Source organism: Pseudomonas sp. B21-028 (assembly GCF_024749045.1).
Lineage (GTDB): Bacteria > Pseudomonadota > Gammaproteobacteria > Pseudomonadales > Pseudomonadaceae > Aquipseudomonas.
This window is the reverse complement of sequence record NZ_CP087184.1, coordinates 515513-630855: the sequence shown is the minus strand read 5'-3', so window position 1 is coordinate 630855 and position 115343 is coordinate 515513. Positions and strand designations below refer to the sequence as shown.

Annotated in this window: 90 protein-coding genes, 2 tRNA genes, 3 pseudogenes and 1 riboswitch (2 of these 96 running past the window's edge); of the genes and pseudogenes, 28 read left to right on the top strand and 67 right to left on the bottom strand. The window is 61.5% G+C overall.

The genetic code is table 11. The features are described 5' to 3' along the window. The 7 genes from dnaB to rnr form a co-directional block, all read right to left on the bottom strand. Nucleotides 1-170: the 5' portion of a replicative DNA helicase gene (gene dnaB, locus LOY35_RS02790; RefSeq protein ID WP_258630450.1), read on the bottom strand. The gene continues 1228 nt to the left of window position 1, outside the view; the window shows 170 of its 1398 coding nt (coding positions 1-170); its start codon is at nt 168-170; its stop codon lies beyond the left edge, outside the window. Nucleotides 171-306: 136 nt separating this feature from the next. Beyond that, nucleotides 307-753: a 50S ribosomal protein L9 gene (rplI, locus tag LOY35_RS02785; RefSeq protein WP_003186385.1), complete on the bottom strand. Its 447-nt coding sequence runs from the start codon at nt 751-753 to the stop codon at nt 307-309. 18 nt (nt 754-771) lie between these two features. Beyond that, nucleotides 772-1665: a hypothetical protein gene (locus tag LOY35_RS02780; protein ID WP_258630447.1), complete on the bottom strand. Its 894-nt coding sequence runs from the start codon at nt 1663-1665 to the stop codon at nt 772-774. Nucleotides 1666-1701: 36 nt separating this feature from the next. Beyond that, complete coding sequence (rpsR, locus tag LOY35_RS02775; protein WP_002551829.1) at nt 1702-1932, bottom strand: 30S ribosomal protein S18; 231 nt, start codon at nt 1930-1932, stop codon at nt 1702-1704. 28 nt (nt 1933-1960) lie between these two features. Continuing rightward, a complete protein-coding gene (gene rpsF / locus LOY35_RS02770; protein ID WP_003186395.1) occupies nt 1961-2389 on the bottom strand; it encodes a 30S ribosomal protein S6 in 429 nt (142 codons plus the stop codon). Between the two features lie 295 nt (nt 2390-2684). Further along, complete coding sequence (gene rlmB / locus LOY35_RS02765; RefSeq protein WP_258630444.1) at nt 2685-3443, bottom strand: 23S rRNA (guanosine(2251)-2'-O)-methyltransferase RlmB; 759 nt, start codon at nt 3441-3443, stop codon at nt 2685-2687. Further along, on the bottom strand, nt 3440-6058 hold the full coding sequence (rnr, locus tag LOY35_RS02760) for a ribonuclease R (RefSeq protein WP_258630440.1): 2619 nt from the start codon (nt 6056-6058) through the stop codon (nt 3440-3442). Before rnr ends, rlmB begins: the two co-directional genes overlap by 4 nt. 228 nt (nt 6059-6286) lie before the next feature. Between rnr and LOY35_RS02755 the strand changes: the two genes are divergently transcribed. Together LOY35_RS02755 and LOY35_RS02750 are read left to right on the top strand one after the other, a co-directional pair. Next, nucleotides 6287-6373 (top strand) — tRNA-Leu (locus tag LOY35_RS02755). 178 nt (nt 6374-6551) lie between these two features. Next, nucleotides 6552-6638 (top strand) — tRNA-Leu (locus LOY35_RS02750). 164 nt (nt 6639-6802) lie between these two features. On the opposite strand, the gene LOY35_RS28490 is transcribed toward LOY35_RS02750, so the two are convergent. The 13 genes and pseudogenes from LOY35_RS28490 to LOY35_RS02690 form a co-directional block, all read right to left on the bottom strand. Next, nucleotides 6803-7507: a methyl-accepting chemotaxis protein gene (locus LOY35_RS28490; RefSeq protein WP_408981242.1), complete on the bottom strand. Its 705-nt coding sequence runs from the start codon at nt 7505-7507 to the stop codon at nt 6803-6805. Between the two features lie 201 nt (nt 7508-7708). Continuing rightward, nucleotides 7709-7762: pseudogene (locus LOY35_RS28485) on the bottom strand (hypothetical protein); the annotation flags it as partial. A 1123-nt stretch (nt 7763-8885) separates the two neighbouring features. Next, nucleotides 8886-10178 carry an adenylosuccinate synthase gene (locus tag LOY35_RS02740; RefSeq protein ID WP_258630433.1) on the bottom strand — a complete coding sequence of 431 codons (1293 nt, stop codon included), beginning with the start codon at nt 10176-10178 and terminating at the stop codon, nt 8886-8888. Between the two features lie 54 nt (nt 10179-10232). Next, on the bottom strand, nt 10233-11420 hold the full coding sequence (locus LOY35_RS02735; protein ID WP_258630429.1) for an ATP phosphoribosyltransferase regulatory subunit: 1188 nt from the start codon (nt 11418-11420) through the stop codon (nt 10233-10235). A 313-nt stretch (nt 11421-11733) separates the two neighbouring features. Continuing rightward, nucleotides 11734-12603, bottom strand: a complete 870-nt coding sequence (hflC, locus tag LOY35_RS02730; RefSeq protein WP_258630426.1) for a protease modulator HflC — start codon at nt 12601-12603, stop codon at nt 11734-11736. Continuing rightward, nucleotides 12603-13772 carry an FtsH protease activity modulator HflK gene (hflK, locus tag LOY35_RS02725; RefSeq protein ID WP_258630425.1) on the bottom strand — a complete coding sequence of 390 codons (1170 nt, stop codon included), beginning with the start codon at nt 13770-13772 and terminating at the stop codon, nt 12603-12605. The genes hflC and hflK overlap by 1 nt, the downstream gene beginning before the upstream one ends. Before the next feature lie 85 nt (nt 13773-13857). After that, nucleotides 13858-15159: a ribosome rescue GTPase HflX gene (hflX, locus tag LOY35_RS02720; RefSeq protein ID WP_258630422.1), complete on the bottom strand. Its 1302-nt coding sequence runs from the start codon at nt 15157-15159 to the stop codon at nt 13858-13860. Nucleotides 15160-15171: 12 nt separating this feature from the next. Next, complete coding sequence (gene hfq, locus LOY35_RS02715) at nt 15172-15432, bottom strand: RNA chaperone Hfq (RefSeq protein ID WP_003186419.1); 261 nt, start codon at nt 15430-15432, stop codon at nt 15172-15174. Between the two features lie 91 nt (nt 15433-15523). Further along, nucleotides 15524-16495, bottom strand: a complete 972-nt coding sequence (gene miaA / locus LOY35_RS02710; protein ID WP_258630420.1) for a tRNA (adenosine(37)-N6)-dimethylallyltransferase MiaA — start codon at nt 16493-16495, stop codon at nt 15524-15526. Next, entirely contained in the window at nt 16495-18408 is a 1914-nt protein-coding gene (mutL, locus tag LOY35_RS02705; protein WP_258630416.1) for a DNA mismatch repair endonuclease MutL, read from the bottom strand. Before mutL ends, miaA begins: the two co-directional genes overlap by 1 nt. Beyond that, nucleotides 18405-19835: an N-acetylmuramoyl-L-alanine amidase gene (locus LOY35_RS02700; RefSeq protein WP_309475896.1), complete on the bottom strand. Its 1431-nt coding sequence runs from the start codon at nt 19833-19835 to the stop codon at nt 18405-18407. The genes mutL and LOY35_RS02700 overlap by 4 nt, the downstream gene beginning before the upstream one ends. Before the next feature lie 3 nt (nt 19836-19838). Next, a complete protein-coding gene (gene tsaE / locus LOY35_RS02695) occupies nt 19839-20306 on the bottom strand; it encodes a tRNA (adenosine(37)-N6)-threonylcarbamoyltransferase complex ATPase subunit type 1 TsaE (RefSeq protein WP_258630412.1) in 468 nt (155 codons plus the stop codon). Then, nucleotides 20294-21793: an NAD(P)H-hydrate dehydratase gene (locus LOY35_RS02690; RefSeq protein WP_258630411.1), complete on the bottom strand. Its 1500-nt coding sequence runs from the start codon at nt 21791-21793 to the stop codon at nt 20294-20296. The genes tsaE and LOY35_RS02690 overlap by 13 nt, the downstream gene beginning before the upstream one ends. 63 nt (nt 21794-21856) lie before the next feature. Here LOY35_RS02690 and queG point away from each other — a divergent pair, with 63 nt between their 5' ends. Then, on the top strand, nt 21857-22936 hold the full coding sequence (queG, locus tag LOY35_RS02685) for a tRNA epoxyqueuosine(34) reductase QueG (protein WP_258630410.1): 1080 nt from the start codon (nt 21857-21859) through the stop codon (nt 22934-22936). Here queG and LOY35_RS02680 read toward each other — a convergent pair. Further along, nucleotides 22918-23532, bottom strand: coding sequence for a trimeric intracellular cation channel family protein (locus tag LOY35_RS02680; RefSeq protein ID WP_258633451.1), 615 nt, complete (start codon nt 23530-23532; stop codon nt 22918-22920). The genes queG and LOY35_RS02680 overlap by 19 nt on opposite strands. Before the next feature lie 210 nt (nt 23533-23742). Further along, entirely contained in the window at nt 23743-24285 is a 543-nt protein-coding gene (gene orn / locus LOY35_RS02675; RefSeq protein WP_024780809.1) for an oligoribonuclease, read from the bottom strand. Nucleotides 24286-24395: 110 nt separating this feature from the next. On the opposite strand from orn, the gene rsgA reads away from it, so the two are divergent. After that, nucleotides 24396-25427 carry a small ribosomal subunit biogenesis GTPase RsgA gene (rsgA, locus tag LOY35_RS02670; protein WP_041020802.1) on the top strand — a complete coding sequence of 344 codons (1032 nt, stop codon included), beginning with the start codon at nt 24396-24398 and terminating at the stop codon, nt 25425-25427. A 145-nt stretch (nt 25428-25572) separates the two neighbouring features. Here the strand turns inward: rsgA and motB are convergent, their stop codons facing one another. Both motB and motA read right to left on the bottom strand, forming a co-directional pair. After that, nucleotides 25573-26613: a flagellar motor protein MotB gene (motB, locus tag LOY35_RS02665; protein ID WP_258630408.1), complete on the bottom strand. Its 1041-nt coding sequence runs from the start codon at nt 26611-26613 to the stop codon at nt 25573-25575. 3 nt (nt 26614-26616) lie between these two features. Next, a complete protein-coding gene (gene motA, locus LOY35_RS02660) occupies nt 26617-27468 on the bottom strand; it encodes a flagellar motor stator protein MotA (RefSeq protein WP_258630406.1) in 852 nt (283 codons plus the stop codon). Nucleotides 27469-27622: 154 nt separating this feature from the next. Between motA and LOY35_RS02655 the strand changes: the two genes are divergently transcribed. The 4 genes from LOY35_RS02655 (at nt 27623) to LOY35_RS02640 (ending at nt 32973) form a co-directional block, all read left to right on the top strand. Next, nucleotides 27623-29161, top strand: coding sequence for an HDOD domain-containing protein (locus LOY35_RS02655; RefSeq protein WP_258630404.1), 1539 nt, complete (start codon nt 27623-27625; stop codon nt 29159-29161). A gap of 42 nt (nt 29162-29203) precedes the next feature. Continuing rightward, nucleotides 29204-30019: a rhodanese-like domain-containing protein gene (locus LOY35_RS02650; RefSeq protein ID WP_258630402.1), complete on the top strand. Its 816-nt coding sequence runs from the start codon at nt 29204-29206 to the stop codon at nt 30017-30019. Between the two features lie 19 nt (nt 30020-30038). Then, the gene (gene asd, locus LOY35_RS02645) at nt 30039-30899 is read left to right on the top strand and encodes an archaetidylserine decarboxylase (protein ID WP_258630401.1); all 861 of its coding nucleotides are present in this window, start codon (nt 30039-30041) and stop codon (nt 30897-30899) included. 316 nt (nt 30900-31215) lie between these two features. Next, nucleotides 31216-32973: a molecular chaperone gene (locus LOY35_RS02640; protein ID WP_258630398.1), complete on the top strand. Its 1758-nt coding sequence runs from the start codon at nt 31216-31218 to the stop codon at nt 32971-32973. Between the two features lie 64 nt (nt 32974-33037). Here the strand turns inward: LOY35_RS02640 and serB are convergent, their stop codons facing one another. Further along, nucleotides 33038-34252: a phosphoserine phosphatase SerB gene (gene serB / locus LOY35_RS02635; RefSeq protein ID WP_258630397.1), complete on the bottom strand. Its 1215-nt coding sequence runs from the start codon at nt 34250-34252 to the stop codon at nt 33038-33040. Between the two features lie 133 nt (nt 34253-34385). Here serB and LOY35_RS02630 point away from each other — a divergent pair, with 133 nt between their 5' ends. Then, the gene (locus LOY35_RS02630) at nt 34386-35897 is read left to right on the top strand and encodes an AhpA/YtjB family protein (RefSeq protein WP_258630394.1); all 1512 of its coding nucleotides are present in this window, start codon (nt 34386-34388) and stop codon (nt 35895-35897) included. A 227-nt stretch (nt 35898-36124) separates the two neighbouring features. On the opposite strand, the gene LOY35_RS02625 is transcribed toward LOY35_RS02630, so the two are convergent. From LOY35_RS02625 to LOY35_RS02585, 9 genes are all read right to left on the bottom strand, one after another. After that, nucleotides 36125-36835 (bottom strand): membrane integrity-associated transporter subunit PqiC, encoded by a 711-nt coding sequence (locus LOY35_RS02625; RefSeq protein ID WP_258630392.1) that lies wholly within the window; start codon nt 36833-36835, stop codon nt 36125-36127. 179 nt (nt 36836-37014) lie between these two features. Further along, nucleotides 37015-39279: a DNA topoisomerase IV subunit A gene (parC, locus tag LOY35_RS02620; RefSeq protein ID WP_258630387.1), complete on the bottom strand. Its 2265-nt coding sequence runs from the start codon at nt 39277-39279 to the stop codon at nt 37015-37017. An 84-nt stretch (nt 39280-39363) separates the two neighbouring features. Beyond that, nucleotides 39364-40350 (bottom strand): esterase-like activity of phytase family protein, encoded by a 987-nt coding sequence (locus tag LOY35_RS02615; RefSeq protein ID WP_258630381.1) that lies wholly within the window; start codon nt 40348-40350, stop codon nt 39364-39366. Beyond that, nucleotides 40350-42254 (bottom strand): DNA topoisomerase IV subunit B, encoded by a 1905-nt coding sequence (gene parE, locus LOY35_RS02610; RefSeq protein ID WP_258630379.1) that lies wholly within the window; start codon nt 42252-42254, stop codon nt 40350-40352. Before parE ends, LOY35_RS02615 begins: the two co-directional genes overlap by 1 nt. Before the next feature lie 42 nt (nt 42255-42296). After that, entirely contained in the window at nt 42297-42905 is a 609-nt protein-coding gene (locus LOY35_RS02605; protein WP_047700387.1) for a YqiA/YcfP family alpha/beta fold hydrolase, read from the bottom strand. Between the two features lie 456 nt (nt 42906-43361). Continuing rightward, nucleotides 43362-43718 carry a DUF6124 family protein gene (locus tag LOY35_RS02600; RefSeq protein WP_258630373.1) on the bottom strand — a complete coding sequence of 119 codons (357 nt, stop codon included), beginning with the start codon at nt 43716-43718 and terminating at the stop codon, nt 43362-43364. A 591-nt stretch (nt 43719-44309) separates the two neighbouring features. Next, nucleotides 44310-45125, bottom strand: a complete 816-nt coding sequence (gene cpdA, locus LOY35_RS02595) for a 3',5'-cyclic-AMP phosphodiesterase (protein ID WP_258630370.1) — start codon at nt 45123-45125, stop codon at nt 44310-44312. A 111-nt stretch (nt 45126-45236) separates the two neighbouring features. Further along, the gene (locus LOY35_RS02590) at nt 45237-45689 is read right to left on the bottom strand and encodes a DUF1249 domain-containing protein (RefSeq protein WP_024781420.1); all 453 of its coding nucleotides are present in this window, start codon (nt 45687-45689) and stop codon (nt 45237-45239) included. After that, nucleotides 45680-46297 carry an NUDIX domain-containing protein gene (locus LOY35_RS02585; RefSeq protein WP_258630367.1) on the bottom strand — a complete coding sequence of 206 codons (618 nt, stop codon included), beginning with the start codon at nt 46295-46297 and terminating at the stop codon, nt 45680-45682. Before LOY35_RS02585 ends, LOY35_RS02590 begins: the two co-directional genes overlap by 10 nt. 212 nt (nt 46298-46509) lie before the next feature. Here LOY35_RS02585 and LOY35_RS02580 point away from each other — a divergent pair, with 212 nt between their 5' ends. Next, on the top strand, nt 46510-47253 hold the full coding sequence (locus tag LOY35_RS02580) for a DUF3298 domain-containing protein (RefSeq protein ID WP_258630366.1): 744 nt from the start codon (nt 46510-46512) through the stop codon (nt 47251-47253). On the opposite strand, the gene cytX is transcribed toward LOY35_RS02580, so the two are convergent. Beyond that, nucleotides 47222-48514, bottom strand: coding sequence for a putative hydroxymethylpyrimidine transporter CytX (cytX, locus tag LOY35_RS02575; protein ID WP_258630358.1), 1293 nt, complete (start codon nt 48512-48514; stop codon nt 47222-47224). The genes LOY35_RS02580 and cytX overlap by 32 nt on opposite strands. 168 nt (nt 48515-48682) lie before the next feature. After that, the gene (thiC, locus tag LOY35_RS02570) at nt 48683-50572 is read right to left on the bottom strand and encodes a phosphomethylpyrimidine synthase ThiC (RefSeq protein WP_258630356.1); all 1890 of its coding nucleotides are present in this window, start codon (nt 50570-50572) and stop codon (nt 48683-48685) included. 175 nt (nt 50573-50747) lie between these two features. Then, nucleotides 50748-50853: riboswitch (TPP riboswitch) on the bottom strand. A 155-nt stretch (nt 50854-51008) separates the two neighbouring features. Here thiC and LOY35_RS02565 point away from each other — a divergent pair. Beyond that, a complete protein-coding gene (locus LOY35_RS02565; protein WP_258630354.1) occupies nt 51009-52448 on the top strand; it encodes a TolC family outer membrane protein in 1440 nt (479 codons plus the stop codon). Between the two features lie 165 nt (nt 52449-52613). On the opposite strand, the gene waaA is transcribed toward LOY35_RS02565, so the two are convergent. Then, entirely contained in the window at nt 52614-53894 is a 1281-nt protein-coding gene (waaA, locus tag LOY35_RS02560; RefSeq protein WP_258630352.1) for a lipid IV(A) 3-deoxy-D-manno-octulosonic acid transferase, read from the bottom strand. Between the two features lie 22 nt (nt 53895-53916). Further along, nucleotides 53917-54807, bottom strand: a complete 891-nt coding sequence (locus tag LOY35_RS02555) for a LysR family transcriptional regulator (protein ID WP_258630350.1) — start codon at nt 54805-54807, stop codon at nt 53917-53919. Nucleotides 54808-54909: 102 nt separating this feature from the next. Between LOY35_RS02555 and LOY35_RS02550 the strand changes: the two genes are divergently transcribed. The 4 genes from LOY35_RS02550 (at nt 54910) to LOY35_RS02535 (ending at nt 58486) form a co-directional block, all read left to right on the top strand. After that, entirely contained in the window at nt 54910-55242 is a 333-nt protein-coding gene (locus LOY35_RS02550) for a multidrug efflux SMR transporter (protein ID WP_258630348.1), read from the top strand. 260 nt (nt 55243-55502) lie between these two features. Beyond that, nucleotides 55503-56678, top strand: a complete 1176-nt coding sequence (locus LOY35_RS02545) for an FAD-binding oxidoreductase (protein ID WP_258630347.1) — start codon at nt 55503-55505, stop codon at nt 56676-56678. Beyond that, the gene (locus tag LOY35_RS02540) at nt 56675-57487 is read left to right on the top strand and encodes an aldo/keto reductase (protein ID WP_258630345.1); all 813 of its coding nucleotides are present in this window, start codon (nt 56675-56677) and stop codon (nt 57485-57487) included. The genes LOY35_RS02545 and LOY35_RS02540 overlap by 4 nt, the downstream gene beginning before the upstream one ends. A 33-nt stretch (nt 57488-57520) precedes the next feature. Then, a complete protein-coding gene (locus LOY35_RS02535) occupies nt 57521-58486 on the top strand; it encodes a metal ABC transporter ATPase (RefSeq protein WP_258630343.1) in 966 nt (321 codons plus the stop codon). A gap of 2 nt (nt 58487-58488) precedes the next feature. On the opposite strand, the gene LOY35_RS02530 is transcribed toward LOY35_RS02535, so the two are convergent. The 10 genes from LOY35_RS02530 to LOY35_RS02485 form a co-directional block, all read right to left on the bottom strand. Further along, the gene (locus tag LOY35_RS02530; protein ID WP_258630342.1) at nt 58489-59295 is read right to left on the bottom strand and encodes a hypothetical protein; all 807 of its coding nucleotides are present in this window, start codon (nt 59293-59295) and stop codon (nt 58489-58491) included. Between the two features lie 74 nt (nt 59296-59369). Further along, nucleotides 59370-60071, bottom strand: a complete 702-nt coding sequence (locus tag LOY35_RS02525; RefSeq protein ID WP_258630340.1) for a hypothetical protein — start codon at nt 60069-60071, stop codon at nt 59370-59372. Nucleotides 60072-60075: 4 nt separating this feature from the next. Continuing rightward, nucleotides 60076-61050: a glycosyltransferase gene (locus LOY35_RS02520; RefSeq protein ID WP_258630339.1), complete on the bottom strand. Its 975-nt coding sequence runs from the start codon at nt 61048-61050 to the stop codon at nt 60076-60078. A 100-nt stretch (nt 61051-61150) separates the two neighbouring features. Continuing rightward, nucleotides 61151-62572, bottom strand: coding sequence for a bifunctional D-glycero-beta-D-manno-heptose-7-phosphate kinase/D-glycero-beta-D-manno-heptose 1-phosphate adenylyltransferase HldE (gene hldE, locus LOY35_RS02515; RefSeq protein WP_258630337.1), 1422 nt, complete (start codon nt 62570-62572; stop codon nt 61151-61153). A 140-nt stretch (nt 62573-62712) separates the two neighbouring features. Continuing rightward, on the bottom strand, nt 62713-63312 hold the full coding sequence (gene cysC, locus LOY35_RS02510) for an adenylyl-sulfate kinase (RefSeq protein WP_408981241.1): 600 nt from the start codon (nt 63310-63312) through the stop codon (nt 62713-62715). Between the two features lie 127 nt (nt 63313-63439). After that, nucleotides 63440-64858 carry a PIG-L deacetylase family protein gene (locus LOY35_RS02505; RefSeq protein WP_258630333.1) on the bottom strand — a complete coding sequence of 473 codons (1419 nt, stop codon included), beginning with the start codon at nt 64856-64858 and terminating at the stop codon, nt 63440-63442. A gap of 16 nt (nt 64859-64874) precedes the next feature. Further along, nucleotides 64875-65771, bottom strand: coding sequence for an antimicrobial resistance protein Mig-14 (locus tag LOY35_RS02500; RefSeq protein WP_258633449.1), 897 nt, complete (start codon nt 65769-65771; stop codon nt 64875-64877). Beyond that, the gene (gene msbA / locus LOY35_RS02495; RefSeq protein ID WP_258630329.1) at nt 65771-67561 is read right to left on the bottom strand and encodes a lipid A export permease/ATP-binding protein MsbA; all 1791 of its coding nucleotides are present in this window, start codon (nt 67559-67561) and stop codon (nt 65771-65773) included. The genes LOY35_RS02500 and msbA overlap by 1 nt, the downstream gene beginning before the upstream one ends. 129 nt (nt 67562-67690) lie before the next feature. Then, the gene (locus LOY35_RS02490) at nt 67691-68866 is read right to left on the bottom strand and encodes an O-antigen ligase (protein WP_258630328.1); all 1176 of its coding nucleotides are present in this window, start codon (nt 68864-68866) and stop codon (nt 67691-67693) included. Nucleotides 68867-68871: 5 nt separating this feature from the next. After that, nucleotides 68872-70152, bottom strand: coding sequence for a capsular biosynthesis protein (locus LOY35_RS02485; protein WP_258630326.1), 1281 nt, complete (start codon nt 70150-70152; stop codon nt 68872-68874). On the opposite strand from LOY35_RS02485, the gene LOY35_RS02480 reads away from it, so the two are divergent. Further along, entirely contained in the window at nt 70135-70767 is a 633-nt protein-coding gene (locus LOY35_RS02480; protein ID WP_258630324.1) for a phosphotransferase, read from the top strand. The two genes, LOY35_RS02485 and LOY35_RS02480, sit on opposite strands and share 18 nt — an antisense overlap. 18 nt (nt 70768-70785) lie before the next feature. On the opposite strand, the gene LOY35_RS02475 is transcribed toward LOY35_RS02480, so the two are convergent. The 11 genes from LOY35_RS02475 to glnE all read right to left on the bottom strand — a co-directional run bounded on the left by LOY35_RS02475 (nt 70786) and on the right by glnE (nt 85216). Then, the gene (locus LOY35_RS02475; RefSeq protein WP_258630323.1) at nt 70786-72111 is read right to left on the bottom strand and encodes a capsule biosynthesis protein; all 1326 of its coding nucleotides are present in this window, start codon (nt 72109-72111) and stop codon (nt 70786-70788) included. Further along, complete coding sequence (locus LOY35_RS02470; protein ID WP_258630322.1) at nt 72069-72971, bottom strand: glycosyltransferase family 2 protein; 903 nt, start codon at nt 72969-72971, stop codon at nt 72069-72071. Before LOY35_RS02470 ends, LOY35_RS02475 begins: the two co-directional genes overlap by 43 nt. After that, the gene (locus LOY35_RS02465; RefSeq protein WP_258630321.1) at nt 72964-74712 is read right to left on the bottom strand and encodes a carbamoyltransferase; all 1749 of its coding nucleotides are present in this window, start codon (nt 74710-74712) and stop codon (nt 72964-72966) included. Before LOY35_RS02465 ends, LOY35_RS02470 begins: the two co-directional genes overlap by 8 nt. A 278-nt stretch (nt 74713-74990) precedes the next feature. Next, a complete protein-coding gene (locus tag LOY35_RS02460; RefSeq protein WP_258630319.1) occupies nt 74991-76442 on the bottom strand; it encodes a lipopolysaccharide kinase InaA family protein in 1452 nt (483 codons plus the stop codon). After that, nucleotides 76442-77194 carry a lipopolysaccharide kinase InaA family protein gene (locus LOY35_RS02455; RefSeq protein ID WP_258630318.1) on the bottom strand — a complete coding sequence of 251 codons (753 nt, stop codon included), beginning with the start codon at nt 77192-77194 and terminating at the stop codon, nt 76442-76444. Before LOY35_RS02455 ends, LOY35_RS02460 begins: the two co-directional genes overlap by 1 nt. Beyond that, nucleotides 77191-77925, bottom strand: coding sequence for a lipopolysaccharide kinase InaA family protein (locus tag LOY35_RS02450; RefSeq protein WP_258630317.1), 735 nt, complete (start codon nt 77923-77925; stop codon nt 77191-77193). Before LOY35_RS02450 ends, LOY35_RS02455 begins: the two co-directional genes overlap by 4 nt. Continuing rightward, entirely contained in the window at nt 77925-78731 is an 807-nt protein-coding gene (gene rfaP, locus LOY35_RS02445) for a lipopolysaccharide core heptose(I) kinase RfaP (protein ID WP_258630316.1), read from the bottom strand. Before rfaP ends, LOY35_RS02450 begins: the two co-directional genes overlap by 1 nt. Continuing rightward, nucleotides 78731-79852 carry a glycosyltransferase family 4 protein gene (locus LOY35_RS02440; protein WP_258630312.1) on the bottom strand — a complete coding sequence of 374 codons (1122 nt, stop codon included), beginning with the start codon at nt 79850-79852 and terminating at the stop codon, nt 78731-78733. The genes rfaP and LOY35_RS02440 overlap by 1 nt, the downstream gene beginning before the upstream one ends. Beyond that, nucleotides 79852-80910 carry a lipopolysaccharide heptosyltransferase I gene (waaC, locus tag LOY35_RS02435; protein WP_258630308.1) on the bottom strand — a complete coding sequence of 353 codons (1059 nt, stop codon included), beginning with the start codon at nt 80908-80910 and terminating at the stop codon, nt 79852-79854. The genes LOY35_RS02440 and waaC overlap by 1 nt, the downstream gene beginning before the upstream one ends. Nucleotide 80911: 1 nt before the next feature. Next, nucleotides 80912-81946, bottom strand: a complete 1035-nt coding sequence (gene waaF / locus LOY35_RS02430) for a lipopolysaccharide heptosyltransferase II (RefSeq protein WP_258630306.1) — start codon at nt 81944-81946, stop codon at nt 80912-80914. 330 nt (nt 81947-82276) lie between these two features. After that, the gene (glnE, locus tag LOY35_RS02425) at nt 82277-85216 is read right to left on the bottom strand and encodes a bifunctional [glutamate--ammonia ligase]-adenylyl-L-tyrosine phosphorylase/[glutamate--ammonia-ligase] adenylyltransferase (RefSeq protein ID WP_258630305.1); all 2940 of its coding nucleotides are present in this window, start codon (nt 85214-85216) and stop codon (nt 82277-82279) included. Nucleotides 85217-85598: 382 nt separating this feature from the next. On the opposite strand from glnE, the gene aceE reads away from it, so the two are divergent. From aceE to msrA, 5 genes are all read left to right on the top strand, one after another. Continuing rightward, a complete protein-coding gene (aceE, locus tag LOY35_RS02420; RefSeq protein WP_258630304.1) occupies nt 85599-88244 on the top strand; it encodes a pyruvate dehydrogenase (acetyl-transferring), homodimeric type in 2646 nt (881 codons plus the stop codon). Nucleotides 88245-88255: 11 nt separating this feature from the next. Then, nucleotides 88256-89890, top strand: coding sequence for a dihydrolipoyllysine-residue acetyltransferase (aceF, locus tag LOY35_RS02415; protein WP_258630302.1), 1635 nt, complete (start codon nt 88256-88258; stop codon nt 89888-89890). A 406-nt stretch (nt 89891-90296) separates the two neighbouring features. Beyond that, nucleotides 90297-91676 (top strand): alkaline phosphatase D family protein, encoded by a 1380-nt coding sequence (locus LOY35_RS02410; RefSeq protein ID WP_258630300.1) that lies wholly within the window; start codon nt 90297-90299, stop codon nt 91674-91676. Between the two features lie 194 nt (nt 91677-91870). After that, nucleotides 91871-94564 (top strand): bifunctional diguanylate cyclase/phosphodiesterase, encoded by a 2694-nt coding sequence (locus LOY35_RS02405; protein WP_258630299.1) that lies wholly within the window; start codon nt 91871-91873, stop codon nt 94562-94564. 135 nt (nt 94565-94699) lie between these two features. Next, nucleotides 94700-95347: a peptide-methionine (S)-S-oxide reductase MsrA gene (msrA, locus tag LOY35_RS02400; protein WP_024779845.1), complete on the top strand. Its 648-nt coding sequence runs from the start codon at nt 94700-94702 to the stop codon at nt 95345-95347. Nucleotides 95348-95491: 144 nt separating this feature from the next. Here the strand turns inward: msrA and LOY35_RS02395 are convergent, their stop codons facing one another. The 3 genes from LOY35_RS02395 to LOY35_RS02385 are packed head-to-tail and all read right to left on the bottom strand — an operon-like array spanning nt 95492 to nt 99201. Next, entirely contained in the window at nt 95492-96331 is an 840-nt protein-coding gene (locus LOY35_RS02395) for a 23S rRNA (adenine(2030)-N(6))-methyltransferase RlmJ (protein WP_258630298.1), read from the bottom strand. A 48-nt stretch (nt 96332-96379) separates the two neighbouring features. After that, complete coding sequence (locus LOY35_RS02390) at nt 96380-97147, bottom strand: DUF4123 domain-containing protein (RefSeq protein WP_258630296.1); 768 nt, start codon at nt 97145-97147, stop codon at nt 96380-96382. Beyond that, nucleotides 97144-99201, bottom strand: coding sequence for a type VI secretion system tip protein VgrG (locus tag LOY35_RS02385; protein ID WP_258630294.1), 2058 nt, complete (start codon nt 99199-99201; stop codon nt 97144-97146). Before LOY35_RS02385 ends, LOY35_RS02390 begins: the two co-directional genes overlap by 4 nt. 262 nt (nt 99202-99463) lie before the next feature. Here LOY35_RS02385 and LOY35_RS02380 point away from each other — a divergent pair, with 262 nt between their 5' ends. Next, nucleotides 99464-99958 (top strand): DUF2165 family protein, encoded by a 495-nt coding sequence (locus LOY35_RS02380; protein WP_258630292.1) that lies wholly within the window; start codon nt 99464-99466, stop codon nt 99956-99958. A 146-nt stretch (nt 99959-100104) separates the two neighbouring features. Here the strand turns inward: LOY35_RS02380 and putP are convergent, their stop codons facing one another. Next, nucleotides 100105-101589 (bottom strand): sodium/proline symporter PutP, encoded by a 1485-nt coding sequence (gene putP / locus LOY35_RS02375; RefSeq protein WP_258630290.1) that lies wholly within the window; start codon nt 101587-101589, stop codon nt 100105-100107. A gap of 459 nt (nt 101590-102048) precedes the next feature. Here putP and putA point away from each other — a divergent pair, with 459 nt between their 5' ends. After that, nucleotides 102049-106002, top strand: coding sequence for a trifunctional transcriptional regulator/proline dehydrogenase/L-glutamate gamma-semialdehyde dehydrogenase (putA, locus tag LOY35_RS02370; protein WP_258630288.1), 3954 nt, complete (start codon nt 102049-102051; stop codon nt 106000-106002). A gap of 173 nt (nt 106003-106175) precedes the next feature. Beyond that, nucleotides 106176-107978 carry an acyl-CoA dehydrogenase gene (locus LOY35_RS02365; protein ID WP_258630281.1) on the top strand — a complete coding sequence of 601 codons (1803 nt, stop codon included), beginning with the start codon at nt 106176-106178 and terminating at the stop codon, nt 107976-107978. A 102-nt stretch (nt 107979-108080) separates the two neighbouring features. Here LOY35_RS02365 and LOY35_RS28480 read toward each other — a convergent pair whose 3' ends face one another. The 4 genes and pseudogenes from LOY35_RS28480 to LOY35_RS02350 form a co-directional block, all read right to left on the bottom strand. After that, nucleotides 108081-108812 (bottom strand): methyl-accepting chemotaxis protein, encoded by a 732-nt coding sequence (locus tag LOY35_RS28480; RefSeq protein WP_408981240.1) that lies wholly within the window; start codon nt 108810-108812, stop codon nt 108081-108083. Nucleotides 108813-108947: 135 nt separating this feature from the next. Further along, nucleotides 108948-109973, bottom strand: a pseudogene (locus LOY35_RS28475) (sensor histidine kinase); the annotation flags it as partial. Nucleotides 109974-110120: 147 nt separating this feature from the next. Next, nucleotides 110121-110423: a cell division protein ZapA gene (locus tag LOY35_RS02355; RefSeq protein WP_258630275.1), complete on the bottom strand. Its 303-nt coding sequence runs from the start codon at nt 110421-110423 to the stop codon at nt 110121-110123. Then, complete coding sequence (locus LOY35_RS02350) at nt 110420-110650, bottom strand: hypothetical protein (RefSeq protein ID WP_041024593.1); 231 nt, start codon at nt 110648-110650, stop codon at nt 110420-110422. The genes LOY35_RS02355 and LOY35_RS02350 overlap by 4 nt, the downstream gene beginning before the upstream one ends. A 257-nt stretch (nt 110651-110907) precedes the next feature. On the opposite strand from LOY35_RS02350, the pseudogene LOY35_RS28470 reads away from it, so the two are divergent. The 4 genes and pseudogenes from LOY35_RS28470 to mscK form a co-directional block, all read left to right on the top strand. Next, nucleotides 110908-111630, top strand: a pseudogene (locus LOY35_RS28470) (MCP four helix bundle domain-containing protein); the annotation flags it as partial. Between the two features lie 30 nt (nt 111631-111660). Continuing rightward, complete coding sequence (locus tag LOY35_RS28465; RefSeq protein ID WP_408981239.1) at nt 111661-112533, top strand: methyl-accepting chemotaxis protein; 873 nt, start codon at nt 111661-111663, stop codon at nt 112531-112533. A gap of 253 nt (nt 112534-112786) precedes the next feature. After that, nucleotides 112787-114529 (top strand): potassium/proton antiporter, encoded by a 1743-nt coding sequence (locus LOY35_RS02340; protein ID WP_258630261.1) that lies wholly within the window; start codon nt 112787-112789, stop codon nt 114527-114529. A 36-nt stretch (nt 114530-114565) separates the two neighbouring features. Further along, on the top strand, nt 114566-115343 hold the start of the coding sequence (mscK, locus tag LOY35_RS02335; RefSeq protein WP_258630259.1) for a mechanosensitive channel MscK. Its footprint extends 2585 nt past the window's final position; 778 of the gene's 3363 nt are visible here — the first part of the coding sequence; it begins with the start codon at nt 114566-114568; its stop codon lies beyond the right edge, outside the window.

Sequence of the window (115343 nt, the reverse complement as noted above, 5' to 3'; positions counted from 1 at the left end):
TCATGTCGGTAGAAATCGCCATCGGAGACTTGATCGAGCACGCGTTCCCAGGCGTTGTTGTCCAGCATCAGACCACCGAGCACGGCCTGTTCGGCCTCGATGGAATGCGGTGGCACCTTCAGGGCGGCGGTTTGCAGATCGTATTGCTCGGGAGCGGTGATTTCGTTCATGGCCACTTGATTCTTTGGGAAACCCAGGGGGTTATGAAAATCAGGAATTGCAGAAAGACAAAGGGCACGACCTGTAAACAGGATCGTGCCCGATGTTACCGGCTAGCACCCAAGGGTGCCAGCCGACAAGTACTACTTAGGCTGCTACCACGACAACGCGTACGGTGGCTTCAACTTCGGCGTGCAGGTGCACGGCTACGTCGAATTCGCCTACGTTGCGGATGGTGCCGTTCGGCAGACGAACTTCGCTCTTCGCAACTTCGACGCCAGAGGCGGTCAGTGCGTCAGCGATGTCGTGAGTACCGATCGAACCGAACAGCTTGCCTTCGTCGCCAGCGGTGGCAGTGATGGTCACTTCCAGCTCGGCCAGTTGGGCAGCACGGCTTTCAGCCGATGCCTTACGGTCTGCGGCGGCTTTTTCCAGCTCGGCGCGACGCTCTTCGAACGCAGCCAGGTTGGCAGCGGTCGCAGCGGTAGCCTTGCCGAAAGGCAGCAGGTAGTTACGGCCGTAACCGGCCTTAACGTTTACTTTGTCGCCCAGGTTGCCCAGGTTGGCGATTTTTTCCAGAAGGATCAGTTGCATGTGAAAATCCTCTAACTTTTAACCTTCACCGTTCGCGCTGTCTGCGTCTTTCGACGCCATACGACCGCGAAAATCAATCAGGCTGTCGACGATGGCCAGGACCACCAGCAACGGATAGATCAGCTGCATGAACAGCAACAACGTGACGTACAACCCCACCAGCCAGAACCTGGCCAGTCGCTTTTGCGCCACCAGCCCGTGAATCAGGGCCAGGGCGGCGAAGACCAGCGGTACGCTGCACAACGGCGTGAGCATGGCCATCTGCGGACCGAAGTTCGGCCCCAGAAGCATGCCCGCCAGCAGCAACATCGCCAGCCCAAGCGGGAAACGGATGGCGCGAAATTCGCGACCAAAACCACCCGGGTTGTACAACAACGCCTGCCAGTAGCGCCCGATAATCAGGCTCAGCACACTGACGATTTGCAACAAGGCCGCAATCAGGCCGGTCAGGACCGGTGCGATCAGGGACGCGAAACGCGCCTGCTCCTCTGCCGACATCTGCCGGTAGAGATCACCGAGGGCCTCGGGCAGGATTTTTACCAAAACCTGCGACAGCATCTCGATCTGGGGCGCGAAAGCCACCCCGAGCACCACTGAAAACACCACTCCTATCGCTATGCTGACCAGCAGCACGCGGTTCCAGGATTCGCTGGCGCGCAATACCAACGCCAGCGCCGAAGACCCCATGAACACCATCAGTGCCCGCGGGTCCGCGGCATACAACCACCAGAGCAAGGCTGGCAGCAGTCCCAGAGCAAGAACGCCCGAGGCGTCCCTCAATCCGCGCCGCAGGAGTACGAGACTCCCGGCGGCAGCACCCAACCAATACAACAACGGCAACGCTGCACATCCAGCCACTACCAGAGTGGCCTGCATACGGCCGCGCATGATGAACTCAGCTATGGCGCGCATGCTTTCAATCCTTTGCTACTTGTCGACTGCCCGGTCTCAGCGGCCGTGGCTGTCGGTGTAGGCCAGCAGGGCCAGGAAGCGGGCGCGCTTGATAGCGGTGGCCAGCTGACGCTGATAACGAGCTTTGGTACCGGTGATGCGGCTTGGAACGATTTTGCCGGTCTCGGATACGTAGGCTTTCAGAGTGTTGAGATCTTTGTAATCGATCTCTTTCACGTCTTCAGCGGTGAAGCGGCAGAATTTACGACGACGGAAGAAACGTGCCATGTGATTGGCTCCTTAAAAGGTCCGTGGATTACTCGTCAGCGTTATCGCTGTTGTCGCTGTCGCTATCGCTGTCATCGCCATCGGCGCTGTCAGAGTGCTCAGGACGGTCGCGACGCTCACGGCGCTCACTGCGGTTTTCTTCAGCCTTGAGCATCTCGGATTGGCCGGTGACGGCTTCTTCGCGACGGATGACCAGGTTACGGATCACTGCATCGTTGTAGCGGAAGTTGTCTTCCAGCTCGGCCAGGGCCTTGCCGGTGCACTCAACGTTCAGCATCACGTAGTGAGCCTTGTGAACATTGTTGATTGCGTAGGCCAGTTGACGACGGCCCCAGTCTTCCAGGCGGTGGATTTTGCCGCCGTCTTCTTCGATCAGCTTGGTGTAACGCTCAACCATGCCGCCGACTTGCTCGCTTTGATCCGGGTGGACCAAAAAGATGATTTCGTAATGACGCATGAATGCTCCTTACGGGTTGTAGCCTGCCGCTTAAAAACGGTCAGACAAGGAGTGAATGACACTTATGGACTTGTGGACGCTAGACACATAAGTGCCTGCCATCACAGCAAGGGGCGCAATTGTAGAGAAGGGTCGAGGCAGGTGCAAGGCAATTGGTGATTATTTGAACAACCGCTACAACACATAACACTGTGGGAGCGAGCCTGCTCGCGATAGCGGTGGGTCATCCAGCACAAATGCCGACTGATACACCGCTATCGCGAGCAGGCTTGCTCCCACAGGGACTTGCCGATACTTACTTTTTCGCGGCAGCCTTGACGCTGCGCTGGCGCAGCGCCTCGAACAGGCACACACCGGTCGCGACCGAGACGTTGAGGCTGCTGACGCTGCCGGCCATTGGTAGCTTGACCAGGTAGTCGCAATGTTCGCGGGTCAGGCGACGCATGCCTTTGCCTTCGGCCCCCATGATCAGGATCGTCGGGCCAGTGAGGTCCTGTTGGTACAGGTCCTGTTCGGCCTCGCCCGCCGTGCCGACCACCCACAAGCCACGCTGCTGGAGTTTTTCCAGGGTGCGCGCCAGGTTGGTCACGGCCACCAGCGGAATCACTTCCGCGGCGCCGCAGGCGACTTTTCGTACGGCCGGCGTCAAGGTTGCCGACTTGTCCTTGGGAACGATCACCGCCAATGCCCCGGCCGCGTCCGCCGAGCGCAGGCAGGCGCCGAGGTTGTGAGGATCGGTCACGCCGTCCAGCACCAGCAGCAAAGGCGCGCCTTCGGTGCGATCGAGCAATTCCTCGAGCATCGCCTCGCCCCAGACCTGGCTCGGGCTGACCTCGGCCACGACGCCCTGGTGCACACCTTCTACCCAGGCATCCATCTCGCGCCGCTCGGCCTGGCCGACCGCCACGCGATTTTGGTTGGCCAGTTCGACCAGGGTCTGGACCCGAGGCTCACTGCGGCTTTCCGCCAGCCAGATCTGCTTGACCCGCTTGGGGTGATGACGCAACAACGCTTCCACGGCATGCACGCCGTAGATTTTTTCCAACTGACTCATGACTTGGCCTTGGGCTTACGGGCTCCGCCACTTTTAGCCGGAGCCGAGCCCGCTTTCGACGGGCCCTTACGGTGTTTGCTGGGTTTGCTGCTTGCGCTTTCGGGGGTCGACCGTCCGGACTTTGCTCCCGACGCGGCCTTACCACCCTTCTTGGCTTCGGCCAGCAACGCCTGCTTCATTTCACGACTTTTGCGCACTTCGGCGTTTTTCGCCGCGGCATCGCTCGGACGATAGGCTTCGCCGGCTTTTTCCTTGGCCGGGCCGCGACGGCCGGACTTGGTCGAAGCCGGCTCGGCAGCGGTCTTGGCCGCAGGCGCGGACGTTTCGGCACCGCGCTTCTTGCGCCCGATCGGTGCGTCGATGGTTTTTTCCGCCATCTCGAAGTCGATCTTGCGCTCGTCGAGATCGACGCGCATCACCCGTACTTCGACGGTATCGCCGAGACGGAAGCTGCGCCCGGTGCGCTCGCCCGCCAGGCGGTGGTGTACAGGGTCGAAGTGGTAGTAATCACCCGGCAGCGCGGTGACATGCACCAGGCCTTCGACGTAGATATCGGTCAGCTCGACGAACAGGCCGAAACCGGTCACGGCGGTGATCACGCCCGGGAACGACTCGCCCACGCGATCCTTCATGTACTCGCACTTGAGCCAGTTCACCACGTCGCGGGTCGCTTCGTCGGCGCGACGCTCGCTCATCGAACACTGCTCGCCCAACTGCTCCAGGGCTGCTTCGTCGTATGGATAAATACGCGCCTTGGGAATGGTCATCGCACCGGCGCGCTTGACGTGCGGGGTGTTCATCTTCGAATGGATCACGCTGCGGATGGCCCGGTGCGTGAGCAAGTCGGGGTAGCGACGGATCGGCGAGGTGAAGTGAGTATAGGCCTCGTAATTCAGGCCGAAGTGGCCCTGGTTATCGGCGCTGTACACCGCCTGGCTCAAAGAGCGCAGCATGACGGTCTGGATCAGGTGGAAATCCGGACGATCCTTGATGCTGGCCAGCAACGCCTGGTAATCCTTGGGCGATGGACCTTCCTTGCCCTTGTGCAGGGACAGGCCGAGCTCACCGAGGAAAGCGCGCAGCTTTTCCAGGCGCTCCGGCGGCGGACCGTCGTGAACCCGGTACAACGCAGGGATTTCGTGCTTTTTCAGGAATTCGGCGGTGGCCACGTTGGCCGCCAACATGCACTCCTCGATCAATTTATGCGCATCGTTACGCACGGTCGGCCGGATTTCGGCGATCTTGCGCTCGGAACCAAAGATGATCCGGGTTTCCTGGGTTTCGAAATCGATGGCGCCACGCACATGACGCGCGCCCAGCAACACCTTGTACAACGCATAGAGCTGCTTGAGGTCCGGCAGCACCTCGTTGTACTCCCCGCGCAGCTTGCGCGACTCGGCGAGCTTCGGCGTTTCCAGCATCGCGCTGACCTTGTTGTAGGTCAGGCGGGCGTGGGAGTGGATCACCGCTTCGTAGAAGCAGTAGTCGGTCATCTCGCCGGTCTTGGAGATGGTCATCTCGCAGACCATGGCCAGGCGGTCGACATGGGGATTGAGCGAGCACAGGCCGTTGGACAGTTGTTCGGGCAACATAGGCACGACGCGCTCGGGGAAGTACACCGAGTTGCCGCGCACCTGGGCTTCGGCATCCAGTGCAGAGCCGAGCTTCACGTAGCTGGACACGTCGGCAATCGCGACGTACAACTTCCAGCCGCCGGAGAACAGGCGCAGCTTGCCCGGCCGGGCTTCGCAGTAGACCGCGTCGTCGAAGTCCCGTGCGTCCTCACCATCGATGGTAACGAACGGCAGGTGACGCAGGTCGATGCGCTTCTCTTTGTCCTTTTCCTCGACTTCCGGCTTGAGCTTGGCGGCTTCTTTCAGGACCGCCTCAGGCCAGACGTGGGGAATGTCATAGGTACGCAGGGCAACGTCGATTTCCATGCCCGGCGCCATGTAGTTGCCGACCACTTCCACCACATCGCCTTGCGGCTGGAAGCGCGGGGTTGGCCAGTGGGTGATCTTCACCTCGACGAACTGACCGACCTTGGCGTTGGCGTTGCGGCCCGGGGTGACCAGCACTTCCTGCTGGATCTTCGGGTTGTCCGCGACGACAAAGCCGATGCCGCCCTCTTCAAAGTAACGACCGACGATGCTTTCGTGGGCACGGGACACCACTTCGACGATCACGCCTTCACGGCGACCGCGACGGTCCAGGCCAGACACCCGGGCCAGCGCCCGGTCACCGTCGAACACCAGGCGCATTTGCGCCGGGCTCATGAACAGGTCGTCGCTGCCGTCGTCGGGAATCAGGAACCCGAAGCCATCGCGGTGACCGGCGATACGGCCCAGGATCAGGTCGAGCTTGTCCACCGGCGCATAGGTTCCGCGCCGGGTATAGATCAGTTGAGCATCGCGCTCCATGGCACGCAGACGGCGGCGCAGGGCTTCGAGTTGATCTTCGGTCGTCAGCCCGAACTCTTCGACCAGCTCTTCACGGCTGGCAGGCGAACCCCGGTCGGCGAGATGCGCCAGGATCAGTTCGCGGCTGGGAATAGGGTTTTCATATTTTTCCGCTTCACGAGCGGCCTCGGGATCGAGGGACTGCCAATCGGCCATTAGAGAGTTTTCACCTTGTCTATATGCGGGTTAGTTTGGCATAGGCGTAATGAAACGGGAAATTTCAGGCATCCAAAGCCCTTTCTAAAGGTCTTTTACCCCGTTCTTCAACCCGGGAAAGGCACCGCTCGTGAAATTTCCCGGTTTTTTTTATCCAGAGGGGTTTACAGTTAAAAACACGCTCCGTATAGTGCGCGCCATCGACGACGCACACACGTTGCCGATACTGCCCAGATGGTGAAATTGGTAGACACGCCAGCTTCAGGTGCTGGTGACCGCAAGGTCGTGGAAGTTCGAGTCTTCTTCTGGGCACCAATTTCGAGCAGCAGGTCAATGATCTGCAAGCTCCTCCAAAAACCCGCGAAAGCGGGTTTTTGCATTTCTACCTTCCTGAAATCCGGTTTAACAATTACTAAAACAAAAACAGGGGTTTACAGATCAAAATGCGCTCCGTATAGTGCGCCACATCGACAGCGGCAACGCTGAAGATGCTGCCCAGATGGTGAAATTGGTAGACACGCCAGCTTCAGGTGCTGGTGACCGCAAGGTCGTGGAAGTTCGAGTCTTCTTCTGGGCACCAATTCAAGCTTCAAGACCTGGTCTTGAATCTCACGAAAACCCGCGAAAGCGGGTTTTTGCGTTTTTGGCTGGGGAATTCCCGAAGGGGCAGGCCGCAGGGTATGGGGCGGCTGTCATGCCGCCATCGCGAGCAGGCTCGCTCCCACAGGGGGAGCGCGTACGCTGTCAGGCCTTGAACTGCCCCAGACTCGCCTTCAGCTGCGCCGCCAGGTTGTCCAGCACCTTGCCACTTGCCGTCGTCTCGACCACGGCCTGGGCCGCTTTCTCGGCCTGGACGTGAATAGTCTCCACCCGTCCACGCACCGCCTGCGCCCCTTGGGCCTGATGGGCCGCGGCCTGAGTCGCCAGGCCAATGGCCGCGTGCACCTGCTCCACGGAAGCCTGTACCGACTGCTGCAAGCGAGCACTGTCACGCAATACCAGCAACCCCTCGCTGGCCTGCCGCCCGGCCTGGCCGATCGCGGCCACCGCCTCGCGGGCACCTTGCTGCAACGCCACGATATGGGCCTGGATGTCACCGGTCGAACTCTGGGTCTTGCTGGCCAGCGCCCGCACTTCGTCCGCCACCACCGCAAAGCCACGCCCGGTTTCCCCGGCCCGCGCCGCTTCGATGGCCGCGTTCAGGGCCAGCAGATTGGTCTGCTCGGCGATGCCGTGAATGACCGTCAGCACAACCTCGATCTGCTCGCTCTGCTGCGCCAGCCGCTCGATCACCTTAGCCCCGGTGTCCACCTGCCCGGCCAGCGCCTCGATCAACCCACTGACCTTGGCCGAAGTACGGGTGTTTTCATCCGTGGCCTGGCGAATCTCGACCACCTGCTGCAGGGCCGCCTGCATCGCCTGGCTTTCCGACTGTGCTTCGTCAGCCATTTGCGACAGCGCACGCAAGCTCTCGGCCACCTCATCACGCTGCATCCCGGCCGCCGCATCGGCACCGGAGTTGCGCAAGGTCATCGCGCCGATTTCCACACCAGTACGCTGGGCAACATCCCCCGCCTCCCGCACGATGGGTTGCAACTTATCCACAAAGCGATTGACCGCCGAGGCCATGTCGCCAATTTCGTCCTTGCTGTTGATTTGCACACGCTTGGTCAGATCGCCCTCGCCCGCCGCCAGATCATTCATCGCCGCGATCAGCAGCTTCAAGCGATTGACTACCCGACGCCCCAGCACCACAGCCAACAGCAGCAGTACGCCGAAGCCCACCAGCGCCAGACCGAGGCCGATGCGCCAACGCAAGGTGCTGGCCGCCTCCTGCACCGTGCTGGAGGTGTTGGTCTGCATCTGCGTGGCCGTGGCCTGCGCTGACCCCAGACGGCCGCGCATGGCGGCGGCACTGTCGGCGGCGGCTCCCTTGAGGCTGTCGCCGACCAGTTGGTCACTGCTGGCGATCAACGCCGAGAAGCGCTGATCCAGCGCCTTCAGATCGGATTCCACCGAAGCGGTGGAAACCCCCATCAACACTTTGCCGATTTCCACCCCGTTGGGATTGATCGACGCCTCAAGGTAGTACACCGATGGATCGGTCTTCGCAGCGTCCAGCACCTTGTCCAGCGCCCGATCGCCTTTACCCTTCTCCAGCAAGGCCTTGTTGATCGCGTTATCCCGGTTCAGGTAACGGGTCAGGTGCTCACCGTTGGCATCGTCATAGATGACGAACAACACGTTGGGATTGCGCTGGGCCCGGCGGGCGAACTCGGAGAGCGTCGGTATGTCACTGTCCCACATGGCGCGGGGAGCGACGGAAGCCAGGAGTTGTGCCATATCATTGGCAGAGTCCCTGAGCCCTTTTTCCAGCGTCGTGCGCAATTGCGACTGCTCATCTTTCAGGCGCGTGGACAAGCCCGCGGTCAATCGTTGGCGGGTACTGGCGGACAAACTGTCCAGGCTCGAGGTGACTTCCCGCCCAGCCTGCTCCAGCTCACCGGAGAGCATCTGGCTGTCAGCACCCAGGCGTGCGCCCAGGTCGGTTTCAAGCGCCGTGACCGTGCTGCGGGTCAGGACAACCGCCACCAGCACCTGCACCAAAAGGGCGATACCAAGGGTAACGAACACAGGCCGTAGCAAACGGCTTTGTAACAATGAGAGAACGGCCGACACGGGTAATCCCTCTATGAACGCCATTAAATTGATGGCACTCGTCAAGATGTGCCGGTAATGGAGTTGCATAGCAAATGTCGTGCCGCGGGCAGATAGAAACGAAAAAGGGCCCAAATAAGGGCCCTTTGTCTTTTACATCAGTGACTTATCAGCTGAACGGGTGACGCAGAACGATGGTTTCGTTGCGCTCCGGCCCCGTCGAAATAATGTCGATCGGCGCACCGACCAGCTCTTCGAGGCGCTTGATGTAATTGCGGGCCGCCGCTGGCAGCTCTTCCAGGGTCTTGGCACCCACGGTCGATTCGGTCCAGCCCGGCATCTGCTCGTACACCGGCTCCAGGCCAATGTAGCTGTCAGCGTCGGTCGGTGCGTCGATGACCGCGCCGTCCTGGTTCTTGTAGCCCACGCAGATGTTGATGGTTTCCAGGCCGTCCAGCACGTCCAGCTTGGTCAGGCACAGGCCCGAGATGCTGTTGACGTCGATGGCGCGACGCAGGATGACGGCATCGAACCAGCCGCAACGACGGGCACGCCCGGTAGTGGCGCCGAATTCGTGGCCACGCTTGGCCAGGAAGGCACCGATGTCGTCGAACAGTTCGGTCGGGAATGGACCCGAACCCACGCGAGTGGTGTAGGCCTTGGTGATACCCAGGATGTAGTCCACGTACATCGGACCGAAACCCGAACCCGTGGCGATACCGCCTGCGGTGGTGTTGGAGCTGGTGACGTACGGGTAGGTGCCGTGGTCGATGTCCAGCAGCGAACCCTGGGCGCCTTCGAACATGATGTCCTTGCCCGCGCGACGCAGCTCGTGCAGCTCGGCGGTGACGTCGAGCATCATCGGCTTGAGCAGCTCGGCGTATTCCATGCACTCATCCAGGGTTTTCTGGAAGTCGATGGCCGGTTCTTTGTAGTAATTGACCAGAACGAAGTTGTGGTAGTCCAGCAACTCGCCCAGCTTGGCGGCAAAACGCTCACGGTGGAACAGATCACCGATGCGCAGGCCACGACGGGCCACCTTGTCTTCGTAGGCCGGGCCGATGCCGCGACCGGTGGTGCCGATCTTCATCTCGCCACGGGCCTTCTCACGGGCCTGGTCCAGCGCAACGTGGTAGGACAGGATCAGCGGGCAGGACGGGCTGATACGCAGGCGCTCGCGCACCGGCACACCCTTCTCTTCCAGCTTGACGATTTCCCGCAGCAGGGCGTCGGGAGCAACCACGACACCGTTACCGATCAGGCACTGTACGCCCTCGCGCAACACGCCCGACGGAATCAGGTGCAGAACGGTTTTTTCACCGTCGATCACCAACGTGTGACCGGCATTGTGGCCACCCTGGTAGCGCACTACGGCGGCAGCATGTTCGGTCAGCAGATCAACGATCTTGCCTTTGCCCTCATCACCCCATTGGGTGCCCAGGACTACGACATTCTTACCCATAACACTTGTCCTCATTCGCGCAAACTTGGTGCCGGCCGCAGCCGGCGGGAAAACTCAAGAAGCCAGCGGCAATACTTGCCAAAGCCCGTTCTGCTGAATCAATTGCCGGTCGCAGTCCGCTTCACGGGCGGCGGCCAAAGGCTGTCCAGGCAATGCCTGGACGACACGCTGACCCTCACTGCGCAACTGGCAGACAGCCTGCCAGAGTGCCGCGTCCGTACTGTCAGGCATCCAGATACCGCCGGACGGTAGCTCGACTTCAGCACGCCCCAGGGTCACCAGGGTTTTCAGATCGGTAGAGAAACCGGTCGCCGGACGGGCGCGACCGAAATCGGCGCCGATATCGTCGTAACGACCGCCCTGGGCGATGGACTGGCCCACGCCCGGCACGAACACGGCGAACACCACGCCGGTGTGGTAGTGGTAGCCACGCAACTCACCCAGGTCGAAATACAACGGCAGCTCAGGGAAACGCACCGACAGACGCTCGGCGATTGCCAGCAGGTCGTCCAGCGCCGCCATGACAGGCGCCGGCGCATGGGCCAGGCGCTCACGCGCCGCCGCCAGCACTTCACGGCCACCGCACAGGTCCACCAGCGCCCGCAGCATGTCGGACAGATCGGCCGGCAAGCCTTCGGTCAGGCTGATCACTTCATCGATGGCCTTGCGCTGCAAGGCATCGAACAGCCGTTGTTCCACTTCACCGGACAGACCGGCCGCACGGGCCAGGCCGCGATAGATACCGACGTGGCCCAGGTCCATGTGGACATCCGGCACGTCGGCCAGTTGCAGCATGGCCAACATCAGGCTGATGACTTCCACGTCGCTGCTCGGGCTGGCATCGCCATACAACTCGGCACCCAGCTGGATCGGGCTGCGCGAGGACGACAGGGCGCGCGGCTGGGCGTGCAGCACACTGCCGGCATAGCACAAGCGACTGGGCCCTTCACGGCGCAGGGTGTGGGCGTCGATACGCGCTACCTGGGGCGTGATGTCGGCACGAAAACCCATCTGCCGGCCCGACTGCGGGTCGACGACCTTGAAGGTGCGCAGATCCAGGTCCTGGCCCGCGCCGGTCAGCAGGGATTCCAGGTACTCGATATGTGGGGTGACGACGAACTCGTAACCCCAGCTCTGGAACAGATCCAACACCTGCCGACGCGCTACTTCGATACGCGCAGCTTCCGGTGGCAGTACTTCTTCGATGCCATCTGGCAGCAGCCAGCGGTCTACCGTTGCCATTACGCCATTCCCCTATGGTCCGGGCGGCCAGCCTTCGGGCAAGCCTTGAGTGAAGCAGAAAGCGCCCATGTCCTACGCAAAAAGCGCGCAAGGGCGACGTGACGAATGGCCAGGAAACGGCCTCGTCCAGCACTTTCCTCGAAAAACCTGTCGAGTCGTTCAACCCGACGCCTGCAACCAAAACCGCAATCGAACGTGCAGACGCAAAAAAGCCGGGAATTTCCCGGCTGCCGCATCATACACCCGTTTTTCCAAAGGATCACCCCGCCAGACGTTTTAGCCGCCGGGCGGAGTGTCTCAGGTCAACGTTGCATCAAGGCTTGGCCTTTTCCAGGTAGCGGAAAAAGTCGCTGCTCGGGTCCAGGACCAATACGTCGGATTTGTGCGCGAAGCTTTCACGGTAGGCGTGCAGGCTACGGTAGAACGCGTAGAACTCCTGGTCCTGGCCGAAGGCCTTGGCATAGATCGCCGCGGCCTGGGCGTCGCCATCACCGCGAACTTCTTCCGATTCACGATAGGCTTCGGCCAGCAGCACGCGACGTTGACGATCAGCGTCGGCACGGATGCCTTCGGCCAGCTCGTTACCCTTCGCACGATGCTCGCGGGCTTCACGTTCGCGCTCGGTGCTCATCCGCTCGAAGACGCTGCGGTTCACTTCCTTCGGCAGATCGATGGCCTTGACCCGGACATCGACCACTTCAATACCCAGTTCCTTTTCCGCCATGGCGTTCAGCGAACGGGTAATGTCGGCCATGAGCGCATCACGCTCACCGGACACCACTTCATGCAGGGTGCGCTTGCCGAACTGGTCGCGCAAACCCGACTCCAGGCGGCGGGACAGACGTTCGTCAGCGATCTGCTTGAGACCCGAGGTGGCCGTGTAGAAGCGCTCGGCATCCTTCACGCGCCACTTGGCATAGGCATCGACCATGACCGCTTTCTTTTCCAGCGTCAGGAAGCGTTGCGTCGGTGCATCCAGCGTCATCAGGCGAGCGTCGAACTTGCGCACCTTGTTGACGTACGGCACTTTCACATGCAGCCCGGGCTGGACATCCGTCTCGACCACGCGACCGAATTGCAGCAGAACTGCGCGCTCGGTCTGGGACACGATGTAGAAGCAGTTCCAGGCAGCGATCGCCACGACGACGCCAACAATAAGGGCGATCAGCGATTTATTGCTCATCAGCGACTCTCCCTGGTACGTGCTTGCTGTTGCTGTTCCACCGCGGCGCGAGCATTCGCTTCATTGCTGGAGGATGCCGTGCTGGCCGGCGGCGTGCTGGTGTTGCGACCGCTCTCGACCATCTTGTCCAGTGGCAGGTACAGCAGGTTGCTCTGGCCGTTCTTGTTGCCGGTCACGAGGACCTTGCTGGTGTTGCTGAAGACTTCCTGCATGGTGTCCAGATATAGACGCTCACGGGTCACCTCAGGGGCCTTGCGGTACTCGACTACCAGTTTGGTGAAGCGGTCGGCCTCACCCTTGGCACGGGAGACCACTTCGTCACGGTAACCGTTGGCATCCTCGATGATGCGCTGGGCCTGGCCACGGGCTTCCGGCACGACGCCATTGGCATAGGTCTCGGCCTGGTTGCGCGAACGCTGCTCGTCTTCACGGGCACGGATCACGTCGTCGAAGGCTTCCTGGACTTCACGCGGCGCCGCGGCGCTCTGCACGTTGACCTGGGTGACGGTGATACCGGTGCGATAGGTATCGAGGAACCGCTGCAGGCGCTCCTTGATTTCGCTGGCCATCAGCTCACGGCCCTCGGTCAGCACCTGGTCCATGGCGGTGGAACCCACCACATGGCGCAACGCACTCTCGGTGGCATGCTGCAGGCTGACTTCCGGCTGGTCGACGTTCAGTACGAAGTCCTGCAGGTTGGTGATCTTGTACTGCACGGTCAGTGGCACTTCGACGATGTTTTCGTCTTCCGTGAGCATCTGGCCCTGCTTGGTGTAGGCACGCTCACGCGTGACGTTTTCCATGAACTTCCGGTCGATCGGCGGGAAATAGATGTTCAGGCCCGGGCCGACGGTTTCGTAGTACTTGCCAAAGCGCAGCACCACGGCCTGTTCCTGCTCGTCCACGACATACACCGCGCTGTACAGCCAGATAGCCGCGAGCACGACCAGGCCAATGCCGAGCAGGCCGAAACCGCCGCTCTTGCCTGGACGACCACTGCCGTCATCACCGCGTTTCTTACCACCACCGAACAAACCGTTCAGGCTTTCCTGCAGCTTGCGGAAGGCCTCGTCGAGATCCGGTGGCCCCTTGCGGTCGCCGTTGTTACGACGCTTGCCGCCCCAGGGATCCTGGTTATTCGAGTTGCCACCCGGCTCATTCCAAGCCATAGCGCTCTCCATCTGATAAAGCAAAGACGCACCCACGGCGCGCCGGCCAATGCTACAGAATGCCTGACACAGCTTTCTCAGGCTTTTATTGCAAAGTGTGTTGCTCGATGAATTCCATCGGTTTCAGCCCTTCTCGACTGACCAGCCGATTCAGCTCCGTCCGCGGCAGGCGAACCGCCAGCAGGCAAGTGCCTTCCTCGTCATGTTCTTCTTTTTGCACCGCACCCAGCTCGAAGAATTGGGCACGCAGGCGGGCGAACCGTTGCGGCAGCTTCAGCGTGCCGACAAACAGGTCGCTGCCCAACAGCTCCGCCACGGCCTGCTCGAGCAGTTCGAGACCGGTACCGTCCCGGGCCGACAACCAGACCCGCTGCGGCTTGCCATCGGCATCGCGCTGGATCTGCGGCTCCACGCCTTCGAGCAAATCGAGTTTGTTGTATACCTCCAGGATCGGCAAGTCCTGGGCTCCGATCTCGCCGAGCACCACCATGACCTGCTCGATCTGCAGCATCCGGTCCGGCTCGGCGGCATCGATCACATGCAGCAGCAGGTCGGAGTTGCTCGACTCTTCGAGCGTAGCCCGGAAAGCCTCGACCAGTTTATGCGGCAGGTGGCGGATGAAACCCACGGTGTCGGCCAGCACGATCGGCCCGAGGTCGTCCAGGTCGAGCCGGCGCAAGGTCGGGTCGAGCGTGGCGAACAACTGGTCGGCGGCGTAGACGTCCGACTGCGTCACGTTATTGAACAGCGTCGACTTGCCGGCGTTGGTATAGCCCACCAGGGAGACCGTCGGGATGTCCGCGCGCTTGCGGCCGCGCCGCGACTGCTCGCGCTGGCTGCGGACCTTCTCCAGGCGCCCCTTGATCTGGCGCAGGCGAATCCGCAACAGGCGCCGGTCGGTTTCCAGCTGGGTTTCACCCGGACCACGCAGGCCGATACCACCTTTCTGCCGCTCAAGGTGCGTCCAGCCGCGAACGAGCCGCGTGCTCATGTGCTCGAGCTGGGCCAGTTCGACCTGGAGCTTGCCTTCATGGGTACGGGCGCGCTGGGCGAAGATATCGAGAATCAGGCCCGTACGGTCGATCACGCGACACTCGAATACGCGTTCGAGGTTACGTTCCTGACTGGGCGTGAGGATGTGATTGAAGATCACCAGATCGGCTTCTTCGGTCTTGACCAGGTCGCGCAACTCCTCGACCTTGCCACTGCCGATCAGGAATTTGGCGGTTGGCCGATGACGCGGCACGTTGAAAAACGCGACGGTCTCGGCGCCGGCCGAAAGTGCCAACTCCTGAAACTCCTGCGGGTCTTCGCGCGCCTCAGGGTCCTGTCCATCCAGGTGAACGAGAATGGCCCGTTCACCACCACCGTGGCGCTCAAAGAACAAAGGAGACTCCTATCAGGCGTTACCCGGTTCAGCGTCACCGCCTTCGGATTCGGTTGCGCTTGGCAGACGAATTGGACGAACCGGCACGACTGTCGAGATAGCGTGTTTGTAGACCATCTGGCTGACGGTGTTTTTCAGAAGGATGACGAACTGGTCGAAAGACTCGATCGTGCCTTGCAGTTTGATCCCGTTGACCAGATAGATGGACACCCCGACTTTCTCTTTACGTAAAGTGTTCAAGTAAGGGTCTTGTAGCGAATGCCCTTTTGACATGTGCCGCACTCCTTTAAGGATCAATAATAAAAATCGGAATCAGATGGCTTCGGCCGTCACACCCCCAAGGATAGACGGCAATTGCAAGGACTCAGCTCAATATGGAGACGGTCCCCAGGTATTTCAAGGCGCGTGGCAGATTGTCGCAATCAAGGCTGTCGAGCCAATGCAGGTCAGTCCAGCTGCGCAACCAGGTGAACTGGCGCTTCGCCAACTGGCGCGTGGCTATGATCCCACGCTCCTGCATCTCGGCTGACGTCAGCTTGCCGTCCAGGTAATCCCAGACTTGTCGATAACCCACCGCACGTATAGACGGCAACCCGGCATGCAGGTCACTTCGCTCACGCAGGGCTACGACCTCGTCGATGAATCCCTGTTCCAACATTAATGTGAATCTTTGTTCAATTCGACGATGCAGTACTTGCCGGTTCGCCGGGGCGATGGCCAGATTCGCGACAGTATAGGGTAATTGTTGCAGTCCCGAAGCGGCTGCTTCAGTACTTTGCGCAGATTGTCGCTGGCGCAGGGCCGTCATGCTCTGGCCACTGACCCGGTAAACCTCCAGGGCCCGACTCAGGCGCTGTGGATCGTTGGGGTGAATACGCGCCGCCGATTCCGGGTCGATGACCGCCAATTGCTCGTGCAGGGCCTGCCAGCCAAGGCGCGCGGCCTCTTCTTCGATTTGCGCGCGCACTTCGGGGTCGGCCGCCGGCATGTCGGCCAGCCCATCGATCAAGGCCTTGTAATACAGCATCGTCCCGCCCACCAGCAGCGGGATATTGCCCCGCGCAGTGATGTCGGCCATGGCCTGGAGGGCATCACGGCGGAAATCCGCGGCCGAATAGGCTTCGGCCGGGTCCAGGATGTCGATCAGCCGATGGGGGAATTCCGCCAGCAGCTCTTTTGAAGGTTTGGCGGTGCCGATGTCCATGCCCCGGTAGACCAGCGCCGAATCGACGCTGATCAGCTCGCAGGGCAGGACCTTGGTCAGCTCGATGGCCAGGTCGGTCTTGCCGGCGGCCGTCGGGCCCATCAGGAAAATCGCGGGGGGCAGTTGGCTCATCAACGACCACGCAGGAACAGTTTGTCCAGGTCGTCCAGGCCCAGTTGGGTCCAGGTCGGCCGGCCGTGGTTGCATTGGCCACTGCGCTCGGTGTTTTCCATGTCCCGCAGCAAGCCGTTCATTTCCGGCAGGGCCAGTCGCCGGTTGGCACGGATCGCGCCGTGGCAGGCCATGGTGCCGAGCAATTCGTTCAGGTGTGCCTGGATGCGGTCGCTGGTGCCGTACTCCATCAGGTCCGCCAGCACGTCACTGACCAGCCGATTGGCCTCGGCCTGCTTGAGCAAGGCCGGGATCTGCCGGATCGCCAGGGTTTCCGGGCCCAGGCGTTGCAGTTCGAAGCCCAGGCGCTGGAACCAGCTCACGTGTTCTTCGGCGCAATCGGCTTCACGCTGGCTGACCGCCAGGGATTCAGGCACCAGCAACGGCTGGCCGCTCAGGCCTTCGCTGGCCATGGCGATCTTCAGGCGCTCGTACATGATCCGTTCGTGGGCCGCGTGCATATCCACCAGCACCAGGCCCTGGGCATTTTCCGAAAGGATATAGATGCCCTTGAGCTGCGCCAGGGCATAGCCCAACGGCGGGATATCGCCCTGGCCGTCGGGCAATGCCGCTGCCCCGGCTTCCGGCAAAGGCTTGAAGAACTCGCGATAGGCCGCCTGGGCTTCGGCCGCCGGCACATTCGATTGCGGGCGCGGCGTGTATTGGTACTGATAGCCGCTGCCAGCACCGTTGCCAGCATTGCTGTAGGTCGGCTGGGCCTGTGGCTGTTCGAGCAAGGCATTGGCCGCCAGACTCATCTCAGCCTGGGGCCCGAACTCGCCGGCGTCCAGCCCTGTAGCGCGAACCATGCCCGCCACCGCGGCGGGCGCCGCGAGCTGGTCTTCCGGACGCACGTCGCCCAGGGCGCGGTGCAAAGTGCCATAGAGGAAATCGTGCACCATGCGCCCATCCCGGAAGCGCACTTCATGTTTGGTCGGGTGCACGTTGACGTCCACCACCGCCGGGTCGACTTCGAAAAACAGCACGAAGGTCGGATGCCGGCCGTTGAACAACACGTCGCGATATGCCTGGCGCACCGCATGGGCCACCAGTTTGTCGCGCACCGCCCGGCCATTCACATAGAAATATTGCAAGTCCGCCTGGCTGCGGGAAAAGGTCGGCAACCCGACCCAACCCCACAGATGCAGGCCATTGCGCTCCACCTCGATGGGCAACGCCTGCTCCAGAAAGCCTGCGCCGCACACCGCGCCCACACGGCGAGCACGGGCCGCGTCGTCACGGGCCTCGTGCAGGCTGAGGATGGTCTTGCCGTTATGGCGCAGGTGGAACGCTACGTCAAAACGCGCCAGGGCCAGGCGCTTGATGACTTCCTGCAGATGATCGAACTCGGTCTTCTCGGCCTTGAGGAACTTGCGGCGGGCCGGGGTATTGAAGAACAGGTCGCGCACTTCCACCGAAGTGCCCACCGGATGGGCCGCGGGCTGGACGCGGGACGCCATTTCCCGGCCTTCGGTCTCGACCTGCCAGGCCTGCTCGGCATCCCGGGTGCGGGAGGTCAGCGTCAGGCGCGACACCGAACTGATGGAGGCCAGCGCTTCGCCACGAAACCCCAGGCTCATGACCCGCTCAAGATCTTCCAGGTCGCGGATCTTGCTGGTGGCGTGACGCGCCAGGGCCAGCGGCAGGTCGTCGGAAGAAATACCGCCACCGTCATCGCGCACCCGCAACAACTTGACGCCACCCTGCTCGACATCCACATCGATGCGCTTGGCCCCGGAGTCGAGGCTGTTCTCCAGCAACTCCTTGATGACCGACGCCGGGCGCTCCACCACCTCACCGGCGGCGATCTGGTTCGCCAGCCTTGGGCTGAGCAGTTCGATGCGCGCGTTGCTGCCGATCACTTCATCGCTCATTGCTTGGACGCCACTTCGTTGCCGGGAATGGTCAGGGTCTGACCAATCTTCAGCTCATCACTCTTGAGGTTGTTGACGCTGCGCAAGGTCGCGGGCGACACCTGGTAGCGCACGGCGATCATCGCCAGAGTTTCACCGGCGCTGACCCGATGGTCGCGAGGCCCCTGGGCGATCTTGCCGGAATCGCGCAGCCAGGCAATGTAGGTGCCCGGCGGCGGGTTCTGCTGGAAGAACTGGCGCACGCCGCTGCTGATGGAGCGGGCCAGCGCCTGCTGGTGGCTGGACGACGACAGCTTGGAGGCTTCGTTGGAGTTGGAGATGAAGCCGGTCTCCACCAGGATCGATGGGATGTCCGGGGACTTGAGCACCATGAACCCGGCCTGTTCGACGCGCCGCTTGTGCAGGGGCGTGACGCGACCAATGTTGCTCAAAACCTTCTGGCCGACGTTCAGGCTGGAGGTCAGCGAGGCGGTCATCGACAAGTCGAGCAACACCCCGGCCAGCATGCGGTCCTTGTCGTCGAGGCTGACATTGCCGGCACCGCCGATCAGGTCGGAACGGTTTTCGCTGTCGGCCAGCCAACGGGCGGTCTCGGACGTGGCGCCACGGTCGGACAGGGCAAACACCGAGGCGCCGAAGGCCGCCGCCGAAGGGGCTGCGTCGGCGTGAATGGAAACGAACAGGTCGGCACCCTTCTTGCGGGCGATCTCCGTACGGCCACGCAACGGAATGAAGTAGTCGCCGGTACGGGTCAGTTCGGCACGGAAGCCCTTCATGCCGTTGACCTGGCGCTGCAGCTCGCGGGCGATGGACAGCACCACGTCTTTTTCATGCTGGCCGCGCGAGCCGGAGGCACCCGGGTCTTCGCCGCCGTGACCGGCGTCGATCACCACAATGATGTCGCGCTTGCCGGCCGGGGTCGGTGGCAGCTTCATCGCAGGCTCGGTCGGCGTGACCGGCACCGCCGGCACCGTGGCGATTTTGGTCGGCGCCGGTGGAGGCGGCGCGGCATCGGCCGGGTTGTCGAACAGGTCCACCACCAGCCGGTTGCCGTACTGGGCATTGGGTGCCAGGGTAAAGCTTTTCGGGGTCACGGTTTTTTTCAGGTCAACCACTACCCGCAGATCGGTTGGCGTACGCTGGGCCGAACGTATCGCGGTAATCGGCGTGTTGGCGGTCGCCACGTTCAACGGCGCGCCAAGGGACGCACCATTGATGTCGATCACCAGGCGATCCGGGGCCGTCAGGGTGAACACGCTGTGCTGCACCGGGCCCGTCAGGTCGAACACCAGTCGAGTGTTATCGGGCGCCCGCCAGAGGCGAACACTGCTGACCTTTGTCTCGGCCACAGCATCGACGGCCAGTGCCGTAAGCAACAGTCCTACGACAGCAACCACCGCGCGAAAGCGCATACCAAACCCCATCATCAATTAGTTTTCCAGTGCCAATGCGGCACACCACGACTCGCCTCGCGAGCCTTGCGGCGTCAGTTTCAGCGAACGCCCGCCGTTCTGCGCGCCAATGGTAATGGTCAGGTCAGGCTTTGGCAAAAAGCCTGCACCCTTGTCGGGCCATTCGATCAGGCACAAGGCGTCTTCCTCGAAATAATCGCGAATGCCGAGGAATTCCAGTTCCTCGGGGTCTACCAATCGGTACAGGTCAAAATGGAAGGCACGAATGTCGCCGATCTCGTAGGGTTCGACCAATGTGAACGTGGGGCTTTTTACCGCGCCAACGTGTCCGAGGCCGCGAATGATGCCCCGGGACAAGGTGGTCTTCCCCGCACCAAGGTCGCCGACGAGGAAAACCAGGCCGTGGCCCGCCGTGATACGCGCGATGCGGGCACCGAATGCCGTCATGGCGTGTTCATCAGCCATGTACAGGGTTACTTCAGACAAGGTGATTGCTCCTCCAACAACTGACGAATGGCCGGAATCAGATCGGTCGCCGCCAGTCCACGGCCCGACCGACCGGCTTGCGCACCGGCGTTGGCGTGCAGCCACACCGCCAGGCACGCCGCCTCGAAGCCCGCCAGCCCCTGGGCGAGCAAGGCGCCGACCACTCCGGCCAGCACGTCCCCCAGGCCAGCGGTAGCCATGGCTGGATGGCCCTGGCTGCAAATGGCCAGGCGACCGTCCGGGCTGGCAATCAGACTGCCGGCGCCCTTGAGAATCACCGTGGCTGTATATTTTTTGCTCAATGCCTGGACAGCGGCCGGACGATCGGCCTGCACCTGGGCCGTGGAGATCTCCAGGAGCCGCGCAGCTTCGCCCGGATGCGGGGTGATCACACAGCCTTCCGGCAGGCTGACCGCACCGACACTCAGCAGGTTCAGTGCATCGGCGTCCCACACCTGTGGCAACGGCGCATTGGCCGCTGCCGACAACAGACTGCGGCCCCACGCAGCCTGGCCCAGCCCGGGCCCGACCACCAGCACACCCGCCTGTTTGAGCAAACCCATCAGTTGGTTCGCCGAATGAGTGCCTTGCACCATGACCTCCGGCAAACGGGTCAGCGCAGCGCCGACATGTTCGCCGCGGGTTGCCATGGAGACCATGCCCGCGCCGCAACGCAGGGCGCTTTCGGCGCTCATCTGGATGGCGCCGCCAAATCCACGGTCGCCGCCGATCAACAGGACATGCCCGAACGAGCCTTTATGGGAAGTAGGCGCGCGAGGCGCCAGGCGCGGCAGATTATGGGGTGAGAGCAATCGGGCGCTGACCGGTGCCGCTTCAACGATGTCAGGATCGGCGTGGAGGTCGTTGAAGACCAGCTCACCGACCCGGTCCGCAGCATCGCCGGTGAACAGGCCCAGCTTCAGGCCAATGAAGGTCACGGTCAGATCGGCGTTCACCGCCGTGCCCAACACCCGACCGGTATCGGCACACAGCCCGGAGGGGATATCCACCGCGGCGACCGGAAGACCACTGACGTTGATCGTGTCGATGGCCCGGACATAGGGCTCACGCACCTCGCCGCTCAAGCCGGTACCGAGCAATGCGTCCAGCAGCACACCGCGCAATTCCGACTCGTCCGCCCAGGGTTCTACCGGTACACCAACCGCGACGGCCTCGGCATGGGCGTTGGCGGCGTCACCGAGCAGACGGCGGGGCTCGCCCACCGTCAGGACCCGCACCGACCAACCGGCACGCCGGGCCAGGGTGGCCACCAGATAACCGTCGCCGGCGTTGTTGCCATGGCCGGCGAGCACGGTCAGTTCACTGGCATCAGGCCAGCGTCGGACGATAGCCCGCCAGGTGGCGCGAGCCGCTCGTTGCATCAATTCGAAGCCGGTGGTGCCTGCCGCAATCAGCTGTGCATCAAGGGCCCGGACCTGTGCGGCACTGTACAGTGCGTCGGGAAAATCATCTTTAGTGTGCGGCATGCGTCTTCAGGCTCCGATGTCTGGCAGAATTATACGCATCTCAGCTCCGGTTTCTCTCGCCTCATGCCTGCCATTCCCACCGATCTCCCCGCCCTCGCCCAATCCATCAAGGACTGGGGCCGCGAGCTGGGCTTCCAGCAAGTCGGCATCAGCGGACTGGACCTTGGCGAGCATGAGCAACACCTGCAGCGCTGGCTCGATGCGGGCTACCACGGCGAAATGGACTACATGGGTGCCCACGGCAGCAAGCGCTCGCACCCCGAGGAACTGGTGCCGGGCACACTGCGGGTGGTGTCCCTGCGCATGGACTACCTGCCAGGCGACACACACATGGCACAAATGCTCGGCCAACCGGAAAAAGCCTACGTCTCGCGTTATGCGTTGGGCCGCGATTACCACAAATTGATCCGTAAACGCGTGCAACAACTGGCAGAAAAAATCCAGGCGGTCATCGGCCCCTTCGGCTACCGCGCCTTCGTCGACAGCGCACCGGTCCTGGAAAAAGCCATCGCCGAACAGGCCGGCCTCGGCTGGATCGGCAAGAACACGCTGGTACTGAACCGCAAGGCCGGGAGTTATTTTTTCCTGAGCGAACTGTTCGTCGACCTGCCGCTGCCGGTGGATCCGCCCCATGCCAGCGAACACTGTGGCAAATGCACGGCGTGCCTGGACATCTGTCCGACCAAGGCTTTCATCGGCCCCTACGTACTGGACGCCCGCCGCTGCATTTCCTACCTGACCATCGAGCTGAAAAGCGCCATTCCTGAAGAGTTGCGCCCCTTGATCGGCAACCGGGTGTTCGGCTGTGATGACTGTCAGATCGTTTGTCCGTGGAACCGTTTCGCCCGGCCGTCCGGAGAAAATGACTTCAAGCCACGCCACAACCTGGACAATGCCGGGCTGGCCGAGCTGTTCCTGTGGAACGAGGAAACCTTCCTCAAGAGCACCGAAGGCTCGCCGTTGCGCCGTGCCGGCTATGAGCGCTGGCTGCGCAACCTGGCGGTAGGCCTGGGCAATGCACCGTCAACGATTCCAGTGCTTCAGGCACTGGAGGCACGCCGCGATCATCCCTCGGAGCTGGTGCGTGAGCATGTGGAATGGGCGCTACGCCAGCACGCGCAGCGTCAGACTTCGTCGTTGTAGACGAACTTCGGCATTTCCCAGTGGAAGCGGATCGCCAGGAGCCGCAGCAGGAAACCGCCGAACAAGGTGATGAGCACGGCCTGTTCACTGGGCAAGGTCAGGTAGACACACAGCAGATAACACCATGCGGCGGCAAACGAGACACTTGCATACAGCTCGCGCCGGAAGATCAGCGGAATATCGTTACAGAAGATGTCGCGCAGGATCCCGCCGAACACGCCGGTAATGACACCACTGACCGACGCCACCAACATGCCATGCCCCATTTCCAGGGCCGTCATGCAGCCGATCAGCGTGAATGCCACCAGGCCCACGGCGTCGAGTACCAGGAACATCGAGCGCAGATGACGCATCCAGCGCGCCAGGAACACCGTCAGCATGGCCGCTGCCGTGGTCAGCACCAGGTATTCCGGGTGCTTGACCCAGGTGAGCGGGTAATGCCCGAGCAATACGTCGCGCACCGAGCCGCCACCCAGCGCCGTGACGCAGGCGATCAGCACCACGCCGAACCAGTCCATGCCCCGCCGCCCGGCGGACAGGGCGCCGGTCATGGCTTCGGCGGTGATGGCGATCAGATAGAGCATCAACAACATGATGGCGGTCCTTACAGGAAGGCGCGCAGTCTAGCCAGTTCGGGCCAGCACCAAAAGAGGGCAACCGTTGGCGCTGCCAAACACAGACTTGTGGCGAGGGGATCTGTGGGAGCAAAGCTTGCTCGCGATGCAGACAACACCCTTCACTGCAGGACCGTGTCATCGTTCATCGCGGGCAAGCCTTGCTCCCACGGGTCCCACGCCACAGCACAATCAGAACTTGATGAAATGCTTGCGGTAATGCTGCAGTTCGGCAATGGACTCGCGGATGTCGTCCAGGGCCAGGTGGCTGCCGCCCTTCTGGAAGCTGTCACGCACTTCAGGCGCCCAGCGGGCAGCCAGTTCCTTGAGGGTGGAAACGTCCAGATTGCGATAGTGGAAGTAGCTTTCCAGGGATTTCATGTGGGTATAGAGGAAGCGCCGGTCCTGGCAGATGCTGTTGCCGCAGATCGGTGATTTGCCCTTCGGCACCCACTGCTCGAGGAAGGCGATGGTCTGGGCCTCGGCCTCGGCCATGCTGATCTTGCTCTCGCGTACCCGCTGGGTCAGGCCCGAGCCGCCGTGCTGGCGGGTGTTCCATTCGTCCATGCCGGCCAGGATCTCGTCGCTATGATGGATCGCGATCACCGGGCCCTCGGCCAGGGTGTTGAGGTCACTGTCGGTGACGATGGTGGCCATTTCGATGATGACGTCGGTGTCGGGGTTCAGACCGGTCATTTCCAGGTCGATCCAGATCAGGTTCTGCGGGTTTTGCATAGGAAGGGCTCCTCGGAGTAGCTGCGCAGTTTAGCCTAGGCAGACCTGCGGGCGTGCTAAACTCGCCGCCGTTTTACTCTATTCGCAGCATTTCTTCATACGGAACACCCATGGCCAAACGCCAACTCAATCGTCGTCAGAACTGGCGCATCGAAAAGATCCAGGGCGAGCGCGCCGCTCGCGCCGCCAAACGCGAGTCCAGTGCGGTGCAAGCCCTGGAAGGCGGCGACCTCGGCCCCGAACAGACCGGCCTGGTGATCGCGCACTTCGGTGTGCAGGTCGAGGTCGAGGCCCGCGAAGGCGAACTGGCCGGCCAGGTATTCCGTTGCCACTTGCGGGCGAACCTGCCGGCGTTGGTCACCGGCGACCAGGTGGTCTGGCGTGCCGGCAACCAGGGTATCGGCGTGATCGTGGCACAACTGCCGCGCCACACCGAGCTGTGTCGTCCGGACAGCCGAGGCCAGCTCAAGCCGGTGGCGGCCAACGTCGACATGATCGTCATCGTGTTCGCCCCGCTGCCCGAGCCCCACGCCAACCTGATCGACCGCTATCTGGTGGCGGCCGAACACGCCGGTATCCGCCCGTTGCTGCTGCTCAACAAGTTCGACCTGATCGATGAACAGAACGCCCCGGCGCTGAACGCCTTGCTGGCGGTCTATCGGCAACTGGGTTACCCGGTGCTGGAAGTCTCGGCCCACCACGGCAACGGCATGGAACAATTGCAACGGCAATTGGACGGGCGCATCAGCGTGTTCGTCGGCCAATCCGGTGTCGGCAAGTCTTCGTTGGTCAACAGCCTGCTGCCGGAGGTCGAAACCCGGGTCGGGCCACTGTCCGAGCTGTCCGGCCAGGGCACCCACACCACCACTACCGCGCGGTTGTTCCACTTCCCCGGTGGCGGTGAGCTGATCGACTCGCCAGGCATCCGCGAGTTCGGCCTGGGCCATGTCAGCCGGGCCGATGTGGAAGCCGGGTTCATCGAGTTCAACGACCTGATCGGCACCTGCCGCTTCCGTGACTGCAAGCACGACCGCGAACCCGGCTGCGCCTTGCTCAAGGCACTGGAAGACGGCCGCGTCCAGCAGCAACGGATGAACAGCTATCGCTCGATCATCGCCAGCTTGCCGGAAAGCAGTTATTGATTTGAAGGTGAGCCGGGCGCAATTGTGGCGAGGGAGCTTGCTCCCGCCTGTGGGAGCAAGGCTTGCCCGCGGTGAACGTTGACTCGGTCTTGCAGTTGAAGCGTGTCGCCTGCATCGCGAGCAAGCTTTGCTCCCACGAGCCCAATCACTGCGCAGGCGTTCCCGGCGGTTTCGGCGCGGCGTCGTCGAACAGGTTCAGACGCTCGCGCAGCTCATGGGCCGGCACCGGTTGCTGATCGGTCGGCAAGGCGTTCGGATCAGCCGCAGCATCAGGCGTCGCCGCCGGCGCTTCGCCCGGGGCACCCTCGCCCTGGGCCGGGTCTGGTGCCGGATCGTCGGTCTGCGAACCTTCGATGGCCTTCTGGGCCTTCTTGGTCAACACCACGATATCGATACGCCGGTTGACCGGGTTGAACGGATCCTTGCGATCGAACAACGCCGAAGAGGCATACCCGACCACTCGCGCCACCTGCTCATCCGGATAGCTGCCGGCCACCAGGGCGCGACGTGCCGCGTTGGCACGGTTGGCCGAGAGCTCCCAGTTACCGTAGTCACCCTTGCCGATGTACGGCTTGGCGTCGGTATGGCCGCTGATGCTGATCTTGTTCGGCACCGCCTTGATGGTGTCGGCCATCGCCAGCAGGATGTCCTCGAAATAAGGCTTCAGGCGTGCGCTGCCGGAATCGAACATCGGCCGGTTCTCGGCATCCGTGATCTGGATGCGCAAGCCGTTCGGTGTGATCTCGAACAGGATCTGGTCCTTGAATTTCTGCAGTTGCGGGTTCTCGTCGACCTTGTTCTGCAACTCCTGCAACAGCAATTCCAGGCGCTCGCGTTCGACCTGCTCGGCCATGCCCTCGACCTGTTCGGAATCCACCGTCACCTTGTCAGGCTGCGGCTGGGACTTGACCTCGGGGTTGAGCGTGGTGTCCGGGGCCAGGGTCGGCGAGCCGCCCAGGTCGATGATGTAGGGCGTGCCGCTTTCGGAGAAGCCGACCGGGTCCTTGAAGTAACCGGCGATGGCGATCTTCTGTTCCGGGGTCGCGGTGGACAGCAGCCACAGCACCAGGAAGAACGCCATCATCGCCGTCGCGAAGTCGGCGAAGGCGATTTTCCAGGCGCCCCCGTGATGCCCGCCGGCGATGCGCTTGACGCGCTTGATGATGATCGGCTGATTGTTCTCCATGGCTTAACGACCGCGAACCGCTTGTTCCAGCTCGGCGAAGCTTGGACGGTGCGCCGGGTACAGGACCTTGCGGCCGAACTCCACGGCCAGCGAAGGCGGCATGCCCGAGGCCGAAGCCACCAGGGAGGCCTTGATGGCCTCGTAGGTATTGAGTTCTTCCTTGGCATCATGGGCCAGGGAATGGGCCAGCGGGCCGAAGAAGCCGTAGGCGGCCAGGATACCGAAGAAGGTACCGACCAGAGCCGCGCCCACGTGCAGGCCGATGGACTTCTGGTCGCCCTCGCCCAGGGAAGCCATGGTCACCACGATACCCAGTACCGCCGCGACGATACCGAAGCCGGGCATGGCGTCGGCAATGCCGGTCACGGCGTGGGACGGATGATCGAGGTCTTCCTTGAGGCTGTACAGCTCCATGTCGAACAGGCCCTCGAGCTCATGGGGGGCCATGTTGCCGGACGACATGATGCGCAGGTAATCACAGATGAACGCCGTCATGCGGGCGTCCTTGAGCACTGCCGGATACTTGGCGAAGATCGGGCTGGCGGCGGCGTCTTCGATATCGCCCTCGATCGCCATCATGCCTTCGCGGCGGCTCTTGTTGAGGATCTCGTAGATCAGTCCCAGCACCTCGAGATAGAAGGTGTGGCTGAAGCGCGAACTGAACATGCCCAAGGACTTCTTGAGCACGTGCATCGTCATGTAGCCGGGGTTGGCCTGCAGGAATGCGCCAAGGGCCGCACCACCGATGATCATCACCTCGAAGGGTTGGATCAGAGCGGCAATCTTGCCATGGGAGAGCACGTATCCGCCGAGCACGCTCGCGAACACGACAATGATGCCGATAATTTTAGCCATAGATTGAAAGTACTTATTTAAGTCGGGTTCAAGGTCATATTCGGAAGCTGGAAAATCTCTTCTTCTCCTTATCGGCAAAACTGCGCCAGACTATAGTCAGTTCTGGCGAAAAGCCAATTTGCCACGTTGCAGCATGCGATGATCACGTCCAGCCATGGCTAACGAAACGAAGGTTCCAACCCCACGACCGACCACCCTCGAAGGCTGGGTAAAACTGCTCGAAGGCGTGCATTTGCCGGTGCCCCAGGCCAGTCATGACCTGGTCTGCAAGGCCGTTGCCGATAGCCGCCGCTCGTTGCGCGACATCGCCGAGCTCATGCAGGACAGTCCTGCCCTGGCCCTGAGCGTCATCCGCGAAGCCAACCATCATACCCATGGCAGCCTCACTGAGCCGGCGGAAAACCTCGAAGTGGCCATCAACCGCCTCGGCCTCAAGCGTACCGAGGAGTTGCTCGCCCGCCTGCCCTCGCTGCCGGAGCAGGAGATCCCCGTCACCCTGCGCCAGTTGCAGTTGATCAGCCAGCACGCCACACAACAGGCCAATGGCTTTTTTGCCAGCCGCCTGGCACGGCTGTGGCAGGACATCCACTGGGGCAGCCTGTTGTTCCTGTCACCGCTTTGGCCACTTGCCCTGACTCACCCGCGGTTGCTGGGGGAATGGGAGATGCGGGTGATCCATAGAGGTCAGTCGGCCCGCAAGGTGGAGCGCGAGTTGTTCGGCGTCGGCCTGCTGGAAATCTGTCTTGCGGTGGTGGAAGCCTGGCGTTTGCCCATCTGGGTGGGGCAAGGCTATCGCCTCCTGCTCAACGAGCGCCGTGAACTGGTGAAGGTGCTGCGCATCGCCCGGGACAGCGAACATCCGTTGCGCCAGCAGAATCGTCTGGACGACGACCCGACCCTGCGACGCTGGCTCAACCAGCCGGCCAACACCGTACTGCTGGCAAATGGCCTGGCACTTTCGGCGCATCAGGCCTGGGACTGTCCCCACAACATCCGCTGGCAATACCTCACCAGCCTGTATCTGCAGATGCCCATGGATGAGCTTCAGCAACAGTTGCACCAGCAGGCCGCCAACAGCGCCCGCCACCACGCCATGCTGGACCTCTGGCACCCGGCCGTGGCATTGCTCTGGCCTCCCGGCAGCCGTCGCGTCCAGGCCGCCAGGGCTTCTGTCGCCCAACCCAGCGCCGAAGACCTGGCCCTGTGGCGCAAACGATGCGCGGCATTGCTGGTGGAGCCGAGCCCGTTCAGCAACGCCATGCACCTGACCACCTCGGCACGGGATGCGCTGGTGGCATGCGGCATGCGCCGGGTGATGATCCTGATGGCCGACCGCGGCCAGACCAGCGTGCGCGTACACCAGATCGCCGGCCTGCCCCCCGAGGCGGCGGCCATGAGTTTCTCCATCAGCCAGAGCAAGGTGTTGCAGCGGTTGCTGGCGCAGCAGGCACAGGTTCGCCTGAACCCGGAGAACAATGCACAGTTCTCGGCATTGTTGCCACCGGGGCTGCGAGCCCAGTTCAAGGGCGAGCACATGCTGTTGCGCTCCCTGACCTGCGATGGCCGGGTGATCATGCTGGTGGCCGTGGACCAGGGCGGCGGGCCCTTCACGGATGTGACGGTGCAAGCCTTCGGCAGGACCGTGCAGTGCATCGAACGGGCCCTGCATACCTTTACCAACCGCGGTCGCTGAACTTGCTACAATCCCTTCCTTTTGCGCCCCTGGAGACCTGACATGCCTGACTTCTCTGGCTTGCCGCTGGTGATCGAGCCAAGCGATCTGCTCCCGCGTCTCGATGCCCGCGACCTGATTCTGGTAGACCTGACCAGCGCCGCGCGCTACAGCACCGGGCACATTCCCGGCGCACGCTTCGTCGATCCCAAGCGTACGCAATTGGGCCAGCCGCCAGCACCGGGATTGTTGCCGGCCAAAGCCGATCTCGAGACACTGTTCGGCGAGCTCGGGCACAACCCGGATGCGGTCTACGTGGTCTATGACGACGAAGGTGGCGGCTGGGCCGGACGCTTTATCTGGCTGCTGGACGTGATCGGCCATTCGAAGTACCACTATCTCGACGGCGGCCTGCTGGCGTGGCTGGACGAAAGCCTGCCCGTCAGCACCGATCTACCGGCCTCCGTCGGCGCCCCAGTGCAACTGACGTTGCACGACGAACCCACCGCCACCCGCGAATACCTGCAAAGCCGTCTCGGTGCCGCCGACCTGGCGATCTGGGACGCGCGCGGCCCGCTGGAGTATTCCGGCGAGAAAGTCGTGGCGGCCAGGGGCGGTCACATTCCCGGTGCGGTCAATTTCGAATGGACCGCAGGCATGGACAAGGCGCGCAGCCTGCGTATCCGCCAGGACATGCCGCAGATCCTCGAACAACTGGGCATCACGCCCGACAAAGAAATCATCACCCACTGCCAGACCCACCACCGTTCCGGCTTCACCTATCTGGTGGCCAAGGCGCTCGGTTACCCGCGAGTCAAGGGCTACGCCGGTTCCTGGGGCGAATGGGGCAACCACCCCGACACCCCGATCGAGCTTTGAAGGTTCCTAAGGACATTTAATGAAAAACCGTTTGTTCATCATCACTCAGTACCTGCTGCCCCACCACCTGCTGTCACGCTTGGCCGGCTGCATCGCCGAATGCCGCGTACGTTGGTTCAAGAATGCGTTCACCCAGTGGTTCGCCAAGCGTTATCAGGTGGACATGTCCCAGGCCCTGGTGGAAGACCTGACCGCCTACGAGCATTTCAATGCGTTCTTCACCCGCGCCTTGAAAGAAGGCGCACGGCCGCTGGATGAAACACCGGGCGCGATCCTCAGCCCTGCCGATGGCGCCGTCAGCCAGCTCGGTCCTATCGAGCACGGCCGGGTTTTCCAGGCCAAGGGCCACAGCTTCAGCGTGCTGGAACTGCTGGGTGGCGACTCGGCCAACGCAGCGCCGTTCATGGGTGGCGATTTCGCGACCATCTACCTGTCGCCCAAGGATTATCACCGCGTGCACATGCCGCTGGCCGGCACCTTGCGGGAAATGGTCTACATTCCGGGCCGCATCTTCTCGGTCAACCAGACCACCGCCGAAAACGTTCCAGAGCTGTTCGCCCGCAACGAACGCGTGGCGTGCATCTTCGACACCGAACGCGGACCAATGGCCGTGGTGCTGGTCGGCGCGATGATCGTGGCCTCCATCGAAACCGTCTGGGCCGGGCTGGTCACGCCACCCAAGCGCGAACTGAAGACCTTCCGCTACGACGAAGCGTCCCGTGCCCCGATCCACCTGGAAAAAGGCGCCGAGCTGGGCCGCTTCAAACTGGGTTCGACGGCCATCGTGCTGTTCGGGCCAGACCAGGTGAAGTGGGCCGAAGAGCTGGTGGCGGGCTCGCCAGTGCGGATGGGCCAGGGTTTGGCGCTGCCCAAGGCTTGAACCACCGCCCCCGTGGGAGCGAGCCCTGCTCGCGATAGCGTCAGGCCAGTCACCCCCATACCGACTGATCCGCCGCCATCGCGAGCAGGCTCGCTCGCACAGTTGCTTCGTGGCGTTTGTTGGACTTCTGTTCAGCCCTGATCCCTTGTGGGAGCGAGCCCTGCTCGCGATAGCGTCAGGCCAGTCACCTCCATACCGACTGATCCCGCCGCCCCCACAGGTTCTGTAACACCTGGAATAGATCGGACACTGCTTTCGGCAACACCTGCTAGAGTTGAAGACATCCCCTTCATTTCCAGCCGGAGCCGTCCACGGCATGAATGAGACCAGCCCTCTCCCGTTATTGCGCGTTTCCACCCCGACGCAATCACGCCTGTCGTTCTGCGAGGCTACGCCACGGGATCTCAAGCGATGGATTGCTAACCTGCCCAAGGCCAACATCGGCGAAACGGCTCGCCTGTTGTACCAGGCCATCGGCGAACTCAACCTGCTGCTCACCCCCAGCGAGAACCGCCTGCAACTGCTCGAGTTGCTGCGGCCCGAGGTGTACTACGTCTGCAAGCACCTGGAGCGGCATTTCCTGCAACAGGCCATCGTGCTCGATGACCGCTCGCGCAAGATCGTCAACCTGTGCCAGGCCCTGCAAAGTCATCTGGCAATGGGTTACAAACAGATCGTTGCGCGCATCGCACCGAAGTTCACCAAGGACCGGGCCCGCCTGCTGAGTACCGCATTGCAAAGGGCGACGCATGCCCTCAACGGTCCGCTGCTGCGCGCCACCGAGTTGTACAGTCCGGTGCCTGAAGGGCTATGGCTCGATCTGCACCAGTTGTACCGGATCGCCTGCCAGCACCGGTTGCAACACCAAAGTGTCAGCGACGAGTTGGTCAGCCAGGTCCAGCAACTGAGCACCGAGCAAACCTACGTCGTGGCCCTGCTGCTGGGCGCATCACGCAGCAATCAGCTGCGCCAGGGGCAGATTGCACGACTGGCCGAAGTGCTGGAAGCCTGGAGCCAGCGGATCAAGCTGGACCCGACCGGCACCACCAGCCTGTTCGCCGTCGCGCCGGAGCTGGATGTCGGGCCGCGCTACCGCTCCAAGTTCAGGGCCGAGCAACAGCCGGGCCTGCTGGGTGTCGACCTCGAACCGCTGGTGCGCGCTATCACCATCCATCTGGAGCGGCCTGCCGAACACACCCTGCCGGTACCTGGCGGCATGAACACCGATACCTTGCAGCATCTGCAAGCCGCTTGGGGTGAAGCCGTCGAACGCAGCTTCCAGCGCACCGAAGGCAATGGCACGCTGACCATATGCGTAGGCATGAGCGCATTGCACTATTACCTCGGCGGCGAACGTTCCTTCAGCGAAATCCTGAAGACTCCCGTCACCCGCAAGGCCCGCTTCGAAGCTTCGCCCAGCAAGACCAGCGACACCTGGAAGCAAGCCTTCGACGCCGCCCCTGCCGGGGACAGCGATATGCTGCCCTACGAAGAAATCGAGTACCCGGTCAACCCAGCCGATGAAGAGGGTAGCGGGTCGGACAACCAGCATCACTTTCCCACCTACGAACTGCCGATCGTCAACCACAGCCCCGGGGGCTACTGCCTGGGCTGGCCGAAAGAAGTACCAGAACAATTGCAGGCCGGGGAAATGATCGGCATTCGGGACACCAACGATCAAGCCTGGAGCGTCGCGGTAGTGCGCTGGATCCGCCAGGTTCGCGGCGGCGCCATGCAGATGGGCATTGAACTGGTCGCTCCCTATGCTCAGCCTTGCGGCGTGCAATTGGTCCGGGAGAAGAGCGAACCCAGCCATTACCTGCGGGGATTGTTGTTGCCGGAAATCAGCGCCATCGAACTACCCGCAACCATGATCGCCCCGCGTCTGCCGTTCCAGGAGGGACAACAGGTCCTGATCAATACCAACGGCCAGGAATTGCGGGCCGGCCTGGACCGACGGGTGACCAGCACCCACAGCTTCAATCAGTTTGCCTATCACCAGGAGGATACCGGCCCCGCCGGGGGTGGCGGCGACCAGGAAGGAGATTTCGATTCGTTGTGGAAGTCGCTTTAACAGACAACTGAACACCTCTGTGGCGAGGGGATTTATCCCCTCGCCACAGAGGGATTTCTTGGGCTCAGAGCTGCCCGTCGCGATCCCTGAAACCGAGTAGGTACAACACCCCATCCAGCCCCAGGGTCGAGATCGCCTGCCTGGCCGATTGCTTGACCAGCGGTTTGGCCCGGAACGCCACGCCCAGACCCGCTATCGCCAGCATCGGCAAGTCATTGGCGCCATCGCCCACGGCGATGGTCTGCTCCAGGCGCAGGCCTTCCTTCTCGGCCAGTTCGCGCAGCAGGTCCGCCTTGCGCTGGGCATCGACGATGGGCTCGACAGCCACGCCGGTCACCTTGCCGTCCACCACTTCCAGTTCGTTGGCGAACACGTAGTCGATGCCGAGCTTGACCTGCAACTGCTTGGCGAAGTAGGTGAAGCCACCGGACAGGATCGCCGTCTTGTAGCCCAGGCGCTTGAGTTCGGCGAACAAGGTCTCGGCCCCCTCGGTCAAGCGCAGGGAGGCGCCGATGGCGTCCAGCACACTGACGTCCAGACCTTGCAGCAGCGCCAGGCGCTCCTTGAAGCTGGCGCGGAAGTCCAGTTCGCCGGCCATGGCCCGCTCGGTGATGGCCGACACCTTGTCGCCCACGCCCGCGGCCTTGGCCAGTTCGTCGATGACTTCCGCTTCGATCAAGGTCGAATCCATGTCGAACACCGCCAGGCGACGGTTACGACGGAATAGCGAGTCTTCCTGAAACGCGATGTCGACGTTCAGCTCCTGGGCCACGCTCAGGAATTCGGCACGCAACGCCTGGGAATCGTTCGGCTCGCCACGCACGGAAAATTCAATGCAGCCCTTGCCCTGGTCCGCTGGCGTGTCCAGCGGCATGCGCCCGGACAAGCGGTCGATGTGATCGATGTTCAGGCCGTATTGGGCGGTGATCGAACTGACGCGCTGCAACTGCTCCGCGGTGACCTTGCGGGTCAACAGGGTCACGATATGGCGCTTCTTGCCCTGGCCAGCCACCCAGTGCTGGTAGTCCGCTTCGGACACCGGCGTGAAACGGACCTGTTGATCGAGCTTGTAAGCGGTGAACAGGATGTCCTTTAGCACCGACTTGCTCTGTTCGGCATCCGGAATTTCAACCAGGATGCCAAAGGACAGGGTGTCGTGAATCACCGCCTGACCGATGTCTAGAATGTTCACACCACCCTGGGCCAGAACGCCGGTAATGGCCGCAGTCAGACCCGGACGGTCGCTGCCAGTGATGTTTATCAGGACGATTTCGCGCAAGGCGCACCCCCGCAGGTGGAAAAAAACCGCATTCTACTCACTTTCAGTGACCATCGGGCACCGCCAGTGCTTTGCCGGTCATGGGGCTGTCGCTATACTGCGCGTCAATTTCACGGACAAAGAGCCGAGCTCAGTGAACCGGCCCACGCCAGTCAAAACCGATAACTTCTTCCTGCTGATCTTCCGTGCACTGCGCCATCGTCGCGTGCCGATTGCATTGCGCATTGCCAGCCATAACGTGATCCTGGTCGCCCTGGCCCTGGTCATCTATGCCTGCGTGATGGGCCTGCAGTTCAAGCAGGCGATGCACGAGCAAGCCGATGCCCTGGGTGAGAGCCTGACCACCCAGACCGCCACGTCCGCCACCGAGCTGCTGGTGTCCAACGACATCCTCAGCCTCAACGTGCTGCTCAACAACCTGACCAAGAACAAGCTGGTGGCCCACGCCGCCATCTACAGCGTGGACAACCGCATCCTCGCCGAGGCCGGCCAGCGTCCCAAGCCAGGCCTGCTGGGCGAGTCCGGCGGCATGTACCAGAGCAAGATCACCTTCCAGGACGTGACCGCCGGACAACTGCGCATCAGCCTGGACATGGACCAGTTCCAGCAACCGATGACCATCAGCCTGCAAAGCATGGGCATCCTCAGCGCGATACTACTGGCACTGGCGCTGGCCTTGAGCCTGCGCCTGGGACGGCATCTCTCCACGCCACTGCTGCAATTGCGCGTCTGGCTGCGGGACATCGACGAACACACCCCGGCCACCCAGCGCCAGGATGAAATCGGCGATCTGGCGCGGCAGCTGCACGCCAGCTTCGCACCTGAACCTGCGCCCGTGCCGGAGCCCGAGGACATCGACTACGTTGACGATGAAGCCGAACCGGAGTTCGAGGTGCGTAACCTGCGCGATCCTGGCTTCGACGAAAGCCAGCCGATGCCGACGTCCAGGCCCACGCCTCGCCATGTGGTACGGGCGGTTGAAGACGAAGAAGACGACGACGCCTTCGCCGACTTGCGGGACGAGTCGGTTGCCGGGCAACCGCAAGTCGCCAGGCCTGTCGTTTCGAACCAGCCACAGCACAGCGCCGTGTTGGCCGTGCAGCTCGGCGCCCAGGACCAACTGCGTCGCCTGCCCCAGGCCCGCCTGAAGGAACTGCTCGAACGCTACCGCGATTGCCTCGACCAGGCCGCCTCGCTCTACCAGGGTGAATTGCACACCCTGAACGACGGCAGCACCCTGATGCTGTTCCATACCGAAGACAGCGGCGACGATTACCTGACCAACGCCATTTGCTGCGGTGAACTGCTGCGAGCCCTGGGTCATCAATTACAGATCGAAGTTGCCGACAGCGGCATCACCCTGCAACTGCAACTGGGCCTGACCCTCGGCGATGAGCTGTTCGGCCTGAGCCAGATCGACCTGTTGCTGACCGAAACCGCACAGGATGCCCTGGCGCTGTCGCAACACAGCCGTAATCTGCTGCTGGTGGAGCGCAAGATCAACGACGATGCCCTGGTCCGCCAACGCACCCGCATCCGCCCTATCGCCAGCCCCGAAGGTGCGTGCTGTGTGGAGCGCTTGATGGAGCCGTACCCGTCGATGCTGGAGCGGCAGCTGGCGCGGATGCATGAGCGCCAGACCTGAACTCCGGTCGCTGGAATGACGAAGCCCGCAGATGAGTGATTGTCTGCGGGCTTTTTTGTCGCCGTCACTGGCCCCATCGCGAGCAGGCTCGCTCCCACAAGGACGGCGCAGGACCTGTGGGAGCGAGCCCTGCTCGCGATGAGGCCAGCACAGGCACCGAAGATCTATCTCCCAGAAACAACAAAGCCCGCATCAACGCGGGCTTTGTCTTGCATCCAGTTCGCTGATCAGAACCTGAACACTTCCATGTCGGTACGAATCGGCAAGGCCATCGGGAGCTTTGGCGACTTCTCCGGTTCAGCGGGCTTGGCCTGGGAAGGAGCCGCCTTGCGCGGTGCAGCCTCGACCAGTGGAGGCTGGTTGGCCAATGGCTTGAGCGCCACGGACAACTGCTCGGCCAGACGTTGCAGGAGAACGCCCTGGGCCTGGACCTGCGCAGCGGTACCACCGGTATGTTGTTCTTGCAGATGAACGATGCGGTTCTCACGAACCTTGCCGCGACGGTCGATCAACCGCCATTGGGCATCGAGCACCGCCGGTTGCGCTTCGCCCGAATCCAGGCGGGTGATCGACAGCAGCACCTGGACATCCGGGGTAAACCCCTGGGTGGCCGGCGCCAATACCACACGCTGGCTGTCCAGGTGACCGGCCACCTGACGCAGCAACAACTGGTCGATGTCCGAGGAGAGGCTGCCGGCCCAACGGCCGTCAGTGGCAGCCTGCAGGCTACCATCGGGTTGGCGTTGCAACAGGGTTTCGCGTTGCAGATAGTCAGCAATCGACACCGGACCCAGCAATACAGCCATGCCGGTGCTTTGCGCAGGCTGGGCCGGGTTGCCACTGTCAAGTTGATACAGCGACACCGGCTGATGGACGCTGCAACCCGCCAGGCCAAGCAGGCCGGCGAGCCATAGAATAGGAAGGCGCAGAGCAGTCATCGTTCCATCCAGGTGGCGGCCACAAGGCTTACCACAGTGAAAAAATACTCGGTCATTATGAAGAACGCTCGGCCACGCCGGCGCTTGAAAGGGCCTATCATCCGTGAATATGCGCTCCGACTCCAGCGCGAAAGCATCGATCCGCGGCTTTTAATCGCAGACCGAGCCGTCTAGCACGCTTAATTGAGGTTTTCGACGAGCAGTGCATCGACCCGCTGAAAACCCCTTGGAAGCTTGTTGCCCCGCCGACCACGTTCACCTTTGTAATGCTCAAGATCGTCTGCTTTGAGTGAGAGCGTACGCTTTCCAGCCTGCAGCACAAGCGTGGCCCCCTCCGGTAACACTGCAATATCCGTGACATATTCCTCACGACTGGCGACCCGTTCGCCGGGAATCCCGATGATCTTATTACCTTTACCTTTACCTAATTGTGGCAAGTCGCTGATTTTGAAGACCAACAGCCTACCTTCGGTCGTCACCGAAGCCAGCCAATTGTTATCCCGGTCGGAGACCGGGCGCGGCGCAATGACCTTGGCGTTGTTCGGCAGGCTCAACAACGCCTTGCCCGCCTTGTTCTTGGCTTGCAGGTCTTCACCCTTGACGACGAACCCGTAGCCGGCGTCCGACGCAATAACGTATAGCCCGTCATCATCAGGCATCAGCACACATTCAAAAGTTGCACCCGGTGGTGGCGTCAGACGACCGGTCAGCGGTTCGCCCTGGCCGCGGGCCGATGGCAGGGTATGGGCCGCCACCGAATAACTGCGCCCGGTGGAGTCGATGAACACTGCAAACTGGTTCGAGCGCCCAGGCGCCAGAGCCTTGAAACCGTCCCCGGCCTTGTAGGAAAGCCCCGCCGCGTCGATGTCGTGCCCCTTTGCAGAGCGCACCCAGCCTTTTTCCGACAGCACGACGGTCACTTTTTCGTTCGGCAGCAGATCGTGTTCGCTCAGGGCCTTGGCCTCGGCGCGCTCGACGATAGGCGAACGACGGTCGTCGCCATAGGTTTCGGCGTCCTTGAGCAGCTCGGTGCGCACCAGCTTCTTGAGCTTGGCCTCGCTGCCCAGCAGGGCCAGCAGCTTGGCCTGCTCCTTGAGCAATTCATCCTGCTCGGCGCGCAACTTCATCTCTTCCAGCCGCGCCAGTTGCCGCAGGCGGGTATCGAGAATGTAGTCGGCCTGGATTTCGCTCAGGGCAAAGCGCTCGATCAGGCTCGCCTTCGGGTGCTCCTCGGTGCGGATGATGTGAATCACTTCGTCCAGGTTGAGGTAGGCAATCAGCAAACCGTCCAACAGGTGCAGGCGGCGCTCGACCTTGTCCAGGCGGAACTGCAAGCGTCGACGCACCGTTTTGACGCGAAACTCCAGCCATTCCACCAACAATGCCCGCAGGTTCTTCAACTGCGGCTTGCCGTCCAGGCCGATGATGTTGATGTTGACCCGGTAGCTGGACTCCAGATCGGTACTGGCGAACAGGTGTTGCATCAAGGCGTCGTGGTCGACCCGGCTGTTGACCGGAATGATCACGATGCGGCACGGGTTCTCGTGGTCCGATTCGTCACGCAAGTCGGCCACTTGAGGGGCTTTCGACGGTTTTGCCTGCATCATCGCGGCAATCTGCTCCAGGACCTTGGCCCCGGATACCTGGTGTGGCAACGCGGTGACAATGATGTCGCCGTCTTCGACGTGATACACGGCGCGCATGCGCACCGAACCCCGGCCGCTCTCGTAGATCTTCAACAGGTCGGCGCGCGGGGTGATGATTTCCGCTTCGGTCGGATAGTCCGGGCCCTGGATGTGCTCGCAGAGCTGCTCCACCGTGGCTTTCGGCTCGTCCAACAGACGCACGCACGCCGTGGCCACTTCCCGCAGGTTGTGGGGCGGCACGTCAGTGGCCATGCCCACGGCAATGCCGGTGGTGCCATTGAGCAGGATATTCGGCAAACGTGCCGGCAACACCAGAGGTTCATCGAGGGTGCCGTCGAAGTTTGGCCCCCAGTCCGCCGTGCCCTGGCCCAGCTCGCTGAGCAGCACTTCGGAATAACGCGACAACCGCGCCTCGGTGTAACGCATGGCCGCGAACGACTTGGGATCGTCCGGCGCACCCCAGTTACCCTGGCCATCCACCAAGGTGTAGCGATAGCTGAACGGCTGGGCCATCAACACCATGGCTTCGTAGCAGGCCGAATCGCCGTGGGGGTGGAACTTGCCGAGCACGTCACCGACGGTCCGCGCCGACTTCTTGTGCTTGGAATCGGCGTCCAGCCCCAGCTCGCTCATGGCATAGATGATCCGTCGCTGAACCGGCTTCAAGCCGTCGCCGATGTGCGGCAAGGCGCGGTCCATGATCACGTACATGGAGTAATTGAGGTAGGCATTTTCGGTGAAGTCAGCCAGCGATCGGCGCTCTACGCCGTCCAAGCTGTCTGCAAGAATGTCGCTCATGCGGGCCTCATCAGTTCGTTGTCTGGCGCAACGGCATGATGCCGCCGCGCTGGGTAGATTCAAATGTGTTCAGGGCGTGCAGATTCATGGCGCGGCGTTCCAGCCACCATCGGGTGCGGCGAAGCGCCAGATGATCGGCCGCTCCTCGCCGTCGGCACGCGGCCCGTCATTGTTGTCCAGGCCAACCCAGGCGCCCTTGGCGTCCACCACCAGGGCCTCGGCCAGCCCATAGGCCTGGGAATAGCGACGATTGTCCTGCAAGGCCTCGGCGGCAAACGACCAGCAACGCTCGACTTCAGCGGTCTGGGGGTCGCGGCGGCAGATCTGATAGGCGTTGCGCTCAAGGGTGAACAACTTGCCGTCGAACAAGGACAGGTCGGCAAAGTCCCGGGACACGGCCTTGGCATTGGGAAACTGCGCCGGCTGCATTTCCTGCCCCGCTTCGCTCAGCAACACACAATGACCGTCACAATCCCACACCGTTTGCTGACGCTTGATCATCAGCAAGCCACGCCGCTCCCGCTCCGCCGCCAACCACAACCGGTCACCGGCCGGGTTCACCGCCAGGCCTTCGAACAGCGCATTGAAGTGCAACAGCATGCCACTGGCACGGGCCTCGCGGATCATCGTCGGTGCAATCTTCAGCCAGGAGACTTCGCCCAACGGCGGCACCTGCAACACGGCGGCGTGGGATTCGCTGACCACATAACGGTTGCCGGCGCTGTCGCAACTGATGCCTTCGAAATCCAGCTCGCCACCGCGCAGGAACGATGCCGCCCAGGTGCGCGATCGCAGCCCCCAGGGCAAACCGCTGTCCGGCACCTGCGGCACGTCGATGATCAACGCCTGGGCAGGCCAGGCCCCATCGCCGGAGGTGTCCAGGCGATAAATGCGATCATCGTCGCGATCAGACACCGTCCACATCTCATCGCCGCAGAGGGCCAGACCGGACAGATTGCCGCCGCGCAGGCCGTCGACAGCGTGCTCGGACAGCAACTTCAGTTCCGGTGCCGGCCCAGCGAAGACGGCTCCCGCCCACAGCAACAGCGCCAGGGTGAAACCGTTGCGCATCAGGCCAACACCTCGGCCAGGTCGCCCTTGGACTCGAGCCAGGACTTGCGATCACCAGCGCGTTTCTTCGCCAGCAGCATGTCCATCATCTCCGACGTCGCGGCGAAATCGTCCAGAGTCAGCTGTACCAGGCGACGGGTGTTCGGGTCCATGGTGGTTTCGCGCAACTGTGGCGGATTCATCTCGCCCAGGCCCTTGAATCGGGTGACCTGCGGCTTGCCGCGCTTCTTCTCGGCCACGAGGCGATCAAGGATGCCGTCACGCTCGGCTTCGTCCAGGGCGTAATAGATTTCCTTGCCCAGGTCGATACGGTACAGCGGCGGCATCGCGACGTAGACATGACCGGCGTCCACCAGCGGACGGAAATGCTGGACGAACAAGGCGCACAGCAAGGTTGCGATGTGCAGGCCATCGGAGTCGGCGTCGGCGAGGATGCAGATCTTGCCGTAGCGCAGCTGGCTCATGTCCTCGGCACCCGGGTCGACCCCGATGGCCACGGCGATGTTGTGCACTTCCTGGCTGGCCAGCACTTCGCTGCCGTCCACTTCCCAAGTGTTGAGGATCTTGCCCCGCAGCGGCAGGATCGCCTGGAACTCCTTGTCCCGCGCCTGCTTGGCCGAACCACCGGCGGAGTCACCTTCCACCAGGAACAGCTCGGAACGCATCGGGTCCTGCCCGGCACAATCGGCGAGCTTGCCCGGCAACGCCGGCCCCTGGGTGATGCGCTTGCGCTCGACCTTCTTGCTGGCCTTGAGACGACGGCCGGCATTGCTGATCGCCAGCTCCGCCAGGGCCAGGCCGGTTTCCGGGTTGGCATTGAGCCACAGGCTGAACGCATCCTTGACCACACCGGACACGAACGCCGCTGCTTCACGGGACGACAGGCGTTCCTTGGTCTGCCCGGAGAACTGTGGCTCCTGCATCTTCATCGACAGCACGAAGGCAATGCGCTCCCACACATCCTCCGGCGCCAGCTTCACCCCACGGGGCAGCAGGTTGCGGAACTCGCAGAACTCACGCATCGCATCGAGCAGGCCCTGGCGCAAACCATTGACGTGGGTACCGCCCTGGGCCGTGGGGATCAGGTTGACGTAGCTTTCCTGGACGCTCTCGCCTCCCTCGGGCAACCACAACAGCGCCCAGTCCACCGCTTCCTTGTTACCCGCCAGGCTGCCGCAGAACGGCCCGTCGGGCAGACGTTCAAAACCACTGACCGCGTCCACCAGATAGGAGCGCAGGCCATCTTCGTAATGCCACTCGACTTTCTCGCCGGTGGCCTTGTCCTCGAAACTGACCAACAACCCCGGGCACAACACGGCCTTGGCCTTGAGCACATGCTTGAGGCGGCTGACGGAGAACTTCGGAGAATCGAAATACTTCGGATCCGGCGCGAAATACACGCTGGTGCCGGTGTTGCGCTTGCCGACACTGCCGACCACTTCCAGCTCGGAGGCCTTGTAGCCATCGGCGAAGGTCATCTGGTATTCGTTGCCGTCACGCTTGACCCGCACCCGGACCTGGGTCGACAAGGCGTTGACCACGGAAATACCCACCCCGTGCAGACCGCCGGAGAACTGGTAGTTCTTGTTGGAGAACTTACCGCCCGCATGGAGCTTGGTGAGGATCAGCTCGACACCCGACACCCCTTCTTCAGGGTGAATGTCCACCGGCATGCCACGGCCGTCATCGCTGACTTCCAGCGAATGGTCGGCGTGCAGGATGACCTGCACCGATTTGGCGTGCCCGGCCAAGGCTTCGTCGACGCTGTTGTCGATGACTTCCTGGGCGAGGTGGTTCGGCCGACTGGTGTCGGTGTACATGCCGGGGCGCTTGCGCACCGGGTCGAGGCCCGAGAGGACTTCGATGGCGTCTGCGTTATAAGAGCTAGCGCTGGGAGTGGCCATGGGGTCTCGTCGTCAGTGTTCGAATGAAAAAGGGGCGATGGCTCACAGCGAGGTGAAGTCGATCGCCTGGTACAAATCGGCGCCAATACCGGCAAAACTCAACAGCGCCGGCAATTGTTGGGCAAACCCCTGGAAACTGTGGTCGCCGCCGGCCTGGATGCGCAAGGCACAAGCACGGTAATACTGCTGGGCGTGGCGATAATCCAGCGTTTCGTCACCGGTTTGCAACCATACCTGATACCGCTGCGGATCCTGGGGCGCCGGCACTTCCAACGCGGCCAGGGCCGTGACGTGGTCGTGGGTCAATTCCCAGGTTTCATCGGTGTACAAGTTCTTTTGCGTGCCCAGGTAGCCGTCGAACATCCGATGGGGGCTGACCGCAGGGTTGATCAACAGTGCCTTGAGGCCGTGGCGCTCGGCCAAGTGTGTCGCATAGTAGCCGCCGAGCGAGCTGCCGACCAGCAGCGGCCGTCCCAGTTGTGCAATTGCCTGTTCCAATTGGGCCATGGCTTCGCGGGGGTGGTGGTGCAGGGCTGGCACTTGCAGCTGATCGCCCAGGCCCAGGCGGGTCATCACGTCGATGAGTTGACGGGCCTTGGTTGAGGCTGGGGCGCTGTTGAAGCCGTGGATGTAGAGGATCGAAGCGGACATGCCAACTCCCTGGGTTTGGGGGCAAAGGCCGGAGTTTACAGGGAGATTGGGGGGCATGCTTTCCGTGGCGATGGATTTATCCCAGCTTTTTGTGGGAGCGAGCCTGCTCGCGATGGCGGCCTTACTGGGTACATATCCATTGCTGCGGTAACGGCCACTTACGGTTCCGCCCTTACGGCGGGTTACTTTGGCAAACGCCCCAAAGTAACCAAAGGTCTGTGCCCCACCACTCGGCACCTCGCCTACGCTCGGTGTGCCCTCACTCCGGCATTGCTCCGTGGGCCGCCGCGAAGGGCCATCCATGGCCCAGCGCGGCTAACCCGGCATCCATGCCGGGTTACCCACTACGCAATACCTGCGTTCGGCCAGCGTGGTTAATGGGGCGTTCAAGATCAAAAGCAAAAGCAAAAGCAAAGCAAAAGCAAAAGCAAAAGCAAAAGCAAAAGGTTGTCTGGCCTATCGGGGGTCGACGACGTCCAGCGCTCGGTTTGCCAGCAATTCGCTGAGTTCGACCATCTGCTGGACGCCGAAGGCTATATGCCGGCTGGAGCCTTCGAGGTTGAAGGCTAGGTCGCTGAGCATCGCATTGGCGGAGGCCAGGGTTTCGCTGAGGCTGGCCAGGAGGGTTTCGCTGTCCAGGTCTTCGACGACGGTGAATAGCTGACCGGGGGATGGTTTCTTTTTGGCCTGGGGTTCTGGGGCGAGGTAGAAGTTGAGGGCGCGTTCGGCGGCTTCGTCGAGTTTTTTGGCGTCGAGGCCGGTGTGGGGTGAGGTGGGATCGGTTTTTGGGGGATTGGGGGTAACTTTGAACATGGTGAGGTTCCTTTTACCAAGTGGAACCGCCACGTCTCGTTTTCCAGTCGAGAGGTGGCAGCTATGCGAGGGCTGGAAAAATCTGCCTGGGCGTCCGACCATTCCCACAGATTTAGGTCGACTGTAAAGCCGCCATCGCGAGCAGGCTCGCTCCCACAATGGGACGAGGTATGGCCCAAGAGACAGGTCGTTCTTCAGGCCGCCTTCGCGAGCAAGCCCGCTCCCACAGGGGATCAAGGTCAGCCGCAAGACAGGCCGGCCACAAGGCCGCCTCGCCGTTGCTTTTGCTTTTGCTTTTGCTTTGCTTTTGATCTTTGGGCCCCGTTAACCACGACGGCCGAACGCAGGCATTGCGCAGTGGGCAACCCGGCATGGATGCCGGGTTAGCCGCGCTGGGCCATGGATGGCCCTTCGCGGCGGGCCCACGGAGCAATGCCGGAGTGAGGGAACACCTCGCCTTGGCGAGGTGCCGAGTGGTGGGGCCAAGACCTTTTGGTTACTTTTGGGGCGTTTGCCAAAAGTAACCCGCCGTAAGGGCGGAACCGTAAGCCGCCGTTACCGCAGCAAGGGATATGTACCCGGACAACAACCTCAATAACCATTGGCCCCATAATCAACCACAAACCCAAACCCCACCACCCGCTCAACCCCCGTCTCCAACCGCCCATCCGGCAGAAGCCGCAACCACCGATACCCCGGCGCCTGCTCCCCCACCGCAAAATCCACAGCCCCAGGCTCAAACTGAATACAGGTCGAAGGCGAAGCCAACAAACGCACCCCCTCACGCACCTGATCGATCTCCTGATGCACATGCCCCCAAAGCACCGCACGCACCTGCGGAAACCGATCCAACACCGCAAACAGCGCATCCGGATTACGCAACCCGATAGGCTCCATCCACTCACACCCGATCGACACCGGATGATGATGCAGACACACCAGATGATGCCGCTCCGGCGCCTCACTCAAGGCATTGGCCAACAGGACCAACTGTTCTTCCGCGAGGAACCCCGGCACCGAACCCGGCACCGCAGAATCCAGCAGCGTGATGCGCCAATTCCCAATGTCCACCACCGGATCAAGCAACGTGCTCTGGACCGCCGCCTGAAGCATCACCTGGGGCTCATCATGGTTACCCGGAATCCAGCGCGCCGGCGCGTCGATCCGCGCACTCATCTGCCGGAATGCTTCATAGGATTGCAGCGTCCCGTCCTGGGACAGATCCCCGGTGGCAAGCATCAGGTCGATGTTCGGCTGCTGCTCCAGAACCAGGTCAATCACCGCCCGCAGACTGTCGCGGGTGTTCATGCCCAGCAACGAAGCGTCGGCCTCGGCGAACAGGTGGCTGTCGGACAGTTGGACCAGCAACACCGGATCGGCGGTGGTCAAGGTGGATACGCTCGGCAAATCGCTCTCTCCCAGGCGCGATCACGCCATTGGATGAAGTCGCAATTATGCTGGGGATGATCGAAAGGGGAAACCCGCGAACCGGAACCGGTTCACAGACAGCGCACTGCGCTAGCGAACCACTTCGAACTCGTGACCCAGCGCCAGGCAATGACTCAGCCATTCACCCAGGAACAGATTCAACTGGGCCTTTTCGTCCGGCTGGTGCATCGAGGCATTGGGGTAAGGATAGATGCCACGAAAGCGTCTTGCATGCTCGGCGCTCACCACTTCGGCCATGCGCGCATCGTGATAGACCTGAACCTCCAGCTGCGGCACCGGCAGCCAGGGCAGGCTGTGTTCCTGGCGCACTTGCAAGGTGGTGGTGTACGGGCAGGTCTGCAGCACTTCGAGCGCCAGTACGCCGAGCATCTGGTCGCCGTGGGTCACGGCGATGCGGCGCGGCGCCGGGTCGTTGCGCATGTCCGGCAGCAAGCGCATCAGGCGGGCGTAGTTGGCCTCGCAGGCGGCTTGCAGCCCGACCAGATCGACGCGATAGCGATCGCGCAGCTTGCTTAAGACCATAGCCCCCTCACTTCATCGCGATTCAAGGCCAGCCATTGCAAGGCAATGATGCTGGCCGCGTTGCAGATCCGTCCGTCGCGCACCGCCTGCAAGGCGTCCTCGAAAGCCCAGGCCTTCACGCGAATGTCTTCGGCTTCCTCTACAAGCCCGTGCAGGCCGCCGGCCCCCGTGCTGTCGCAACGCCCCAGGTAAAGATGGACAAACTCGTCGCTGCCGCCCGGCGATGGGAAATACTTGGTCATCGGCCAAAGCGCAGCGAAGTCCAGCCCAGCTTCCTCCTGCGCTTCACGATGAGCAACTTCTTCCGGTTGTTCGTCCTTGTCGATCAGGCCCGCCACCAGCTCCACCAGCCAAGGATTGGGGGTCTTGCCCATGGCGCCGACACGAAACTGTTCGATCAGCACCACCTCATCGCGCTGTGGGTCGTAGGGCAAGACGCACACCGCATCATGGCGCACGAACAACTCACGGCTGATTTCACGGCTCATGCCGCCGGCGAACAACTCATGGCGCAACTGGACGCGATCGAGTTTGTAGAAACCCTGATAGCAGCTGTCGCGTTTGACAATGTCCACGGTGGTCGGTGTGGCGTTGGCGAAATCAGTCATGGCAGTCCTCGTCTGAAGCAATCGATGCGAGGTTCCTACCTCGGCTTCGCGCCATCCTAACGCGCCCGTACCCTTGATGCAGCCCCTTTCCTCTCATCGGGATGGACGGCGGGAGGTGAAAGAATTCTAATGAGTTTAGTGGCGAACTGATTGCCCTGCTGACAGTCGAAGCGGGTAACTTTTTGCCTTTCCCCGTTTCATGAAGGACGCCCATGTCGCTTTTCAGAATTGCTTCGCTGGCCGCCATTGCCCTGACACTGGGTGCTTGCCAAAGCCTGTTCCAACCCAACTATCGCACGCCACTGGAAACCACCCGCGATGCCTCGGAGCAATTGCAGCAAGGCTGCGCCAGTGCCGACTGTCCGCTGGTGAACATCGACACCGTGCACTTTCCCGCCGAGCCGGCCCTGGACGGTATCGTCGAAAAGCGCCTGCTGCAAATGACCCACACACCCGACACGCCGGCGGCGCCAACGCTGGCGGCGTATCGCGAGCAGTTCTTGCGCAACGCCGCGTCGCGCACCAGCAGCTACTTGCAGGCCAAGGTACGTGAGCAACATGACGGCCTGGTGATCATCGAGTTGTCCAGTTACCTGGACACCGGCGGCGCCCATGGCACGCCGGGGCGCGGGTTCATCAATTATTCGCGCCAGCAGCACAAGGTACTGGCGCTGTCGGACATGCTGCTGCCGGGCCAGGAAGAAGCGTTCTGGAAAGCGGCCCAGGTGGCGCATAACAGCTGGCTGATCAGCACCAAGCTGGATCAGGAGCCGGAGTTCATGAAGCAGTGGCACTTCCAGAAAACCCAGAACGTGGCGCTGACCTACGGCGGGGTGATCCTCAAGTACGAAACCAGCACCATTGCGCCTTACGCCCTGGGCCACATCGAATTGAAGATCGCTTACCCCCGCCTCAATGGCATTCTCAAACCCGAGCTGTTTCCCGGCCGTAGCTGAAAGCCCGGCCCAGCAACAGTTGCAGCAGCCCTGCCAGGACCAGCGACGGCAGGGTTGCGCCGATGTCGGGGTAGAAATTGGCCAGCACGTGATAAGTACTCACCCCACCCAACCAGGCCAACAGCGCCGGCCAGCGCAACGAAGCTGAGACCACCTGGCTGCTGCGTTTGCGCAGGATGAAGTGGTCCACCAGTACCACGCCGAACAGCGGTGCGAACACCGAGCCGATCAGCAACAGGAAGTTCTGGTACTGCGCCAACGGCGCGACGCAGGCGATCAGGGTGCAGATGACACCAATCGCCAACGCCAGGTGCTCGACCTTCAAGCCCGACAACATGCCGCTGGACACCGCCGCCGAATGGATGTCGGCAAACGCGTTTTCCGACTCGTCCAGCAGAATCAGCAGCAGTGGAATGCCCAATCCCGCGCCCGCCAGGGCCAGCAACAGCGCATTGACTTCACCGCTCGGCGCGAACGCCAGGGTGTAGGCCACGCCCAGGCTCATCAGCCAGAAGTTACCGATGAAGAACCCCAGTGCCGTGCCGCCGAAGACATTCCTGGCGCGCTTGCCGAAGCGTGAGTAGTCGGCGATCAGCGGCAGCCAGGACAACGGCATGGCAATCGCGATATCAAAGCCCACGGCCAAGGGCATCGAGCCGTCGCCAGCCTGGGCCCACAGCGCCGCCAGGTCGGCCTTGGCGAACAGGTTCCAGGTCAGCCAGATGCAGGCCGCCAGCAGCAACCAGATGCCCCATTTGCGCAGCACTTTGCGCACGAAGGTCAACGGCCCGCTCACCGCGAGCAAGGTGGCCAGGGCACCGAAGAACAAGGTCCACAGCAGCGGAGTCGCCCCGAGGCTGCCTTCGCCGAAGGCCCGGGCGCCTAGCAGGCTGGCGGCGTCGCGCATGACGATGATTTCGAACGAGCCCCAGCCGATCAGCTGCAGCAGGTTCAATACCGCCGGCACGCTCGCGCCTTTGCGGCCCAGGCTGAGCTTGAGGGCGGCCATGGCCGACAGGCCGGTGTCGCTGCCGATCACCCCGACGGCCGCCAGCAGCAGGACGCCCACCAGCGTGCCGAGGAAAATCGCCAGCAACGAACCGCCCAGGCCCAGGCCCGGTGCCAGCAAGGCACCGACCTGCAAGACCATCAGGCCGATGCCGAGGGAGAACCACAGAGAGAAGAGATCGCGGGCGCCGAAGACGCGTTTGTCCGTGGGGACGGCGATGTCGGGGGAGTAGGTGCTGGGTTGGATGTTCAAGGGGGTTATCTCAGAGGATATCTATTGTTTTAGCGACCGCTATCGCGAGCAGGCTCGCTCCCACAAGGGGTCGGCGGTAGACACAGGATTTGTGTACACCGCGATCCACTGTGGGAGCGAGCCTGCTCGCGATGGCGGCGGTGAAGACACCGCCACCATCAGCTCGGATCACACTTTCTTGTAAAGCTGACTGCCTTCCTGCTTGAACCGCTCAGCCTGCTCCGCCATCCCTTGGGCGACCTCTACATCCACCGCCTCGATGCGCTGGTTGGCCGCGTACTCGCGGACTTCCTGGGTAATCTTCATCGAGCAGAACTTCGGTCCGCACATCGAGCAGAAATGCGCGACCTTGGCCGAATCCTTCGGCAAGGTTTCATCGTGGTACGAGCGAGCGGTGTCCGGGTCCAGGCCGAGGTTGAACTGGTCTTCCCAGCGGAATTCGAAGCGCGCCTTGCTCAAGGCGTTGTCGCGGATCTGCGCGCCCGGGTGGCCTTTGGCAAGGTCGGCCGCGTGGGCGGCGATCTTGTAGGTGATGATCCCGGTCTTCACGTCATCCTTGTTCGGCAACCCCAGGTGTTCTTTCGGGGTCACGTAGCAGAGCATGGCGCAGCCGAACCAGCCGATCATCGCCGCGCCGATGCCGGAAGTGATGTGGTCGTAGCCCGGCGCGATGTCGGTGGTCAGTGGACCGAGGGTGTAGAACGGCGCCTCGTCGCAGCATTCCAGCTGCTTGTCCATGTTTTCCTTGATCAACTGCATCGGCACGTGGCCAGGACCTTCGATCATGCACTGCACGTCGTGTTTCCAGGCGATCTTGGTCAGTTCGCCGAGGGTTTCCAGCTCACCGAACTGCGCTTCGTCGTTGGCGTCGGCAATCGAGCCCGGACGCAGGCCATCGCCCAGCGAGAAGCTGACGTCGTAGGCCTTCATGATTTCGCAGATGTCTTCGAAATGGGTGTAGAGGAAGTTTTCCTTGTGGTGCGCCAGGCACCACTTGGCCATGATCGAACCGCCACGGCTGACGATGCCGGTAACGCGCTTGGCGGTCATCGGCACATAGCGCAACAGCACGCCGGCGTGGATGGTGAAGTAGTCGACGCCCTGCTCGGCCTGCTCGATCAGCGTGTCGCGGAACAGCTCCCAGGTGAGGTCTTCGGCCACGCCGCCGACTTTTTCCAGCGCCTGGTAGATCGGCACGGTGCCGATGGGCACTGGCGAGTTGCGGATGATCCACTCGCGGGTTTCGTGGATGTGCTTGCCGGTGGATAAGTCCATCACCGTGTCCGAGCCCCAGCGGATGCCCCAGGTCAGCTTCGCCACTTCTTCTTCGATGGACGAACCCAGCGCGCTGTTGCCGATGTTGCCGTTGATCTTCACCAGGAAGTTACGGCCGATGATCATCGGTTCCAGTTCGGTGTGGTTGATGTTGGCCGGGATGATCGCGCGGCCACGGGCGATTTCGTCACGGACGAATTCCGGCGTGATGATCTTCGGTACGCTGGCGCCGAAGCTGTGGCCGGCGTGTTGCTGGTCCAGCAGGCCGGCGGCGCGGGCCACTTCCAGCTTCATGTTTTCGCGGATGGCGACGTATTCCATCTCGGCGGTGATGATGCCTTTGCGCGCGTAGTGCATCTGGCTGACGTTGGCGCCCGGCTTGGCCCGGCGTGGATTGTTCACATGGGCGAAGCGCAGCTTGGTCAGCTCGGGGTCGGCCAGGCGTTCCTGGCCGAAGTTGGAACTCAGGCCGGCCAGGCGCTCGGTGTCGCCACGGGCTTCGATCCACGGCGAACGCACGTCGGCCAGGCCTTTGCGCACGTCGATGATCACGTTCGGGTCGGTGTAGGGGCCCGAGGTGTCATACACCGTCACCGGCGCGTTGATCTCGCCGCCGAAGTCGGTCGGCGTCACGTCGAGGCTGATTTCGCGCATGGGCACGCGGATATCCGGGCGGCTGCCCTGGACATAGATTTTTTGCGAGCGGGTAAAAGGCTGAACCGATTGCTGATCGACCTGGGCCGAATCACTGAGGTTGATCGCGTTTTTTGATTTTGTCGTCATCACGGGTTCTCCAGACACACATCCAGGCAGTGGATTTTTGTCGGAGCGAACCTGTAGCGAATGGACGCAATCCTGCACGACGGTGCGGATGCTGTGCTTGATGCTCGAGGCTGCTTGAACATCGAAAGTCGATGGTCGAACAACATCCCGGACGAAGCACAAGAGGACTCGCCGGGTGACGAGAAATCTTGTTCCCTACGCAGGCGTTAACCTGATCAGGTTCAACGGGATCCGAAATTATTCGATCTCAGCCTCATAGCAAGGCACCCCGACAAGAACCCGGCCAGTCTAGACACAACCACGAAAGAACGCCATCACCGCAGCAAAAGGCGTGATGAATGGCGCATATACAGGATTGTTGCCATGCGCGTGCGCAACTACACTCGCTACGCCGCGCCTCTTGTGCGCTACTCATCCGTGAAATAGGGATCGCCTCATGCTGCGCAAACTCTCACTGGCCCTTGCCGTGTCTTGTGCGTCCAATGGAATGGCCTGGGCTGCCGAAGCGCCCTTATCCACCCGGACGGATCTGGTGAGCGTGTATCAGGAGGCGGTGGACAACAACGCCGACCTGGCCGCCGCCCGCGCCCAGTACGGCGCCCAGAAAGAAGTGGTGCCCCAGGCCCGCGCCGGGTTGTTGCCCAACCTGTCGGCCGGCGCCGACCTGAACAACAGCCGTACCGAGCTCGACCAGCCGGCGATGACCGCCACCCGCAGCGCCACGGTTTACCAGGCCACGTTGTCCCAGCCCCTGTTCCGGGCCGATCGCTGGTTCCAGTTGCAAGCGGCAAAATCCGTCAACGAACAAGCATCGCTGCAACTGTCGGCCACCGAGCAGAACATGATCCTGCAAAGCGCCGAGAGCTATTTCAACGTGCTGCGCAGCCAGGACAACCTGGCCTCGACCAAGGCCGAGGAAGCGGCTTTCAAGCGTCAGCTCGACCAGTCCAACGAACGCTTCGACGTCGGTCTGTCGGACAAGACCGACGTGCTGCAATCCCAGGCCAGCTACGACACGGCTCGCGCCAACCGGATCATCGCCCAGCGTCAGGTCGAGGATGCGTTCGAAGCACTGATCACCCTGACCAACCGCCAGTACAACTCGATCCAGGGCATCGTCCATACGCTGCCGATCCTGCCGCCGGTTCCGAATGACGCCAAGGCCTGGGTCGACACCGCAGCCAAGCAGAACCTCAACCTGCTGGCCAGCAACTACGCCGTCGACGCCGCCGAAGACACGCTGCGCCAACGCAAGGCCGGTCACGCGCCCACGCTCGACGCGATAGCCCAGTACAAAAAAGGCGACAACGACGGCCTCGGCTTTACCAACCCGAGCCCGACCGGCCAGCGCTACGGTGGCGATGCCGAGCAGCGCACCATCGGCCTGCAATTGAGTATCCCGATCTACAGCGGCGGGCTGACCAGCTCCCAGGTGCGCGAGTCCTACTCGCAGCTCACCCAGACCGAGCAGCAACGCGAAGGCCTGCGCCGACAAGTGGTGGAAAACACCCGCAACCTGCACCGCGCGGTGAATACCGACGTGGAACAGGTCCAGGCCCGGCGCCAGTCGATCATCTCCAACCAGAGCGCGGTGGAGGCCACGGAGATCGGTTATCAGGTGGGGACTCGCAACATCGTCGATGTGCTGGATGCCCAGCGCCAGCTGTACACCTCGGTGCGCAACTACAACAACGCCCGCTACGACTACATCCTCGACAACCTGCGCCTCAAGCAAGCCGCCGGCACCCTCAGCCCGGCCGACCTGCAGGACCTGTCACGCTACCTCAAGCCCGACTACAACCCGGACAAGGACTTCCTGCCGCCGGACCTGGCGCAGGCAGCGTCGGAGCAGTTGCGTTCGCGGTCGGCGCAGTAAGCAGCAGTAACCTTTGTGGCGAGGGGATTTATCCCCGCTGGGGTGCGTAGCGCCCCCCTTCAAACTACCTGGCACACCGCGCTTTCAGGTCTTGGGGCTGCTGCGCACCCCAGCGGGGATAAATCCCCTCGCCACAGATAAATCTCCTCGCCACAAGGGCGACGATTACCGGTCGGAAATCAACCGGCCCAACCCCTCCAGCAACCGCTGCAACGCGCCCTGATTGGTGCGCATCACCTTCAGTCCCGCCTCGGCCATGCGCTGTGCATCCCGGGGCAGTTCGAACAGACGTTGTATCGCCCAGGCCAGGCTTTCGGCATCTTCGACCTCCTGCAACGCCCCGGCGCTGCGCAGTTGCGCGGCGATTTCGAGGAAGTTAAACAGGTGCGGCCCGCTGAGCACCGGTTTCGACAGCGCCGCCGGCTCCAGCAGATTGTGCCCGCCGTTGGGCACCAGGCTACCGCCCACGAACGCGCTGTCGGCCAACGCGTAGAGAAACAGCAGTTCGCCCATGGTGTCGCCCAGCAGCACCGAGACTTGTGCAGTCACGGGCTGTGCGCTGGAGCGCCGGACCGTGGCAAAACCTTCGTTTTCACACAACTGATGCACGGCATCGAAGCGCTCGGGATGACGTGGCACCAGGATCAGCAACGCATCGGGGTAACTGTCGAGTAGTCGACGGTGGGCTGCCAGCACCACCTCGTCTTCGCCCTCATGGGTGCTCGCGGCAATCCAGACCGGGCGATCCGTCGCCTGCCACTGGCCGCGCAGGGCACTGGCGCGTTCGAGCAGTTGCGGGTCGATGGTCAGGTCGAACTTGATCGAGCCGGTCACCTCAACGGTGTCCGCCCGGGCGCCCAACTGGCGGAAACGTTCGGCCTCGGCTTCGGTCTGGACGGCAAACAGGCTCATCTCGGCCAGCATCGGCCGGGTGAGCTTGGGAAAGCGTGCATAGCCCCGGGCCGAACGCTCCGACAAACGCGCATTCGCCAAGGCCACGGGGATACCGCGCCTGGCGCATTGATGGATGTGGTTGGGCCACAGCTCGGTTTCCATGATCACCGCCAGGGTCGGACGAACCCGATCAAGAAAACGCCTGGCGGCGCAAGGCAAGTCGTAAGGCAAGTAACAATGCTGGATGCGTGGCTCATTGGCGAATAACGCCTGGATCCGCTCCGAGCCCGTGGGTGTCATGCAGGTCACGGTGATGGGCAACTGTGGATAACGTTGCAACAGGGCACGAATCATCGGCGCCGCGGCGATGCTTTCGCCCACCGACACCGCATGGACCCAGATACCGCCCTGGGCCATGACCGGCAGGCCCCAGGAAAACCGCTCGCCGATGCGCCGGGCATACGCCGGCGCCTTGCGCGCCCGCAACCACAGCCGAAACGCTACCAATGGCAGCCCCAGGTAAAACAATGCGCTATAGAGAGTTCTGTTCATGGCGGCGGAGTTTATCGGTTTTTCAGCCGATCGCCTGCAACTGCACCGCAAAACGTTCCGCCAGCCAGCGCGCGGCCGGGCCCAGGGGTTCGTCGCGGCGCCAGACCAGCTCCACCACCAACGCTGGAGGGGTCCATTCACTGTTGAGTTCGACCATGTCGCCCAGGTACTCCGGATACTGCACCACGTGCCGCGGCAGCCAGGCCCAGCCCAGGCCACTTCTCAGCCATTCGGCCAGGACATAGAAACTGTCGGCGCGCCAGACCTGCGGGCTGGCCTGCTCGCTGCCGGGGTAGACGCTGGACTGGGTCGCCATCAACAACTGCCGGTGCCGGGCCATTTCCCGGCAGGACACGTAGTCGTGGCTGGCCAGCGGATGCCCCTTGCTACACACCGTGACCATCTCGACGCTGCCCAACACCCGGCGCTCCAGCGCTTCGGGGATCTGGTCGTGGTAGAACAACAAGCCCAGGTCAGCGCGACGCTCCACCAATTTGCGCGCCACATCGCCCTGGGCCGCACTGGCCAGTTGCACCTCAAGAGTGGGGAATTGCTCGGCCAACGCCACCAGGCTGTCGATGACCGGTTGATAGGGCATGGCTTCGTCCTGGGCCAGGCGCAGCGACGCTTCCTGGCCGCGCATCAAGGCCAGGGCCCGGCCATTGAGGCGCTCACATTGGCGCAACACCTCCCGCGCTTCCTCGAGCAATGCCTCGCCAGCATCGGTGAGCTGCGGCTGGCGGCCGCTGCTGCGCTCGAACAGGCTCACGCCCAAGTCGGTTTCCAGCAAGGCAATCGCGCTGCTGACAGCCGATTGGGCCTTGCGTTGATCCCGGGCGACGGCGGAAAACGAACGTTTTTCGGCGACCCCAACGAACAGTCGCAATTGCTCAAGATTCCACTCAACGTTCATGACCCAACCTATCTCTTTAACAGATAGGTAATGACTTTACCGCATCTAGCCAGGCACTAGAATGGCGACATCGAAAGACGCAACAGTCAAAGAGGTCTCGCCATGAATGCCTACTACTACCTCGCTATCGCCATCTGCGCCGAAGTGATCGCCACCGTTTCGATGAAAGCGGTGAAAGGCCTGAGCACGCCCCTGCCCCTGATACTGGTGGTCGCGGGCTACGGCATCGCTTTCTGGATGTTGACCCTGGTGGTGCGCAGCGTCCCGGTGGGCGTGGCGTATGCGGTCTGGGCCGGGATGGGCATCGTCATGGTCAGCGTCGCGGCGCTGTTCATCTACGGGCAGAAGCTGGACATACCGGCGATGCTGGGGATGGCGCTGATTGTGCTAGGGGTTGTGGTGATCCAGCTATTCTCCAAGACCGCCGGCCATTAAGGAACACCGAGCACCGGGTATTTAATACAGTTGTGGCGAGGGGATTCATCCCCGCTGGGGTGCGCAGCGCCCCCCCTTCAAACTACCTGGCACACCGCGCTATCAGGTCTTGGGGCTGCTGCGCACCCCAGCGGGGATGAATCCCTCGCCACAGGAGATCTCCCTCGCCACAGTTTTGCGGGTTGCCCCTGAATGGGTGGCCAAACTCAGCTCATCGAGTCTGTATACTGCGCCTTCGTCTTGAACACTGAGGTCGCTGCATGCCATCCGTTATTTCCACCGACGTGCTGATTGTCGGCGCCGGAGTCGCCGGCCTCTGGCTGAATGCGCGCCTGCGTCGCCAGGGCTATTCGACCGTGCTGGTGGAAAGTGCCAGCCTCGGCGGCGGGCAGAGCGTCAAATCCCAGGGCATCATCCATGGCGGCGCCAAGTATGCGCTGCATGGTGCCCTGACCGGCGCCTCGGAAGCCATTGCCGACATGCCGCGCCGTTGGCGCGAAGCGCTCGGTGGCAACGGTGAGCTGGACCTGTCCGGCGTGCGCCTGCTGTCCGAAGCTCATTACCTGTGGTCTCCCGGCACCCTGGCCGGCAATCTCACCAGTTTTTTCGCCAGCAAGGCCGTGCGTGGGCGGGTCGATCAGGTCAAGGGTGAACAACTGCCACCGGCCCTGCAGGACAAGCGTTTCAAAGGCAAGGTTTATCGCCTGGCCGAACTGGTGGTGGATGTCCCCAGCCTGATCGCACGCCTGGCGGAACTGGCCGGCGACAGCCTGCTCGCCGGCCAGCACATCGAGCCGCTGCGCGAAGCCGGCGAACTGGTGGGCCTGAAGGTTGACGGTCGCGAGATCCGCGCCCAGCGCATTGTCCTCAGTGCCGGGGCCGGTACCGCCGACCTGCTCGCAAACCTGGGCCTGGACCAGCCGGCCATGCAGCGCCGACCGCTGCACATGGTGCTGGTCAAGGGACCGAGCCTCAAGCCGCTGTATGCCCATTGCCTGGGAGGCGGGCCGAAACCGCGTATCACCGTCACCACTCACCCGGCCGCCGATGGTCAATGGGTCTGGTACCTGGGCGGTGACATCGCCGAAGCCGAGGGCGTGGCCCGCGAGCCCGCCGCGCAGATCGCCGCCGCGCAAAAGGAGCTCGGCCAATTGCTGCCCTGGGTCGACCTCACCACCGCGCAATGGGCCACCCTGCGGGTCGATCGCGCCGAACCGCTGCAATCAGGCCTGACCCGTCCGGACAATGCCTTCCTCGCCGAGCAGGACCGCCTGCTGGTGGGCTGGCCAACCAAGCTGGCCCTGGCCCCGGACTTTTCCGACCGGGTGATTGCCGCACTGCAACAGGGCGGTATCACCCCCAGTCATCCGGCTCCGCTGCCGGACCTGCCGAAGCCGCCCATGGGCGTGCCAGCCTGGGAGCAGTTGCTGCCATGAGCCAACCGACCCTGCACGATTTCTATCGCCCCCTGGGCACCCAGGGCCCGAAGGTTTCTCCCCTGGGCCTGGGCACCGTCAAACTCGGGCGCGACCAGGGGGTCAAGTACCCCAACGGTTTCCGGATTCCCGATGACGACGAAGCGCGCATGCTGCTCAAGTTGGCGCGCGACCTGGGCATCAACCTCATCGACACCGCGCCGGCCTATGGCCGCAGCGAAGAACGCCTCGGCCCGCTGTTGCGTGGTCAGCGCCAGGACTGGGTGATTGTCAGCAAGGTTGGCGAAGAGTTCAGCGACGGGCAGTCGCGCCACGACTTCAGTGCCACCCACACCCGCTTCTCGGTGGAGCGCAGTCTCAAGCGCCTGGAGACCGACTATATCGATCTGGTACTGGTGCACTCCGACGGTAATGACCTGGCGATCCTCAACGACAGCGAGGTCTACCCAACCCTGGCGGCGCTCAAGCGCGAGGGCAAGATCGGTGGTTTCGGCTTCTCCGGCAAGACCGTCGAGGGTGGCCTGAAGGCCCTCGAACAGGGCGATTGCGCCATGGTTACCTACAATCTGAACGAACGAAGCGAAACCGCGGTCATTGACTACGCTACCGAGCACGGCAAAGCCATCCTGGTGAAGAAAGCCCTCGCCAGCGGTCACGCCTGCCTGAGCCCCGGGGTGGATCCGGTCCAGGCCAGCTTCGAACTGTTGTTTGAGCACCCAGGGATCGCCAGTGCTATTGTCGGCACCATCAATCCGCTGCACCTCGCCCATAACGTCGCGACCGTAGCCAAGGTCCTACGTAAAAACTGACGCCGCTTCACGCGTTTTTTAGCAGGAGCCGATATGCCGCGCACGCTCATCAGGAAGAACCCGAGCAACTTCAAGACCCTGCCGCTGTTCGTCGAGGCGACGCCCGAAGGTCTGACCTACCAGAGCGTCGGGATGCCGCTGAATTTCGCCCAGACCTTGCAGCGCCGCCGCCCCGTGACGGTGGCCGATGCCGAACGTTTTTCCCTGGAACTGGCGAACCTGGGGGTCTCGGTGCGCCTGACCCTGCAGTGGCAAAACCGCGACTATTGGGTATTGGTGCGCCAGCGTCGGCAGGATCGCGGAGATGTGGTGCTCAAGCTGATTTCCGGTTACGTCCCGGCCCACGAACTGAACTTGCCGCTCCTCACCGCTATCAGTGAAATCGCCGAGGAATGCCTGCTGGAAACCCCTGAAGGCTGGCTCGGCGGACGATTCAACGACACCTGGCTGCCAGCGCCCTATGCCACAGCGTTGCACTATCGCGAGGCATTGCCATTCCGGCTGACACCGCTGTCGGGCTCGGCCCGTCCGGTGCGCAGCGCCAATCTGCAATTGATCGAGCGGCCACGGGCTTACGTGCATCTGCCGACGGCTTCACTGCAGTTGATTTACGATTTGCGCCTGGAAGTGCCCAAGGAAGCCAAGTCCCTGAGCCTGTTTCACGTCGATGAGCGCCTGGAGGGCGACCAGTTGGTCGCTCGCCTGGACCGCAAGCGTCCCGATCTCTACCTGATGCCGCTGCGCGACGGTCAACCGACCGGAGAACTTTATACGCTTAAACGTGACCAACTCGTCCCGGCCGGCACACGCGGCCTGCACTTGGCAGAAAGCTTTGCTACCCAGGATGGATGGGTCGTTCGCGAAGAGCGCATTCGCTGGAAGGATTGGATCGCGAACCAAGGGCTGGCAACAACCTCCCCTCGCCGCCCGGGCCTGACCAAGCTCCGCACAAAGGCCATGGGCCTGATGCGCATGGTTCGCGGCACGCTACAAAAATGACATCAAGTCGGGCGCCGCTTATCAATGTAGGTGCGACATTGAGCGAACAAATGAAAAAAACGATTCTCGCGTTTCCCCATACCGCGCTTGGATGAGAACGACTCCTCGGCAAAGGCGCCATTGATTCGCACCCGTGAAGCGGTAGTAGGCAGCGTGCATATCCTGACTCGTGCCTGCTGCAACGCGTATTTGAGCAACCGCTCGGAATGCAGTTTTCTACCCGTCGCCTTGCAGAAGTCAAAAATGCGCTCGATACGCTTGCCATAGGCCAGGTAAGCATCACGTCCACAGATCGCAAAGCGATCGTTCAACCCGCCCCACCATTGCCAATCCGGAATGTAGGCATTCGATCGGCGTACGTTGGCATGCCCAAACACGTATGTTGGAAGTGCGGTGTGGTAGAAATTATCGGGACGTACGAACACAACAAAATCCGGGTCGAACGACTCCATCATTTCCGTCACGCTGTACAAGGAGTTGAGCTGATAAATCAGATTCCTGAGCGAAGCGTATCCGTCTGCCCAGGTGTCCCCCAAAGCCTTGACCCGTTCGAAATCCCAACGCTCCAGAACGCCTTGGGTAGAATCGAGTCGGCCCATCATGGTGTCGAACGGTGCATAGTTGCCTGCACTCAGTTCACCTTGCTCGCCAGAACGCGGATTGTGAATTTCGTCGACCTTGTACAGGTGGTAAAAACACTGCACTTCGCTGCCCGCCGGGATCTGCTCCAGGACGTTTTCCCGAATGGAAGGGAAACAGATCTGCGAGTTTCTTGGAATACCAAAAAATGCCACCGCAACTTTCAACACGCGTCCTGCCCTGTCGTAAAAATAGAACTAGCCCAATGCGCCCCAACGGGCCTTGCAACCTGACCTGATGTCACTCAGCGGCGACGAAACCATCCTTGCCACCAACGCCTGTGCTGCAACGGCACGACGGTCACATCGGCTTCGAGGAGCCATTGTCGCTCATATTCCCAGGCGTGCCCGCTCCAGAATTTTCCCGCCTCGTTGGAAAACCCCAGGGTCATCAATCGGTAGGTATACCCCGCATGCCCACGAAGCCAATCGAACACCACCAACGCATTGAAACCGGTAGACGGACCGACGTAGCGCTTACCGTCCACCCTGTCGACGGGGTAGTTCCACAAAGGTGGCAGTGGAATGCGCTCCTGATAAAGCGCGACGCCTGGCAGTGGAGACATGGCTCCGGTGCACCCCACCAGCATCGTGAAGCAACGCGCTCCAGGTAGTTCGAACAATCGCTGCACCTGGAGTTTGTAGGGCAAGCCGAAAAAATACGCGTCGGGTGCATTGAAGCCGTGTACGAACACATTGACGCTCTGCGGAGTGAGAAACGCCGCCTTCATGCAAGTGTTGAATGTCACGACCACATCATCGCTGCCGATATCGAGCGCCCGGAAGTCGGCTTCGGTGATTGCCGGATTATTTGCCACAAGCACCACCCGAGAAGCCTTGGCCAGGCAATCCTTCAATGCCTGGGGCAACGCACCCAAAACCGATTGGTGGCCGCCTGGCAATTCGTCGAGCGACATTTCGTCACGCGGGCGAACGGTTTGATCCATGTGTCTATTCCGGTACGTTCATGCCGTAGCGCAACTTGACCCACCAGCGGACAAGCGCCGAAGGTGGTTGCCAGGTCCGCATTTCGCGCTGAATCTCGGCGGCCAAGGTCTGCCCTACGCGGGCGAAAGAATATCGGCTCTCGGCAAAGGCCTGGCCGCTATGGGCAATCCGCGCCGCCAGTTCCGGATCCCGCTGCAGTAGCTCCAGCTTATGCACCGCCTCTTCCTCGGAACGGTAGAAAACGACGTTCTCCATGTCCCTGAAGCCAAGTAATTCATCCTCTTCACCTTGGCTCCAGGCCAATAGCACGCAACCACACGCCATGGCTTCGAAGTTCTTGATCATGAACTCCCCCATGCCCAGGTCAGCGCTGACGAATATCTTGATGCGATTAAGCGTTTCCAGATACTCGTTACCTGACTTCGTACGGGCTACCAGCATCCCGGTCCGCCGGGCCAGGGACTCAAGCAGTGCCTTGCGCTGAGCGTATTCGGTGCTCTTGAGGCTGCCGAGGAAACCAATGGGAATGTCGCGCTCCTTGCCGGTATTACCCAACATCTGCTCGTCATAACCCTTGGAAACGAACACCGCATCGATGCCCTCCGCTTGCATCCGACGAGCTACCAAAGCCCCCGAGACCAGAGCTCGGCAACTCGGCAGACGGCGGTACAGGCGCGAGTAGACGCCCTTGTATTTACTCTCGCTCATGTAGTTCTGATAAGCGTCGTGCTCAAGGAAGATCAACCCGGGCACGCACTTCAATACCCTCAGTTGCCGGACCAAGCGTTTTACCCGGGAAAAAATCACAACCCGATCGAAGCTCTCGTGATTGACCGAGACCAGGAATCGGCCAAGGTTCATCTGCTGCTGCTTACTCAGGCGATAAATGGTGCAATCGTCGCAGTTCTTTTGCACGACCTCATAGAGGCGATCAAGGATCACCCGCTGCTCATCCATCACCAACAGCATGACTTTCATAAACTAATCAACCAGAGGGCGAAAAAGCTTAAATTCATGGGAAGATTCATCATCCCAAGCAGAGTCGTTGTGCCGGAGCTTTTCGGCGTGCGGCAGTCCGTCAACGATTGCGGATCTTTTCGACAATCGCCGTCGTCGAACTGTTTTCCACCAGCCCCAAGACCTTCACGGTGCCGCCGTACGCAGCGACAATGTCTGCTCCCACGACCTGATCGATCCCATAGTCGCCCCCCTTGACCAGCACATCCGGCTTGACCTGGCGCAACAGATTCTCCGGCGTGCCTTCGCTGAAGCTGATCACCCAATCCACCGCGCCAAGACCGGCCAGCACCGCCATGCGCCGATCTACGCTGTTGATCGGGCGGCCAGGGCCTTTGAGTCGGCTCACCGAGGCATCGTCATTGACCGCAACGATCAGGCGATCGCCCTGGGCGCGGGCCTGCTCCAGGTAGGTCACATGGCCCGCGTGCAGAATGTCAAAACAGCCATTGGTAAAGACGATTCTTTCGTTGTGGGCACGGGCATCGTCAACGGCCAGCAGCAGTTGTTCTAGACCCAGTACGCCGCGCTCGGAGCCTTCCTCGCGCTGAATGGCACGACGCAGTTCCGGCGCGCTGATGGCCGCCGTACCGAGCTTGCCGACGACGATGCCCGCCGCCAGGTTTGCCAGGGCCACCGCATGGGGCAGCTCCTCGCCAGCGGCAATCGCCGCGGCCAGGGTGGAAATCACTGTATCGCCGGCACCCGTCACGTCGAACACTTCACGGGCGCGGGCCGGCAAGTGCAACGCCGGGTGACCGGGACGCAGCAAAGTCATGCCGTGCTCGCCACGGGTCACCAGCAAAGCACCGAGGTCCAGGTCGTGCATCAGCTGCGCGCCCTTGCTCACCAGTTCATGCTCGTCGACGCAACCGCCAACGATGGTTTCGAACTCACTGAGGTTCGGCGTGATCAGGCTAGCACCCCGGTAAATGGAAAAATCCTTGCCCTTGGGGTCGGCCAGTACCGGAATGCCACGGGCACGGGCGGCCTGGATCAGCGATTGGTTGTTTTTCAACGCGCCTTTGCCGTAGTCAGACAGCACCAGCACCTTGACGCCCTCAAGCAACTGATCGACTTCGGCACCCAGGGCCAGGGGATCAGTGGCGAAAAGCTCTTCGAAATCGATCCGCAGCAGTTGCTGGTGCCGACTCATGACCCGCAGCTTGACGATGGTTGGCTGATGCGCAATGCGCTGGAAGATCGCCCGCACCCCGGCCCCCTTGAGGCTGTTGCTAAGGGTGTCGGCGGCCTCATCGTCGCCGGTCACGCCCACCAGGGAGGCCGGTGCGCCGAGGGCAGCAATGTTCAGGGCGACGTTGGCGGCGCCACCAGGGCGGTCCTCGATGTGCTCGACCTTGACCACCGGTACCGGTGCCTCAGGGGAGATCCGTGAGGTACCGCCATGCCAATAGCGGTCGAGCATGACATCGCCGACCACCAGAACGGGGGCTTGATCGAATCGCGGCATGGACAACTTCATGGAGCATCCCACATACAAAATGAACAGGGGCGCGATATTAGCACAGGGTTTGCAAAGGCTCGTTCATAGCTGTTTGCCATGATCTTCGCCAACAGACTTACTCCCTCACTGTTCGAATCACGCGATGCCTGCTCGCTAAATCAGCGCCGCAGCAGCGCCAATAGCTGCTCACAGGCCTCGGCCAGCTCAACCTCACAAGTATTGATCTGGCAGTCCGGTGCAAGCGGCGCTTCGTAAGGGCTGTCGAGCCCAGTAAAGTTTTTGATCCGTCCCGCGCGCGCCTCCCGGTACAGTCCCTTGGGGTCACGCTGGGAACAGACCTCGAAAGGTGTGCTTACATAAACTTCAAGAAAAACCCCCTGGGCAAATAATTGCCGAGCGGCCTCACGGTCCGCTCTAAAGGGGGAGATCGCCGCAACGATGACGATCAGGCCGGCGTCGACCATGAGCCGTGCCACCTCAGCGATACGCCGAATATTCTCCCGACGGGACTCGGCATCCATCCCCAACCCTCGGCACAACCCCTGGCGCAGGAGGTCGCCGTCGAGCAGGGACGTATGCAAGCCTTGTTCGTGTAACCGTAATTCCAGCGCGTTAGCCAATGTAGACTTGCCCGCCCCGGATAGCCCGGTCAGCCAGAAACACTGCGGTCGTTGAGACTTGATGGTCGCCCGAGCCTGCGGGGAGACCGTCTGCGCGCATGACTGAGCAGGCGACTGCCGCGACGATACCTTTGACATCCTGTCCATACCGAACGTCTCCCGCGGTAGTGATTCACCCGCTCTGCCGCACCAGGTCACCCATGCCGACTTACTCGCCGAGCAAACCATGACTTGAGGGGGTTACTTCAACCGACCGTTAATAAGATCAATGATCATCCAGTTGCTGGACATCCAAGGCTCGCACCCAGAAAAGCTCATGCCGGCGTACTGCCTTGCGGAAAAACTCATCTTCCCCGGTGCGAGGCCAGCGACGCCCGGCCAATAATCGCTGAATCATTCGGCGCAACCGTCTCTTGAATGGCGGACGGCCTTGTAGATCATGTTGCATACCCAAGGCCATTGCCTTGTCCATCCGGACTGACTCGTCCAGCACAGGACTCCATAACCCATCGGCCGGCAACGGCTCGATGGCCGGCGGCAAGGCAATACCGTACCCAGCAGGGCCCATGGGCCAACGATCATTGTCATGTAAGTGATTAGCGTAGAGCAACAGCGTACGCGGGCGCCAGCTACCAAGCTCAATTGCCTCCATCAACGCTCGAGTGCTGGCGACATGGTCGCTATGAGGATCCAGCTCGGGATGAGACGTTAGCACTGCGTCGGGCCGGTGATGCTCGAGCAGATACGCCAGATCGGCCACCAGATTATGCCAAGTGGGCTCGCCATCGACGTCGCCCGGCAAACTCAAGCTATTGAACCGACGCACATTACGAATATCGCTTTCGCCTGACTCCAGGGAGCCGAAGCTCTGCTGCGGAGCTTGCGCCATCGCATCCAGTCGCAAACAGTAGTAGCCCAACTGCACGCATTGTTGTTGGGGGACGCCCCCCCATAGAGGGACAGACAGGCTGTCCCAACTACGCAGACGGCCCTTGAGGCGAGCAGCCGCGGTAGCATCCAGACCCATGTCGCGATAATGCTCAGCCTCGATCTCCCCCTGAGTAAGCGTCACAATCGTCACGTCCGACGCCCGACTATAAAGGCCAAAAGCCGCCAGCTCAGCATCATCGGCATGAGGCGCAACGACCAGCAGGCGTTGCTGGCCAAAGTCCGGATTGCTCAACACGTACAAGATTGCATTAGACGCGAGAGTGCAATAGCGTCCACGCAGACTCAAGGTACCAGCAATCAGTCCGACATCCTGTCCAGTCAGGTTGAGGAAACGCTCCCCCGCCACACCACGCTCCAGATCCTGCCGATCATCACCGATCCAAACTTGAGGATCCAGGAACCGACCCAGCCATTGGCTCCTGACTCGTACTTGAAGGATCAGGGTCTGTTGCGTATCGAACTCGTCCGTGACTTGCAGTAGACCGTCCCTCAAGATAACGGGAAAATTCGGCGTACCTGGGGGAAATTCATAGCGATAATCGTCCTCAGGCGCATAGAACAAATGGTCGGAAAACCACGCTTCATGTGCGATCCAGACCAGCAACAGGAACAGCGGCAACAAAACCCAGGAAACGAAAAGACCCAACAATGACGCCACCAGCAGCATGCCGGCCAGCGTTAGGCGCTTGCGTCGACGATGGCGCTTGAGAAGTTGCTGCTTGCGTCCGCTCATGGCTATGCCCTCCCGCTCAAACCTGATAGACCGCAACCCGATGACACCAGCGATCCTTGTATTCGCGATCGGCACGACCGAACGAATAACGTAATGGTTTGCCCAACGCCCGGGCCTGCTCCCAAGCCGTTTGGGTGTTTACAAAGCTGAGCACACTACCGGGGCTGAAATCGCGGCTCTGTGGGTCTACCCCGCCATTGATGTATTCCAGGCTTACCCACTTGGGCGACTCGACCCGGTAAAGGATCTGTATCGCCACCGGCTCGTCGTTCAGGTAAATCAGCGAGCCTGTCATGAACTCGCGCATCAGGCTGAACACCTCGGCCAGATGCACCTTGCCTGGGGCTTCGAAATTCCAGCGGCGCTGGAACAGCTCTGCGTAGATACGCGCCTGCTCGCTGGCACTGAGCTCCAACATCGGGCGGACAATGCCGCCGGCGTCCTCCAGCAAGCGCTGTTCACGGCGCTGGTTGTAGCGGAATTTTTTGCTGTAATCCTCAGGAGCGCGAGCCAGCGCCAGACCTTCAGGTTGTTCGGAAAGGCCGCTGAGGCATGTAGCGTTGAGCGACGACACGTAACGCATGCGATGCCTGACTCGGACCCTTGCCTCTTCGGCCACCGGAAGAATGATTTCGGCATTGCCCAGGTCAAGCATGCAACGCTTGCCTTCGCGCTTGAGCACATCCTTGGACAAGGCCACGTGACGGCCCCAAGTCGGCATGCCCGCACACAGGTGTCCGTCGACGAACCAGCCCAAGTAGCGCACGGGAATGCCCACTAGCCCCGCCAGACGCTCTACCACCTCGGGGTGCGTCGCCACACTGCCGCCGAAGGCCCGCCAGACCTGAGCGTAAGCCGTTGCATCGATGGGGGTCCAACCACTCTCCCGCCAGACCCGCCAGTGACTCAATATCAAACGAAGGACTCCTTCACCGTCTCATCCGCACCATCGACGAAATCCTTCTCGTGCAGGCGCGCATAGAAACCGTTCAGCGCCAGCAACTCGGCATGGGTACCGCGCTCGACAATACGCCCCTTGTCCATCAACAGGATCATGTCGGCCTTTTCGATGGTCGACAAGCGATGAGCGATCACCAGCGTGGTGCGCCCCTTCATGACCTGATCCAGGGCGCCCTGGATATGGCGTTCGGATTCGGTGTCGAGGGCCGAGGTAGCCTCATCCAGAATCAATAGCGGCGCATTCTTGAGCAGAGCCCGGGCAATCGCCAGACGCTGGCGCTGACCACCGGACAGCAACACACCGTTTTCGCCCACCAAGGTATCGTAGCCTTGGGGCATTTGCTCAATGAACTCGGCAGCATAAGCATCTTCGGCGGCCTTGCGCACGTCCTCAAGGGGCGCGCCGGCCAGGTCGCCATAGGCGATATTGTTGGTAACGCTGTCATTGAACAGGGTGACCTGTTGAGTCACCAGAGCGATATGGCGACGCAAATTGGTCAGTTTGTAGTCTTCGATGTCTACGCCATCGAGCAGGATCTGGCCCTGGTCATGGTGATAGAAGCGCGGAATCAGATTGGCCAAGGTTGATTTACCGCTGCCTGAACGCCCTACCAGAGCGATCATCTGTCCTTCTTCGACGGTGAAGGAAATATCATCAAGTACCAGTTTCTCAGTGTCTGGGTAACGGAAGCTTAGGTTACGCACTTCCAGGCGACCACTGACGCGGGCCATTTCCTTGGTACCGATGTCCACTTCCGGCTCTTCGTCGAGCTGCTCGAAAATGCTGTCCGCCGCAGCCAGGCCTTTCTGGATCGTGGCACTGACTTCCGACAACTGGCGGATGGGCTTGGGCAGTAGGCCTGCAGCGGTAATGTACGCGACCAACTCACCAGCAGAAGCGTCGCCACGCAGGTACAACACCAAGTACATTAGTACTGCCATGCCGATGTATATCACCAGTTGCAGCATCGGTGTGTAGATCGATTGGGTACGGGTCATGCCCAAGCTACGGTTCATGTTGTCGGCGCTGGCGTCATGAAAGCGCGAGATTTCATAGTTTTCACCGCCGAAACTACGCACCACGCGGTAACCCTGGATCGTCTCCGAGGCGACATGGGTTACATCGCCCATGGCCACCTGGATTTTCTTGCTCTGTTTACGAAATTTTTTGCTGGCGCTGCTCACCAGCAGCGCAATCACCGGCAAGATTGCCAGTAGTACAAGGGTCATTTTCCAGTTGCTGTAGAGCAGGTAGCCGAACAGGAACACCACAGTCAGTCCTTCGCGGATCACTACCTTGATCGCATCGGTGGCCGCCCCGGTAACCATGGTTACGTTATAGGTGATACGGGAAATCAGGTGGCCGGAGTTATGGTTATCGAAGTAGCGGTTAGGCAGCGTCAGCAAGTTGTCGAACAGGGCACATCGCAGGTCATGGACAACGCCGCGGGCGACTTTGGCCAGGTAGTAGTTGCCCAAGAACGAACCTATGCCCTGATAGACCGCAATCAACACGATCAGAAGGGGCACCCCAAGCACCAGCGAAACGCCCATGAATCGGGTGTCATTGGGTTTTTGCAAGGCATCGAGGAAATGCTTGAGCATGTCCGCCAACATCGGTTGACTGGATGCGAACAGCACGAAGCCGACGATACTGACGGCAAAAGCGCTCCAGTAAGGGAGCACATATTTCAGCAATCGCATGTAGATCTTCATGCTCGATGGCTGGTCGGAATTGGCCATTCGGTTTGCCTCAGACATTTGGAAAGACAGACAAGCTGCAGATTGTAACAGCGAACCCATGACAACACCGGCTCAGTCCGCCCCCCGCCGCAATGCCCGGGCTTGTCCTTCGCTCCACGGTCATGAGCATCAGGTCGTCCCGTTTTGTAGTACAGGTTCCTGGGGGGCGGCAGATCCACGGGCCGCCAACACGAAGCTCAGGGCGATCGGCAACCAAGTAACCAGCCAGTCCGCATTGGGCTTGAGCCACAGTCCGATGCCGTCGGTTAACAGCGATGTAGAGGAAAAAGCCCAAAGCGCCAGTAACGCTTGACCCAACGGCTGTGCGCGGCAAACCCAGCCGCGCCAGCCAGCCGCCAGCCACAGGCAGCCGAACAATAGCAGGCCCGGTACGCCAAGGCGCACGCCGGTGTCGAGGAAGAGGTTGTGAGGATGTTTGAACGCCCTACCGAGCTCCGGAATAAATATCTGGTACTCGGTGAATCCTACCCCCATCACCCGATGATCGAGCATCAACTGAAGACCGCCTTGCCACAACTGAGGTCGATAAGACACGCCACGCTGCAACAAAAGCTCCGGTCGCAATGCTGCCACCCCCACCACCCCGAGGATCACTAGAAAGATCAGCACACCGCCCAACCGGGACGGACGCGCGCCCCCCATTACCAACAGGCACACCCCAAGAGCGATCCACACGCCGCGGGTCTGGTTGAAGCCCAGGAACAGCGCATAACCCAGCACCGGAACCAGCAGCAGCGCCATGATCAGCGGCTTGAAGCGACGGGTTTGCAGGGTAAAAATTCCCAAGATCGCCAGAGCCCCCACCGCATGGGCGGCCATGATGGGCGTGTTCCATAAACCAATGGCGATTACACGGCCGCGCCACGGCTGGACGGATATGCCGTAGAAGTAAATCCAGGAAACGGCTGCAAAAAAGCCACCCAGTATTGACGCATATAGCAACATGGACTCAAGCCGCCATAAACGGTTCTGGGCTGCCAGCAGTACGCCCGTTAAAGTCAAGACGACGTAAAGGGTTACCTTGACCTTGCTCAAGGTATTGTCGCCTCCTTCAACCATGACCACGGCAATCGTCCAGGCCGCAAACAGGGCAAAGAGCATGCACTCGGGCCCTTTTAACATTAAGCGAAAGTCCCTATGTATCAACGCCAACAAGGCGGGAACCCACAACAGAAAGATCATCAGTTGGTGGTAAAGCTTGTTACTGGGCAGCACCCAGGCACCACAGAGCATTACAAGGAGACCTGTTGACGCCCAAATCGCTAATGCGTTCTTGTTGATCAATAGCTTTACTCGCCCTGACATTGAACTTCTCCCAGCATGCGACGAGCGACCCGTTGCAACTGCTCCTGATCGGCGTTCTTCCAACCGCCCTTGATGCAGTAATGCTCGGACAGGTAATGCAGGAAGTTGCGGCGCAGTTGCCCGTTGAGTGACCACCGGGGAAATGCCCGCGCCAGCTCCACCAACTGGTCGGCGCTGTCGGCGTGCATCACCAGCCCCGGCACATTGAAAAACGCATGACCGAGAGTAAGCACTGGCTTGTCCAGCAGCACACTTTCCAGGCCCACCGTCGAATTAATTGTGACCACGAACTGGCTGGCCTCAATCAACTGCTGGGTGGCATTGCCGTTGGCGAACAGCAGGCGATCGTGGGTGCGTGCGTGCAATTCTGGATATGTCTCTCGACTGGAAGGATGCTCCTTGAACACCACGGTCAACCCTGCTTCGGTGGCCAGACGCTCGCCCAGCGCGAAAATTTCACGCATGTTCCGAACCCAGGGCGAGAACAGCCGGACCTGGCTGTCGCGATCATCCTGGAACGGAATGAAGACAAACTGCGCCGGCAAAGCAATCGGAGCCGGACCAGCGCTTCGAGGCGCCCGAGGGATAAGTACTGGTGTGTTCTGGCTTTCCGGCAACGAATACGGGTAGTTCAGATAAAAGCCGGCCTCGCGGGGAACCGAGTTAAGGAAGTTCACGCCCTTGGGATCTACAGTGGTGGTGTCGGGCAGCAGCCCATTCTCGAAAAAGAACGTCTTGCATGCCGCAGGCTTTAGGGCCACTAGCAGACGGCAGTAACGGTGTGATCCGTTCCAGAACGCCAGCACATCGGGGCGCTCCCGATTGAGTAAAGCTTGGGCGCGTAGCGCAATCCAGAACAGTTCAAGCCGTAGCAACAGACGATAGAGGCCGCCGCTGCTCTTGTTCTTGACACGCCGCTCTGCGCATTTTTCCTCGATCAGGGAGGTCCAGTCGATGTTCGAAACAACCCGAGACACTCCAGACAACATGGGCCATGGCATCTGGGCTGGAGTAACGACTTTACCTTGAAGCTCGGTCTCATTGAGGAGACGATTGAAGTACAGGCCCTGATGCTTGGCCAAGGAAAGGAAAAGCATTTTCGTCATGGAGTGTCCAAAAATAGGCAGCTTCGAGCGAATGCCTCTTATAAAAAGGCGCAACAGTATACCACAGCGGTTTTTTGCGACATGCACACTGCGGTAACATGCTCGGCCGCCCATTCCATCAGGCCAAGCCTTGGAGCCTTGATGCAAAAGCTCGACCATAACTCATACCTCAGCCTGCGCGAAGGCGCCAACGTTCTCGAGGCCGATAGGAAAGGGGAGAAAGTGCTGCGCCTGACTGACGGCTCGATTCTCAAGCTGTTTCGCCGCAAGCGGCTGCTGACATCGGCGCTATGGGCTCCTTACGCCGAGCGCTTCGCCGATAATTGCCAGACTCTGCGCGAACGTGGCATTGAGTGCCCCCAAGTCCGTCAGGTCTACCGCATTCCCGACATTGAGCGTGACGCCGTTCACTACGACCCCTTACCTGGCCGCACCCTACGCCAATTGTTGGATGCGGAAGGTCATGATGACCTTCGGGCACGTCTCGGTGCATTCGTAGCGCAGCTGCATCAGGCCGGCATCTATTTTCGCTCCGCCCACTTAGGCAACTTGGTACTGACCCCAGAAAACACTCTGGGGCTGATCGATATCGCCGACCTGCGCGCCTATCCCAAGCCGCTGCGCAAGAGTCTGCGTCTGCGCAACTTCAAACACATGTTGCGTTATCGTCAGGACCGCGAGTGGCTGCTCAAGGACAACCAATTCCTTGAACATTACCTGGGCGGACAAAACGTGTGCGATGCTCGGGAGTTGAACGTGGTCCTGGGCGCCTGAACCATCCAGACACCCGCCTCAACCAGCGGCAGGGAGCGGGACGGTTTCGAAATCGATAGCAGGATCCACACCGCGCAGCAGGTCATCGACCAACTGAACCGTCTTCGAAAGCCCCTGAGAACCGTGCGCAAGGTGATAATCAGCAAAGCGCCGGGCCTGCTCCACCTGCCTCAGGTAATCCTGCTCGACCCATTGCAACTGACAGGAAAAGGCCGCCTGATCGCAAACCTGCGGCCCGAAAAACAAGGAGTGGGAAAAGAGATCCACGTCCCCACTGGCGTTTACGTGGATCACAGGCCGCCCCGCCAGGCCAGCCTCGATACCAGCATTGGACATGATATTGACCACCACGCTGGCCTGGGCCAGGGCTTGCGCCAGTGAACATTGGCTATTGAGCAATTCGATGTGGGGGAACTGCTGCGCGGCGGCACCCCAAAATTGCGCCTTGCTCCGCGGATGCCGCTTGAACAATATGCGATAGTCCGGATGCTGCGCGGCCCAATCGCGCAACAGGCGATAGGTCTCTTGGTAACCTGCCTCTTTTTCCCGGTCGGGGCCAACCCCGAGGATTAGCAAAGTACGTAGCGCTGGATCGGCGACAGGCAGGTTATAGGTCTCATCGGCCAGGTAGGAACCCACAAGCACCGCGGTGGATTCACCGAATCGCATCTTACGTTTCTGCAAGGCCATTAGTGAGCTGCTGCCGAACAGGCCGTAATAGTCGTAGTCGTTCATCGACAGGCGTCGGGAGGCTTCCAGCGTAGCGGCATGGGCCAGATGCAATAGACGAGCACCCCGAGCCGCCAGTGCCAGGCGCAGGAAAGGCGCGTGCAGGCTGCCGTTGCGCTCATTGATCAACACCGTAGGCTGGTACGTCACCACCAACCATTGAGCATGGGCGGCGTACGCCAGGTAACGTAAAGGTACGGGCTCTGGCGGCACCAGGAGCATACGCTCGGCACAGGCATCCGACGACGAGCGCAACGCCGCCTCGGTCAATTGATGCCCACGCCTGCGCAGAGCGTCGATCAGGAGATTTTTGCGTTGTAAAGCCATGGACTTGGGTGCCGAATGCAGCAGTAACACCTCGCAGGGAGCAATCTCCACCGAACGTCTCAGGCACGCTCTGGCGCGAAGCCCGATGGCCACGTCCACCAGCACATCACGGATCAATCGCAGCAGACTGGCACAGAAACCATGGCGCTCGCGCAGCAGCTTCCATCGATAACGGTCCAGCTCGCGGGCTTTGCGTGCCCAACTTTCGTCAACCCGGATGCGGCTTTCTTGGCGAGATTGCCTCTTCATCTGAACAACAACCGAATGGCCTTGCGGGTGTAAGACCAACGCACGAGCGAGCGGATGTCGATGCGCACCGCTTCGGCATAAAAGGTCTTGGCCTTGGCGTACTCACCAGCGCTGTAGCAATCGCGGAACAGCGACAGACAACGTTGCGCCATAAACGCCTTGCGCAAGTCTTGCAAGTGCGGCTGGCGTGCCGGTGAAAACACTTCGTCGACCATCCCCACCCCGGCCGCCAAGCTTTGCTTGAGGTCATGACGCATGCTGTCGTCGTGCTTGTGGATCAGCGCCAGCGGCTGGTCAAGTACGCTGCAGGTGAAACCTGCCAACACCTGGGCAAACACCGGAATATCCTCGACGTTATGCAAATGTTCAGGGTAATTGCCCGGGCCGAACACTTCGCGGTGCATCACACAGGCACCATTGGACAGCGACATCGTTTTTTCCAGCAAGTAGGCACAAACCCGTTTCCGCGGCGTCGCAGGCAGTGGCCTGACGCAGTGTCGGACGCGCCGCCCATCGGCGAACACCGACCAATGCCCGCCAATGATCATGCGACTTTCGGGATGACAGGCAATATGCCCGGCCACCATTGCCAGCGCGCCAGGGGCCATCTCATCATCGGCGTCGAGAAAAATCAGGTAGTCCCCCCTAGCCTCTTCGATCCCGCGATTGCGCACCGAAGACAACCCTCCATTGGGCTTACGCAGCACCCGGAAGATGCCGCCATGTTTCGCCAACAGCCGCTCCAGGACTTGCGGCGTCGCGTCCGTGGAACCGTCATCGATTACCAGCAGTTCAGCCTTGGAATCCCCCAACTGCGCTACCACCGAGTTCACCGCACGCGGCAAGGTTTCGGCATAGTTATAGGCGGGTATTACAACGCTAACCAAAACCTCAGTCATAAGCATCCACGCTGTCTTTGACCACCAGAATGTCTTCCATGATCAAGTATTGCAGGTCAGAGCCATAGAACATGTTCAGCGCGTCGGTCGGTGAGCAGATCATCGGTTCGCCGCGGCGGTTGAGCGAGGTGTTCAGGGACACGCCGTTGCCTGTCAGGACTTCCAGGGCTTTCATCATGTCGTAGTAGCGCGGGTTGTATTCGCGCTTGAGCACCTGGGCCCGGGAAGTACCGTCCTCATGGACAACTTCCGGCACGCGGGTTTTCCACTCTTCGGCCACTTCGAACGTGAAGGTCATGAAGGGTGCGGGATGATCGACCTTGATCATCTGCGGCGCGACGGTGTCGAGCATCGACGGGCAGAAAGGCCTCCAGCGCTCGCGGAACTTGATCTGCTCGTTGATGCGATCAGCCACGCCGCTGGCGCTCGGGCAACCGATGATCGAGCGACCGCCCAGGGCGCGCGGGCCAAACTCCATGCGGCCCTGGAACCAGGCCACCGGGTTGCCGTCGACCATGATCTTGGCAATGCGCTCGGGGGTGTTATCGATCTTGCGCCACGCCGGTTTGCTCGGATGACGGGCGCAGGCGGCGATCACGTCTTCGTTGCTGTAGGCCGGGCCGAGGTAGACGTGTTCCATCTTCTCCACGGGCACGCCACGGGCATGGGACACATAGGCGGCCGCGCCCACCGCGGTACCGGCGTCGCCGGAAGCCGGCTGCACGAACAGCTCCTTGACGTCGTCACGGGCGATGATCTTCTGGTTCAGCTTGACGTTCAACGCACAACCGCCGGCGAAAGCCAGCTTGCCGGTTTCCTTGAGCACGTCGCCCAGGTAGTGGTCGATCATCTGCAGCGCGAGTTTCTCGAACAGCGCCTGCATGCTGGCCGCGTAATGGATGTACGGCTCGTCGGCGATATCGCCTTCGCGCTTGGGACCGAGCCATTCAATCAGCTTCGGCGAGAAGTAGAACCCCTTGCCCTTCTCTTTATAGCGGCGCAGGCCGATCACGTTGGCGTATTCGGTGTTGATCACCAACTGGCCGTTCTCAAACGAGGCCAGGCGCGAGAAATCGTACTTGCTGGCATCGCCGTAGGGCGCCATGCCCATGACCTTGAATTCGCCGTCGAGCATTTCAAAGCCAAGGAATTCGGTGATCGCACCATACAGACCGCCCAGGGAGTCCGGATCGAAGAATTCCTTGATCTTGTGGATCTTGCCGTTTTCGCCGTAGCCGAAGAAGGTCGTGGCGTACTCACCCTTGCCGTCGATGCCCAGGATCGCGGTCTTTTCCTGGAAACCCGAGCAGTGATACGCGCTGGAGGCGTGGGCCAAGTGGTGCTCGACCGGCTCGATCTTGATCTTTTTCGGATCGAAGCCCAATTGCTCCAGGCACCAGACGATCTTGCGGCGATAGCGCTTGTAGCGACGGTTGCCCATCAAGATCGCATCAAGGGCGCGGTCCGGGGCATACCAATAGCGCTTGGCGTAGTGCCAGCGCGCCTCGCCGAACAGGCTGATCGGCGCGAACGGAATTGCCACCACATCCACATCGGATGGCTTGATGCCGGCCTGCTCCAGGCAGAACTTCGCCGACTCATAGGGCATGCGGTTCTTTGCATGTTTATCGCGTACGAAACGCTCTTCCTCGGCCGCCGCGATCAGCTTGCCGTCTATGTACAGCGCTGCGGAAGGATCATGGCTAAGGGCGCCGGACAGGCCAAGAATCGTCAATGCCACAGGGTCTAGCCTCTTAAGTCTGCATACGGGCGACAAGCGCCGCGAAAAATGAATGTGCCGCTCGCCGGGGCGTTGGGCAGCTAAAGGGCGGGATTATAGCGTAAAAGCGACGGTAAGCCGCTAGCGGTGAGTGGCGAGCGCCTGGTGCCTGTAAAACCTGGGCAGTCCTGAATGCTCAGGTGCCTGGTACTCCGTCCTTCGCGAGCAGGCTCGCTCCCACAGTACGCTGCAGACTAATGTGGGAGCGAGCCTGCTCGCGATAGGGCCGCAGGCCCGATTCAGGACTCGCCGGAAATATCCTTGGGTAACCGCTGATCAATCACCCGAAACAACGCACTACTTTCAGGCCAATTGCGCATGAACCGCGCCCGATCCCGGGAATAGGCCGGGGCGAAGCTGGCGTCGGTGCGGTGCTGGCACATGGAATCCAGGTCGATCAGTGCCCAGCGATCCTGCTGCCAGAACAGGTTGTGTCCCTTGAGGTCGCCGTGGCTGATGCGCTCGCGGATCAGGTCGGCGAACAATCGGTCCAGCGCCAGCAACTCGGCTTCGGGCGCCTCGCCACTTTCGACGTAAGGGGCAAAGCGTTCGATGATGTCCGGCCCCGACAGATATTCGGTCACCAGGTAGGCACCACGCCGCAGCCACAGGAAGCGCTTTTCCAGCAACGCCAGGGGTTTGGGGGTGGCGATGCCGAGAAACGCCAGGCGATGGCCTTCGCGCCAGGAATGCCAGGCACGACTGGGACGCCAGAAGCGCTTGAGCCAATGGGCGAAATTCTTGATGTTGTAGCGTTTGATGACCAGGGTACGGTCGCCCACCTCGACTTTGCCGACACTCGCCGCGCCACCGGTCTTGTACAAGTGGCCCTGGTCCAGCAAGGCATCCGCCCGCTCCAGCACCGGTATCATGGCCGCTTCTTCGTCACGCCGGATCGCCCGCAGGCCGAAAGCCCCACGTTGCACACTGAACAGGCTGCATTCGCGCCCGACCTTTTCCAGGAAGTCGTTCAGCCGCCAGGCCTGCACCTTGTCGATCTGTTTCTGCAGCGCCTCCATGGGCAGTGCGTGTTCGGCGTTGCCCAGCAGATAGTGCACCAGCAACTCTTCGGTGAATGGCTCGATGGACTTGGGTAACTGGGCGAAAAACACCCCAAGATTTTCCAACACCTTTTGTCGCGACAAGGGCTGCCCCGGCGTCTCGGCACGGATGCCGGCACCGTCGATCAAATAGAGTTGACCGTCGTGGCGCAGCAGGTTGTCCAAGTGCAGGTCTTCCTGCCACAAACCTTTGCCATGCAGTTGTGCAATGACCCCCAAGGCCTCGGCCAGCACCGCCGCTTGCTCGTCGGCCAACAGCGGCAGGTGCTCGACCTGTTTCCAGGCATCCCCCAGGCTTTCGGCGCCTTCGAGTAACTCGAACAACAACCAACCGCCCTCGCCATCTTTCAGACCGTCGGCCAACAACAACGGCGTCGTCAAACCCTGTTCCGCCAGCAGGCGCACGCCTTGCAGTTCGCGCTGGAAATGCCGGGCGGCCTTGCTGCCGACCAGCAATTTGGCCAGTACCGGGCGGCCGCGCCAGACGCCGGCACCGACATAACGCTGGCCCGGCAACACCCGCAACAGCGACAGCAACTGCAATTGCGCCGGGCCGGCGGCATCGGCCAGCGCCAGGCTCAGGGGCAGGCCGGGACTGCGACCGGCGCTTTTCAATTCGGACAAAAACATCAACGGGCTTCCTTGTGGCTGCGCCGGGCGGTCAGGCGGGTCAACCAGCGGTCGACCAGAGCGGCGTCCGGCGGCTGGTCCAGATAGGTAGCCAGCAACTGGCGAACCTCGCCCTCATTCCAGACTGACGCGCGACGCAGCAAAGGCTCAAGATCCTTGATCCTGTCGCGCTGACCGAACAGCAGCGGGCGGGTCTTCTCCAGGTCGATCAACTGCGCCTGATAGCCGTCGACAGTCGCTTGCAGAAAGATGTGCTTGGGGTAAAAGCAACCGTGGACCTGACGCATGCCGTGCAGGCGTCGCGCCAATTGACCACAGGCCTTCAGGATGGTCGAACGGTGTGTCGCTGTCAGCGCCGACCACCCCTGCAATAGCGAATCCAGGTCACTCCAGCCATCCAGGGCCCGCGTCAGCAGGATTGCCCGCACCTCGCCGTCGATCTTGCGCTGGCCGTAGAACACCGCTTGCAGGGCCGGTATTCCCAGCTGGCGATAATGGCTGATGTTGCGAAACTCCCGGGAAAAACTTGGCTCACCTAAGGGGTGGGACAAGGTCCGCGTCAGGTAATTGCTCTGGCGCTTGAGGTAATAGCCCCGCCCTTCCAGTTCCAACCGGAACACACTGCTCCAGCCGTCTCCCGAAGTGTTGGGTTCGTCCACCGCGTCCAGTTGCCGGGACCACAGGGCCTCGAAACTGTCCAGGCCGTGGCGCTCCAGCAATGGCCGGTCTTCAGCGGCCAGGAAATCAGTCATTCACGCCCCTCGAAAAATCTCACCACGTGACGAATGCGTTTCTTGTCGCACCTGTCGAGTCGGTCGCGTTGGCGGTATTGCAGATAGAAACGCAGGCGCTGGGTGGCCGACAAGTGATACTTGGCGACTTTATCCAGGCATGCCAGGTCCTTGGTGATGCGGTAATTGAGCCAGAAGCCACGCCAGAAATCACCGTTCGGGCAGTCGATCAGGAACAGCTGTGACTGATCGTCGATCAGCAGATTGCGCCACTTCAGATCGTTATGGGTGAAACGATGCTCGTGCATGGTCCGGGTGTAGCCAGCCAGTTGCCGACTCACTCCATCGACCCAGGTGCGATCGGCCAACCGCGGGTCGTGACGATCGGCCAGGGCCGAGAGGTCTTCGGTGTGGGGCAGTTCGCGAGTGATCATCGCACCCCGGGCATAGGACGCGCCGTGACGCTCCAGGCCCCATGCCACGATCTCGGCCGTGGGGATGCCCCACTTGGCAAAGCGCTTGAGGTTCTGCCATTCGGACTTGACTCGCGGCCTGCCCAGGTAACGGCGCAAGCCCTTGCCGGCGCCGACGTAGCGCTTGACATAGTAGTTCACGCCATTGCGCTGTACGCGGATCACCTCCGACAGCGGGTCGCGGGTCAAGCGCTCCCCTTGCAGGGCAAACACAGCGTCGAGGCTGCCGAAATCCTGCGCCAGCTCGGCGTAGGCCGGTTCCAGTTTCCAACCCGACATCAGAGCGCATCCCCGTATCGCTGTTTACGGGCATAGAGCTTGTTGGCCTTGGCGTCGAGCCAGCTCAACAGTGCGGCCTCCTGCGCCAGGATCCGGCGCAGCGGCTGCTGAAAGTAGCCCTTCAAAAAGCGCAGCTTGTCGCGACGGGTCAAGCCGATGTCCAGCGCCGAGAAATACAGCGCAGCCAGGTCCTTGTTGCGCCAGCGGGTGGTGATGGCCGGCCGGGTCTGGGCGCGGTGCAGGTCGATCACCGAGAGCTTGAAATCCTGTGGGGACACCGGTTTGTCGGTGTGCAGCAGAAAATGGCAGATGTAGCAGTCGCGATGGTTGACCCCGGCACGGTGCATCATGCCGGTCATGCGCGCCACTTCGGCGATCAGCGCCCGCTTGAGCGCCGGCTGCGGCGGATGCTTGACCCAGTCGATACTGAAGTCTTCGAGGCTGATGGTCGGCGCCAGCTCTTCGGTAACGATGAAGGAGTGCTGGTCCGCCGGGTTCTGGCCCTTTTCGCCATACGCAACGGCGGTCATGGTCGGCACGCCGACTTCCTGCAAGCGCTGGATGGCTTTCCACTCCTGCCCCGCACCGAGGACCGGCAGCTTGGCGGTGACCAGGTTCTTGAGAATCTCGCCCCAGCCGATGCCCCGGTGGATCTTCACGAAGAATCCGCGCCCGTCCACCTCCGTGCGCAAGGTGCGCCGGGCTTCGAGTTCACGATAGACCTCGCCCTTGAGTGCCTCGACTTCGGCGAACGCATCGCGCCCGGCCCAAAGGCTCTTGAACGGTTCGGCCAGCATCAATTTCATTACGGGTGCTCCGCCAATATCACATCGGCCGCGTGCTGCGGCATGCTGTAGAGGTCGGCCGTTTCAGCGAAGGCCAGACCATTGCGGCTCCAGGCCGCCCGCGCCTCGGCATCACCCAGCATCCGCTCCAGGTACTTGGTGAGCTGCGCCTGTTCGAACGGTTCGTCCAGCACCAGTCCACTGTCGGCCTCGGCGATGTAATGGGCGTACCCGCATACCGCGCTGACCAGTACCGGCAACCCGGCCACCAGCGCTTCGAGCAGCACGGTACCGGTGTTCTCGTTGTACGCCGGATGGATCAACAGGTCGGCGCCCAGGAGGAAACGCGGGATATCGCTGCGCCCCTTGAGGAACCGCACATTGTCACCGAGCCCCAACGCGGCGCTTTGCAACTGGAATACCTTGGGGTCGTCCTGGCCGATTACAAACAGCCGGGTACGTTTTTTCAGTTCGGCAGGCAGCGCGGCGAGCGCCTTGAGGCTGCGGTCCACGCCCTTGGTCTTGAACCCGGACCCGATCTGCACCAATAGCAGATCGTCATCGGCTAGCTCGAACTCGGCACGGAACGCGGCACGAATCGCATCGGCATCGGCGGGTCGGCGACGGTCCTGGGCAATGCCCGGCGGCAACAGATGAAAACGCTCCAGCGGCGTGCCGTAATGTTTGATGAACAGCGGCTGCTGGACTTCGGAAATCATCAGCACATCTGTCTTGGCGTCCCTGGCGAACACTGCTCGCTCGTACTCGGCGAAGTGCCGGTAGCGACCCCAGCGCCGATACAGGGAATTGCGCAGGGTCTGCGCCTTGTCTTCGAAACAGCCGTCGGCGGCGTAATAGACGTCCAGGCCGGGCATCTTGTTGAAGCCGATCAGACGGTCCACCGGGCGCTTGGCCAGGTCGGCTTCCATCCACGCGCTGAGTTTCTCGTTGCGACGGTGGTTGAACAACGCCTTGACCGGCGCCACCAACACTTCAAAACCCGGCGGAACGTCACCTTCCCATATCAACGTATAGACACGGATCTGATGACCACGCCGCTGGCACTCCAGGGCGATGCGCATGAAGTCACGTTGCAGGCCGCCAAAAGGAAAGTATTTATAAAGGACAAAAGCCAATTGCATCAGCGCGGCTCCTCAGCCAATAACGTGCTCAGGTGGCTGGCAACACGCTCGGGGTTCAGTCGCGTAAAGCACAAGGGCTGCTCGCGTTTCAGGTCAAACAGACGGGCATCTTCGGCGGTCGGCGGATAAGTGCATTGTTTCTGCATGCAGGGCGCACAGGGGAAATCGCTGGCGAGATGGATCTGGCCCTTGCCATAGGCGCCGGTCAGCACCGGGTTGGTGGGGCCGAGCAGTGAGATAGTCGGCACGTCCAGGGCGGCGGCCAGGTGACCGAGGCCAGTGTCCACAGCCACACAGGCCTGGGCGCCGGCCAGTATCTTGCCCATCCCGCCCAGGTTCAGTTTCGGCAACACCAGGGCGTTGCGCAGCCCTTTGGCGATGCGTTCGGCCCGGGCCTTTTCCAACGGACTGCCCCACGGCAACTTCACCACTACGCCGAACTGGCCCATGCGCTCGGTGAGCTGGCGCCAATACAACTCCGGCCAGTGCTTGGACTCCCAGGTCGTGCCATGCAGGAATACCACATAAGGATATGCGCGCGGCAGCTCCACCAGGCGATCGACGCTCAGGCCGTAATTGCCCAGGCTCTGGGGCAAGTCGTAGCCCAGCGCCACGGCGAACAGTTGGCGCACGCGCTCTACCGCATGTTGACCGCGTGCCACCGCCAGGCGACGGGAATAGAAGCGCGCCGCCAGGGGTTCACGGGCTGAGTTTTTATCCAGGCCAGCCACCGGGGCCTTGACGTAGCGGGTCAGCCAGGCGCTTTTCAGCAGGCCTTGGGCGTCGATGACCAGGTCGTACTTTTCGGCGCGCATGCTTTGCTTGAAGCGGCGCCACTCGCCACTTTTGATGGTTTGCCAGAGGTTCTTGCGCCAGCGACGGATCGCCACCGGGATGACCTTGCCCACCGCCGGGTGCCAGGTCGGAATCTCGGCGAAACCTTCTTCCACCACCCAATCGAAGCGGATGCCGGGAATCGCCCGCGCCGCGTCGGTCAACGCCGGCAGCGTATGGACCACATCGCCCAGCGAAGAGGTCTTGATCAGCAATACCCGCAAGTTACTGGACCTCCACGGGAGAGCCCTGCAAACGTGCCAGGGCATCGTTCACCGACGACGGCATGAGCTGACGCAGGCAATTGTAATGACCGAAGCGGCAGGTACGGTCGAAGCACGGGCTGCATTCGATGCCCAGGCGCACGACTTCAACCTTGTCGGCCAGTGGCGGCGTAAAGCCTGGCGAGGTGGAGCCGTAAACGGCCACCAACGGACGGTTCAGCGCGGCGGCCACGTGCATCAGTCCGGAATCGTTGGACACCACCGAATCGGCACAGGACAACAGGTCGATGGCCTCGGCCAGGGACGTATCGCCACTGAGGTTTACCGACTCTTCCCGCAGGCCCGGAATCAGCCGCGAGCGAATGTCTTCGCCCACCGAATGATCGTTTTTCGAACCGAACAGCCAGACTTGCCAGCCTTCGCGGATCTTCGCCTCGGCCACCTGGGCGTAATGATCCGCCGGCCAGCGCTTGGACTCGCCGAACTCGGCGCCTGGGCACAGCGCCAACACCGGGCGGTCCAGGCTCAGACCGAACTTGGCCAGCGCCGCTTCGCGGGTCACCGGGTCGATCTGCAGATCAGGGCGCGGGTAGGGCCTGGGCAGTTCGGCACCCGGCGCATAGGCCAGGGCCATGAAACGCTCGATCATCAGCGGATAGCGATCTTTGTCCAGCGTGCGCACATCATTGAGCAGGCCATAGCGGAACTCGCCGCGCCAGCCGGTACGCTTGGGGATGCCGGCAAAGAACGGCACCAATGCGGACTTCAACGAGTTGGGCAACAGGATCGCCTGGTCATATTGACCGGCCAGGGACTTGCCGATGCGTCGACGGGTCGCCAGCTCCAGCACACCGTGACCGAGCGGAAAGCTCAAGGCCTTGCGTACTTGCGGCATGCGCTCCAGGATCGGCCGGCTCCACTCGGGGGCCAGGACGTCGATTTCGCACTGTGGGTGGAGCTGTTTCAGGCACTGGAACAGTGTCTGCGCCATCACCATGTCACCGACCCAACTGGGCCCAACGATCAGAATATTCATGTGCTTTCCAAAAACGATACGGGGAGGCCTACGCCTCCCCGCCTCGAGAATCACTGTGGCCCAGGTCGTTACCTTCTGCCTTCAAAAACACTCTACCCCTGTGGGAGCGAGCTTGCTCGCGAAGGGCCGGCACATCCGACATCAATGCCGCCTGACACTCCGCCTTCGCGAGCAGGCTCGCTCCCACAGGGGGCTTCATCTACCCCAAGTGCATCAAACACCACAAATCCATTGTGGGAGCGAGCCTGCTCGCGATGAGGCCGGCACATTCAACATCAATGCCGCCTGACACAGCGCTTTCGCGAGCAAACCCGCTCCCACATTCAATACTCAACTCAATCCCAGCTCACGCCAAATCCGCAGCACCTGTCGGCGCTCCTCCACGAACTGGTCGCCGGTGATCACCCCGGCTTCTTTCTGCAAGGCCTGGCGGTGAGCGGCGGAACGGTAGGCTTTATAGGCCTCGCGCAGCAGGGCGGCATCTTCGGGCGGCATCAGGCCAACCTCTTGCAACCCCTCCAGGATGCGGATGTTATCGGTGTAGCGCGCCAGCGATGGGTGTTCCTCGGACCACGCCAGGGCCGCGTATTGCACCATAAATTCAATATCGACGATACCTCCGGCGTCCTGCTTGAGATCGAAGGGCGCCGTGGCCTCGAAAGCGTTTGGCGCGGTCCCGGCGGCCGTGGCCTTGCTGCCAAGGTTGTCGCGCATCTTGGCCCGCATCTCGCTGACCTCCTGGCGCAACGTCGGCAGGTCGCGTTTGCGTCCCAGCACCTGAGCCCTGACTTTCTCGAAGGCGTGGCCCACATCCTGGCTGCCCACCAACACCCGGGCCCGTACCAGCGCCTGGTGTTCCCAGGTCCAGGCTTCATTCTCCTGATAACGGGCAAACGCCCCAAGGGAACTGACCAGCAACCCCGACGCCCCGGACGGCCGCAGGCGCATGTCCACTTCATATAGCTGTCCGGAGTTGGTCTGGGCCGTCAGCAAATGGATGATCCGTTGGCCGAGCCGGGTGAAGAACTGTGCGCCGTCGATGGGTTTGGGCCCGTCGGTCTCTGCCTGGGGATCGCCGTCGTGGATGAACACCAGGTCCAGATCGGAACCATGCCCCAATTCCAGGCCGCCGACTTTCCCATAACCGACAATAATGAAGCCTGGGTCACACAGGTTGCCGTCGGTGCGCGACGGTACGCCATGCTTGGTCACCGTCTGGCGCCAGGCCAGGGCCAGGACTTGCTCGAGAATCGCCTCGGCCAGCCAGGTGAGGTAATCGCTGACCTTCATCAGCGGCAGGCTGCCGGCGATTTCCGACGCGGCCACCCGTAGTCGGTGCGCCAGTTTGAAATGCCGCAGGGCTTCCATCTGCTGCTCCAGGTCATCCTCGGGAATCCGCGTCAGGCGTTCGCGCAACTCCGCCGCCAGTTCCGGGGCCAGGGGCGGCTTGAACAGACGACCTTCATTGAGCAACTCATCCAGCAGCAGTGGGAAACGGGTGATTTGCTCGGCGATCCACGGGCTCGCCGCGCACAGCGTCAGCAAGCGCCGCAGGGCACCGGGGTTTTCCGTCAGCAGGACCAGATAGGCCGAACGACGAGCCACCGCCTCCACCAAGGGCAATACCCGTTCAAGCACCAGGTCTGGGTCGGCATGTTCCACCGCCTGGGCCAGCAGACGCGGAATGAACGCATCCAGACGCTCACGCCCCAGGCGCTGCATGGCGCGCAGTTGCGGGCTGGCGCGCAAGACGGCCAGCGTCTTCAGCGCCTTGGGCGCGTCGACAAAACCGCCTTCCTCCAACTGGCGGCATGCGGCCTCTTCATCCTGGCTGTCTTCCCACAACGGCAACCATTCGCCGCCCACCACCACTTCGCTTTCGCTGCCCTCGTCTTCATCCGGATCGGCAATGACCTGGCCAAAATGCCAGGCCACGCGCCCACGCCAATACATCAATTGCTCGTGGAATGCCGCCCAGTCGGCAAAGCCCAGCATGAATGCTATGCGCGCCTGGTCCTGGGGACTGTCCGGCAGCATCTGGGTCTGGCGGTCGGCGATGGCCTGGATGGCATGCTCGGTGTAACGCAGGAATTCATAGCCGTGACGTAGCTCGTCGATCACTTTGGCAGGCAGGTAACCTTGGCCTTCCAGGGTGCTCAGCACTTTCAGCAGTGGCCGCTGTTGCAGGCTCAAGTCGCGCCCGCCGTGGATCAGCTGGAACGCCTGGGCGATGAACTCCACTTCACGGATACCGCCCGACCCCAGTTTGATGTTGTCGGCCATGCCTTTGCGCCGCACTTCCTGCTGGATCAGCTGCTTCATGGTGCGCAGCGCTTCGATGGCGGAAAAGTCCAGGTAACGGCGATAAACGAACGGACGCAGCATGTCGAGCAACTGCGCGCCCGCCACCTGGTCGCCCGCCACCACCCGCGCCTTGATCATCGCGTAGCGTTCCCAGTCGCGCCCCTGGTCCTGGTAGTACTGCTCCAGGGCGTTGAAGCTCAACACCAGCGCACCGGCCGAGCCGTAGGGGCGCAGGCGCATGTCGACGCGGAACACGAAACCGTCGACGGTCATCGGGTCCAGGGCCTTGATCAGGCGCTGGCCAACCCGGATGAAGAATTCCTGGTTATCCAACGGCCGCTTCACGCCAACGGTCTCGCCGCCCTCGGGGTAGGCGAAGATCAGGTCGATGTCCGACGACAGGTTCAACTCCACCGCGCCCAGCTTGCCCATGCCCAGGATGACCATGTGCTGCGCAGCGCCACTGCGTCGACCGGTGGGCGTGCCGAATTGCTGGCAGAGGCGCTGGTACAGCCACTGGTAAGCCTGGTCGATGCAGGTATCGGCCATGTCCGAGAGGTCGCGGCAGGTCTGAACGAGGTCGGCCTTGCGATTCAGGTCGCGCCAGATGATCCGCACCTGTTGGCGGGTACGCTGGCGACGCAGGACGCGCCCCAGTTCATCCTCGCTCTCGGCGGCCTGCACCGTCGCGCCGATCTGCGCGCGCATCTCGCCGGCGGCCAGGTTGCGGTCCAGTTCGCCACTGCGCACCAGATCCAGTAGCATCGACGGCTCGCGCAGGCTCTGCTCGATGACAAAATCACTGGCGGCCGCGACGCGATGGAACTCCTTCCAGCGCTCCGGCGTCCAGGTAGACAACTCGAGGTCGTCGCCCAGCAGAGCGACCGCCGCACGGAACGACTGCTCGGCACGGCTGACCAATGACTGGAGAATTGCCGGCGTTTCGGCAAGCAGGGGCAGGCTCATGGTCTATCCTTGATCGGCGCGGGGAAGGCTGGATGTAGTGTTTTTTCAAAAGCCACTACCTGATTGACTGTCGAACAAAGATGATAAATAGCTGAAAATCTGATTTTATTGGCAGCCGACATCAAGTTTTTACCTGTTCGAGTTAGCAAAAGACCAACAGTAACGATTATTCTCACAACGGAACGAGGGGCCAAAAGCCTTTCATGTGTAGTTTTACTACTCGTCTATACATTCGAGAAGCTGAAACAGCCGACGATTTGTAGTAAAACTACACGCCGCCGAAACAACCTTCGGCAATCCAAGAATTTATACCGTCTGCCCACAAGGCCAGTCGCAAACTCAGGCAACCGATTCTGGTAGCCTTTCCGCCCTGGAGCAAGCCATGCAAGACCTCGATCCCGTCGAAACCCAGGAATGGCTGGACGCCCTGGAATCGGTTCTCGACAAAGAAGGCGAAGACCGTGCTCATTATCTGATGACCCGTATGGGCGAACTCGCGACCCGTAGCGGTTCGCAGCTGCCCTACGCCATCACCACGCCGTACCGCAACACGATCCCCGTTACCCACGAAGCACGCATGCCTGGCGACCTGTTCATGGAACGCCGCATTCGCTCGCTGGTGCGCTGGAACGCGTTGGCCATGGTCATGCGCACCAACCTGAAAGATTCTGACCTGGGCGGTCACATCTCCAGCTTCGCCTCCAGCGCGACGCTGTATGACATCGGCTTCAACTACTTCTTCCAGGCCCCGACCGACGAACACGGCGGCGACCTGATCTACTTCCAGGGTCACGCATCGCCAGGCGTCTATGCCCGTGCGTTCATGGAAGGTCGTATTTCCGAAGACCAGATGAACAACTTCCGCCAGGAAGTGGACGGCAACGGCCTGTCCTCGTACCCGCACCCTTGGCTGATGCCTGATTTCTGGCAGTTCCCGACCGTTTCGATGGGTCTGGGCCCGATCCAGGCGATCTACCAGGCGCGCTTCATGAAGTACCTGGAAGCCCGCGGTTTCATCCAGCCGGGCAAGCAGAAAGTCTGGTGCTTCATGGGCGACGGCGAGTGCGACGAGCCGGAATCCCTGGGAGCGATCTCCCTGGCCGGTCGCGAGAAACTGGACAACCTGATCTTCGTCATCAACTGCAACCTGCAGCGCCTCGACGGCCCGGTTCGCGGCAATGCCAAGATCATCCAGGAACTCGAAGGCGTGTTCCGTGGCGCCCAGTGGAACGTCAACAAAGTCATCTGGGGCCGTTTCTGGGACCCACTGCTGGCCAAGGACGTCGACGGTATCCTGCAACGTCGCATGGACGAAGTCATCGACGGCGAATACCAGAACTACAAGGCCAAGGACGGCGCGTTCGTCCGCGAGCACTTCTTCAACACGCCTGAACTCAAGGCCATGGTTGCCGATCTGTCCGACGACGAGATCTGGAAACTCAACCGTGGCGGCCACGACCCATACAAGGTCTACGCGGCGTACCACCAGGCGGTCAACCACAAGGAACAGCCGACCGTCATCCTGGCCAAGACCATCAAGGGTTATGGCACCGGTGCCGGCGAAGCGAAGAACACCGCGCACAACACCAAGAAAGTCGATGTCGACAGCCTGAAGCTGTTCCGCGATCGCTTCGACATTCCGGTGAAGGACAGCGATCTGGAAAACCTGCCGTTCTTCAAACCCGAAGAAGGCAGCGCCGAGGCCCGTTACCTGGCCGAGCGCCGTGCCGCGCTGGGCGGTTTCGTACCGCAGCGTCGCGCCAAGAGCTTCAGCGTTCCAACCCCGCCACTGGAAACCCTCAAGGCGATCCTGGACGGCTCGGGCGACCGTGAAATCTCTACCACCATGGCCTTCGTGCGGATCCTCGCGCAACTGGTCAAGGACAAGGAAATCGGCTCGCGTATCGTTCCGATCATCCCGGACGAAGCCCGTACCTTCGGTATGGAAGGCATGTTCCGCCAGTTGGGCATCTATTCGTCCGTCGGCCAGCTCTACGAGCCAGTCGATAAAGACCAGGTGATGTTCTACCGCGAAGACAAGAAAGGCCAGATCCTCGAAGAAGGCATCAATGAAGCGGGCGCCATGAGCTCCTTCATTGCCGCCGGTACTTCGTACTCCAGCCACAACCAGCCGATGCTGCCGTTCTACATCTTCTACTCGATGTTCGGCTTCCAGCGTATCGGCGACCTGGCCTGGGCCGCAGGCGACAGCCGTACCCGTGGCTTCCTGATCGGTGGCACCGCCGGCCGGACCACCCTCAACGGTGAAGGCCTGCAGCACGAAGACGGCCACAGCCACATGCTGGCCGGGACCATCCCGAACTGCCGCACCTACGATCCGACCTACGGCTACGAGCTGGCGGTGATCATCCAGGACGGCATGAAGAAGATGACCGAAGAGCAACAGGACGTCTTCTACTACATCACCGTGATGAACGAGTCCTACCAGCAGCCAGCCATGCCGGCCGGCGTGGAGGCGGGCATCGTCAAGGGCATGTACCTGCTCGAGGAAGATACCCGCGAAGCGGCGCACCACGTCCAGCTGATGGGCTCCGGCACCATCCTGCGCGAAGTGCGTGAAGCGGCGAAGATCCTGCGTGAAGAGTTCAACATCGGCGCCGACGTCTGGAGCGTGACCAGCTTCAACGAACTGCGTCGCGACGGCCTGGCCGTAGAGCGCAGCAACCGCCTGCACCCTGGCCAGAAGCCGAAACTGAGCTATGTCGAAGAGTGCCTGAACGGCCGTAAAGGTCCGGTCATCGCCTCTACCGACTACATGAAGCTGTTCGCCGAGCAGATCCGCCAGTGGGTTCCATCCAAGGAATTCAAGGTGCTGGGCACCGACGGTTTCGGCCGTAGCGACAGCCGCAAGAAGCTGCGTCACTTCTTCGAAGTCGACCGTAAGTTCGTTGTGTTGGCAGCCCTGGAAGCCCTGGCTGACCGTGGCGATATCGAACCAAAAGTGGTGGCCGAAGCCATCGCCAAGTTCGGCATCGATCCGGAAAAACGCAACCCACTGGACTGCTGAGGAGAATTTCCGTGAGCGAACTCATTCGCGTACCTGACATCGGCAGCGGTGAAGGTGAAGTAATTGAACTGTTTGTGAAGGTCGGCGACCGTATCGAAGCCGACCAGAGCATCCTGACGCTTGAGTCGGACAAGGCCAGCATGGAAGTGCCTGCGCCGAAGGCCGGGGTCATCAAGAGCCTGAAAGTGAAGCTGGGCGATCGCCTGAAAGAAGGCGACGAATTGCTGGAGCTGGAAGTCGAAGGCGCCGCTGCGGCGCCTGAAGCAGCGGCTCCCGCGGCGGCCCCGGCACCGGCTGAAAAGCCTGCTGCCGCCCCGGCTGCCGAGGCCGCTCCGGCTCCGGCCGCTGCGCCTGCCGCCGCCACTGTCCAGGACATCCATGTTCCGGACATCGGTTCGTCGGGCAAGGCCAAGATCATCGAAGTTCTGGTCAAGGCCGGCGACACCGTCGAAGCCGACCAGTCGCTGATCACCCTGGAATCCGACAAGGCCAGCATGGAAATCCCGTCGCCGGCCGCCGGCGTGGTGGAAAGCGTCGAGATCAAGCTGGAAGACGAAGTCGGCACCGGCGACCTGATCCTGAAGCTGAAAGTGGCTGGCGCCGCCGCGCCCGCCGCTCCAGCCCCTGCCGCTGCACCGGCCAAGGCTGAAGCCGCGTCGGCTCCGGCTGCCGCGCCTGCCGCCAAGGCCGAGGCTGCGCCAGCCCCTGTCGCAGCACCTGCGCCAAGCGGTGCCAAGGTGCACGCCGGCCCTGCTGTGCGCCAACTGGCCCGCGAGTTCGGTGTCGAGCTGTCCGCCGTCGGCCCGAGCGGTCCACACGGTCGCGTGCTGAAGGAAGACGTGCAGACCTACGTCAAGGCCATGATGCAGAAGGCCAAGAATGCACCGGCCGAAGGCGCCACCGGCGGCGCGGGCATCCCGCCGATCCCGGCGGTGGACTTCAGCCGCTTCGGCGAAACCGAAGAAGTGGCCATGACTCGCCTGATGCAGATCGGCGCGTCGAGCCTGCACCGCAGCTGGCTGAACATCCCCCACGTGACTCAGTTCGACCAGGCCGATATCACCGAGCTGGAAGCCTTCCGCGTCGCGCAGAAAGCCGTGGCGGAAAAGGCCGGCGTGAAGCTGACCGTGCTGCCGTTGCTGCTCAAGGCCTGCGCACACCTGCTCAAGGAACTGCCGGACTTCAACAGCTCCCTGGCGCCAAGCGGCAAGGCTGTGATCCGCAAGAAATACGTGCACATCGGCTTTGCCGTCGACACCCCGGAAGGCCTGCTGGTACCGGTCATCCGCAACGTCGATCAAAAGAGCCTGCTGCAACTGGCCGGCGAAGCGGCTGCCCTGGCCGAAAAGGCCCGGAACAAGAAGCTCACCGCCGATGACATGCAGGGCGCCTGCTTCACCATCTCCAGCCTCGGCCACATTGGCGGCACCGGCTTCACGCCGATCGTCAACGCGCCGGAAGTGGCGATCCTGGGTGTCTCCAAGGCCACCATCCAGCCTGTCTGGGACGGTAAAGCCTTCCAGCCCAAGCTGATGTTGCCACTGTCGCTGTCCTACGATCACCGTGTGATCAACGGCGCCGCCGCCGCACGCTTCACCAAGCGTCTGAGCGACCTGTTGGGCGACATTCGTACCATCCTGCTGTAAACGAATGGCCCTCCTCACGGAGGGCCATCCGAACCGCTGTTTTCCGAGCGCCACGCTCGTACCTCAACCCCGCCGACGGCGGGGCTTTTTTTGCCCGCTATAAACGCACCAGAACCTGTGGGAGCAAAGCTTGCTCGCGATATCGGTGGATCAGCCAATATCGTTATCGACTGAACTCGCCCTGATCGCGAGCAAGCTTTGCTCCTGCAGGATATCGGTCTTGATTGACAAGAATCAGGCCGCTTGCAGGCAACCTTTCCTACGTCATCTATCAGTCATTACCCACAACTTGGGTCCCCTTCCCTATCAGTATTTATTCAGCGTCGAGCTTTAGCATCGGCACGCAGCGACAACTTTCTGCTCGCACAAGTACTTTTAAAATGCTGCATTTCGAATGGACTCGAACATGTTCAAACCTACCGTCGGCCCGATTGTCGGCCACACCACGACCGATCACGCACGGATATTCCTGCGCGGCGACAAGGACCCCAGGCTTGCGGTATTCGCAGGACTTCGTTACAGACGCCGGGGTGATACGAAATGGATGAATGAACACTTCATTCAATTGCATGCCCATCGCGACATGACCGATGTGATCATCTTGAGGGGCCTGCAAGCCGGCACCGCCTATGAATACCAGGCCGGCTGGTTCACCACGCCTCACACAACCGCCCCGGAACCGTCGCAGAAATGGCCCGAGGACTTCCATCGGTTACGCACCCCGACGGCGGAAACCGGCACTCCACACGCTTATATCGTGGGTTCTTGCCGATATCTGCGAATCACCGCCGGCGTCCCTACAGCCCCCGAACTCGGCGATCGCACGTTCGCCGGCATCCAGCGCGTCGTCGACCAAGCCAATCCGCCGATCAGCGGCGTATTGATGACGGGGGACCAGGTTTATCTCGACGACTTGAACATTGTTGCCCCGGACCGGACCTACAAAGACATCCTGTTCAAGTACCGCACTGTCTTTTCCCAACCCCACATCAGCAGGTTGATGTCCACCGTACCGACCTACATGATCCTCGACGACCATGAAATCGAAGACAACTGGCCTGCCAGCAAACAAGTCGATGACGACATTCTCTACGCCAACGCCATGAGCGCTTACGAGCTCTATCAAGCCAGCCATGGCCCGGCCCACGAACTCTCAAGCGACGGCCTATTGAGCAGGTCGCTGCCGCACTACTGGTATCAGTTCGCTCACGGCGATATCGAATGGTTCGTCACCGACAGCCGGACACGACGCAACGTGTCGATGGAAGACCGGCGCATTCTGGATGTCGAGCAGGAGCAGTCGCTGCTCGAATGGCTGGTGAACAGCACTGCCAGGGTCAAATTCATCGTTACCAGCGTCATGTTCTACCCTGATCGCGCACTCGATGATGGCGACGCTTGGCAGGCCTTCCCGCAACAGCGCCTGCGATTACTGGAGTGCATTCGTCGCCAGGGGATAAAAAACGTGATCTTCGTCTCCGGTGACGTCCATGGCTCCATGACCAGCCGACTGTGTCATAGCCAGGATCCCGGTTTCGAGGTGCATACCATCGTCGCCTCGCCGTTTTGCAACAGCGAACTGCTGCCTTACGCCGCCGCTTCGAATTTTATTTTCAAGGCGCCCATGGCCCGGACCGAAAACGGTGACTATCGTTATGAGCTGACCAGCACAGTGATCAGCCAGGACAACTTCGCGCACCTGCATGTCGCGAGCCAGAGCCTTCACGTGACCTTTCACGACCGTGACGGGTATCCTTTGCAGGTGGTCGATATCCCGTTGCGCTGACGAACGGTAACCCCACTCCAGGCCCTCTGATCGGCTGGTGACTGGAGAAATCCGCTTGTCGGCCGATAAGGTTTATAGCACTTAGCCTTCATCTCTCTTGTCAGCCAGTGTCGCAATGATGCAACCTTGCGGCAATCCTTGATAACGAGGGGCGTCAGCCCGGCGCGATCAGCATTCTCGAAGCGAGTTTCCCCATGAAAAGCCAACCCGATGCCGCCAGCCGTATGGCGGCCGAGGTAGTGACGCAGTTACCGGTGCCCTCGCGGCTCGGTATGCTGCGTTTCGAGCGGCTGAATGAAGCGAGCTGGGCACTGCTGTTCCTCGACCCCAATTGCGAACGTTACTTCGGCGTGCCGGCGGTGGAGCTTTGCTCGTTGGTCAGTTCGCCCTATGCCAGCCTGATGGAGCCTGAAGCGCGCTATCAACTGCATGACGCCATTCAAGAGCAACTGACCCAGGCCCCGAGTTACCTGATCCGCTATACGCTTCACACCGCCAAGGGCCCCATGAACCTGCTGGAAATGGGTGAAGCGTACAAACAGCACAATCGCCACCTGCTGCGCGGCTACCTGCTGGCGGTGGACAACCTGCTGCAAAACGAGCCATCGATGCCGGCCCTGGATCTGGAAACCCAGAACTCACGCCTGCAGATCGCCCTGGAGCTGAACCAGCGAGCCCAGCAGGAGCAGCTTCAGCATCTGGACCGCGTGCGCGCCCAGCAGGACCTCATCCTGCTGCTGACCCGCCAGCGCTACAGCGCCAATAATTCCTTGCTGGAAGCCGCCGAACTGATCACCCGCAGCGCCTGCGACATCTACCAGATCGATTGCGCCAGCATCTGGAACCTGGAGGACGACAAGCTGGTGCCGATCTCCGCCTATAACCGCGCTTCCCAGGAATACTTTCGGCCAGACGTGATCGACGCCAATGAGTATCCCGACTACATGGAAGCGCTGCAGACCTGCCGCGCCATCGATGCCCATAACGCGACACGCGATCCACGCACCCGGGAGATGGCTGAAAGCCTGCGCGCCCGCAACGTCAACGCCATGCTCGATGCCAGCGTGCGGATCGACGGCCAGGTGGTGGGCGTGCTCTGCCTGGAGCAGGTAGGCGCCACCCGTGCCTGGCAGTCGGACGAGATCGCCTTTGCCGGTGAGCTGGCGGACCAGTTCGCCCAGGTCATCAACAACCACAACCGACGCATCGCCACCAGTGCCCTGCACCTGTTCCAGCGTGCCGTGGAGCAAAGCGCCAACGCGTTCCTGCTGGTCAACTGCGACGGTGTGGTGGAGTACGTCAACCCGAGCTTCACCGCCATCACCCAATACACCACCGAGGAAGTCCACGGCCAACGCCTCTCCGAACTGCCGGCCCTGGAAAACCTCAGCGAGCTGCTGTTCGACGCGCCCTCGGCCCTGGCCCAAAGCAATAGCTGGCAAGGCGAGTTCAAGAGCCGGCGCAAGAACCTGGAACCCTATTGGGGCCAACTGTCGATCTCCAAGGTCTACGGCGACAACCGCGAGCTGACCCACTACATCGGCATCTACGAAGACGTCACCCAGACCAAACTGGCCCAGCAGCGCATCGAACGCCTGGCCTACACCGACAACCTGACCAACCTGGGCAACCGCCCGGCGTTCATTCGCAACCTCGATGAACGCTTCGCTCGGGACAGCGACTCGCCCATCAGCCTGCTGCTGGTGGACATCGACAACTTCAAGCGCATCAACGACAGCCTCGGCCACCAGACCGGTGACAAACTGCTGATCAGCCTGGCCCGACGCTTGCGCAACAGCCTGAGCCCCAGCGGCAGCCTGGCACGTTTCGCCAGTAACGAATTCGCCGTGCTGCTGGATGACACCGACCTGGAGGCCGGGCAACAGGTCGCCAGCCAGTTGCTGATGACGCTCGACAAGCCGATGTTCGTCGATAACCAACTGATCAGCGTGACCGGCTCCGTGGGCCTGGCCTGTGCCCCGCTGCATGGCCGCGATCCCCAGACCCTGATGCGTAACGCCGGGCTCGCCCTGCACAAGGCCAAGGCCAACGGCAAGCATCAGGTCCAGGTCTTCACCGAAGCACTGAACGCCGAGGCCAGCTACAAGCTGTTCGTGGAAAACAACCTGCGCCGCGCCTTGACCCAGAACGAGCTCGACGTGTTCTACCAGCCCAAGCTGTGCCTGCGCAGCGGTCGCCTGCTGGGCATGGAGGCGCTGCTGCGCTGGAACCATCCGGAAAAGGGCATGATCCGGCCGGACCAGTTCATCAGCGTGGCCGAGGAAACCGGCCTGATCATCCCCATCGGCAAGTGGATCGCCCGCCAGGCCTGCCGCATGAGCAAGCAACTGACCGCCGCCGGCCTGGGCAATCTGCAAGTGGCAATCAACCTGTCGCCCAAGCAGTTCTCCGACCCGGACCTGGTCGCCTCGATCGCCAGCATCCTCAAGGAAGAACAACTGCCCGCGCGGCTGCTGGAGCTGGAGCTGACCGAAGGCCTGCTGCTGGAAGCCACCGAAGACACCCACCTGCAACTCGACCAGCTCAAGCGCCTGGGCCTGACCCTGGCCATGGACGATTTCGGTACCGGCTACTCATCCCTGAGTTACCTGAAGAAATTCCCGATCGACATCATCAAGATCGATCGCAGCTTCATCCATGAGATCCCGGACAACCAGGACGACATGGAAATCACCTCCGCGGTGATCGCCATGGCCCACAACCTGAAACTCAAGGTCGTGGCCGAGGGGGTCGAGACCGCCCAGCAACTGGCGTTCCTGCGCCGCCATCGCTGCGATGTCGGCCAGGGCTACCTGTTCGACCGGCCCATCCCCGGCTCGGAGCTGATCGAGAAGCTCAAGCGCTACCCGCGCGGTCCAATTGACTGACTGTGGCGAGGGGATTTATCCCCGCTGGGCTGCGCCGCAGCCCCAATGCACCACAGTTCTGTCTTTCTTAACCCATCGGCATTGGGCACACTGGGGTCTATTTCGCTCAACTCAATCTGACTGAGAGGACTGATGATGGTCTTGCGCTCGGAAATTCTGGTGAACAAAAACGTGCTCCCTACTCAAGAACAAGCTCTGCCCGGCCGTGAAACCCCGATCAAGGTTCCGGATCAACACTTCGTCAACGGCAACCCGCTGCTCGGCCCATTTCCCGGCAATGTAGAGTTCGCGATTTTCGGGCTTGGCTGTTTCTGGGGCGCGGAACGTCGCTTCTGGCAACGTGAAGGGGTCTACAGCACCTCGGTGGGCTACGCTGGCGGCTTCACCCCCAACCCGACCTACGAAGAGGTCTGCTCGGGCCTGACCGGCCACAGCGAAGTGGTGCTGGTGGTCTACGAACCGGAAAAGGTCAGCTACGAAGAACTGCTGGCCATGTTCTGGGAACTGCACAACCCGACCCAGGGCATGCGCCAGGGCAACGACATCGGCACTCAGTATCGCTCGGTGATCTATTGCACCAAACCTGAACAACTGGAAGCAGCGAAGAAGAGCAAGGCGGTATTCCAGGCTGAACTGACCAAGGCCGGCCTAGGGGAAATCACCACCGAAATCGATGAAGCGCCGACCTTCTACTATGCCGAGGCTTACCACCAGCAGTACCTGGCGAAGAACCCCGAGGGCTATTGCGGGATTGGCGGGACAGGCGTGACCTGCCCGATCTGACTTTCCAGCCTCAAAAAGCTTCGCGAGCAAGCCCGCTCCCACCCGGCTCCGGGGTGAACACCCTATCCATGTTCACCACCAATCCCCTGTGGGAGCGAGCCTGCTCGCGATGGCGTCCTGCCAGACAGCATCAAACTCGCCAGGTCAACGCTCGGCAATCAACCAATCCATCTGCCAGCCACCTTGGGTCTGGCCGAGCTTTTTCGACAGCCACGGCAGCAACTCACGCAACTCCTCCTCCAGCCCCCACGGCGGGTTGGCAATCGCCAGGCCGGAGCCGTTCAGGCTGTCGGGGGTGGCGAGCGGATGCACCAGCAATTCCACTCGCAACAGCTTTGGTGCCCCCGTGCCGGCCAGGTCCTGGTAGAAGCGACGCAGCATCCGCTGATCCTTCACCGGGTACCAGATCGCTGCCACCGTCTGGCGCATCCGGCCGATGGCCTCCTTGAGAGAGGCGGCGCAGCGTTGCATTTCGTCGAGCTTCTCGAAGGGCGGATCGATCAGCATCAAGCCGCGTTTTTCCGTCACCGGCAGCAAGGCGCGAGGCACGTGCCAACCTTCACCCAGATGCACCGCCACACGGCGATCGCCCTTCATGTTGTCCTTGAGCAGCACACCGTCCTCGGGGTGCTTTTCATTGAGCAAGACCCGATCCTGCGGGCGCGTCAAACGGCGCGCAAGCTCCGGTGAGCCCGGGTAATAACGCAACTGTCCGTCCGGGTTCATCTCGCGCAGCACTTTCATGTAATCGGCGGTCAGCGGCGGCAGATCGTCCTGCCCCCATAACCGCGCGATGCCTTCCAGGTATTCACCGGTACGATTGGCCTGGTCGCCCTGCAAGTCATACAACCCGATACCGGCATGGGTATCGAGGTAGGCAAAGGGCTGCTCCTTGCGCGCCATCAGTGCGATAAGGCGGGTCAAGGTCAGGTGTTTGAACACATCGGCGTGATTACCGGCGTGGAAGGCGTGGCGATAGTTCATGGCGGCTCCTGCGAAGGGCGACGAGTTTACCTCGAAGCGCGCCGAACGTCAGGGTTTCGCAGCCGAGCGGGCACGGACATCCGTCCAGCCGAACTCTTGCATCAAATGCCCATGCAGCTGCGCTTTTACCCCATTAACCACCCCATACACCTCAAGAAAATGTGCAACCTTGCGCCGCAGGATGCGCTCATCGACCCGCTCGGACAGGTACGGATGTTCCTCGCCCAGCCACTTGAGCAAGTTATCCAGCAGACACTCCGTCGTACCGCCCGCCAATGCTTTCAACAGCACGGCCGGCACCTCCCACCAGGGGAAAGTTCGTGGCGGCCGCTGGGCATTTCCCACGATCTCCAGAGCCCGACCGTTGATCAGGCACCGACTGATGACCGGCAGCAACTGTCCGGCATCGACTTCATCGGACTGCAGGATGGGCTGCACGAAACGCCCGTCCCAAAACCGGAAAAAGGTCGACTTGCCGCCAGGCAACAGCACCTGGGTGAGCCCACGCAGATGTTCAGCGAGACCTTCCTCGCCGACCGAAGACACCGCCAGCCAACCCCAATCGAGCGAGTCGGTCGTCGCGATCCATTGAAGAAACTCACTGCCTACAGAGACAGCGCCTACATAAGGCATGACGGGCTCCCAATCAGCGTAAGGCGTACCCGCCCAGATCGGACTGGGCACCAACGCCATCGAGCGTCTCCACGCCTCCAGTGGCTTGGCGCTGCTGGCATTGCTGAGGATGGCGAAGAGCTGCTCGGATGCTTGCAACGGACGCTGTCTAAGCCAGGCGTGAGGCGACTGACCCGTGCTCATGGACGCTCCTGAATATCAGTGGACCTGGAAAACCTGGGCAACGGTGCACAGACGCCGTCCTTGCACCGCTCACATTCCTCACAGAACGGCGCCTGGCCTTGCAGGCTGAGGGCTTGCGCCAGCGACAGCGGAGCGGCCACGGCGGCGACTAGCTTTTCGGGGCGACCCGGCGAACCCGGCGCCGCGCTTGTGGCCGTCATCGGTCCGCCGCCGACCTCGATGGGCACGCTGCTGAAAATCCCCCCCGCACCGATGCTGATCCAGTGCCCTCCGGCCTGGATGGTCGCACTGGCGCCACCGTCCAACACGATCTGCTGGCCAGCACTGACATGGAAATGCTGGCTGGCACTGAACGCCTGGCTGGTCACGCGAATGTGCCGCTCGCCAGTCACCACCAGGTGGTCGTCCTGCCTGACTTCGACCTGGCGCCGCCCATGGGTGATACGCAACTCTTCGGCCTTGAGCTCATGCCGCGCCGTGCCGGAGACGACAACGCTGCGCTCGTGATCGACCTGTACGCGCTGGTCATGGAGCACATGCTGGGTCCAGTTGCGCTGGGCCCGCAGGTAGATTTCCTCGGCTCCCTTGCGATCCTCGATGCGCAGCTCGTTGTAACCGCCTCCGCCGGGGCTGCTCTGGCTGCGCAATATGCTGCGGGTCTTGTCCGCCGGCAGGTCCAGCGGCAACGGATTGGCACCGTTGGGCAAGCAACCCAGCACCAGCGGCTTGTCCACATCGCCATCCATGAAACCCACCAGGACCTCCATGCCGACCCGGGGAATCATCACACTGCCATAGCGATCATGGGCCCAGCCGGTGGCTACCCGCAGCCAGCAACTGGAATGTTCGTCAGCCTTGCCGTCGCGGTCCCAGATCATCTGTACCTTGATCCGTCCGAACTCGTCGCAATGAATTTCGCTGTCGACAGGCCCGCTCACCAGCGCAGGCTGATAACCGTGGGCGGGAGGCTTCTCATGAAGCAGCGGCGGACGAAAGAAAACGTCCCACGGCGTCGCCAGAAAGGTATTGCTGTAACCCTGGAACTCATCCTCGCCATCCGGGACCGTGTCCTCCAGCACTTGCGGCTGGCGACCGCGGTGGGTGATCTGCGTCAGGAGCCACAGGTCGTTCCACTGCGCCCGCGGGTGCCCATCGATTGGCATGAAATGCCCACTGACGAGGGCGCATTGGTCGCTACGTCCTTCGGCCAGGCGGAAATCAGCGCCATGACGCTCCAGGGCGCGCCGGGTCAGGTGCCGACCATGATCACGGTCGGAAAACAGACCGGGGTAGCGATAGTCTTCCAGTACGGGTTGCTGCTGGCTATCGAGGCTGGTGTGCAAGGACAGCCCCGGGTTGCGGAAGTTGTAATCGGACAGGGTCACCGCGCTGGTCCGGGTCTGGAGTCGAACAGCCAGCCGCTTGATCGACGGCGCCCCGGCGGCCATGCCACTGCCCGGCAGATACAGCGTCGACTCGGGCAAACGGGGGAATACCGTCTGGTCGTCACCGAAGACCAGCAGGTGGCCGTCAGGGCTGTGGCGGAAGTGGTAATGAATGCCGTCCTCGGCACAAATGCGCTCGATGAACGCCAGATCGCTTTCACCGTACTGCACACAGTATTCCCGCTCGGGGTATTGCCCACCGAGGCTGAACTGAAACGCATCGGCGTGAATGCCATGGTCCTTCAGGACTTGCGCAATGATCGACGGCACGCTCAAGTGCTGGAAAATCCGCCGGTTGATACGGTGACGCAAGTACGCCAGGCGCGGCACCAGGCTGATCTGGTAACGGGTCAGGCGCTTGCCCGAATCGCCCTGGGCCACGCTGTAGACCTGGCCGTGGATGCCACACCCCTGCGAATCGAAGGTCAGGTAGGCCTGGCGATGCAGTAGCGTTTCCAATGCCAGGTCCGCTCGCTCACTGACCAGTTCCAGGTCAAAGCGATAGGGTTGACTGATGGCTTCCTGGCCCGTGAACTCAAGCACCTTGAGTTCATTCGACCCGCTGTCGAGCGTCAGGGTGAAACGCGATTGGTTGGCAGGCGAGAACATCCGATGTATCTCAGCAAAATGAAAGGCGAGGGATTCTGCATGAGTCACACGGAGAGTTGATGGGACGTCATGAAAAACAGATTTGCCTTACAAACAGGGTGATGAAAACCACAAAAGCGCGCTGTATTTTCCGATAGACACGTTCTGCGTCGTGGCGGGCCGGCGCACGAGTGAATCAGCAGTTTCTTACATCACGACGGCCCTCGGTACTGCACGCGGGCGTGATAACGTGCCTTTGTCGCAAAAAGCAAAGGACGCACACATGACGGCTCGTTACGCAAAAATCGCAATGACCCTGGCACTCGCCGCATTCGCCTTCCTGACGGTGTTCAACAACGTCACGGACTACCGCTCCAACTTCAACTTCGTCCAGCACGTGCTGAGCATGGACACCACCTTCCCGGACAACGCCGCCCGTTATCGCGCCATCGCCCAGCCATGGATGTGGCATGGGGCCTACTGGCTGATCATCCTCGGTGAAGCGATCACGGCCGGGTTGCTGGGCTATGGTGCGCTGGAGCTATGGTTGGCACGCGGGGCTGACAGCAGGGTTTTCGCGCAGGCCAAACGCTGGGTCATCGCCGGCCTGACGGTAGGGTTCTTTGTCTGGTTCTTCGGTTTCATGGTCATCGGTGGCGAATGGTTCCTGATGTGGCAATCGGAAGTCTGGAATGGCCAGGATGCGGCGTTCAGGTTCTACATGGCGCTGCTGGGTGTGCTGATCTTTCTCAATCAGCCTGATCCAGATCCGAGCTGACCCACCGCTATCGCGAGCAAACTCGCTCCCACATGAATTAGCGGTGCTCTCGGGGAATCGGCAATAAAAAACGGCCCGTCTCCATTGGCGACGGGCCGTTTCTTGATACAACTTTCAGCGAACTATCAGGGCTCCGCCGAACAGTCTTACTGATTCAGGCGGAAATCTTTTTCGGCCGCTTCGAAGCGCTGCAGCATACCGGCGGTAGGCGTGCCCATCTTGCTGACGAAGTAGATGGCCAGGCTGGCGAAGATAAAGCCCGGGATGATTTCGTACAGGCCCAGCAGCTCGAAGTGCTTCCAGACGATTACGGTAATCGCACCCACCAGGATGCCGGCCAATGCGCCGTTACGGGTCATGTTTTTCCAGATGACGGAGATCAGGACCACAGGACCGAACGCGGCACCGAAACCGGCCCAGGCGTAGCTCACCAGACCCAGTACACGGTTGTTCGGGTTGGCAGCCAGGGCAATGGCGACCAACGCCACCAACAGCACCATGGCACGGCCGACCCAGACCAGTTCCACCTGGGAAGCGCTCTTGCGCAGGAAGGTCTTGTAGAAGTCTTCGGTCAGGGCGCTGGAGCACACCAGCAACTGGCAGCTCAGGGTACTCATCACGGCTGCCAGGATGGCCGACAGCAGTACACCGGCAACCCATGGGTTGAAGAGGATCTTCGCCAACTCGATGAACACGCGCTCAGGGTTCTCGGTCACAGGGCCGGCCACATCCGGATGTGCAGAGAAGTACGCGATGCCGAAGAAGCCAACGGCCACGGTGCCGCCCAGGCACAGGATCATCCAGGTCATGGAGATACGACGGGCCTTGGCGATGGACTTGACCGAATCAGCGGCCATGAAGCGCGCCAGGATGTGCGGCTGGCCGAAGTAGCCCAGGCCCCAGCCCATCAGCGAGATGATGCCGATGAAGGTGGTGTTCTTCAGCATGTCGAACGACGTCGGGTCTTTCGCTTCGATGGCCAGGAACGTGGTGTCCACGCCGCCGGTGGCCAGCAGCACGATGATTGGCGTCAGGATCAGCGCGAAGATCATCAGGGTGGCTTGTACCGTATCGGTCCAGCTCACGGCGAGGAAACCACCCACGAAGGTGTAGGCGATGGTCGCAGCGGCACCGGCCCACAGCGCGGTCTCGTAGGACATGCCGAAGGTGCTTTCGAACAGGCGGGCACCGGCCACGATGCCGGAGGCACAGTAGATGGTGAAGAACACCAGGATCACCACCGCAGAGATGATGCGCAGCACGCCGCTCTTGTCTTCGAAACGGCTGGCGAAGTAATCCGGCAGCGTCAGTGCGTCGCCGTTATGTTCGGTCTGTACCCGCAGGCGACCGGCGACGAACAGCCAGTTCAGGTAGGCACCAATGACCAGGCCGATGGCGATCCAGCTTTCCGATAGGCCGGACATATAGATGGCACCGGGCAAGCCCATCAACAACCAGCCACTCATGTCCGAGGCACCGGCGGACAATGCGGTCACGACGCTGCCCAGGCTGCGGCCGCCCAGGATGTAATCGGAAAGGTTGTTGGTGGAGCGATAAGCCATCAGGCCGATCAGGACCATGGCTGCGATGTAGATCACGAAGGTGATCAGGGTTGGATTACTAACACTCATGAGTTACGCCCTGGCTTTGTTTTTATGTAGCGGTGGCAGAGAAAGCGTCGACAACGCAGACGAATGGCGACGATTTGCAGTCCCGCGAATGTATGACTGATGTTTCCCCAGGAAAGCCATCAGCCGATGCCCCTCGGCTAGGAACCGGTTGCACCTTGGCCGTGAATGCTATTCAACAAACGAAATAAGGTGCAACCAGTTTCGTTCAAATCAGTTGCACCTGATCGGTTTTCTTGAAGAAACCGCTTTTTTTGCTCCCTTTTAGTGCAGTCAAGCAGGTCCTGCTAGAAGCCAAAGCACTAAGGCAGTGCGAGATAGACGTGTCGCGTTTTTATTCCTGACGGGCTGCCTGATATTTCATCAAAAAAAGGGTTGCACCCGGTTGCACCTCAATCAGCGCACAGCTAATCTTGCGCCAGCTGATGCCACGCCGTACGTGGTAAACATGAGGATAAAAATATGGCTACCACCACCCTTGGGGTCAAACTCGATGACCCGACCCGCGAACGCCTCAAGGCGGCCGCAACCTCGATTGATCGCACGCCTCACTGGCTGATCAAGCAGGCAATTTTCAATTACCTGGAAAAACTCGAGGGTGGTGCAACCCTGACCGAGCTGAACGGCTCGGCCCGTGCAGAGGGCGACGACGCTGGCGATGTCCAGGTCGACCACGCCCACCAGTGCTTCTTGGAGTTTGCCGAAAGCATCCTGCCGCAATCGGTGCTGCGCGCCTCCATCACCGCCGCTTACCGCCGCCCCGAGCCGGAAGTGGTGCCGATGCTGATCGAGCAGGCTCGCCTGCCGGCCGAAATGGCCGAAGCCACCAACAAGCTGGCGGCGTCGATTGCGGAGAAACTGCGCAACCAGAAGAGTGCCGGCGGACGGGCCGGTATTGTCCAGGGACTGTTGCAGGAGTTCTCCCTGTCATCCCAGGAAGGCGTGGCGCTGATGTGCCTGGCCGAAGCACTGCTGCGTATCCCGGACAAAGGCACACGTGACGCGTTGATCCGCGACAAGATCAGCACCGGCAACTGGCATCCGCACCTGGGCAACAGCCCATCGCTGTTCGTCAATGCCGCGACCTGGGGCCTGCTGCTGACTGGCAAACTGGTCGCCACCCACAACGAAGCCGGCCTGACGTCTTCCCTGAGCCGCATCATTGGCAAAAGCGGCGAGCCGATGATCCGCAAGGGCGTCGACATGGCCATGCGTCTGATGGGCGAGCAGTTCGTCACCGGCGAAACCATCGCCGAAGCCCTGGCCAATGCCAGCAAATTCGAATCCAAAGGTTTCCGCTATTCCTACGACATGTTGGGTGAAGCCGCACTCACCGAACATGACGCCCAGAAATACCTGGCCTCGTACGAACAAGCCATCCATTCCATCGGCAAGGCCTCCCATGGCCGTGGGATCTATGAAGGCCCAGGCATTTCCATCAAGCTTTCGGCCCTGCATCCGCGTTACAGCCGCGCCCAGTACGAACGCGTCATGGACGAGCTGTACCCGCGCCTGCTGTCGCTGACCCTGCTGGCCAAGCAGTACGACATCGGCCTGAACATCGACGCCGAAGAAGCCGACCGCCTCGAGCTGTCCCTGGATCTGCTGGAGCGCCTGTGCTTCGAGCCGAAGCTGACCGGCTGGAACGGCATTGGCTTCGTGATCCAGGCCTACCAGAAGCGCTGCCCGTATGTGATCGACTATGTCATCGACCTGGCCCGCCGCAGCCGTCATCGCCTGATGATTCGCCTGGTAAAAGGCGCCTACTGGGATAGCGAGATCAAGCGCGCCCAGGTCGAAGGCCTGGAAGGCTATCCGGTGTATACCCGCAAGGTGTACACCGACGTTTCCTACATCGCTTGCGCGCGCAAGCTGCTGTCGGTACCGGAAGTCATCTACCCGCAGTTCGCCACACACAACGCCCATACGCTGTCGGCCATCTATCACATCGCCGGTCAGAACTATTACCCAGGGCAGTACGAATTCCAGTGCCTCCACGGCATGGGTGAACCGCTGTACGAACAGGTTGTAGGAAAGGTTTCCGAAGGCAAGCTGAACCGTCCGTGCCGCGTGTACGCTCCGGTCGGAACCCACGAAACGCTGTTGGCCTACCTGGTTCGTCGCTTGCTGGAAAACGGCGCCAACACCTCGTTCGTCAACCGCATCGCCGACCAGTCGATTTCCATTCAGGAACTGGTGGCCGACCCGGTTGCCAGCATCGAGCAGATGGCGACCCTGGAAGGCGGTTTCGGCCTGCCGCACCCACGCATTCCGCTACCGCGCGACCTGTACGGCAGCGAACGCGCCAACTCCAGCGGCATCGACATGGCCAACGAACATCGCCTGGCCTCGCTGTCCTGCGCCCTGCTGGCGACCGCTCATAATGAATGGAAAGCCGCACCGATCCTCGGTTGCGCCGCCAGTGAAGAAATCCCGGCACCGGTCCTGAACCCCTCCGACCACCGCGATGTGGTCGGCCATGTGCAGGAAGCCACGGTCGAAGACGTCGACAACGCCCTCCAGTGCGCCCTCAACGCCGCACCGATCTGGCAAGCCACGCCACCGGCAGAGCGCGCCGCGATCCTCGAGCGTGCCGCCGACCTGATGGAAGGCGAGATCCAGCCGCTGATGGGTCTGCTGGCCCGGGAAGCCGGCAAGACCTTCGCCAACGCCATCGCCGAGGTCCGTGAAGCGGTGGATTTCCTGCGCTACTACGCGGTACAGGCACGCAACGACTTTACCAACGATGCCCACCGCCCGCTGGGCCCCGTGGTCTGCATCAGCCCGTGGAACTTCCCCCTGGCGATCTTCAGCGGCCAGGTTGCCGCCGCACTGGCCGCCGGTAACCCGGTACTGGCCAAACCGGCAGAGCAAACGCCGCTGGTTGCCGCCCAAGCCGTGCGCCTGATGCTCGAAGCCGGTATCCCGGAAGGCGTGCTGCAACTGCTGCCGGGCCGTGGTGAAACCGTCGGCGCCCGATTGGTGGGCGACGAGCGGGTCAAGGGTGTGATGTTCACCGGCTCCACCGAAGTCGCCCGTTTGCTGCAACGCAACATCGCCGGCCGCCTGGACAACCAGGGTCGCCCGATCCCGCTGATCGCCGAAACCGGCGGCCAGAACGCCATGATCGTCGACTCCTCGGCCCTGACCGAACAAGTGGTAATCGACGTGGTGTCGTCGGCCTTCGACAGCGCCGGCCAGCGTTGCTCGGCCCTGCGGGTCCTGTGCTTGCAGGAAGATTCCGCGGACCGTGTCATTGAAATGCTCAAGGGCGCCATGGCCGAATCGCGCCTCGGCAATCCTGAGCGCCTCTCCGTCGACATCGGTCCGGTGATCGATGCCGAAGCCAAGGCCGGCATCGAGAAGCACATCCAGGCCATGCGCGACAAAGGTCGCACCGTGTACCAGATGGCAATCGCCGACAGCGACGAATGCAAGCGCGGTACCTTCGTGATGCCAACCCTCATCGAGCTGGAAAGCTTCGATGAGTTGCAACGCGAGATCTTTGGTCCGGTGCTGCACGTGGTGCGCTACAAGCGCAAGGAACTGGACCAGTTGATCAACCAGATCAATGCCTCCGGCTATGGCCTGACCCTGGGCGTACATACCCGCATCGACGAAACCATCGCCAAGGTGATCGACAACGTCCATGCCGGCAACGTCTACGTGAACCGCAACATTGTCGGTGCCGTGGTCGGTGTACAGCCGTTCGGTGGCGAAGGCCTGTCGGGCACCGGTCCGAAAGCCGGTGGTCCGCTGTACCTGTACCGTTTGCTGTCGACACGTCCTACCGATGCGATCCAGCAGTCCTTCGTCCGTAGCGACGCCGTCAGCGCACCAGACGTACGCTTGCGTGAAGCCATGAGCAAACCGCTGACCGCCTTGCAAGCCTGGGCCGACAGCCAGAAGCTCGCCGAACTGAGTGCCCTGTGCGTGCAATTCGCGGCCCAGTCGCAAAGCGGTATCACCCGTCAACTGACCGGCCCGACCGGCGAGCGCAACAGCTACGCCATCCTGCCACGCGAGCACGTGCTCTGCCTGGCCGACGTGGAAGGCGATCTGCTGACGCAACTGGCTGCCGTACTGGCCGTGGGTGGCTCGGCCGTCTGGCCGGAAACCGACACGAGCAAGGCCTTGTTCGCACGCTTGCCGAAGGATATTCAGGCGCGCATCCAGCGGGTTGCCGATTGGACCAAGGACGATGTGGTGTACGACGCGGTCCTGCATCACGGCGACTCGGACCAACTGCGCAGCGTTTGCCAGCAAGTGGCTAAGCGTGCCGGCGCCATCGTTGGGGTCCATGGTTTGTCCCAGGGCGAAACCGGCATCGCGCTGGAACGCCTGGTGATCGAGCGGGCATTGAGCGTCAACACCGCCGCGGCGGGCGGTAACGCCAGCCTGATGACCATCGGCTAAACGCAGCGGCGAGTTTCAAGCGGCAAGCGGCAAGTAAGAGCCAAAGCAGTCCTGCTCTTACTTGAAGCTTGCCGCTTGAAGCTTGTGCTGCTCTATCACCCCCATCAATCATCCTGTTCAGCCTCTATTCCCGGTTCTAGACTCGGCCCCATTCCAAAGAAAGGTAGGCCGCCATGTCCGAGACGCTGCTCAGTTCCCGTAATCTGGCTTTCGAGCTGTATGAAGTCCTCGATGCCGAGGGCCTGACCCAGCGCGAGCGGTTCGCCGAGCACAATCGCGAAACCTTCGATGCGGCCATCGGTACGGCCCGCAGCATCGCCGAGAAATACTTCGCGCCCCACAATCGCAAGAACGACGAAAACGAACCGCGCTACGAAGGCGGCCAGGCCATTCTGATTCCAGAAGTTAAACCGGCCGTGGATGCCTTCCTGGAGGCTGGCTTCCTCAACGCTGCGCGCAGTTTCGAGGCCGGTGGCATGCAGTTGCCCACGTTGCTGTCCCAGGCCTGCTTCGCCCATTTTCAATCCGCCAACGCCGCGTCGACCTCCTACCCGTTCCTGACCATGGGCGCGGCAAACCTGATTGAAAGCTTCGGTGACGAGGAGCAGAAACGCCGCTTCCTGCAGCCGATGATCGACGGTCGCTTCTTCGGCACCATGGCTCTGACCGAGCCCCATGCGGGCTCTTCGCTATCGGATATTCGTACACGTGCAGAGCCGGCGTCCGACGGCACGTATCGACTCAAGGGCAACAAGATCTTCATTTCCGGTGGCGATCACCCGCTGTCGGAAAACATCGTGCACATGGTCCTGGCGAAACTGCCGGACGCACCGCCCGGTGTTAAGGGCATCTCGCTGTTTATCGTGCCCAAGTTCCTGGTCAACGCGGACGGCAGCCTCGGCCAGCGCAACGACGTGCTCCTGGCCGGGTTGTTCCACAAGATGGGCTGGCGCGGGACCACGTCCACGGCGCTGAACTTCGGCGACAACGGTGAGTGTGTCGGTTACCTCGTAGGAAAACCGCATCACGGGTTGAGCTACATGTTCCAGATGATGAACGAGGCTCGGATCGGTGTCGGGATGGGCGCGGTGATGCTGGGTTACGCCGGTTATCTGTACTCCCTCGACTACGCCCGCGAACGCCCACAGGGTCGGGTACCCGACAGCAAGGACCCGACCACCGCCCCCGTGGCGATCATCCAGCATGCCGACGTGCGCCGCATGCTGCTGACCCAGAAGGCCTACGTTGAAGGCTCGTTTGACCTGGGCCTGTACGCGGCGCGGCTGTTCGACGACACCACCACCCTTGAAAGCGAGGCCGAGCGCAGGCGCGCCCATGAACTGCTGGACCTGCTGACCCCGATCGTCAAATCCTGGCCCTCAGAGTTCTGCCTGAAGGCCAACGAACTGGCGATCCAGATACTCGGCGGTCATGGCTACACCCGCGAGTACCCGGTCGAGCAGTATTACCGCGACAACCGCCTGAACCCGATCCACGAAGGCACCCACGGCATCCAGTCCCTGGACCTGCTGGGACGCAAGCTGGAGCAGAACGGCGGTGCCGGGCTCAAGCAATTGATCCGCCTGGTGGCCGACACCACCGAACGCGCCCAGGCGCACGCATCGTTGACGTCCCTGCGTCAGCCACTGGAAGCCCTGGTGGCGCGCCTGCAATCAGTCACCCTCGGCCTGCTGACGGACCTGGCCCAAGGCAAGGTCAACAGCAGCCTCGCCAATTCGGCGCTGTACCTCAAGGTGTTTGGTCATATGGTCATCGGCTGGCGCTGGCTGGAGCAGGCCATCCGTGCCGAGGAAGGCCTGGCCAGGGGCAACGCAGCCGATAGCGATTTCTATCAAGGCAAGCTGCAAGCGGCGCGGTACTTCCTGACGTGGGAAGTGCCCGGTTGCCATCATGAACTGGCGCTGCTCGAGGCACGGGATGACACGTGCCTGGCGATGAGGGACGAGTGGTTCTGAGCTGGAGCCAGACTATTTCTCCCCCGGCTATACCCGGGGGAGAAATATATCGGCCGCCTTCGCGAGTAAGCCCGCTCCCACAAAGGGAACCGGAACCCCCTCTCAACTCAACTTGAAGCTTCCCATCTGTCGAGCCAAATCATCCGCCAGGCGCTGCAAGGTCTGGCAGTCGTCGCGACAAGCCCTGACCTCCCCAGCCGTAGCCCGCGCCAAGTCAGAAATCCCCTGTACATTGCGGTTGATCTCCTCAGTTACCGCCGACTGCTCCTCGGTAGCCGTCGCCACCTGATGATTCATGTCGCTGATGCGCTCGACCTGCCCTGTGATCGCCGTCAACGAAACACCAGTGCGCTGGCTCGACTCCACCCCAGTTCCCGTAGCCGCTTGCCCGGTGTGCATGGACGACACCGCATTTTCCGCCCCTTGCTTGAGGCTGCCAATGATCTGCTGGATTTCATCGGTGGATGCCTGGGTCCGTCGCGCCAGGGTGCGGACTTCATCGGCCACGACAGCAAAACCACGCCCCATGTCGCCGGCGCGGGCGGCTTCGATGGCGGCGTTCAGCGCCAGCAGGTTGGTCTGCTCCGAAATACCACGGATCACCGCCAGCACCTGATCGATGGACGCTACCTGATCCGCCAGCTGACCCACGGCCGCCGCCGCAACGCCGATCTCATCGGACATGCTTTCAATATGCCGGATCGAACCACCCACCACCTCCCGGGCCTGCAACGCTTCATCCCGGGCGGTTTGAGACGCTACAGCGGCGTTGCCCGCATTTTGGGCGATTTCCTGCACCGTGAGGCCCATTTCGTGGACGGCGGTGGCAACCATGTCCGTCATCTCCTGCTGCCGACCGGAGCGCTGGGCCGTGTTGTCCACTACGAGGGCTACTTGGCCGACTGCGGTGCGCAGGCGTTCGCTGGTGGCGAGTACTTCGCCGATCATGCCCCGTTGGCTTTCCAGGAAGCGATTGAAACCCCGCGCCAGATCACCCAGCTCATCGGCACGACTGGAATCTAACCGGTGGGTCAAATCTCCACCACCGCTACCGATAGCAACCAGCGCCGCTGTTACCTGGCGAATCGGACGGATCAATCCGCGAGCCAGCAGCACCACCAGAAGCAGGCATATGAACGCCACACCGAGGCCGATAAAACAGCTCATCCACATGGCACGACGGGCCTCGGCATAGATCTGCGACTGGGGCACTTCGGCCACCAGGGTCCAGCCCAGGTCACGCAGCGGCAGGCTCAGGGCGAGGAACTCTTCGCCGTCGCGCACGAACGCGCTGCTGGAAAGGTCTTTCTGTCCCATGACTGCCTGGGCGGCGGGAGCGCCGATCTGTTCGGACAATTGACGCTTGCCACTGAACCGGGCTTCGGGATGAACCTGGATCAGCCCGTCAGACCGCACCAGATAGACTTTGCCGCGCTCGCCAAAGCTGAAGTTCTCGATCAGTTGCGACAACTCCTTGAGCCGCAGACCAAGCCCGGCAATGCCGACAACCTTGCCAGCCTGTTCGACCTTGAGGTCGATAAACAACGTCAACTCACCCGTGGAGGTGTCACTGTCGATATTGAGGGTGCGCGGCTGGTTGCCATCCAGGAAGGAGTAGAACCACCCATCGGAAGGGTTGCTTCGGGCAAGGGTCCGGTCCAGGCCTTTTTCCGTGTAGTAGCGACCGGAATCGGCGCCCACGATCAACGCGGTAAAGGCGTTATGCCCAGCGCGGATACCTTCCAGATAACGCACGAAACCGGCTGTAGCTGCGCTGTCTTCCCCCCCGGCCAGCCACTCTTTCACCATGCTGTTGCTGGCGATGTCCTTGGCGGCCGTCAGCGGCTGGACCAGAATTCGCTCGATATCATTGCGCGTCGCTTCGATGCTCGACGGCAATGCCTGCTCCACGAGGTACTGCTGGGCAAGGCGATTGACCACGAGGGTATAAACGCCAACCACGATGAGAATGCTCACCAGCAGGGCGGTGCCCATGCCCAGAATCAACTGCCACTGAATACTGCGTCGCCAGAACCACATGAAGCACCCCCAGGGAATAAGATGCTGAAATCGCTGCAACAGCCGTGCCGATTGTATACAACCTTATCGACAATCTATTTCCTGGGTGTACTCACATTATTTTCAGGCTTGCTGGATAGTCTTGGAAATCACATCGACCGTGGCGTTGACCTGCTCTTGATAACGGTCGAGTTCGGCCTGGTGCTGCTTCTGCATTTCCATCTGTTGCGAACACAGGTTCATGGCCGCCAACACCAACAGACGGTCGCCGATCAGCGTCGGGTATTTTCTCTTGGTATCGGCCAGGGCGGCCTTGAGCATTGCAGCGGCGTCCAGCAAGGCCTGTTCCTGCCCGGCCGGCGCCTTGATCGAATAGTCTTCTCCCAGGATCGAGACGACCGTCACCCCATCGGCGCCGTGCTTCATGCGCTGACAGGACCGGTGCTGGCCCGCTCGATCAATGCCTGGATACGGGCGGCGGTAGTGCCGTGGAGTTCTTCCTGTTCCATCAGGCTCAGTTGCAGGCTTTCGTTTTCATCCTTGGCCCTGGCAAGTTCCGCGCTCAGGGTTTCGTTCAGGCCGGTGAGGTGACGATTCTGTTGCACCAGGTCATTGACCAGTTGTTCCAGCTGGCTGAGGGATGTTTCCAACATATTGATTTCCAGGCTTTTTCAAGGGGCGCGTACGATAAAGAAAAGTCATCGCCGATGCCATGGCTTGCAGGGCGACGATGCTTCGCTGGCGAGCTGTAGAGACTGCGAATGGGGAATCTGGTTCCTGCCCTTCGTCGCACCGACGATGTGGCTGTGCGACAAAAGCACGCAGCTGCCTCAAGACTTCAATCCCATGACCGATAAGTCAGTGACACCAGCCACAGCCCGCACGGACGCGCCTCTTCCCGGTACCCTCCATGTCCCTACGTAATATGAATATCGCGCCGCGGGCGTTCCTGGGCTTTGCCCTGATCGGCGCCCTGATGCTGGCGCTTGGGGTGTTCGCCCTGACCCAGATGAGCAAAATCCGCAGTTCCGGGGAGAATATCGTCGAGAACAGCGTACCCAGTATCCAGGCCCTGGACGAATTCACCCAGCTCACCCTGCGCCTGCGCGTATTGTCCTATCGCTTGCTGGTCAACCGCGAGCCGGATATCCAACAGAAAACCTTTGAGCTGTTCGAACAACGCAACCAGCAGATCCGCGTGGCCCAGACCGCCTATGAAAAACTCATCAGCGCTCCTGAAGAGCGGGCCGCTTATGATCAATACGTACAGCTGCTGGGTCAGTATCGTCAGCTCGAAGAGCAGATGAAGACGCTGTCACGCAACAATCAGATCGATGAGTTGCGCACACTGCTCAACACTGAGCTGCTGAGTAATTCAGACGCCATCAATGTCGTCATCAACCGGTTGAAGGAGATCAACAATCAGCAAGCCGAGGCGCTCAACCAAATAACGAAGCAACAGTACTCGACGGCTTTCAATTGGGTCGTTGCTCTGCTGGTCATCGCCACCGGCCTGACCTTGCTGTTCGCCTGGCTGCTGACCCACAGCATCACCCGCCCGATTGGCAGCGCCCTGGACGCCGCCGAAGAAATTGCCAAGGGCAACCTGACCTTACCAATCACCGTGGATGGCAATGACGAAGCCGGTCGCCTGCTGCGGGCGATGTCGACCATGCAGGAAAAGCTGCGCGACACCCTGCAGCGGATCTCCGGCTCGGCCACGCAACTGGCATCCGCCGCCGAAGAGCTCAACAGCGTCACCGACGAAAGCGCCCGTGGCCTGACCCGGCAGAACAACGAAATCGAACAAGCTGCCACCGCAGTCAACGAAATGACCAGCGCCGTGGAAGAAGTGGCGCGCAATGCGGTCAGCACCTCCGAAGCGTCGAAGAACGCTACCTCCTCCGCCGGCGACGGTCGGGACCTGGTGCAGGAAACCGTCAGCGCCATCGAACGCATGAGCGCCGATGTGCAAGGCACCGCCACGCTGATCGGCAACCTGGCGGATGAATCCCGCGACATCGGCAAGGTGCTGGACGTGATCCGCGGCCTGGCGGACCAGACCAACCTGCTGGCCCTGAACGCCGCCATCGAAGCCGCCCGTGCCGGTGAAGCCGGTCGCGGCTTTGCCGTGGTAGCGGACGAAGTGCGGGCCCTGGCCCATCGCACCCAGCAGTCGACCAGCGAGATCGAACGCATGATCGGCAGCATCCAGAGCGGCACCGAACAGGCCGTGGACTCGATGCGCAACAGCACCGAACGCGCCGAGTCGACGCTGAACATCGCCCGCGGCGCCGGCCTGTCCCTGGACACCATCAACACCGCCATCGTCGAAATCAACGAACGCAACCTGGTGATCGCCAGCGCCGCCGAAGAACAGGCCCAGGTGGCCCGTGAAGTGGACCGCAACCTGGTGAACATCCGCGACCTGTCGGTGCAATCGGCCACCGGCGCCAGCCAGACCAGCGCCGCCAGTGCCGAACTGTCGCGCCTGGCGGTGGACTTGAATAGCATGGTGGGGCGGTTCAGCCTCTGACCTGTTCGCGTTGCGGGCTTTGCTCTCTTCTGTGGGAGCAAGGCTTGCCCGCGATGAAGGCACCACGCTTCCTGGGCCCAGCTTCGGCCTCATCGCGGGCAAGCCTTGCTCCCACAGCAGCGAAAAATCTCCGCCCCCTGAAGGCAAGCCAAACCTTTTTTGACAGCATCACATTTCAACAGGTTAGAATCGCTGGCACGCAGGCTGCATGGTCAGTTTGTGCCCGTCTTTCAGTTTTCCCGGAGTACTGCCTTTGACTGCGACGACCATCAACAGCCTGTTCTTGATCGGCGCGTTGCTGGTAGGTGCGAGCATCCTGGTCAGTTCTCTTTCGTCCCGCCTGGGCATTCCGATCCTGGTGATCATCCTCGCCGTGGGCATGGTCGCCGGCGTCGATGGGGCCGGTATTCTTTTCGACAACTACGCCACGGCCTATCTGGTCGGTAACCTCGCGCTGGCCGTCATTCTGCTGGACGGTGGCTTGCGCACGCGGGTCTCTAGTTTCCGTGTGGCCTTGTGGCCGGCGCTGTCGCTGGCGACGGTCGGGGTGTTGATCACCACCGGATTGACCGGCCTGGCGGCGGCGTGGCTGTTCAACCTGAACCTGATCCAGGGCCTGCTGATCGGCGCCATTGTCGGCTCGACCGATGCCGCGGCGGTGTTTTCGCTACTGGGCGGCAAGGGCCTGAACGAGCGGGTCAGCGCCAGCCTCGAGATCGAATCCGGCAGCAACGACCCCATGGCGGTGTTCCTGACCGTGACTCTGATCGGCATGCTCGCCAGCGGCCAGACCGACCTGGAATGGAACCTGGTTGGGCATCTGGTGCGTGAGTTCGGCATCGGTGCGGTGCTCGGCCTGGGCGGCGGCTGGCTGATGTTGCAACTGGTCAACCGGATCAACCTGGCCAACGGCCTCTACCCGATTCTCGTCATCAGCGGCGGCCTGGCCGTGTTCGCCCTGACCAACGCCCTGCACGGCAGCGGTTTCCTGGCGGTGTACCTGTGCGGCCTGGTCATCGGCAATCGCCCGGTGCGCAGCCGCCACGGCATCCTGCACATGCTCGACGGCATGGCCTGGCTGGCGCAGATCGGCATGTTCCTGGTGCTGGGTCTGCTGGTGACGCCCCATGACCTGTTGCCGATCGCCCTGCCGGCCCTGGGCCTGGCGCTGTGGATGATCCTGTTCGCACGGCCGCTGTCGGTCATCGTTGGCCTGCTGCCCTTCAAGGCCTTCCATGGTCGCGAGAAAGCCTTCATCTCCTGGGTCGGTCTGCGTGGCGCGGTGCCGATCATCCTGGCGGTGTTCCCGCTGATGGCCGGCCTGCCCCACGCCCAGCTCTATTTCAACCTGGCGTTCTTTATCGTGCTGGTGTCGTTGCTGGTCCAGGGCACGAGCCTGCCCTGGGTTGCCAAGTTGCTGCACGTCACAGTCCCGCCGCAACCCTTGCCGATTTCCCGGGCAGCGCTGGAGGTTCATGTCACCAGCGAGTGGGAGTTGTTCATTTATCGCCTTGGCGCGGAAAAGTGGTGCATCGGCTCGCCCCTGCGAGACCTGAAAATGCCCGATGGCACACGTATCGCGGCGCTGTTTCGTGGCCAACAACTGCTCCATCCGTCGGGTAGTACGGTGCTGGAAACCGATGATCTGCTCTGCGTGATCGGCCATGAACATGACCTGCCGGCCCTTGGAAAACTGTTCAGCCAGGCGCCGCAAAGGGGCCTGGACCTGCGCTTCTTCGGCGACTTCGTACTCGAAGGAGACGCCCAGCTGGCCGCGGTTGCAGCCCTGTACGGCCTGAAGCTGGACGGCATCGATCCGGACATGTCCCTGGGCCGCTTCATTGCCCAGAAAGTCGGTGGCGCGCCGGTGGTCGGCGACCAGGTGGAGTGGAACAACACCTTGTGGACCGTCGCGGTCATGGACGGGAACAAGATCGGCAAAGTGGGCGTCAGATTCCCCGAAGGAAGTCGCCCGGGTCCCGGCTTGTTCCTCTAAACTGCTCCCATTCTTTAATTTGCTCGTCCGGTCTCTATGCCTACCCTGCGCTCTTTCTTCGCCATCGCCCTGCTGGGGCTGAGTCTTTCCGTCTGTACGCTGCAAGCTGCTGAACCGCCCACGAGCGACTCGGTGCAGGCCAGCCTGGACAAGATCGCCGACCGCAAACTGCCGGAAGCCGACCTGAAAGCCTTGCAAGCCGTATTGCAGGACACCCTGGCCCAGCTCGCCAGCAAGGCTGACTATGAGCGCAAGCTGCTCGCCCTCAAGCAACAGTTGGCCAGCGCACCAAAGCAGGACATCGAAAACCAGCGCGAACTGGCGCGGCTCAAGAACACTGCGGTGGTACCCGTGGCGCAGCGCTACGCCAACCTGCCGATTCCCCAGCTCGAGCAAATGCTGACGGAGCGCTCCACTCAGCAGAGCGACCTGCAAAAGGCCCTCGCCGACGCCAACAGCCTGATCATCACCGCCCAGACCCGCCCCGAGCGCGCCCAGGCCGAAATCGCCAGCAGCCAGACCCGCATCCAGCAGATCAATAGCATCCTCAAGGCCGGCCGGGACGCCGGCAAGCCCCTGAGCGCCGAACAACGCGACCAGCTCAACGCCGAACTGGCGGCCCTCAACGCGCTGATCCCGTTGCGTCGCCAGGAACTGGCCGGCAACAGCCAGTTGCAGGACCTGGGCAACGGCCAGCACGACCTGTTGATGGAAAAAATTTCCCGCATGGAGCAGGAAATCCAGGACCTGCAGAACCTGATCAACCAGAAGCGCCTGGCCCAATCCCAGGAGACGGTGACCCAGCAGTCCATCG

What these genes read in the sequence shown, in the direction of transcription:
- rplI (WP_003186385.1), bottom strand. Translation starts at nt 753, where the DNA reads ATGCAACTGATCCTTCTGGAAAAAATCGCCAACCTGGGCAACCTGGGC.
- LOY35_RS02780 (WP_258630447.1), bottom strand. Translation starts at nt 1,665, where the DNA reads ATGCGCGCCATAGCTGAGTTCATCATGCGCGGCCGTATGCAGGCCACT.
- rpsR (WP_002551829.1), bottom strand. Translation starts at nt 1,932, where the DNA reads ATGGCACGTTTCTTCCGTCGTCGTAAATTCTGCCGCTTCACCGCTGAA.
- rpsF (WP_003186395.1), bottom strand. Translation starts at nt 2,389, where the DNA reads ATGCGTCATTACGAAATCATCTTTTTGGTCCACCCGGATCAAAGCGAG.
- rlmB (WP_258630444.1), bottom strand. Translation starts at nt 3,443, where the DNA reads ATGAGTCAGTTGGAAAAAATCTACGGCGTGCATGCCGTGGAAGCGTTG.
- rnr (WP_258630440.1), bottom strand. Translation starts at nt 6,058, where the DNA reads ATGGCCGATTGGCAGTCCCTCGATCCCGAGGCCGCTCGTGAAGCGGAA.
- LOY35_RS28490 (WP_408981242.1), bottom strand. Translation starts at nt 7,507, where the DNA reads ATGGCTGACGAAGCACAGTCGGAAAGCCAGGCGATGCAGGCGGCCCTG.
- LOY35_RS02740 (WP_258630433.1), bottom strand. Translation starts at nt 10,178, where the DNA reads ATGGGTAAGAATGTCGTAGTCCTGGGCACCCAATGGGGTGATGAGGGC.
- LOY35_RS02735 (WP_258630429.1), bottom strand. Translation starts at nt 11,420, where the DNA reads ATGGCAACGGTAGACCGCTGGCTGCTGCCAGATGGCATCGAAGAAGTA.
- hflC (WP_258630426.1), bottom strand. Translation starts at nt 12,603, where the DNA reads ATGAGCAATAAATCGCTGATCGCCCTTATTGTTGGCGTCGTCGTGGCG.
- hflK (WP_258630425.1), bottom strand. Translation starts at nt 13,772, where the DNA reads ATGGCTTGGAATGAGCCGGGTGGCAACTCGAATAACCAGGATCCCTGG.
- hfq (WP_003186419.1), bottom strand. Translation starts at nt 15,432, where the DNA reads ATGTCAAAAGGGCATTCGCTACAAGACCCTTACTTGAACACTTTACGT.
- miaA (WP_258630420.1), bottom strand. Translation starts at nt 16,495, where the DNA reads ATGAGCCAACTGCCCCCCGCGATTTTCCTGATGGGCCCGACGGCCGCC.
- mutL (WP_258630416.1), bottom strand. Translation starts at nt 18,408, where the DNA reads ATGAGCGATGAAGTGATCGGCAGCAACGCGCGCATCGAACTGCTCAGC.
- LOY35_RS02700 (WP_309475896.1), bottom strand. Translation starts at nt 19,835, where the DNA reads ATGATGGGGTTTGGTATGCGCTTTCGCGCGGTGGTTGCTGTCGTAGGA.
- LOY35_RS02690 (WP_258630411.1), bottom strand. Translation starts at nt 21,793, where the DNA reads ATGCCGCACACTAAAGATGATTTTCCCGACGCACTGTACAGTGCCGCA.
- queG (WP_258630410.1), top strand. Translation starts at nt 21,857, where the DNA reads ATGCCTGCCATTCCCACCGATCTCCCCGCCCTCGCCCAATCCATCAAG.
- orn (WP_024780809.1), bottom strand. Translation starts at nt 24,285, where the DNA reads ATGCAAAACCCGCAGAACCTGATCTGGATCGACCTGGAAATGACCGGT.
- rsgA (WP_041020802.1), top strand. Translation starts at nt 24,396, where the DNA reads ATGGCCAAACGCCAACTCAATCGTCGTCAGAACTGGCGCATCGAAAAG.
- motB (WP_258630408.1), bottom strand. Translation starts at nt 26,613, where the DNA reads ATGGAGAACAATCAGCCGATCATCATCAAGCGCGTCAAGCGCATCGCC.
- motA (WP_258630406.1), bottom strand. Translation starts at nt 27,468, where the DNA reads ATGGCTAAAATTATCGGCATCATTGTCGTGTTCGCGAGCGTGCTCGGC.
- LOY35_RS02655 (WP_258630404.1), top strand. Translation starts at nt 27,623, where the DNA reads ATGGCTAACGAAACGAAGGTTCCAACCCCACGACCGACCACCCTCGAA.
- LOY35_RS02650 (WP_258630402.1), top strand. Translation starts at nt 29,204, where the DNA reads ATGCCTGACTTCTCTGGCTTGCCGCTGGTGATCGAGCCAAGCGATCTG.
- asd (WP_258630401.1), top strand. Translation starts at nt 30,039, where the DNA reads ATGAAAAACCGTTTGTTCATCATCACTCAGTACCTGCTGCCCCACCAC.
- LOY35_RS02640 (WP_258630398.1), top strand. Translation starts at nt 31,216, where the DNA reads ATGAATGAGACCAGCCCTCTCCCGTTATTGCGCGTTTCCACCCCGACG.
- LOY35_RS02625 (WP_258630392.1), bottom strand. Translation starts at nt 36,835, where the DNA reads ATGACTGCTCTGCGCCTTCCTATTCTATGGCTCGCCGGCCTGCTTGGC.
- parC (WP_258630387.1), bottom strand. Translation starts at nt 39,279, where the DNA reads ATGAGCGACATTCTTGCAGACAGCTTGGACGGCGTAGAGCGCCGATCG.
- LOY35_RS02615 (WP_258630381.1), bottom strand. Translation starts at nt 40,350, where the DNA reads ATGCGCAACGGTTTCACCCTGGCGCTGTTGCTGTGGGCGGGAGCCGTC.
- parE (WP_258630379.1), bottom strand. Translation starts at nt 42,254, where the DNA reads ATGGCCACTCCCAGCGCTAGCTCTTATAACGCAGACGCCATCGAAGTC.
- LOY35_RS02605 (WP_047700387.1), bottom strand. Translation starts at nt 42,905, where the DNA reads ATGTCCGCTTCGATCCTCTACATCCACGGCTTCAACAGCGCCCCAGCC.
- LOY35_RS02600 (WP_258630373.1), bottom strand. Translation starts at nt 43,718, where the DNA reads ATGTTCAAAGTTACCCCCAATCCCCCAAAAACCGATCCCACCTCACCC.
- LOY35_RS02590 (WP_024781420.1), bottom strand. Translation starts at nt 45,689, where the DNA reads ATGGTCTTAAGCAAGCTGCGCGATCGCTATCGCGTCGATCTGGTCGGG.
- LOY35_RS02585 (WP_258630367.1), bottom strand. Translation starts at nt 46,297, where the DNA reads ATGACTGATTTCGCCAACGCCACACCGACCACCGTGGACATTGTCAAA.
- LOY35_RS02580 (WP_258630366.1), top strand. Translation starts at nt 46,510, where the DNA reads ATGTCGCTTTTCAGAATTGCTTCGCTGGCCGCCATTGCCCTGACACTG.
- thiC (WP_258630356.1), bottom strand. Translation starts at nt 50,572, where the DNA reads ATGACGACAAAATCAAAAAACGCGATCAACCTCAGTGATTCGGCCCAG.
- LOY35_RS02565 (WP_258630354.1), top strand. Translation starts at nt 51,009, where the DNA reads ATGCTGCGCAAACTCTCACTGGCCCTTGCCGTGTCTTGTGCGTCCAAT.
- waaA (WP_258630352.1), bottom strand. Translation starts at nt 53,894, where the DNA reads ATGAACAGAACTCTCTATAGCGCATTGTTTTACCTGGGGCTGCCATTG.
- LOY35_RS02555 (WP_258630350.1), bottom strand. Translation starts at nt 54,807, where the DNA reads ATGAACGTTGAGTGGAATCTTGAGCAATTGCGACTGTTCGTTGGGGTC.
- LOY35_RS02550 (WP_258630348.1), top strand. Translation starts at nt 54,910, where the DNA reads ATGAATGCCTACTACTACCTCGCTATCGCCATCTGCGCCGAAGTGATC.
- LOY35_RS02545 (WP_258630347.1), top strand. Translation starts at nt 55,503, where the DNA reads ATGCCATCCGTTATTTCCACCGACGTGCTGATTGTCGGCGCCGGAGTC.
- LOY35_RS02540 (WP_258630345.1), top strand. Translation starts at nt 56,675, where the DNA reads ATGAGCCAACCGACCCTGCACGATTTCTATCGCCCCCTGGGCACCCAG.
- LOY35_RS02535 (WP_258630343.1), top strand. Translation starts at nt 57,521, where the DNA reads ATGCCGCGCACGCTCATCAGGAAGAACCCGAGCAACTTCAAGACCCTG.
- LOY35_RS02525 (WP_258630340.1), bottom strand. Translation starts at nt 60,071, where the DNA reads ATGGATCAAACCGTTCGCCCGCGTGACGAAATGTCGCTCGACGAATTG.
- LOY35_RS02520 (WP_258630339.1), bottom strand. Translation starts at nt 61,050, where the DNA reads ATGAAAGTCATGCTGTTGGTGATGGATGAGCAGCGGGTGATCCTTGAT.
- hldE (WP_258630337.1), bottom strand. Translation starts at nt 62,572, where the DNA reads ATGAAGTTGTCCATGCCGCGATTCGATCAAGCCCCCGTTCTGGTGGTC.
- cysC (WP_408981241.1), bottom strand. Translation starts at nt 63,312, where the DNA reads ATGTCAAAGGTATCGTCGCGGCAGTCGCCTGCTCAGTCATGCGCGCAG.
- LOY35_RS02505 (WP_258630333.1), bottom strand. Translation starts at nt 64,858, where the DNA reads ATGAGCGGACGCAAGCAGCAACTTCTCAAGCGCCATCGTCGACGCAAG.
- msbA (WP_258630329.1), bottom strand. Translation starts at nt 67,561, where the DNA reads ATGGCCAATTCCGACCAGCCATCGAGCATGAAGATCTACATGCGATTG.
- LOY35_RS02480 (WP_258630324.1), top strand. Translation starts at nt 70,135, where the DNA reads ATGCAAAAGCTCGACCATAACTCATACCTCAGCCTGCGCGAAGGCGCC.
- LOY35_RS02485 (WP_258630326.1), bottom strand. Translation starts at nt 70,152, where the DNA reads ATGGTCGAGCTTTTGCATCAAGGCTCCAAGGCTTGGCCTGATGGAATG.
- LOY35_RS02470 (WP_258630322.1), bottom strand. Translation starts at nt 72,971, where the DNA reads ATGACTGAGGTTTTGGTTAGCGTTGTAATACCCGCCTATAACTATGCC.
- LOY35_RS02460 (WP_258630319.1), bottom strand. Translation starts at nt 76,442, where the DNA reads ATGTTTTTGTCCGAATTGAAAAGCGCCGGTCGCAGTCCCGGCCTGCCC.
- LOY35_RS02455 (WP_258630318.1), bottom strand. Translation starts at nt 77,194, where the DNA reads ATGACTGATTTCCTGGCCGCTGAAGACCGGCCATTGCTGGAGCGCCAC.
- LOY35_RS02450 (WP_258630317.1), bottom strand. Translation starts at nt 77,925, where the DNA reads ATGTCGGGTTGGAAACTGGAACCGGCCTACGCCGAGCTGGCGCAGGAT.
- rfaP (WP_258630316.1), bottom strand. Translation starts at nt 78,731, where the DNA reads ATGAAATTGATGCTGGCCGAACCGTTCAAGAGCCTTTGGGCCGGGCGC.
- LOY35_RS02440 (WP_258630312.1), bottom strand. Translation starts at nt 79,852, where the DNA reads ATGCAATTGGCTTTTGTCCTTTATAAATACTTTCCTTTTGGCGGCCTG.
- waaF (WP_258630306.1), bottom strand. Translation starts at nt 81,946, where the DNA reads ATGAATATTCTGATCGTTGGGCCCAGTTGGGTCGGTGACATGGTGATG.
- glnE (WP_258630305.1), bottom strand. Translation starts at nt 85,216, where the DNA reads ATGAGCCTGCCCCTGCTTGCCGAAACGCCGGCAATTCTCCAGTCATTG.
- aceE (WP_258630304.1), top strand. Translation starts at nt 85,599, where the DNA reads ATGCAAGACCTCGATCCCGTCGAAACCCAGGAATGGCTGGACGCCCTG.
- LOY35_RS02410 (WP_258630300.1), top strand. Translation starts at nt 90,297, where the DNA reads ATGTTCAAACCTACCGTCGGCCCGATTGTCGGCCACACCACGACCGAT.
- LOY35_RS02405 (WP_258630299.1), top strand. Translation starts at nt 91,871, where the DNA reads ATGAAAAGCCAACCCGATGCCGCCAGCCGTATGGCGGCCGAGGTAGTG.
- msrA (WP_024779845.1), top strand. Translation starts at nt 94,700, where the DNA reads ATGGTCTTGCGCTCGGAAATTCTGGTGAACAAAAACGTGCTCCCTACT.
- LOY35_RS02395 (WP_258630298.1), bottom strand. Translation starts at nt 96,331, where the DNA reads ATGAACTATCGCCACGCCTTCCACGCCGGTAATCACGCCGATGTGTTC.
- LOY35_RS02390 (WP_258630296.1), bottom strand. Translation starts at nt 97,147, where the DNA reads ATGAGCACGGGTCAGTCGCCTCACGCCTGGCTTAGACAGCGTCCGTTG.
- LOY35_RS02385 (WP_258630294.1), bottom strand. Translation starts at nt 99,201, where the DNA reads ATGTTCTCGCCTGCCAACCAATCGCGTTTCACCCTGACGCTCGACAGC.
- LOY35_RS02380 (WP_258630292.1), top strand. Translation starts at nt 99,464, where the DNA reads ATGACGGCTCGTTACGCAAAAATCGCAATGACCCTGGCACTCGCCGCA.
- putP (WP_258630290.1), bottom strand. Translation starts at nt 101,589, where the DNA reads ATGAGTGTTAGTAATCCAACCCTGATCACCTTCGTGATCTACATCGCA.
- putA (WP_258630288.1), top strand. Translation starts at nt 102,049, where the DNA reads ATGGCTACCACCACCCTTGGGGTCAAACTCGATGACCCGACCCGCGAA.
- LOY35_RS02365 (WP_258630281.1), top strand. Translation starts at nt 106,176, where the DNA reads ATGTCCGAGACGCTGCTCAGTTCCCGTAATCTGGCTTTCGAGCTGTAT.
- LOY35_RS28480 (WP_408981240.1), bottom strand. Translation starts at nt 108,812, where the DNA reads ATGGTTGCCACCGCCGTCCACGAAATGGGCCTCACGGTGCAGGAAATC.
- LOY35_RS02355 (WP_258630275.1), bottom strand. Translation starts at nt 110,423, where the DNA reads ATGAAGCACGGCGCCGATGGGGTGACGGTCGTCTCGATCCTGGGAGAA.
- LOY35_RS02350 (WP_041024593.1), bottom strand. Translation starts at nt 110,650, where the DNA reads ATGTTGGAAACATCCCTCAGCCAGCTGGAACAACTGGTCAATGACCTG.
- LOY35_RS28465 (WP_408981239.1), top strand. Translation starts at nt 111,661, where the DNA reads ATGTCGACCATGCAGGAAAAGCTGCGCGACACCCTGCAGCGGATCTCC.